This window comes from Paenarthrobacter sp. 10L420 (genome assembly GCF_056395385.1).
In genome coordinates, this window is record NZ_JBFTJK010000012.1 from 1 (window position 1) to 109,315 (window position 109,315).

The 109,315-nt window shown below is 61.7% G+C and carries 119 protein-coding genes, 2 pseudogenes and 1 riboswitch; of the genes and pseudogenes, 53 read left to right on the forward strand and 68 right to left on the reverse strand.

The annotated features are described in order from the left end of the window. Positions 1 to 200: 200 nt before the first annotated feature. The 7 genes from AC1DD5_RS16660 to AC1DD5_RS16690 all read right to left on the reverse strand — a co-directional run bounded on the left by AC1DD5_RS16660 (position 201) and on the right by AC1DD5_RS16690 (position 8,826). Positions 201 to 1,748 (reverse strand): glycoside hydrolase family 32 protein, encoded by a 1,548-nt coding sequence (locus tag AC1DD5_RS16660; protein WP_477522148.1) that lies wholly within the window; start codon positions 1,746 to 1,748, stop codon positions 201 to 203. Further along, on the reverse strand, positions 1,745 to 2,890 hold the full coding sequence (locus AC1DD5_RS16665; protein ID WP_477522149.1) for an oligopeptide/dipeptide ABC transporter ATP-binding protein: 1,146 nt from the start codon (positions 2,888 to 2,890) through the stop codon (positions 1,745 to 1,747). Before AC1DD5_RS16665 ends, AC1DD5_RS16660 begins: the two co-directional genes overlap by 4 nt. Beyond that, positions 2,887 to 3,885 (reverse strand): ABC transporter ATP-binding protein, encoded by a 999-nt coding sequence (locus AC1DD5_RS16670; RefSeq protein ID WP_477522150.1) that lies wholly within the window; start codon positions 3,883 to 3,885, stop codon positions 2,887 to 2,889. The genes AC1DD5_RS16665 and AC1DD5_RS16670 overlap by 4 nt, the downstream gene beginning before the upstream one ends. Next, positions 3,882 to 4,817 carry an ABC transporter permease gene (locus AC1DD5_RS16675; protein WP_477522151.1) on the reverse strand — a complete coding sequence of 312 codons (936 nt, stop codon included), beginning with the start codon at positions 4,815 to 4,817 and terminating at the stop codon, positions 3,882 to 3,884. Before AC1DD5_RS16675 ends, AC1DD5_RS16670 begins: the two co-directional genes overlap by 4 nt. A gap of 10 nt (positions 4,818 to 4,827) precedes the next feature. Beyond that, positions 4,828 to 5,805, reverse strand: coding sequence for an ABC transporter permease (locus AC1DD5_RS16680; protein ID WP_477518678.1), 978 nt, complete (start codon positions 5,803 to 5,805; stop codon positions 4,828 to 4,830). 193 nt (positions 5,806 to 5,998) lie between these two features. Further along, the gene (locus tag AC1DD5_RS16685; protein ID WP_477522152.1) at positions 5,999 to 7,675 is read right to left on the reverse strand and encodes an ABC transporter substrate-binding protein; all 1,677 of its coding nucleotides are present in this window, start codon (positions 7,673 to 7,675) and stop codon (positions 5,999 to 6,001) included. Between the two features lie 80 nt (positions 7,676 to 7,755). Then, positions 7,756 to 8,826 carry a LacI family DNA-binding transcriptional regulator gene (locus AC1DD5_RS16690; protein ID WP_477522153.1) on the reverse strand — a complete coding sequence of 357 codons (1,071 nt, stop codon included), beginning with the start codon at positions 8,824 to 8,826 and terminating at the stop codon, positions 7,756 to 7,758. Between the two features lie 269 nt (positions 8,827 to 9,095). On the opposite strand from AC1DD5_RS16690, the gene AC1DD5_RS16695 reads away from it, so the two are divergent. From AC1DD5_RS16695 to AC1DD5_RS16710, 4 genes are all read left to right on the forward strand, one after another. Beyond that, positions 9,096 to 9,503, forward strand: coding sequence for a helix-turn-helix domain-containing protein (locus AC1DD5_RS16695; RefSeq protein WP_477522154.1), 408 nt, complete (start codon positions 9,096 to 9,098; stop codon positions 9,501 to 9,503). A gap of 79 nt (positions 9,504 to 9,582) precedes the next feature. Next, positions 9,583 to 9,834, forward strand: coding sequence for a hypothetical protein (locus AC1DD5_RS16700; protein ID WP_442019151.1), 252 nt, complete (start codon positions 9,583 to 9,585; stop codon positions 9,832 to 9,834). A gap of 1,166 nt (positions 9,835 to 11,000) precedes the next feature. Beyond that, positions 11,001 to 11,759 carry an alpha/beta fold hydrolase gene (locus AC1DD5_RS16705; RefSeq protein WP_477522155.1) on the forward strand — a complete coding sequence of 253 codons (759 nt, stop codon included), beginning with the start codon at positions 11,001 to 11,003 and terminating at the stop codon, positions 11,757 to 11,759. 130 nt (positions 11,760 to 11,889) lie between these two features. Continuing rightward, positions 11,890 to 12,165, forward strand: coding sequence for a DUF6480 family protein (locus AC1DD5_RS16710; RefSeq protein WP_442004466.1), 276 nt, complete (start codon positions 11,890 to 11,892; stop codon positions 12,163 to 12,165). A gap of 84 nt (positions 12,166 to 12,249) precedes the next feature. Here AC1DD5_RS16710 and AC1DD5_RS16715 read toward each other — a convergent pair whose 3' ends face one another. Next, positions 12,250 to 13,317 (reverse strand): ATP-dependent DNA ligase, encoded by a 1,068-nt coding sequence (locus AC1DD5_RS16715; protein WP_477522156.1) that lies wholly within the window; start codon positions 13,315 to 13,317, stop codon positions 12,250 to 12,252. Between the two features lie 47 nt (positions 13,318 to 13,364). Here AC1DD5_RS16715 and AC1DD5_RS16720 point away from each other — a divergent pair, with 47 nt between their 5' ends. Then, positions 13,365 to 13,598, forward strand: coding sequence for a hypothetical protein (locus AC1DD5_RS16720; protein ID WP_442004464.1), 234 nt, complete (start codon positions 13,365 to 13,367; stop codon positions 13,596 to 13,598). 129 nt (positions 13,599 to 13,727) lie between these two features. Continuing rightward, positions 13,728 to 13,878: riboswitch (cyclic di-AMP (ydaO/yuaA leader) on the forward strand. A 2-nt stretch (positions 13,879 to 13,880) separates the two neighbouring features. Further along, positions 13,881 to 15,275: a hypothetical protein gene (locus AC1DD5_RS16725; RefSeq protein WP_442004463.1), complete on the forward strand. Its 1,395-nt coding sequence runs from the start codon at positions 13,881 to 13,883 to the stop codon at positions 15,273 to 15,275. A 240-nt stretch (positions 15,276 to 15,515) separates the two neighbouring features. Here the strand turns inward: AC1DD5_RS16725 and AC1DD5_RS16730 are convergent, their stop codons facing one another. Beyond that, positions 15,516 to 16,436 carry an AEC family transporter gene (locus AC1DD5_RS16730; RefSeq protein WP_477522157.1) on the reverse strand — a complete coding sequence of 307 codons (921 nt, stop codon included), beginning with the start codon at positions 16,434 to 16,436 and terminating at the stop codon, positions 15,516 to 15,518. 138 nt (positions 16,437 to 16,574) lie between these two features. Next, entirely contained in the window at positions 16,575 to 17,789 is a 1,215-nt protein-coding gene (locus tag AC1DD5_RS16735) for a PucR family transcriptional regulator (protein WP_477522158.1), read from the reverse strand. A 208-nt stretch (positions 17,790 to 17,997) separates the two neighbouring features. Between AC1DD5_RS16735 and ald the strand changes: the two genes are divergently transcribed. Then, entirely contained in the window at positions 17,998 to 19,116 is a 1,119-nt protein-coding gene (gene ald / locus AC1DD5_RS16740) for an alanine dehydrogenase (RefSeq protein WP_216926266.1), read from the forward strand. A 107-nt stretch (positions 19,117 to 19,223) separates the two neighbouring features. Here ald and AC1DD5_RS16745 read toward each other — a convergent pair whose 3' ends face one another. The 12 genes and pseudogenes from AC1DD5_RS16745 to AC1DD5_RS16800 all read right to left on the reverse strand — a co-directional run bounded on the left by AC1DD5_RS16745 (position 19,224) and on the right by AC1DD5_RS16800 (position 31,909). Next, complete coding sequence (locus AC1DD5_RS16745; protein WP_477522159.1) at positions 19,224 to 20,141, reverse strand: hypothetical protein; 918 nt, start codon at positions 20,139 to 20,141, stop codon at positions 19,224 to 19,226. Next, the gene (locus AC1DD5_RS16750) at positions 20,138 to 20,686 is read right to left on the reverse strand and encodes an RNA polymerase sigma factor (RefSeq protein WP_477522160.1); all 549 of its coding nucleotides are present in this window, start codon (positions 20,684 to 20,686) and stop codon (positions 20,138 to 20,140) included. The genes AC1DD5_RS16745 and AC1DD5_RS16750 overlap by 4 nt, the downstream gene beginning before the upstream one ends. 181 nt (positions 20,687 to 20,867) lie before the next feature. After that, complete coding sequence (locus AC1DD5_RS16755; protein WP_477522161.1) at positions 20,868 to 21,569, reverse strand: hypothetical protein; 702 nt, start codon at positions 21,567 to 21,569, stop codon at positions 20,868 to 20,870. A 116-nt stretch (positions 21,570 to 21,685) separates the two neighbouring features. Then, entirely contained in the window at positions 21,686 to 22,756 is a 1,071-nt protein-coding gene (locus tag AC1DD5_RS16760; RefSeq protein WP_477522162.1) for a Gfo/Idh/MocA family protein, read from the reverse strand. Positions 22,757 to 22,770: 14 nt separating this feature from the next. Further along, positions 22,771 to 23,013: a type II toxin-antitoxin system RelE family toxin gene (locus tag AC1DD5_RS16765; protein ID WP_477522251.1), complete on the reverse strand. Its 243-nt coding sequence runs from the start codon at positions 23,011 to 23,013 to the stop codon at positions 22,771 to 22,773. Positions 23,014 to 23,024: 11 nt separating this feature from the next. Then, positions 23,025 to 23,294, reverse strand: a complete 270-nt coding sequence (locus AC1DD5_RS16770) for a type II toxin-antitoxin system Phd/YefM family antitoxin (RefSeq protein WP_477522163.1) — start codon at positions 23,292 to 23,294, stop codon at positions 23,025 to 23,027. Between the two features lie 241 nt (positions 23,295 to 23,535). Further along, a complete protein-coding gene (locus tag AC1DD5_RS16775) occupies positions 23,536 to 25,263 on the reverse strand; it encodes an ABC transporter family substrate-binding protein (protein WP_477522164.1) in 1,728 nt (575 codons plus the stop codon). Positions 25,264 to 25,337: 74 nt separating this feature from the next. Beyond that, a complete protein-coding gene (locus AC1DD5_RS16780) occupies positions 25,338 to 27,485 on the reverse strand; it encodes a dipeptide ABC transporter ATP-binding protein (RefSeq protein WP_477522165.1) in 2,148 nt (715 codons plus the stop codon). Next, the gene (locus AC1DD5_RS16785; protein WP_477522166.1) at positions 27,482 to 28,441 is read right to left on the reverse strand and encodes an ABC transporter permease; all 960 of its coding nucleotides are present in this window, start codon (positions 28,439 to 28,441) and stop codon (positions 27,482 to 27,484) included. The genes AC1DD5_RS16780 and AC1DD5_RS16785 overlap by 4 nt, the downstream gene beginning before the upstream one ends. Further along, positions 28,441 to 29,424, reverse strand: coding sequence for an ABC transporter permease (locus AC1DD5_RS16790; RefSeq protein ID WP_477522167.1), 984 nt, complete (start codon positions 29,422 to 29,424; stop codon positions 28,441 to 28,443). Before AC1DD5_RS16790 ends, AC1DD5_RS16785 begins: the two co-directional genes overlap by 1 nt. 354 nt (positions 29,425 to 29,778) lie before the next feature. Continuing rightward, positions 29,779 to 30,268 (reverse strand): annotated as a pseudogene (locus tag AC1DD5_RS16795) (recombinase family protein). A 1,284-nt stretch (positions 30,269 to 31,552) separates the two neighbouring features. Further along, a complete protein-coding gene (locus tag AC1DD5_RS16800; RefSeq protein ID WP_477518661.1) occupies positions 31,553 to 31,909 on the reverse strand; it encodes a hypothetical protein in 357 nt (118 codons plus the stop codon). A gap of 183 nt (positions 31,910 to 32,092) precedes the next feature. Here AC1DD5_RS16800 and AC1DD5_RS16805 point away from each other — a divergent pair, with 183 nt between their 5' ends. Beyond that, positions 32,093 to 32,962: a hypothetical protein gene (locus AC1DD5_RS16805; RefSeq protein ID WP_477522168.1), complete on the forward strand. Its 870-nt coding sequence runs from the start codon at positions 32,093 to 32,095 to the stop codon at positions 32,960 to 32,962. A gap of 152 nt (positions 32,963 to 33,114) precedes the next feature. Here the strand turns inward: AC1DD5_RS16805 and AC1DD5_RS16810 are convergent, their stop codons facing one another. Together AC1DD5_RS16810 and AC1DD5_RS16815 are read right to left on the reverse strand one after the other, a co-directional pair. Continuing rightward, positions 33,115 to 33,651, reverse strand: a complete 537-nt coding sequence (locus AC1DD5_RS16810; RefSeq protein ID WP_477522169.1) for a hypothetical protein — start codon at positions 33,649 to 33,651, stop codon at positions 33,115 to 33,117. 858 nt (positions 33,652 to 34,509) lie between these two features. Continuing rightward, complete coding sequence (locus tag AC1DD5_RS16815; protein WP_477520257.1) at positions 34,510 to 34,881, reverse strand: hypothetical protein; 372 nt, start codon at positions 34,879 to 34,881, stop codon at positions 34,510 to 34,512. Between the two features lie 204 nt (positions 34,882 to 35,085). On the opposite strand from AC1DD5_RS16815, the gene AC1DD5_RS16820 reads away from it, so the two are divergent. The 7 genes and pseudogenes from AC1DD5_RS16820 (at position 35,086) to AC1DD5_RS16850 (ending at position 40,306) form a co-directional block, all read left to right on the forward strand. Next, positions 35,086 to 35,478, forward strand: coding sequence for an Imm10 family immunity protein (locus AC1DD5_RS16820; protein ID WP_477522252.1), 393 nt, complete (start codon positions 35,086 to 35,088; stop codon positions 35,476 to 35,478). A 74-nt stretch (positions 35,479 to 35,552) separates the two neighbouring features. Next, positions 35,553 to 36,506: a pentapeptide repeat-containing protein gene (locus AC1DD5_RS16825; protein ID WP_477522170.1), complete on the forward strand. Its 954-nt coding sequence runs from the start codon at positions 35,553 to 35,555 to the stop codon at positions 36,504 to 36,506. A gap of 144 nt (positions 36,507 to 36,650) precedes the next feature. Then, positions 36,651 to 36,884: a hypothetical protein gene (locus AC1DD5_RS16830; protein ID WP_477520254.1), complete on the forward strand. Its 234-nt coding sequence runs from the start codon at positions 36,651 to 36,653 to the stop codon at positions 36,882 to 36,884. A gap of 327 nt (positions 36,885 to 37,211) precedes the next feature. Next, positions 37,212 to 37,340: pseudogene (locus AC1DD5_RS16835) on the forward strand (MBL fold metallo-hydrolase); the annotation flags it as partial. Positions 37,341 to 37,519: 179 nt separating this feature from the next. Continuing rightward, positions 37,520 to 38,905: an APC family permease gene (locus AC1DD5_RS16840; RefSeq protein ID WP_477520253.1), complete on the forward strand. Its 1,386-nt coding sequence runs from the start codon at positions 37,520 to 37,522 to the stop codon at positions 38,903 to 38,905. A 436-nt stretch (positions 38,906 to 39,341) separates the two neighbouring features. Continuing rightward, positions 39,342 to 39,629, forward strand: a complete 288-nt coding sequence (locus tag AC1DD5_RS16845; RefSeq protein WP_442004424.1) for a hypothetical protein — start codon at positions 39,342 to 39,344, stop codon at positions 39,627 to 39,629. Positions 39,630 to 39,832: 203 nt separating this feature from the next. Next, complete coding sequence (locus tag AC1DD5_RS16850) at positions 39,833 to 40,306, forward strand: DUF6278 family protein (RefSeq protein ID WP_477522171.1); 474 nt, start codon at positions 39,833 to 39,835, stop codon at positions 40,304 to 40,306. 121 nt (positions 40,307 to 40,427) lie between these two features. Here AC1DD5_RS16850 and AC1DD5_RS16855 read toward each other — a convergent pair whose 3' ends face one another. Next, entirely contained in the window at positions 40,428 to 41,564 is a 1,137-nt protein-coding gene (locus AC1DD5_RS16855; RefSeq protein WP_477522172.1) for an FAD-dependent oxidoreductase, read from the reverse strand. Between the two features lie 74 nt (positions 41,565 to 41,638). Continuing rightward, on the reverse strand, positions 41,639 to 41,959 hold the full coding sequence (locus AC1DD5_RS16860; RefSeq protein WP_477522173.1) for a hypothetical protein: 321 nt from the start codon (positions 41,957 to 41,959) through the stop codon (positions 41,639 to 41,641). 56 nt (positions 41,960 to 42,015) lie between these two features. On the opposite strand from AC1DD5_RS16860, the gene AC1DD5_RS16865 reads away from it, so the two are divergent. The 3 genes from AC1DD5_RS16865 to AC1DD5_RS16875 all read left to right on the forward strand — a co-directional run bounded on the left by AC1DD5_RS16865 (position 42,016) and on the right by AC1DD5_RS16875 (position 43,547). Next, a complete protein-coding gene (locus tag AC1DD5_RS16865; protein ID WP_477522174.1) occupies positions 42,016 to 42,318 on the forward strand; it encodes a hypothetical protein in 303 nt (100 codons plus the stop codon). Between the two features lie 244 nt (positions 42,319 to 42,562). Next, positions 42,563 to 43,414: an SMP-30/gluconolactonase/LRE family protein gene (locus tag AC1DD5_RS16870; RefSeq protein ID WP_477522175.1), complete on the forward strand. Its 852-nt coding sequence runs from the start codon at positions 42,563 to 42,565 to the stop codon at positions 43,412 to 43,414. Between the two features lie 7 nt (positions 43,415 to 43,421). After that, positions 43,422 to 43,547 (forward strand): DUF7660 family protein, encoded by a 126-nt coding sequence (locus tag AC1DD5_RS16875; protein WP_477522253.1) that lies wholly within the window; start codon positions 43,422 to 43,424, stop codon positions 43,545 to 43,547. A 237-nt stretch (positions 43,548 to 43,784) separates the two neighbouring features. Here the strand turns inward: AC1DD5_RS16875 and AC1DD5_RS16880 are convergent, their stop codons facing one another. Further along, positions 43,785 to 44,390: a TetR/AcrR family transcriptional regulator gene (locus tag AC1DD5_RS16880; protein WP_477522176.1), complete on the reverse strand. Its 606-nt coding sequence runs from the start codon at positions 44,388 to 44,390 to the stop codon at positions 43,785 to 43,787. 86 nt (positions 44,391 to 44,476) lie between these two features. Here AC1DD5_RS16880 and AC1DD5_RS16885 point away from each other — a divergent pair, with 86 nt between their 5' ends. Beyond that, positions 44,477 to 45,043: an NAD(P)H-dependent oxidoreductase gene (locus AC1DD5_RS16885; protein WP_477522177.1), complete on the forward strand. Its 567-nt coding sequence runs from the start codon at positions 44,477 to 44,479 to the stop codon at positions 45,041 to 45,043. A gap of 181 nt (positions 45,044 to 45,224) precedes the next feature. Next, positions 45,225 to 46,082, forward strand: coding sequence for a GerMN domain-containing protein (locus tag AC1DD5_RS16890; protein ID WP_477522178.1), 858 nt, complete (start codon positions 45,225 to 45,227; stop codon positions 46,080 to 46,082). Positions 46,083 to 46,206: 124 nt separating this feature from the next. Here the strand turns inward: AC1DD5_RS16890 and AC1DD5_RS16895 are convergent, their stop codons facing one another. From AC1DD5_RS16895 to AC1DD5_RS16905, 3 genes are all read right to left on the reverse strand, one after another. Then, positions 46,207 to 46,746 carry a hypothetical protein gene (locus tag AC1DD5_RS16895; RefSeq protein WP_477522179.1) on the reverse strand — a complete coding sequence of 180 codons (540 nt, stop codon included), beginning with the start codon at positions 46,744 to 46,746 and terminating at the stop codon, positions 46,207 to 46,209. Continuing rightward, entirely contained in the window at positions 46,727 to 47,812 is a 1,086-nt protein-coding gene (locus AC1DD5_RS16900; RefSeq protein ID WP_477522180.1) for a hypothetical protein, read from the reverse strand. Before AC1DD5_RS16900 ends, AC1DD5_RS16895 begins: the two co-directional genes overlap by 20 nt. Before the next feature lie 111 nt (positions 47,813 to 47,923). Further along, positions 47,924 to 48,772 carry an isocitrate lyase/PEP mutase family protein gene (locus AC1DD5_RS16905; protein ID WP_477517690.1) on the reverse strand — a complete coding sequence of 283 codons (849 nt, stop codon included), beginning with the start codon at positions 48,770 to 48,772 and terminating at the stop codon, positions 47,924 to 47,926. A gap of 110 nt (positions 48,773 to 48,882) precedes the next feature. On the opposite strand from AC1DD5_RS16905, the gene AC1DD5_RS16910 reads away from it, so the two are divergent. From AC1DD5_RS16910 to AC1DD5_RS16920, 3 genes are all read left to right on the forward strand, one after another. Then, positions 48,883 to 50,193, forward strand: a complete 1,311-nt coding sequence (locus tag AC1DD5_RS16910) for an aminotransferase-like domain-containing protein (RefSeq protein ID WP_442019324.1) — start codon at positions 48,883 to 48,885, stop codon at positions 50,191 to 50,193. Further along, a complete protein-coding gene (locus AC1DD5_RS16915; RefSeq protein ID WP_431117086.1) occupies positions 50,190 to 50,618 on the forward strand; it encodes a universal stress protein in 429 nt (142 codons plus the stop codon). The genes AC1DD5_RS16910 and AC1DD5_RS16915 overlap by 4 nt, the downstream gene beginning before the upstream one ends. A 144-nt stretch (positions 50,619 to 50,762) precedes the next feature. After that, positions 50,763 to 51,101 (forward strand): hypothetical protein, encoded by a 339-nt coding sequence (locus AC1DD5_RS16920; protein ID WP_477517688.1) that lies wholly within the window; start codon positions 50,763 to 50,765, stop codon positions 51,099 to 51,101. Between the two features lie 60 nt (positions 51,102 to 51,161). On the opposite strand, the gene AC1DD5_RS16925 is transcribed toward AC1DD5_RS16920, so the two are convergent. The 5 genes from AC1DD5_RS16925 to AC1DD5_RS16945 form a co-directional block, all read right to left on the reverse strand. After that, a complete protein-coding gene (locus tag AC1DD5_RS16925) occupies positions 51,162 to 51,761 on the reverse strand; it encodes a phosphatase PAP2 family protein (RefSeq protein WP_477522254.1) in 600 nt (199 codons plus the stop codon). A 133-nt stretch (positions 51,762 to 51,894) separates the two neighbouring features. Then, positions 51,895 to 53,511 carry a dihydrolipoamide acetyltransferase family protein gene (locus tag AC1DD5_RS16930; RefSeq protein ID WP_477522181.1) on the reverse strand — a complete coding sequence of 539 codons (1,617 nt, stop codon included), beginning with the start codon at positions 53,509 to 53,511 and terminating at the stop codon, positions 51,895 to 51,897. Between the two features lie 55 nt (positions 53,512 to 53,566). Continuing rightward, a complete protein-coding gene (locus AC1DD5_RS16935) occupies positions 53,567 to 54,547 on the reverse strand; it encodes an alpha-ketoacid dehydrogenase subunit beta (protein ID WP_477522182.1) in 981 nt (326 codons plus the stop codon). Beyond that, positions 54,547 to 55,740 carry a pyruvate dehydrogenase (acetyl-transferring) E1 component subunit alpha gene (pdhA, locus tag AC1DD5_RS16940; RefSeq protein ID WP_477522183.1) on the reverse strand — a complete coding sequence of 398 codons (1,194 nt, stop codon included), beginning with the start codon at positions 55,738 to 55,740 and terminating at the stop codon, positions 54,547 to 54,549. The genes AC1DD5_RS16935 and pdhA overlap by 1 nt, the downstream gene beginning before the upstream one ends. A gap of 149 nt (positions 55,741 to 55,889) precedes the next feature. After that, entirely contained in the window at positions 55,890 to 57,008 is a 1,119-nt protein-coding gene (locus AC1DD5_RS16945; RefSeq protein WP_477522184.1) for a histidinol-phosphate transaminase, read from the reverse strand. A 126-nt stretch (positions 57,009 to 57,134) separates the two neighbouring features. Between AC1DD5_RS16945 and AC1DD5_RS16950 the strand changes: the two genes are divergently transcribed. Beyond that, on the forward strand, positions 57,135 to 57,563 hold the full coding sequence (locus tag AC1DD5_RS16950; protein ID WP_442004407.1) for a phage holin family protein: 429 nt from the start codon (positions 57,135 to 57,137) through the stop codon (positions 57,561 to 57,563). Between the two features lie 80 nt (positions 57,564 to 57,643). On the opposite strand, the gene AC1DD5_RS16955 is transcribed toward AC1DD5_RS16950, so the two are convergent. Both AC1DD5_RS16955 and AC1DD5_RS16960 read right to left on the reverse strand, forming a co-directional pair. Further along, positions 57,644 to 58,984, reverse strand: coding sequence for a hypothetical protein (locus tag AC1DD5_RS16955; protein ID WP_477522185.1), 1,341 nt, complete (start codon positions 58,982 to 58,984; stop codon positions 57,644 to 57,646). Then, positions 58,984 to 59,295: a hypothetical protein gene (locus tag AC1DD5_RS16960; protein ID WP_477522186.1), complete on the reverse strand. Its 312-nt coding sequence runs from the start codon at positions 59,293 to 59,295 to the stop codon at positions 58,984 to 58,986. Before AC1DD5_RS16960 ends, AC1DD5_RS16955 begins: the two co-directional genes overlap by 1 nt. 166 nt (positions 59,296 to 59,461) lie before the next feature. Here AC1DD5_RS16960 and purB point away from each other — a divergent pair, with 166 nt between their 5' ends. The 4 genes from purB to AC1DD5_RS16980 all read left to right on the forward strand — a co-directional run bounded on the left by purB (position 59,462) and on the right by AC1DD5_RS16980 (position 62,953). Beyond that, positions 59,462 to 60,868 carry an adenylosuccinate lyase gene (purB, locus tag AC1DD5_RS16965; protein ID WP_477522187.1) on the forward strand — a complete coding sequence of 469 codons (1,407 nt, stop codon included), beginning with the start codon at positions 59,462 to 59,464 and terminating at the stop codon, positions 60,866 to 60,868. A gap of 235 nt (positions 60,869 to 61,103) precedes the next feature. After that, entirely contained in the window at positions 61,104 to 61,760 is a 657-nt protein-coding gene (locus tag AC1DD5_RS16970) for a histidine phosphatase family protein (protein ID WP_477522188.1), read from the forward strand. Between the two features lie 170 nt (positions 61,761 to 61,930). Continuing rightward, positions 61,931 to 62,434, forward strand: coding sequence for a GNAT family N-acetyltransferase (locus AC1DD5_RS16975; protein ID WP_442004403.1), 504 nt, complete (start codon positions 61,931 to 61,933; stop codon positions 62,432 to 62,434). An 84-nt stretch (positions 62,435 to 62,518) separates the two neighbouring features. After that, on the forward strand, positions 62,519 to 62,953 hold the full coding sequence (locus AC1DD5_RS16980; protein ID WP_224093181.1) for an acyl-CoA thioesterase: 435 nt from the start codon (positions 62,519 to 62,521) through the stop codon (positions 62,951 to 62,953). A gap of 126 nt (positions 62,954 to 63,079) precedes the next feature. On the opposite strand, the gene AC1DD5_RS16985 is transcribed toward AC1DD5_RS16980, so the two are convergent. From AC1DD5_RS16985 to AC1DD5_RS17005, 5 genes are all read right to left on the reverse strand, one after another. Further along, the gene (locus AC1DD5_RS16985; RefSeq protein ID WP_477522189.1) at positions 63,080 to 63,829 is read right to left on the reverse strand and encodes an SDR family oxidoreductase; all 750 of its coding nucleotides are present in this window, start codon (positions 63,827 to 63,829) and stop codon (positions 63,080 to 63,082) included. An 80-nt stretch (positions 63,830 to 63,909) separates the two neighbouring features. Beyond that, complete coding sequence (locus AC1DD5_RS16990; protein ID WP_442004401.1) at positions 63,910 to 65,250, reverse strand: MFS transporter; 1,341 nt, start codon at positions 65,248 to 65,250, stop codon at positions 63,910 to 63,912. A 55-nt stretch (positions 65,251 to 65,305) separates the two neighbouring features. Next, positions 65,306 to 66,319, reverse strand: a complete 1,014-nt coding sequence (locus AC1DD5_RS16995; RefSeq protein ID WP_477522190.1) for a 5-oxoprolinase subunit C family protein — start codon at positions 66,317 to 66,319, stop codon at positions 65,306 to 65,308. Then, a complete protein-coding gene (locus tag AC1DD5_RS17000; protein WP_477522191.1) occupies positions 66,316 to 67,083 on the reverse strand; it encodes a 5-oxoprolinase subunit B family protein in 768 nt (255 codons plus the stop codon). The genes AC1DD5_RS16995 and AC1DD5_RS17000 overlap by 4 nt, the downstream gene beginning before the upstream one ends. Before the next feature lies 1 nt (position 67,084). After that, on the reverse strand, positions 67,085 to 67,873 hold the full coding sequence (locus AC1DD5_RS17005) for a LamB/YcsF family protein (protein ID WP_477522192.1): 789 nt from the start codon (positions 67,871 to 67,873) through the stop codon (positions 67,085 to 67,087). 296 nt (positions 67,874 to 68,169) lie between these two features. On the opposite strand from AC1DD5_RS17005, the gene AC1DD5_RS17010 reads away from it, so the two are divergent. Beyond that, positions 68,170 to 69,114, forward strand: coding sequence for a LysR substrate-binding domain-containing protein (locus AC1DD5_RS17010; protein ID WP_442019312.1), 945 nt, complete (start codon positions 68,170 to 68,172; stop codon positions 69,112 to 69,114). Positions 69,115 to 69,237: 123 nt separating this feature from the next. Further along, complete coding sequence (locus AC1DD5_RS17015; protein ID WP_477522193.1) at positions 69,238 to 69,459, forward strand: hypothetical protein; 222 nt, start codon at positions 69,238 to 69,240, stop codon at positions 69,457 to 69,459. Between the two features lie 243 nt (positions 69,460 to 69,702). On the opposite strand, the gene AC1DD5_RS17020 is transcribed toward AC1DD5_RS17015, so the two are convergent. Together AC1DD5_RS17020 and AC1DD5_RS17025 are read right to left on the reverse strand one after the other, a co-directional pair. Beyond that, on the reverse strand, positions 69,703 to 70,377 hold the full coding sequence (locus AC1DD5_RS17020; protein ID WP_477522194.1) for a 4-carboxy-4-hydroxy-2-oxoadipate aldolase/oxaloacetate decarboxylase: 675 nt from the start codon (positions 70,375 to 70,377) through the stop codon (positions 69,703 to 69,705). A 21-nt stretch (positions 70,378 to 70,398) separates the two neighbouring features. Further along, positions 70,399 to 71,607 (reverse strand): aspartate transaminase, encoded by a 1,209-nt coding sequence (locus AC1DD5_RS17025; RefSeq protein WP_477522195.1) that lies wholly within the window; start codon positions 71,605 to 71,607, stop codon positions 70,399 to 70,401. A gap of 200 nt (positions 71,608 to 71,807) precedes the next feature. Between AC1DD5_RS17025 and AC1DD5_RS17030 the strand changes: the two genes are divergently transcribed. Beyond that, positions 71,808 to 72,182 (forward strand): nuclear transport factor 2 family protein, encoded by a 375-nt coding sequence (locus tag AC1DD5_RS17030; RefSeq protein ID WP_477522196.1) that lies wholly within the window; start codon positions 71,808 to 71,810, stop codon positions 72,180 to 72,182. A gap of 51 nt (positions 72,183 to 72,233) precedes the next feature. Here the strand turns inward: AC1DD5_RS17030 and AC1DD5_RS17035 are convergent, their stop codons facing one another. From AC1DD5_RS17035 to AC1DD5_RS17065, 7 genes are all read right to left on the reverse strand, one after another. Continuing rightward, positions 72,234 to 72,680, reverse strand: a complete 447-nt coding sequence (locus tag AC1DD5_RS17035) for a hypothetical protein (RefSeq protein WP_477522197.1) — start codon at positions 72,678 to 72,680, stop codon at positions 72,234 to 72,236. Positions 72,681 to 72,731: 51 nt separating this feature from the next. Further along, complete coding sequence (locus AC1DD5_RS17040; RefSeq protein ID WP_442004391.1) at positions 72,732 to 73,535, reverse strand: HpcH/HpaI aldolase family protein; 804 nt, start codon at positions 73,533 to 73,535, stop codon at positions 72,732 to 72,734. Continuing rightward, complete coding sequence (gene hpaH / locus AC1DD5_RS17045; RefSeq protein WP_442004390.1) at positions 73,520 to 74,305, reverse strand: 2-oxo-hept-4-ene-1,7-dioate hydratase; 786 nt, start codon at positions 74,303 to 74,305, stop codon at positions 73,520 to 73,522. Before hpaH ends, AC1DD5_RS17040 begins: the two co-directional genes overlap by 16 nt. A gap of 3 nt (positions 74,306 to 74,308) precedes the next feature. Further along, positions 74,309 to 75,406, reverse strand: a complete 1,098-nt coding sequence (hpaD, locus tag AC1DD5_RS17050; RefSeq protein WP_477522198.1) for a 3,4-dihydroxyphenylacetate 2,3-dioxygenase — start codon at positions 75,404 to 75,406, stop codon at positions 74,309 to 74,311. Positions 75,407 to 75,436: 30 nt separating this feature from the next. Further along, the gene (gene hpaE / locus AC1DD5_RS17055) at positions 75,437 to 76,981 is read right to left on the reverse strand and encodes a 5-carboxymethyl-2-hydroxymuconate semialdehyde dehydrogenase (RefSeq protein WP_477522199.1); all 1,545 of its coding nucleotides are present in this window, start codon (positions 76,979 to 76,981) and stop codon (positions 75,437 to 75,439) included. An 85-nt stretch (positions 76,982 to 77,066) separates the two neighbouring features. Further along, a complete protein-coding gene (locus AC1DD5_RS17060; RefSeq protein ID WP_477522200.1) occupies positions 77,067 to 77,735 on the reverse strand; it encodes a GntR family transcriptional regulator in 669 nt (222 codons plus the stop codon). Then, complete coding sequence (locus AC1DD5_RS17065; RefSeq protein WP_477522201.1) at positions 77,728 to 79,224, reverse strand: fumarylacetoacetate hydrolase family protein; 1,497 nt, start codon at positions 79,222 to 79,224, stop codon at positions 77,728 to 77,730. The genes AC1DD5_RS17060 and AC1DD5_RS17065 overlap by 8 nt, the downstream gene beginning before the upstream one ends. A gap of 150 nt (positions 79,225 to 79,374) precedes the next feature. Here AC1DD5_RS17065 and AC1DD5_RS17070 point away from each other — a divergent pair, with 150 nt between their 5' ends. Both AC1DD5_RS17070 and AC1DD5_RS17075 read left to right on the forward strand, forming a co-directional pair. Next, positions 79,375 to 79,944, forward strand: a complete 570-nt coding sequence (locus AC1DD5_RS17070) for a YdeI/OmpD-associated family protein (RefSeq protein WP_477522202.1) — start codon at positions 79,375 to 79,377, stop codon at positions 79,942 to 79,944. A 73-nt stretch (positions 79,945 to 80,017) separates the two neighbouring features. Continuing rightward, positions 80,018 to 80,722 (forward strand): alpha/beta fold hydrolase, encoded by a 705-nt coding sequence (locus AC1DD5_RS17075; protein ID WP_477522203.1) that lies wholly within the window; start codon positions 80,018 to 80,020, stop codon positions 80,720 to 80,722. A gap of 97 nt (positions 80,723 to 80,819) precedes the next feature. Here the strand turns inward: AC1DD5_RS17075 and AC1DD5_RS17080 are convergent, their stop codons facing one another. Beyond that, complete coding sequence (locus AC1DD5_RS17080; protein ID WP_477522204.1) at positions 80,820 to 81,269, reverse strand: hypothetical protein; 450 nt, start codon at positions 81,267 to 81,269, stop codon at positions 80,820 to 80,822. 185 nt (positions 81,270 to 81,454) lie between these two features. On the opposite strand from AC1DD5_RS17080, the gene AC1DD5_RS17085 reads away from it, so the two are divergent. From AC1DD5_RS17085 to AC1DD5_RS17100, 4 genes are all read left to right on the forward strand, one after another. Continuing rightward, complete coding sequence (locus AC1DD5_RS17085; RefSeq protein ID WP_442004383.1) at positions 81,455 to 81,643, forward strand: CsbD family protein; 189 nt, start codon at positions 81,455 to 81,457, stop codon at positions 81,641 to 81,643. 328 nt (positions 81,644 to 81,971) lie between these two features. After that, the gene (locus tag AC1DD5_RS17090) at positions 81,972 to 82,244 is read left to right on the forward strand and encodes a GlsB/YeaQ/YmgE family stress response membrane protein (protein ID WP_442004382.1); all 273 of its coding nucleotides are present in this window, start codon (positions 81,972 to 81,974) and stop codon (positions 82,242 to 82,244) included. After that, the gene (locus tag AC1DD5_RS17095; protein WP_477517668.1) at positions 82,237 to 82,497 is read left to right on the forward strand and encodes a hypothetical protein; all 261 of its coding nucleotides are present in this window, start codon (positions 82,237 to 82,239) and stop codon (positions 82,495 to 82,497) included. Before AC1DD5_RS17090 ends, AC1DD5_RS17095 begins: the two co-directional genes overlap by 8 nt. Positions 82,498 to 82,694: 197 nt before the next feature. Next, the gene (locus AC1DD5_RS17100; protein ID WP_477522205.1) at positions 82,695 to 83,405 is read left to right on the forward strand and encodes an AraC family transcriptional regulator; all 711 of its coding nucleotides are present in this window, start codon (positions 82,695 to 82,697) and stop codon (positions 83,403 to 83,405) included. A gap of 161 nt (positions 83,406 to 83,566) precedes the next feature. Here AC1DD5_RS17100 and AC1DD5_RS17105 read toward each other — a convergent pair whose 3' ends face one another. The 4 genes from AC1DD5_RS17105 to AC1DD5_RS17120 form a co-directional block, all read right to left on the reverse strand. Next, positions 83,567 to 84,121 carry a cysteine hydrolase family protein gene (locus AC1DD5_RS17105; protein WP_477522206.1) on the reverse strand — a complete coding sequence of 185 codons (555 nt, stop codon included), beginning with the start codon at positions 84,119 to 84,121 and terminating at the stop codon, positions 83,567 to 83,569. A gap of 26 nt (positions 84,122 to 84,147) precedes the next feature. Beyond that, on the reverse strand, positions 84,148 to 85,077 hold the full coding sequence (locus tag AC1DD5_RS17110) for an SDR family oxidoreductase (protein ID WP_477522207.1): 930 nt from the start codon (positions 85,075 to 85,077) through the stop codon (positions 84,148 to 84,150). 92 nt (positions 85,078 to 85,169) lie between these two features. Further along, complete coding sequence (locus tag AC1DD5_RS17115; RefSeq protein ID WP_477522208.1) at positions 85,170 to 85,973, reverse strand: DUF1206 domain-containing protein; 804 nt, start codon at positions 85,971 to 85,973, stop codon at positions 85,170 to 85,172. Positions 85,974 to 86,093: 120 nt separating this feature from the next. Further along, positions 86,094 to 86,297 (reverse strand): hypothetical protein, encoded by a 204-nt coding sequence (locus tag AC1DD5_RS17120; RefSeq protein WP_477517665.1) that lies wholly within the window; start codon positions 86,295 to 86,297, stop codon positions 86,094 to 86,096. A gap of 263 nt (positions 86,298 to 86,560) precedes the next feature. On the opposite strand from AC1DD5_RS17120, the gene AC1DD5_RS17125 reads away from it, so the two are divergent. Both AC1DD5_RS17125 and AC1DD5_RS17130 read left to right on the forward strand, forming a co-directional pair. Then, positions 86,561 to 86,896, forward strand: coding sequence for a hypothetical protein (locus AC1DD5_RS17125; protein ID WP_477522209.1), 336 nt, complete (start codon positions 86,561 to 86,563; stop codon positions 86,894 to 86,896). Between the two features lie 56 nt (positions 86,897 to 86,952). Next, on the forward strand, positions 86,953 to 87,453 hold the full coding sequence (locus AC1DD5_RS17130) for a methyltransferase family protein (RefSeq protein WP_477522210.1): 501 nt from the start codon (positions 86,953 to 86,955) through the stop codon (positions 87,451 to 87,453). Between the two features lie 76 nt (positions 87,454 to 87,529). Here the strand turns inward: AC1DD5_RS17130 and AC1DD5_RS17135 are convergent, their stop codons facing one another. After that, positions 87,530 to 88,045, reverse strand: coding sequence for a cyclophilin-like fold protein (locus AC1DD5_RS17135; RefSeq protein ID WP_477522211.1), 516 nt, complete (start codon positions 88,043 to 88,045; stop codon positions 87,530 to 87,532). 149 nt (positions 88,046 to 88,194) lie between these two features. Then, on the reverse strand, positions 88,195 to 88,659 hold the full coding sequence (locus tag AC1DD5_RS17140) for a MarR family transcriptional regulator (RefSeq protein WP_477522212.1): 465 nt from the start codon (positions 88,657 to 88,659) through the stop codon (positions 88,195 to 88,197). Positions 88,660 to 88,766: 107 nt separating this feature from the next. Between AC1DD5_RS17140 and AC1DD5_RS17145 the strand changes: the two genes are divergently transcribed. Continuing rightward, positions 88,767 to 90,026 (forward strand): FAD-dependent oxidoreductase, encoded by a 1,260-nt coding sequence (locus AC1DD5_RS17145; protein WP_477522213.1) that lies wholly within the window; start codon positions 88,767 to 88,769, stop codon positions 90,024 to 90,026. Here AC1DD5_RS17145 and AC1DD5_RS17150 read toward each other — a convergent pair. Next, positions 89,975 to 91,351 (reverse strand): MFS transporter, encoded by a 1,377-nt coding sequence (locus tag AC1DD5_RS17150; protein ID WP_477522214.1) that lies wholly within the window; start codon positions 91,349 to 91,351, stop codon positions 89,975 to 89,977. The two genes, AC1DD5_RS17145 and AC1DD5_RS17150, sit on opposite strands and share 52 nt — an antisense overlap. Positions 91,352 to 91,483: 132 nt before the next feature. Here AC1DD5_RS17150 and AC1DD5_RS17155 point away from each other — a divergent pair, with 132 nt between their 5' ends. After that, entirely contained in the window at positions 91,484 to 92,710 is a 1,227-nt protein-coding gene (locus AC1DD5_RS17155) for a GAF domain-containing sensor histidine kinase (protein ID WP_477522215.1), read from the forward strand. A gap of 66 nt (positions 92,711 to 92,776) precedes the next feature. Here AC1DD5_RS17155 and AC1DD5_RS17160 read toward each other — a convergent pair whose 3' ends face one another. Continuing rightward, positions 92,777 to 94,180, reverse strand: coding sequence for a serine/threonine-protein kinase (locus tag AC1DD5_RS17160; protein WP_477522216.1), 1,404 nt, complete (start codon positions 94,178 to 94,180; stop codon positions 92,777 to 92,779). 235 nt (positions 94,181 to 94,415) lie between these two features. Next, positions 94,416 to 94,862 (reverse strand): MarR family winged helix-turn-helix transcriptional regulator, encoded by a 447-nt coding sequence (locus AC1DD5_RS17165; RefSeq protein ID WP_477522217.1) that lies wholly within the window; start codon positions 94,860 to 94,862, stop codon positions 94,416 to 94,418. Between the two features lie 59 nt (positions 94,863 to 94,921). Between AC1DD5_RS17165 and AC1DD5_RS17170 the strand changes: the two genes are divergently transcribed. From AC1DD5_RS17170 to AC1DD5_RS17185, 4 genes are all read left to right on the forward strand, one after another. Further along, entirely contained in the window at positions 94,922 to 95,290 is a 369-nt protein-coding gene (locus tag AC1DD5_RS17170) for a VOC family protein (protein WP_477522218.1), read from the forward strand. Between the two features lie 96 nt (positions 95,291 to 95,386). Next, on the forward strand, positions 95,387 to 95,980 hold the full coding sequence (locus tag AC1DD5_RS17175; protein ID WP_477522219.1) for a histidine phosphatase family protein: 594 nt from the start codon (positions 95,387 to 95,389) through the stop codon (positions 95,978 to 95,980). A gap of 60 nt (positions 95,981 to 96,040) precedes the next feature. After that, positions 96,041 to 96,331: a hypothetical protein gene (locus AC1DD5_RS17180; protein ID WP_477522220.1), complete on the forward strand. Its 291-nt coding sequence runs from the start codon at positions 96,041 to 96,043 to the stop codon at positions 96,329 to 96,331. Positions 96,332 to 96,339: 8 nt separating this feature from the next. Next, positions 96,340 to 96,888 (forward strand): DUF488 domain-containing protein, encoded by a 549-nt coding sequence (locus AC1DD5_RS17185; RefSeq protein ID WP_477522221.1) that lies wholly within the window; start codon positions 96,340 to 96,342, stop codon positions 96,886 to 96,888. Position 96,889: 1 nt separating this feature from the next. Here AC1DD5_RS17185 and AC1DD5_RS17190 read toward each other — a convergent pair whose 3' ends face one another. After that, a complete protein-coding gene (locus AC1DD5_RS17190; protein WP_477517654.1) occupies positions 96,890 to 97,174 on the reverse strand; it encodes a hypothetical protein in 285 nt (94 codons plus the stop codon). Positions 97,175 to 97,232: 58 nt separating this feature from the next. Here AC1DD5_RS17190 and AC1DD5_RS17195 point away from each other — a divergent pair, with 58 nt between their 5' ends. After that, positions 97,233 to 97,844, forward strand: coding sequence for a VOC family protein (locus AC1DD5_RS17195; protein WP_477522222.1), 612 nt, complete (start codon positions 97,233 to 97,235; stop codon positions 97,842 to 97,844). A 108-nt stretch (positions 97,845 to 97,952) separates the two neighbouring features. Here AC1DD5_RS17195 and AC1DD5_RS17200 read toward each other — a convergent pair whose 3' ends face one another. The 3 genes from AC1DD5_RS17200 to AC1DD5_RS17210 all read right to left on the reverse strand — a co-directional run bounded on the left by AC1DD5_RS17200 (position 97,953) and on the right by AC1DD5_RS17210 (position 100,471). Continuing rightward, a complete protein-coding gene (locus AC1DD5_RS17200; RefSeq protein WP_431117140.1) occupies positions 97,953 to 98,195 on the reverse strand; it encodes a DUF6458 family protein in 243 nt (80 codons plus the stop codon). A gap of 145 nt (positions 98,196 to 98,340) precedes the next feature. Next, entirely contained in the window at positions 98,341 to 99,246 is a 906-nt protein-coding gene (locus AC1DD5_RS17205; protein WP_477522223.1) for an SDR family oxidoreductase, read from the reverse strand. A 154-nt stretch (positions 99,247 to 99,400) separates the two neighbouring features. Beyond that, positions 99,401 to 100,471, reverse strand: coding sequence for an NAD(P)-dependent alcohol dehydrogenase (locus tag AC1DD5_RS17210; RefSeq protein WP_477522224.1), 1,071 nt, complete (start codon positions 100,469 to 100,471; stop codon positions 99,401 to 99,403). Between the two features lie 94 nt (positions 100,472 to 100,565). Between AC1DD5_RS17210 and AC1DD5_RS17215 the strand changes: the two genes are divergently transcribed. After that, the gene (locus AC1DD5_RS17215; RefSeq protein WP_477517650.1) at positions 100,566 to 101,243 is read left to right on the forward strand and encodes a TetR/AcrR family transcriptional regulator C-terminal domain-containing protein; all 678 of its coding nucleotides are present in this window, start codon (positions 100,566 to 100,568) and stop codon (positions 101,241 to 101,243) included. 84 nt (positions 101,244 to 101,327) lie between these two features. Continuing rightward, the gene (locus AC1DD5_RS17220; protein WP_477522225.1) at positions 101,328 to 103,244 is read left to right on the forward strand and encodes a glycoside hydrolase family 15 protein; all 1,917 of its coding nucleotides are present in this window, start codon (positions 101,328 to 101,330) and stop codon (positions 103,242 to 103,244) included. A 9-nt stretch (positions 103,245 to 103,253) separates the two neighbouring features. Here AC1DD5_RS17220 and AC1DD5_RS17225 read toward each other — a convergent pair whose 3' ends face one another. Then, entirely contained in the window at positions 103,254 to 103,475 is a 222-nt protein-coding gene (locus AC1DD5_RS17225; protein WP_442004358.1) for a hypothetical protein, read from the reverse strand. 191 nt (positions 103,476 to 103,666) lie between these two features. On the opposite strand from AC1DD5_RS17225, the gene AC1DD5_RS17230 reads away from it, so the two are divergent. Together AC1DD5_RS17230 and AC1DD5_RS17235 are read left to right on the forward strand one after the other, a co-directional pair. Then, the gene (locus AC1DD5_RS17230; RefSeq protein WP_477522226.1) at positions 103,667 to 104,104 is read left to right on the forward strand and encodes a hypothetical protein; all 438 of its coding nucleotides are present in this window, start codon (positions 103,667 to 103,669) and stop codon (positions 104,102 to 104,104) included. A 92-nt stretch (positions 104,105 to 104,196) separates the two neighbouring features. Then, positions 104,197 to 105,417: an MFS transporter gene (locus AC1DD5_RS17235; RefSeq protein WP_477522227.1), complete on the forward strand. Its 1,221-nt coding sequence runs from the start codon at positions 104,197 to 104,199 to the stop codon at positions 105,415 to 105,417. On the opposite strand, the gene AC1DD5_RS17240 is transcribed toward AC1DD5_RS17235, so the two are convergent. Continuing rightward, entirely contained in the window at positions 105,381 to 106,277 is an 897-nt protein-coding gene (locus tag AC1DD5_RS17240; RefSeq protein ID WP_477522228.1) for a helix-turn-helix transcriptional regulator, read from the reverse strand. The genes AC1DD5_RS17235 and AC1DD5_RS17240 overlap by 37 nt on opposite strands. Positions 106,278 to 106,460: 183 nt before the next feature. Here AC1DD5_RS17240 and AC1DD5_RS17245 point away from each other — a divergent pair, with 183 nt between their 5' ends. The 3 genes from AC1DD5_RS17245 to AC1DD5_RS17255 all read left to right on the forward strand — a co-directional run bounded on the left by AC1DD5_RS17245 (position 106,461) and on the right by AC1DD5_RS17255 (position 108,119). After that, positions 106,461 to 106,925 (forward strand): phage tail protein, encoded by a 465-nt coding sequence (locus AC1DD5_RS17245; RefSeq protein ID WP_442019018.1) that lies wholly within the window; start codon positions 106,461 to 106,463, stop codon positions 106,923 to 106,925. Positions 106,926 to 107,049: 124 nt separating this feature from the next. Further along, entirely contained in the window at positions 107,050 to 107,610 is a 561-nt protein-coding gene (locus AC1DD5_RS17250; RefSeq protein ID WP_442019017.1) for a hypothetical protein, read from the forward strand. A 2-nt stretch (positions 107,611 to 107,612) separates the two neighbouring features. After that, entirely contained in the window at positions 107,613 to 108,119 is a 507-nt protein-coding gene (locus AC1DD5_RS17255) for a hypothetical protein (protein WP_477522229.1), read from the forward strand. 285 nt (positions 108,120 to 108,404) lie between these two features. On the opposite strand, the gene AC1DD5_RS17260 is transcribed toward AC1DD5_RS17255, so the two are convergent. Beyond that, positions 108,405 to 109,271: a polyprenol monophosphomannose synthase gene (locus AC1DD5_RS17260; protein ID WP_477522230.1), complete on the reverse strand. Its 867-nt coding sequence runs from the start codon at positions 109,269 to 109,271 to the stop codon at positions 108,405 to 108,407. Positions 109,272 to 109,315: the final 44 nt, after the last annotated feature.

Genomic DNA, 109,315 nt, shown 5'->3' on the forward strand with positions numbered 1-109,315 from the left:
ACATCGAAGGCTGGTACAACCGCCGCCGTCCCAACCGCAGGGCCGGCGGCATCCCACCAGCCGCCGCCCACGAAAACCACCACAACCGCGCCCAGGAACCCCTGGCCGCCTAACACCAACGAAACTGTCTCAAAAACTTGACGAGCGCAATCGGTGGAAAACGCCCGGGATGTGAGAGAAGGATGGTTGTGCGGTTGGTGTTAGGGGAAGAGGGGACGCGGGCCTCCCCAGGAGTCGGCCATGGTCCAGGCGTCGAAGCTCGCCAAGCTGACAGTGCCCTCTGCGGCTGTCAGGGTCACGCGCTCGCCGCCCAGAGTCGGGTAAACCCTGGCCGTGAGCGGCTTGCCATTGGCGAAAATCTCGACGGCGGACCGGTCCACCAGGACGCGCAGGCGCACGCGTCCGCCGGGCATCGGGACGGGGCCGGACTTGTCCTCCACATCCACGTCAGCGTCAAGGCTGCTCCGGGTGCGGTCGAGCCGGAGGATGCCGTTTTCGCCCTCAAGAGAGCGGCTGACTTCGATGACCGTCTCCTCATCGCCGTCCCCGGAACCCAGAATGCCCAGTCGCAGCACCGCACCCGGTGCCAACTGCGCGTCCAGCTCAAGGTCCAACTGGTTCCCTGAGACACCGGTATCCATAGGCGTACCGCCCCCGACGAGCACTTTGCCCGGTACGCTTACGTGGTTCCGGCGGAGCTTCTCAACCTCAGGAACCGGGGCAAACTCTAGTGTTCCGTCATCGGCCAAAGTCGTGACGCGCGGCAGGCTCATCACGCCCGACCACCCTGCCTCCACCATGGCAGCATCGCTGCGGCCTTCCTGCATCCAGCCGAACATGATGCGCCGGCCTGATTCATCCTCGAACGATTGAGGGGCGTAGAAGAACCGCCCACCATAGTCGAGCCGGTGCAGGGCAGCGGGTTCGAAGGTGTCCCCTGAGTAGCGCCCGGTCCAGTACAACGGGTGACGGGTGTCGCCGTCGTCCCAGGCAGAGAAAACCAACACGTCAGGATGGGTTGCCTCATCAAGGCCGGCAACAGAACCCAAAGCACCCTCACCCGCCCTGAACAGGTCCACGCATTCCCACATGGTCCCGGTCCAGTCGGTATCTGCAGGGTCGCCTTGGGATGCGTCGCCAATGAACAAAGGACCCACATAGGTCCACGAACGAAGATCCGAGGATTCATACAAGAACGCCGTCCCACCACGCCCTCGAATGCCCGAGCCAACCAACTGCCGCCAGGTGGCGCCCTCGCGCCACACGCAGTGGTCCCTGTAGGCGGTGATGTCGACGCCGGCCGGAGGGGCGGCGATCACCGGGTTTTCGGGCACTTTAGTCCACGTCATGAGGTCAGCAGAGCCTACGGCAACGCAGGCCAGTTCACGCTCGTCAGCTCGTCCGGAGTAGACCAACGTGGGCGTACCGCCGTCGTTCACCAACACACCGGACCAGCAACCGTCCACATCCGGACCCGCCGTCGGTTCCAAAGCAATTGGCTGGTCCGTCCAGGTGATCAGGTCAGTGCTGGTGGCATGACCCCACTGGATGCGGTGGTGGAACGCGCCCTCCGGGTTGTACTGATAGAAGAGGTGGTAGACGCCGTTCCACTGGCTCACGCCATTGGGATCGTTGAGCCAGCCAGCCGGGGAAACGAAGTGGAAGCGAGGCCGGAGAGGATCGGCTTCAGCGCGGGCAACCAGCTCGTCACGCGGAACGGTGGCGAGCGGGTGGGTCAGTTCAGTCATGCGGAAGCCTTCTTGTCAGTCTTTTCGGTCGCCAGGGGTTCAGTCGTCGCAGCCGATACAGCCTCAGCCGGTTCAGTAGCCAGCGCATGTCCGCCCGCTCCGGCCCGCGGCCGGTAGAGGTGGCAGCGCACCCAGTGGCGGTTTGCGGCATCGCCCACCTGATGGCGTACAGGTTCGGAAGCGGAGCAGGCCTGGTTCGGGTCGCCGTCGAAAGCGCAGCCCGTGGAAGCCATGACGGCCTGCCGCAGTTCAGCGCGGCGGACAGGATCGTAGGAACCTGCGCGTGCCGGGTCCGGAACGGCCGACACCAAGAGTTGCGTGTAGGGGTGGGCCGGGTTGGCCAGCAGGTCCAGGGACTCCCCCTCCTCCACGAGTTCGCCGGCAAACATCACCGCGGTGCGGTCGGCCAGGTAGCGTGCCGACGCGAGGTCGTGGGTGATGTAGAGCATGGAAATGCCTTGCTCGTCGCGGAGTTTCCGCATCAGATTCAGCACGCCGATCCGCACTGACACGTCCAACATGGAGGTGGGTTCGTCAGCCAGGATGACCTCCGGCTCCACGGCGAGCGCACGGGCGATCGCGACGCGCTGGCGCTGCCCACCCGAGAGTTCGTGCGGGTAGGAGTTGAGCATGTCCGCCTGCAGGCCAACGGTGGTCATGAGTTCTTCAAGCCGGCGCTGCGTCTCGGACTCCGAACCGCCCTTCCCGTGGATGGCCAAGGACCTCCGCAGGAAGTGCTCGATCCTGTGGGCCGGATTCAGGGAACCGAACGGATCCTGGAAGACCATCTGCAGTTGTGACCGGAAGGCACGTGACGCTTGGAACCGGTCGCGCTTGAGGACGTCGACGCCGTCAACCAGGATCGCGCCGGAGCTCGGCTTTTCGAGCCGGGCAACACAGCGGGCCAGGGTGCTCTTGCCGGAACCGGACTCCCCCACGAGTGCCACGATTTCACCGCGGCCAATGGTGAGGTCCACGCCGTGCAGGGCGCGTACGGACTGCCGGGAGAACAGGCCTCCGATGGGGAACGACTTGCCCAGACCGCGGACTTCCAAGGCTGGCGTTTGGGAAGCACCGGCGTGGCGCGCCGAACCTTCGATCGCAGGGGACAGTGACGTAGTGGACACGGCAGAGTGGCTCATCGTGCGACTCCTTCCAGGATTGCGGGATCGACCGTGGAACCACCGGCAACCGTTGACGCGCCGGGCACCGCAGCGGCGGAAGCATCAAACGGGGCCACCAGATGGCCGGGCGCCACTTCGGTGAGGTCCGGGATGTTCCGGAACTTCACGCCGTCGGGCAGTCCTGTGAGCGGAACTCGAGGACCGGTGAGCGGCGGGAACGCACCCATGAGAGCCTGTGTATAGGGGTGGCGCGGGTTCGCGTAAACGTCTTGCGCCTTCGCGGTTTCCACAATCCGGCCGCCGTACATCACGGCCATGCGGTGCGATAGCTCCACCATGAGGGACATGTCGTGCGTAATGAAGAGGACGGAGAACCCGAGTTCGCGCTGGAGTTCCTTGATTTGGGCCATGATTTCCTGCTGCACCACAACGTCCAGTGCAGTAGTTGGCTCGTCCAGGATCAGCAGTGACGGCTTGAGGGCGACGGCCATGGCAATCACGGCGCGCTGCCTCATGCCACCGGAGAGCTGGTGGGGGTAGGACTTGAGGCGCGCGGGGTCGATCCTCACGAGTTCCAGCAGGTCGCCCGCCCGGCGGAGGGATTCCTTGCGCGAGTAACCGGCGTGGGTGGTGAAGATGTCCACGATCTGCTCGCCGATGGTCAGCACGGGGTTGAGCGAATTCATGGCCGACTGGAACACCATGGCCACGTCCTGCCACCGGAAGCGCCGCAGTTCCTCCGAGCTCATGGCCAGGACGTCCTTGCCGCCAAAGGAGATGCTGCCCCCGGCGATCTTGGCCGGGTCCTTCAGGAGCCGCATGATCGAGTTGGCGATGGTCGACTTCCCACAGCCCGATTCGCCAGCCAGCCCGAACACCTCACCGGTGCCGATGCTGAAGGAAACGCGGTCGACGGCGGTGGTTGAGCGGGTATCGCCCACGTACTTTACGGTGAGGTTCTTGACGTCCAGGACGGGCTCGTGGGAGCCGAAGGAGACTTGGGAGACAGTCACTTGGCGGCGCTCCTTTCGGTGGTTGCAGGGGTCTTAGGTGTTTTGATCTTCCGCAGCCGCGGGTTCGTGACCTCGTCCACGGCGTAGTTGATAAGTGCCAGCGCGAACGCGACCAAGGCGATGCAGACACCGGAGGGCACAAAGACCCACCAGCTACCGGTCAGCAGGGCGCCTTCATTGCCGGCCCAGAAGAGGTTGTTGCCCCACGAGACCGTGCTGACGTCGCCCAGGCCCAGGAACTCCAGGCCAGCCTGGGCTCCGATGCCGTAGATAACGCAGGCCAGCAGCGTGCCCATGACGATCGATGCCATGTTCGGCAGGATTTCGCGGAACATGATCCGGCCCGCCCGTTCACCGGACACCACGGCTGCGGCCACGAAGTCCTTGGAACGGATGGACAATGCCTGCGAGCGCAGCACGCGTGCCGAACCGGCCCATCCCGTGACCACGAGTACCAAGATCACTGTGCCAAGGCCCGGTGGCAGAAAGGCGGCCAGGATGACGAGCAATGGCAGGCCGGGGAGGAGCAGGAAGACGTTGGTGACCAAGGAGAGTGCTTCGTCGATGAATTTGCCGAAGTAGGCCGAAGCAAGGCCCACCAGGATGCCGACGAACGTCGACGCGAAGCCTACAGTCAGGCCGACGAACAGGGAACTCCGCGAGCCGTGGACGGTCAGTGCGAGCACGTCCTGTCCCTTGGCGGTGGTGCCCAGCCAATGCTCTGGGGAGGGTTCCAAGGAGGCCATCCCAGTGATGCGCGATGGGTCGCCAGGGAAGAGCACGGGCGCCAGCAACGCAAGCGCGATGAACACGAACATCACGGCCATGCCCAGCATGGCCTTCTTGTTGGTGAGGAGTCCGTGGACGAAGCTGCGGTTGGGCTTGCGGACAGCCGGGGTTGGAGTTGGCTGCTTCAGAAGTGCGGTTGTCATGATCTTTCCTCTAGTTGCTGCGCACGCGCGGGTCGAGGCGGACGTAGAGGATGTCCACCAGGAAGTTCGCCAGCAGCACGGCTGCGGTGATGGTCAGGAACAGGCCCTGCATGAGGGGGTAGTCCAGGCCTTGGACGGCGTTGAGGAGTTGGTAGCCCACGCCGGGATACGCGAACACCACTTCCGTGAGCAGGGCACCGCCCACGACGAATCCGAGTCCCATGCCGAAGCTCGTGACGGACGGCAGCATCGCATTCCGGGCGGCGTACCGGAGCATGATGCGGCCTGGACGGAGCCCCTTGGCCTCGGCCATGGTGATGTAGTCCTCGGAGTTCGTGGCGATCATGGTGTTGCGCATGCCCAACATCCAGCCACCAATGGAAACCAGTACGATCGTCAGCGCCGGCAGCACGAGGTGCGCACCGACGTCGCCGATGAACTCGGAGGTAAACCCGGGTTCCAAACCATCGGTGAACGCGTGGCGGATCGGGAACCAACCCAGCACCACGCCGAACAGGTACAGCGCACCCATCGCGAGCCAGAAGTACGGGAACGAGCCGATGAACACGAGCACCGGCGGCAGTGCCGAGTCGATCGCGCCGCCCCTCCGCCAAGCGGCCAGGATGCCCAGCAGGTTACCCACGACGGCGGCAATCACCAGCGCGGTTCCGCCCAGCAGGAGGGTCCATCCGATCTGGGAGGAGATGACCTCTGTGACCGGTGTTGGGAAGCGGGAGATGGAGACGCCCATCTGGCCCGTGAAGATGTTGTGCATGTAGTCGACGTATTGCTCCCAAATGGGCCGATCGTCCACGCCAAGAAGCTTGCGCAGGGCCTCGATCTGTTCGGGCTGCATTCTGTCCTGGGAGCGGGCAAACATGCGGGAGACGGGGTCGCCGGGCATGAAGCGCGGGAGCAGGAAATTCAGGGTGATGGATGCCCAGAAGGCGATCAGGTAGAAACCCAGGCGGCGCAGGATAAAGCGCACGGTTTCCCTCCATTCGGGAATTACGGAAAGTTTGGGGGCACGCCCGGCGGGAGCTACCGGGTGGCGGTTGCCAGTTGGCGGCTCGCCGCCGGGCGTGCAGTGTGAGGCCCGTTGGGACTACATTCAGGCGAATGGGCCCACGCCGCCCGGGTTCCCTGGCCGAAGCGCAGCGAGGTTAGGGCGGCGGTGGGGACTACTTACGCGGTTCCAGCGTGGTCAGCACCAGGACTGTGGTGGGTGACCGTACTGAGAGGGTTGCGTATGGGTTGCCTTCGGTGGGCCAGCCGGTGAAGCGGGTGTCATTGAAGGCGCCCCATTCCGGACCGGAGAACAGCGGCACCAGCGGTGCGACGTCGTTGTACTCTTCCTGGAGCTTGTTGGCGATGTCCTTCTGCTTGGACTCGTCGGACTCTGCTGCGAAGTCGGCCAGCAGGGCATCAGCCTTGGTGTCACCGAAGCGGTGGTAGTTATCGAACGTCTTGGTTCCCACCGGCTTCACGGTTGCCGTGCCCATGGAGGTGTTGAAGTACTTGTACGGGCTGGGGTCGTTGGCGCTCCAGACGATGCCGGAATCGAAATCGCCCGTCTCGTAACCCGCAACCACCGCAGCCCAGTCCGGGGAGTCAACCTTGGCCGTGACGCCAACCTCGGCGAGGTTCTGCGAAATCACGTTGGCTACTGAAAGCCAGTCGGAAGACGAGGCGCCCACGGAGATCTTGAACTCGAACGGCGAGCCGTCCTTCAGCTTGCGCTTGCCATCAGCACCCTTGGCGTAGCCGGCCTTGTCCAGCAGGTCGTTGGCCTTCTGCACATCCAGCTTGGTCCAGGTGCAGTTGTCCTTGACCTCGGAGTTCTTCCACTTCTCGTAGTTGCCGGAAAGGCCAGTGCAGTCGGCAGGCTTGGCGTAGCCGCTCATGCCGATCTTGGTGACCTGGTCGCGGTCAACGGCCATGCTCAGTGCCTTGCGCACATCAACATCGTTGAAGGGAGCCTTGGCGGTGTTGAGCTGCCAGTTGATCATGGCGCCCGTTGCCGGGAACCAGTACTGGCGGTGTTCCTTGTCCTTGGAAACGAACGTCTTTTCGATGTTCGGGATGTACTGCGGGGCCCAGTCGACGTCCCCGTTCGCAGCGGCGAGATTGGCGCCGTCGTTCCCTGCAAAAGCGAGCATCTTGATGCCGGCGATCTTCTGCTTTTCCGGCTGCCAGTAATTAGGGTTCTTCTTCAGAACGAAGGACTGGGCCTGGAAGCTGTCCACTTCCGTGTAGGGGCCGGTGCCCACGGGCTTGGCGTTGGCATCCTTCTCCGGGTCCGCCAGCGCGGACCAGATGTGCTTGGGCAGGATGCTGAGCTGTCCGACGTCGTAAAGTGCCGGCGACCACGGCTTATTGAAGTTGAACGTGACCTTGTTGGTTCCCTCGGCGGTCACGCTATCCAGGTACTCATAGCCACCCTTGATCTTCTTCTGAAGCTCAAAGGTGTAAGCCACGTCGTCAGCCACGAAGGGCTGGCCATCGGACCATTTCACGCCGTCACGCAAAGTGAAGGTGATCGATTTGCCGTCGTCGGCTGCCTTCCACTCAGTTGCCAGCCACGGCACCGTGTCTCCCTTGGCCGGGTTGAAGATCAGCAAGGACTCGTAAATGGACTGCTGGACCATCGGGTTGACGGTGGGCGCGAACGGGTTGAAGTTCTGCACGAACGTGCCCATGTCCTCACGCGGAATGGTGAGGAACGCGCTCGCGTTTGCTGCGGCGTCCGTGCCGGCGGTCTTGTTGACGGTGGCGGCACAGCCGGTCAGCAGCATCGCGCCCACCGCCAGTCCGGCCGCCGTGATGCGGGCAGACCTCAGGAATCGGGGTTGTGTCATGATGGTTATCTCTTTCCTATCTTCATCGTCCAAGGTGAAGGGGTGGGTAAGGGGTTTGCTCTTCGAGGTTGATTTCGCGGTCAGACCGAAGAGCGTTCTAGCAGCGGACAGTCGACCAATTGCTGGTCGGCAATGATCGGCTGTCCTGCTGTAAGAGCGGCGAGCGTCTGGACTCCCAGGGCTCCCATTTTTTGGAACGGCAAGGCAACGGTGGTCAGCTTTGGCCTCAGATAGGCCGCAATCAGCTCCTGGTTGTCGAAGCCGATCACGGCGATGTCTCCGGGGATGGTCAGCCCCCGTTCTTTGATGGCGTCGTACGCGCCCATCGCCATGCGGTCATTGAGGCAGAACAGTGCGGTTGGCCTGTCCTCCTCCGAATAGCGGTCCAGGATTTCGCAGGCGGCCTCGTAGCCGCCGTCGGCCGTTGCGTATCCGGACACCACCAGTTCCGGGTCCAGCTCCAGCCCGGCTTTGGCGAGTGCTTCGCGGGCACCCTGCAAACGTCCGACTGCTGCAGGAATGACCGGGTCAAGGTTGATGATTCCGATCCGCGTGTGGCCGGCTTGGAGCAAACGTTCGACGGCGACCCTGCCACCCGCACGCTCGTCAGGGACGATCGAGGGCAGCTTTCCGTCCGCGTCGAAGCAGTTGATCAAGACGGTTGGTACTTCGTTGGCACTCTGCGGAACATGCACGCCCCGGTGAAAGGTGGCTGCGTAGAGAAGTCCTTCCACTCGTTGTTCCAGCAGCTTGTCGATGGCGGCATCTTCCAAGCCCTTGTTGGGTCCTACGGCATCGGCCTGGTCGGAGGGCGCGATGAGGAGGAACCGACGGTCAAGCCAGGCTTGGTCCTGGGCTCCTTTGATGATGTCGACGGCGAACGGTGCCGTCACGATCTCGGTGACAAGCCCGTACCAATCACTGCGCTGGGATGCCAGCGCCCGTGCTCCGGCGTTCGGGCGGTAGCCCAGTGCCTGCACGGCATCGTTAATACGGGTGCGGGTTTCCTCGGAGATGCTGGCATTTTCGCGGTTGCTCAGCACGAACGAGACTGCGGTCCGGGAGACGCCGGCGTGCTTGGCGACGTCATTCATGGTGACTCCCCGCTGCCGCACAGCCGCAGCTTTGTTGGGGGTGGTGCTTTTCGCCATTGAATGCTCCGGGGTCTTGGTTCTGGTTGGTTCTGGTTGGGGATACTTTTGGTAACGCGCGTTACTTGCAACGTGTGATTTAGGTTACGCGCGTTACCTGTTTCCTGTCAACGTCTTCTTTTTATCCGCCCGCGCCCTGTCCCGCCCGACTCGACGACCCGCTGCGCACAAGACGACTCCTACCGTCTAGCACGCAGCGAACCATCGAATCGGGCCAATCCACCCTCGTCCAGCGCAGCCACCAGCCAGCACCGCGCTAGGCTTCTGCCATGGCATTGATAGCTCCCCGCGTGACAGCCGGCCTTCCCGCCGACGACGCCCGGAATCTGGCACGCTCCCTCCAGGACAGCAACGACATCACAGTGTTCGTCGATGGCACGGTCCACCGCCTGCCCGATCAGGCGAGGGACGCCGTCGTCGATCTTCTTGCGAGGCTGAGCCGCGGCGAAACTGTCACGGTCAGCAGTGTCGAGGAAATGCTCACGACGTCGCAGGCGGCGGAACTCGCAGGCATCTCCCACACGTATCTGCGCAATATGACCGACCGCGGGGAAATCCCTGTGGAATACCGCGGCACGCATCGGCGAATCCGCCAGGCTGCGATCATGGAATGGCTGGAAACCCAGAAGCGCAAGCAGGCCGAGACCTCCGCGGGAAATGACGCTCCGAACGACTAAAGCGTCGGAGTGATAAGGATCAAGCAACGATCCCAGCCAACGGGCCAGCACCTGATTAGGCCGGGGTTACGCTTGTTTGGTGGGCAATTTCAAAGGGTGGCATATAGTGGCCGGGGTGGCCGCAATGGCCCTTGCCGCACCCTTGGGATCGGCCATGGGATTGAACTTCGTAGCCACCTTCATGTTTGCCTGCGTTGTCTTCGTGGCGGTCGCCATGTGGACAGAATCCAAGATCGCCCGACGCCGGGAAGCGGCTGATGCTGCGGCCGCCCCTGACGCTTCGCGTGCGGCTGGCGACCCCACTGAGTCCGACGACGTCACCCGGGACTAGGTTCCGGGAGTCGGATTTGGAACCCACTTCAGCATGCGGCACCTCTTCCTTCTCTAGCAGGGGCGGGCTGACAACACTTGAGGGAGTTGAGTGGTTGCCGCCAGCCACTCTGCAAGATCCCGGTCCAGAATCCGAGCCAACTTCAGACAAGCCTCATGCCCCTGCTCTGCAGTGAGCCTCTGACGCTGCCCAGGTAGGGGAAAACCCGCTACGAACGGCTCATGGTGGGCAGCACGGTTCCGTACAGCATGAACCATTGCCACAACGCCTAGGGTCCAAGACCTCGTGAATCGTTCGCCATCTGCGGCAGCCACGGTCCTGCCGCCGCGGAATGCCTTATTCAGGCACGAGTTCCATAGATTTTCATGAGACATGTGAAATCTTTGCGGTTCTCTGCCTACGTAGCCGCCTGGCTCAAGCAGACCTTTCCAGAAGCCGAACATCAGCCCAGCGATAAGATGACCAGATGTTCGTCGGTCTTGGCCCAGCTTGGACCACGCTTCGGCCAACTTACTCCGGCTAGGGCCATCAAGGCCTATGTCGTTCGCATACCATAATCGACCAAAGACAGTGTCCAGCTGCTTGGCCATCGCATTCCTCAGAGCTACCTCGACGATTGCAATATCAGCAAGAAGTGCGATCGCCACGTCGCGGTCCCAGACATAGAGCCGCCTGGCCAGCGACGCATCGTGGGAGGCAGCAGCCGCGTAAGTTGCCATCCGGACAGACGTAATTGCCTCATCGAGAGCTCGGTTGTGAGCACCGTTGGACCATGTTTCAAGATTGGCCAAGTCCTCATGCTCCTTGCTAGGCTGAGTGCGAAGTCCCCGGACCCGCCTCTCTGGACCAGAGCCATGATGCGGCCGGGGTTATTTCTTTGAATTGCCAGTCTAAGCACGTGATTTGCCTGGCCTTCCTCAGATCCGGGTTTATCCACAGGAGGGCTACCGCGGCGCTGTGTATGATCTGCAACCGCGCCGCGAATTTCCCATCTGCCAGCTCCTCCCTTACAGGAAGCCTCGGGCGCTATTCTCAACAAACAGGCAAGAAGAGCTATGGAGTCGCAGGGCTATCCAAAGCACAATTGAGAACCGGAGGTTCGGGAGCTGACGACGCTACTATCTGCCGACGTCGAGGCCTGCGGGCTGACCGGCCGGATTCTTTGGATGGATGGAACGGCACCGCCGCGGCCGGGCGGCCATGCCAAACCCGAGCCTGTCGAATCCGGGGACCCAAGGGAGCCCGCTTACATTCTCATCCACGGTATCGGCGTTTCGCACCGCTACCTGGCCAGGCTTCATGCCGTCCTCGCCGCCAGCGTCCCCACCTATTCGCTGGATCTTCCAGGTTTTGCCGGGACTCCGAAACCCGGCCGGCAACTGTCCGTTGAGGACTATGGCGCATTCATTGCTGAGGCACTTAAGGCGTGCGGCATCGATTCGTACATTCTGGTGGGGCATTCCATGGGCGTGCAATTCGCTATCGAAGCGGCCCTCCACGAGCCCGAATGCGCCCAGCAACTGGTGCTCATGGGCCCCGTAGTGGACTCCCGGCACAAGAACGTGGCCCGGCAGTCGCTGGCCCTGTTCCTGGATGGCCTACTTCGCGAAAGCCCGTCGTCCAACTGGATTGTGATCACCGACTACCTGCAATGTGGGCCGCGCTGGTACCTCACGGAGCTGCCCGTGATGATGAAGTACCCCACCGAGAAGCAGTTGGCCAAAGTGCGGACTCCCGTGCTGGTGCTCCGAGGGAGCCGCGATCACGTAGCCGGGCCGGACTGGGCTCTTCGCCTCTCGCGGGCAATTCCTCAAGGGCGGCTGGTCGAGATCCCGGGCGTGGGCCATGTTGCACAGCACATGCGGCCCAAGGCCGTGGCGGACGCTATCAGGAGCTTTGTCGCGGCGACGTCCCGGCAGAGTTAGGCGTCCCGCCGGAGTCAGGCACTAGTGCACGACGGCGAATCCCGGCATGGGTGCCCCTTGTTGGGTTTGCGATCTGGAGACTAGGCTGGCCGGGCAAGCACAATAGTAAGTTTGCTTAGGAAGGGCGACCATGACCAGCTATGACCCAGAGGACGATCCCCGGACCTTCGGCGTCTCGGGCGCAGCCGAGCCGGACGACACCGCGGGCGACACTGCCGGCGATCCGGATGATGTCCACACCGACCCAGACATGCGCCAGGACGAAGAGGACGATCCCGCAGCTTCCGCCAACCCCGACCCCTTGGATGGCAACGTCACGGGACTCGAACCGGGGGGCGGCGTACCCCCGGGCGAAACCCCGCCTGCCGAGGACAGCATGAGCAGCGACCAGGGGCACGAAGAGTAGGTCGTCGCCAAGCCGCTGTTACGTTGTTGGGCAACAACGTAACAGCGGTTCAACAACGGAGAACCACAACCGAGGAGCCCGAGGCTACGGCAGTCTCAGGATCTCCCCGAGGTCATAATCAGCTGGCTCCTCCAGTTGTGAGTAAGTGCAGCTCTCCGGAGTCCGGTCCGGCCGCCACCGACGAAACTGGGTGGTGTGCCGGAACCGCTCGCCCTCCATGTAGTCGTAGGCAACCTCAATGACGAGTTCCGGCAGGAGGGGAACAAAGGAGAAGTCCTTGCCGGCGCTCCACCGGCTCTGTGCGCCGGGCATTCGGGAACCCGTAGCCGCGGCATCTCCTTGATCGGCCCACTGACCCCAGGGATGTTCGCTGAACTCCGTCTGGTACGGCTCGAGTTCGGCCACCAGGCTTTCGCGCTTGGCCATGGGAAATGAAGCCACCACCCCCACGTGCTGCAGCTGGCCGGCGTCGTTATACAGCCCGAGCAGCATCGACCCCACAACCTTTCCCGTTTTGTGCCAGCGGAATCCAGCCACCACACAGTCCGCGGTCCGTTCATGCTTGGTCTTGAACATGACGCGCTTATTCGGCTGGTACGTCCCTCCGAGCGGTTTGGAAAGTATGCCGTCGAGCCCAGCCCCCTCCAGCTTCACGAACCACTCCTGCGCTTGATCAAGTTCCGTCACCGCCGGCGTTACGTACACGGGCGCCTCAGCCCTGGCGAGCGCCTTCTCCAAGGCGGTTCGACGCTCGGAAAACGGCTTGTCCATGAGGTTCTCCCCGCCCAGGGCAAGGATGTCGAATCCGATGAAGGAGGACGGTGTCTTTTCGGCAAGCATCCGCACACGGCTATCGGCAGGATGGATGCGCTGCTGAAGGCCCTCGAAATCGAGCCTGCTGTCAGCTATGAGGACGATCTCGCCGTCGATCACGCATTTGTCCGGAAGGTTCTTCTGAAGGGCTTCCACCAACTCGGGAAAGTACCGCGTCATGGGACGTTCGTTGCGGCTGCCCAGGATGATCTCGTCACCATCTTTGAAAACGATGGTCCTGAACCCGTCCCACTTCGGCTCAAAGTGGCCTACATCAGGGATCGAAGGAACGGACTTGGCAAGCATGGGCGAAATGGGCGGCATCACTGGGAGGTCCATACGACTATGTTCTACCTGCCAGCCGCGGCGGAAGCTAGTCTTGGGCGATGGATATCTTGGCCGTTCTAGTGGCTGTACTGGCAGCACCTGCCCTCATTGCGGCCCTTTGGTTCTGGGTCTCGCGCCAGAACAGCAAGGGGAAAGTCCGGCGCGGCGCCGCGGGTGGGATCCTGGGCGTGACGGACGAAATTTTCCGACCCGAGACCCATTACGCACACCAAATCCAAAGGATCCAGCTCGAGTTGCCAGCCCCGGCTCCGGCCCCGGAGCCTAAGTCCTAACGGACCTTCGCGCTGGAAGGCGTCCCGCCCGTTACATTAATGTGACTTTACTATGGCGCTCATGTACGGTCTAAGAGCGACCCGTATCTCCGCTGGGCCGCTTCCGGGTTGACGCCGAGCTCTGCCGCAAACCGGGATCCGCCAGACTAGCGGCAGAGACGGGGGACCCAGAGTTCCCGGGCCTGATTTTCCATGGGCCCTTGGGGTGAAGCCGCCATGTGCGGCCGGACGGCCTCGTCCGAACCCGACAGCTAACCTCGCAGGCGTTGAGAGGCAACCACCATGTCCCCAACCATGGATCAGCCGCGCCGCGCCCAAATAGCGCGCGAGCGTACCCAACCAACCGGACGCCGTCGGGCCCAACCCAGCGGATCCTCCACCAGCACGCCGGAAGCAGAAACAGGTTTTACAAGCACGACGCCGGAACCCGCCACTGCTCCTGTTCCCACCCCTGCGGCACCCACCACGCGCGCAGCCGCTCGCGCGGCAGAGCGTGAACGGGCAGCCCAAGCTGTAATCGCTCCTGAAACAGCTCCGGCAGAAACAGCACCGGCGGACTCTGCCCCAGTAGACTCCGCTGCTCTGGAGCCGGCTACGGCTGCGATTCCAACAGTTCCGGCGCCCACGCCGCTCGCTCCCGAACCGGCTGCAGATCCCGAGCCCGCCACCGCTGCCATTCCAATGGTGGCTGCTGCTGCACCCACCCCCGCCGCGCACGAACCCGAGCCCGCCACCGCTGCCATTCCGATAGTGCAGGCGCCCACGCCCGGCACTGGGGATCCGGTCACAGCCGAAATTCCGACCGTTGCCGCCCCTCTTCCCACACCTGCGGCTCCGGCGTTCCCTGCTTCGCCGGCGGAGTCAAAGAGCCCTGCCCAGCTCGCGGCAGCCGCCACCGCCGCAGCTGGTCTCGCAAGCCGGAAAGCCCTTCGTGCCCAGGCATCCGGTAGCGGGACAGCCCCTTCCGCGACAACGGCTGCCGAGTCCCCGACGGGCGTTGCCCCCACGTTTGGAGCGTCGTCCTTCAGCCACGAACCACACGCAGTCCTCACCAAGGCCGCCTCGGTCAAGACAATGGGCCAGCGCATGGCAGTCGTCGCTGGGGCATTGGGCCTGGTATTGACCGTTGGCACCATGAGCCAGGCCTTCGAGCTTCCCTTCTTCGGGCAGGAAACACCGGCTCAGGAAGCCAGTGACGCAAAGACGGGTGGCGACAGCAGGCAGTCAACCTCGGCCACCCCCGCACCCAGCTCGTCCAGCTCCACTGCATCAGCTTCGTCGGCGACCAGCGAGGCCGGACAGCCGGCAACTGTTGCAACGCAGTCGTCAGAAGAGGCACCTGCTCAGGGGTCGTCGTCGTCACTTCCGACTCCGCAAGTTTCACTCGCGGATCCTGTTTGGGTCCCTTCGTCGGCCCCGTCGGCTGTTGTCCCTGTGCCGGGCGTGACAACTCCTGTCCCAACCCAGCCGGCCCCGAGCCCGGTTCCCTCGGACACGGTTACCACCCCACCCGCCACAACGACGCCCAGTCCCACGGTTACTCCGACACCTACTCCAACCCAGACTCAGGCACCGAAGCCAAAGCCAACCGGAAATCCAAATGCCACCACGCCGTCAAGTGGTTCAGCCTTGGACCTGGACGGCATACTTGACGGCGCCACAGGGATCTTGAAGTGAGCACGCAACTTCCCAGGACCAGCAAGCACGTCGGATGGCACGGCCGGTACTGCAGCAGCAGCCGCACTGCCACCTTCCGCAATCGGATGGGCCGTTGGAGCTGCCAACGGCTGCGTCGGGCCTAAGGAATCACAGCTACAGCAATCACGGCAACAAGATGAGGCAGGCACCCGGGTGCCTGCCTCATCTGTTCCGTCTCGCTTTGTGTTTCGTGTGGCTCCTGTTCCTGGCATGGCGTTTCTAGCCAAGCAGCCACGCGACGATGACCAACGCCCCGATGCAAAGCACGGTGGTGCAGAGGATGACATCCCTGGCCATTGTCATTCCGCGTCCGTAAGGAGAAGCGAAGAGGAAGACGTTCTGGGCGGTTGGAAGGGCGGCCATGATGACGCTGGCCAACAGGTGCTGCCCGTCCAAGCCGAACACAAAGCGTCCCAGCACCCAGACCACCAGGGGCATGCCTGCCACCTTCAAGGTGGTTGCCACCACGGTCTCCACACGGCCATCGCCCCTTTGGAGAGGTGCCTTACCTGCCAGCGATATGCCAAAAGCCAGCAGAACCATAGGCACGGCAGCGCCGGCGAGCATGTCAATGGGTTTCTGGACGAGCTCCGGAGCATCCCACCCCGTCAGAGCCATCACCGCCCCTAGCCCCGAGGCGATAATCATGGGATTGGACAAGGGCTGCAACAACATTCGTTTCCACGAGATTTTTGTACCACCTGCCACGCCCAGGACGCTGAGGTAGAAGGGCGCCATAATCAGGAGTTGAACCAGAAGGACTGGAGCAACATGCTGCGCCGTGCCCACTGCATACAACGAGACAGGAATGCCAATGTTGTTCGCGTTGGCGTAACTACTGGCCATGGCACCAACTGCCGTTTCGGCGACCGGCCGCCTGAAGAACATGAAGCTCAACAAACAATAAAGAAGGCCTATAACGGCTGCTGACAGGAGTGCCAGAGGGGCATCGACCCCGAGTGCGGCACGGATATCGCTTTCACCTACCACCGTGAACAGCAGCGCAGGATTGGTGATGTAGAAGGCCGTTCGAGTCAGTGCGCTTTGGACATCAGGGGCCAGCACTTTGTAGCGGGCGGCGAAATATCCCACCGCGATGACCGAAGCGACGATGAGGATCCCCGAGACAACGCCGCCCACCGTGCTCCTAAAAATTGTTGAGAAACCGCTTTCTCAGCGTAGGGGACGCCTGCGTGGGTGTCCACTTTGGCCGTTCCGCAACACTCGTTCCCCAACACGCGTTCCACAACACTTGGCGACTCACCGGCTCGGCACCCGCTAGATCCGGGGGCGCGAGGCCCACCGCTGGGCCTTCAGTGCAGCATGCAGCTCGAGCCGGATCCCACCGCTCAACGGATCAGCTCCGATGAGTTGGCGGATCCGGCCAAGGCGGTTGTAGATGCTACTCCTGTGCAGGTGAAGTTTCGCCGCGACGTCCTGCACGGAGCTGTCGTTGTCGTAGAGCAGTTCCAGCACGGGCAGGAGTTCGCCGTTCTTATCCTGGTCCTCCAAAGTGCGGAAATGAACCGAGCCCGTGTCATCCCAGCCGCCCGGTGCTTGAAGACGATCGAAGAGTTGATAAACGCCCACCGCCCGGCTTTCCACCAGCTCCCCAAGGGGCGGATCCACGGCTGCGGCCTGTGCTGCCACTTTGGATTGCCTGTAGGCCCCTGCCAATTGCCGGATGACTTGGAACGGCTCGCTGATGCCCAAGATCACACGGTCCACCGCGCGGCCCGCCCGCTTAGCGAGCTCCAATTGATAGTGCACCAGGACCTGGGCGTGGTCCGCCCGGCCTCCGGATTCCCGGAACAGAACGACCGAATGCGTCTCCGTCCCTGCGCTGAATAACGCGGCGTTGACACCAATGGTGGACTGCAACGCTGCTGTCCGGTGGGTTAGCGTTGCAGCAATGGGGTCGACGTCGGCTCCCCCACCATCCGCGTCCAGGACGGTCACCAGTTGCCACGGGCCGCGGCCCTGGATCTCCTTCCAACCGGCCACCGCTGCCACTGCGTTCGACTCCCCGGCACAGGCGGCCAGGAACTCCTGCTCCCGCCTCCTTCGGAACTCTGATTCGGCCGTGTTGGAATCGAGCAGCAAACCAGCCAACAAGTCCAGTTCGTCACGCACGCCGGGCAATTCGGCGAGTATCGCCGTCGCGGTTTGCTCCTCAAGGTCCTGCTGCACCCACAAGTAGCCCACCCGAAAACCCCGCACCAGCAGCGGGACGCAAACCCGGCCGAGCATGCCCAGCTCGTCGTTCGCCGGAACAACAACCGGGCGCACCGCCGTCGAGATGCCGTGCGAGAGCTGCCAAGCACTGACATCGCTTGGCACGCGTTTGCTCAGGAGGAAGTTCACCCGGACGCGGTCGGCGTGGGATTGGTTGGAACTGTATGCGAGGAGGACGCCGTCGAGGTCCTCCAGGGACAGCCCCCTGCCCAGCTTGAGGGCCACACGTTCAACGATCTCCTCGACGTCCTGCTGCATCCAGAAAGCGTACCAACATCAGGCGACACCTGACGCTCTTGTACTCGACAAATGTCGAGCTGGTTTGAAGAAGATCCTTGAATTTACGGGGTTTTCACGTCTGCTGGCCTGGAGGATCATGTCGCCTGCCTCACAGCCGGATTTATTCTGGAATCACAGCCCGCAGCAAATATCCGGCCGAAAAAGCCGCTAACGATGGAGCCAGCAAATGATCATCGGCGTCCCTAAAGAAATCAAGAACAACGAGTTCCGCGTAGCCATCACGGCCGCAGGTGTCCACGAGTTCCGCACTCACGGACACACCGTTCTGGTTGAGCGGGGAGCGGGCTTGGGCTCTGGCATCACGGACGAGGAATACTCGATCGCGGGCGCCGAAATCGTTGCCGACGCGGACGACGTCTGGGGCCGGGCCGACATGGTTATGAAGGTCAAGGAACCCATCAAGGCCGAGTACCACCGCTTCCGCAAGGGCCTGATCCTCTTCACGTACCTGCACCTGGCCGCTGAGCCCGAGCTCACCGCCGAGCTCATCAACTCCGGCGTCACGGCCATCGCCTACGAAACGGTTCAGGAAGGACGCACCCTTCCGCTGCTCGCCCCGATGTCAGAGGTTGCAGGGCGCCTGTCCGTCGTGGTCGGCGCTTCCTCGCTGATGGCACCGGCCGGCGGCAAGGGCATCCTCCTTGGCGGCGTACCGGGTGTCCGTCCGGCCAAAGTTGTTGTCCTCGGTGCCGGTGTTGCCGGAACCAACGCCGCCGCCATGGCACTGGGCCTCGGTGCTGATGTCACCATCATGGACATCAACATCAACCGGCTGCGGGAACTCGACGCCCTCTACCAGGGCCGCTTGAAGACCGTGGCATCCAACGCCTACGAGATCGAGAAGTCAGTTGTCGACGCAGATCTCGTGATCGGTTCCGTCCTGATCCCCGGTGCCAAGGCGCCCAAGCTCGTCACCAACGAACTTGTGTCCCGAATGAAGCCGGGCTCTGTCCTTGTAGACATCGCCGTCGACCAGGGCGGTTGCTTCGAGGACACGCACCCCACCACCCATCAGGAACCGACGTACAAGGTCCACAACTCGATCTTCTACTGCGTTGCCAACATGCCTGGCGCTGTTCCCAACACCTCCACGTACGCACTGACCAACGTCACCCTGCGCTACGCCGTGGCACTGGCCAACCTGGGCGTCAAGGCCGCATTCGACCGCGACCCCGCCCTGGCCGCCGGCCTCAACATCGCTGCAGGCCACGTGGCACACCACTCGGTTTCGGAGGCGCACAACCTGCCCCTCGTGGCCGACTGGCACAGCGTGGTTACCGCCTAGGCTTTGCCCTGGCGTTGACTAGTCGCTGACCCGCTGTTTCGTCGCTGCCCAGCGACGAAACAGCGGGTTTTCCACGTTCTGGGCATTGGTGAGCGTCAACGGGCTCTCTAGCCGTTGCCGGGAGTGACTGGTTCCTCAGGGACAACGTGAGTGGGGACCGGCACGGGGATATCCGACTGCCGAAGGGTCGGCGGGGTTACGTTGGGCGCCTCGATGCCCGGAGGCGTGATGGGTGCAGCGGGAGTCGGGATGCTGATGTTGCCGGGCTGACCATTTCCGGGGATCTTCGGTGTTTCGGGCATTCCCCCGTTGGGAGCCTTGGGTTCATTAGGGTGTCCTGACGCTCCGTTGGTGCCGTCTTGAGACTCCTGGCTGGGGTTGGCAGTTTTCCCGGTCGGCGTGTTGCCCGCTGGGTTGTGACCGGATGGGTAAGGGTACGCCGGAGTCACAGTGCGGCCACGCTCCTCTTCCGAGGGGGAACCAGGATTCTGCCTTGATCCATTGCCTGATCCGGGCGTTAGCTGCGAAACTACCGAGCCGATGGTGGAGCCGAGGTGTTGGAAAGCTCCCGGGATGCCGCCCTCGGAAGCGGCTGCAGCCGTAGCACCGCCCGCCAATGACACTGCCACAGCGAACCCGGCGATCGCAGCACGGCGCTTACGACGACGGCGGGCCGCGAGTTCGTCAGTAGTCGTTGAGTCTGCAAGGGTTGAGTCAGTGGGCGTTGGGTCAGTGGGCCCTTGGACTGACGTAAGTATCGCCGTCGGTGCACCTGCCACCGCGGAGGTGACGTCCGCCGTCGTGCTTCTGCTGCTGGCAGCCGGGTCGCTGATCATCAACGCACGGACGGCCGCGGAGGGCGTCGGAGGGGTGCTGGCGAGGGAGCGCAGTTCAAGAAGTTCGGCACGGATGTCGAGGGCGTCGTCGAGTCCGGAATCGGCCAACAGGCGGTCAACAGCCTGCTCACCTGTATTACCGTCGGTTGGACCGGTCCGCCGTCCGGCCGGGGTGATGTGTTCACTCATGGTGTGCCATTCCTTCGTAGTGCACTTTTCCTCAGTGCACTCAATGCCCTGCGCTGCAGTTGTTTTATTGCACCTTGGGATTTGCCCATGATGGCCGCCGTTTCTTCCACGGAGAGGTCAGCCACCACCCTCAATGCCAGGACCTCGCGATAATCCGCGGCGAGGTCCTCCAGAAGTTCCGTGACACCCAGGCTGCCGCGGCCAAATGCCTGGTCTTCTGCCGAGGGCGCCCGCCGCGCGTCCAGCTCTGCCTCGTATGGAGCTGAATCCGGGGTCCGTTCGCGCTTGCGATAATGGTCCACCATGCGCGCGTGGGCGATCGAGAACAGCAGGGTCCTGGCGCCTTGGAGACCGCCCTCCAGGTCCGGCAGCTTCGGATACAGGGCAAGGAAGACGTCCTGCGTGACGGCTTCAGGATCGTCCACACCACGGGCGCGGAGGTAACCGAAAACGGGCCCTGAAAACTGGTTGTAGGCATCGGTGAAGAGCAGAGCGGGATCGTCCTCGTCCGTCTGCACATATTCATCAGCTAGTGGGTTTAGCACCCGTGGATGCCTCCATCCCGCGCAGCGCAGCGGCCTCTTTGGAGCACCGTCCCCGGTTGTTTTCCGGGCTCAGGACATCCATTGCCACTGCGGTCTGTTACGTACTCCGCCGTCCGTAAAGTGGTGGGGCTCCTCGGTCCAAGCCAAGGAGCCCCACCCTTAAACCGTAACCGCTGGGTCTTTAGCGGACCGAATCGAGGCCTGCACCCGGGGCGGCGGGAACATCGGTGGGCACCTGCGTCGGCAGCGCGGGGGCGGCCGGTGCTGCAGGGACGGCCGGTGTTGCGGGGACAGCCGGGGCGCCGTCCGTTCCCGGAACGGCCGGGACAGCCGGAACGGCAGGCACCTTGGATGCAACCGAAGCGTTCGCGTTCGCGTTTGCGGAGCCGTCAGCCTTCAGACCGGCAGCCTTGCCGGCGTCGACTACGGCCTGGCAGTGCGATTCAACGTTGGCTTCGCCGCCTGCGGCCACCACGATGGACTGGAAACCCGGCACCTTGGTGTCAGCCTTGAGTCCACCATGGATAAAGGCGGTGCAGAGACCGAATGCTTCAGGGGTTGTAGCGAGGGTGTCTTCAGCCTTGGACTTCGCAGCGTCAACAGCGTCGGTTGCCTTGTCTTCGCCAGCCTTGGCAGCGTCGGTTGCCTTCGCCTGGGCGGTCTCGACGGCGTCAGTCGCCTTGGCCTGGCCAGCCTCAGCAGCGTCAGCTGCCTTCGTGGCGAGGGGAGCAGGTGCGCCGACGAGGTCGTGGGCGCTCTGCTGGATTTCGGTGGGAAGCGCGCCATTGAAGGCAGCGACACCGGTTCCGCCGGCAGCTACAGCTCCGGCAGCCAGGACGCCCGCGGCGACTTTGCTGGTGGCAAGGACAGTGAACAAGGACATAAAAGCCTCCGACAAACGATGTGGGGATTGCCCCGGCAGCGTTTGAGTCGCTGCCGGATGATCAGCGTGCGGACGTGGCCCGCACTCCCTCTACATCGTTCCGGGCAGGGTTGAGGTTACGTCTTCCCCAAAATATTTTTCCTGGCCGCGGCACGTGCCTGTTCGATCAGCTTCAGCACTTCCACTGAGTCAGCCGGATCCACAGGTGCGGAACGCGCGGATGCCGCACCGCCGTCGTCGATCTTTTCGGCGAGGAGGCGATAGAACTCCGCGTAGGCGCCGCGCTCGGTGGTGATGGTTCGGCGCTGCCCGTCCAATTCAAGAGTCCCGTAGTTTTCGGCAGGCTCGACGCCGTACTCAGGATCGTTAGGCAGCCCACCGCCCAGAACAAAAGGCTCCTGCGGATCGGTGCCGAACTTTACAAAGCCGCCCTTCGTGCCCAGCACACGGAAACGCGGTCCATAGAGGTGGCTGTTGAGGTTCAGGGTCACGTGGCTGACCACGCCGGATTGGTGCTGAAGCGCGATGAAGACGTCGTCGTCGGCCTTCTCCTGCGGACGTCGTGCCAAGATCTCGGCATAGGTAACGTGCGCCGGTCCGAAGAACTGGACGGCCAAGTCCAGCACGTGTGCACCGAGGTCGAAGAGGACCCCACCGCCATCCTCGGCAGTAGCGCTTGCCTTCCAGGCTTTGGCGATCTCCGGTGCCCAGCGCTCCATCCCCGCTTCAAATCTCGTCACGGTACCCAGAGTCCCGGCGTCGAGCAGCTTCGTCAGGGTGAGCGCGTCTCCGTCCCAGCGGCGGTTTTGGTAGACAGTGAGAACGCGGCCTGCTTGCGCGGCGAGTTGGATCAGCTCCTCACCTTGCTCGCTGTGGACAACAAACGGCTTATCGACGACGACGTCGAGCCCGGCTTCCAGCGCGGCTTTCGCCAGCGGATAGTGGGTCGCAGGCGGTGTGCCAAGGACGACGAGATCCAGTTCGTCGGCCAGTGCCAGGATGTCCTGCGGCGTGTTGACTATCTTGGCCTGCGGGTACCGTTCAGCCGCCTTTGCCTGCCTTTGGGCGTCGGATGTGGCAATGAGGGCAAGCTCATACGAAGTGTTGCTCGCAATGAAGGGCGCATGGAACACGCTGCCCGATAACCCAAAACCTGCGATGGCGGTACGGATCGGCCTGGAAGTCATGCCCCAAGGCTAATTCAGTAAACCTCCCGCCGGTGCACGCTGCGGAAGATCAGGACAACGAGTTCGTCTTCGTGAATCTCGTAGAGCACCCGGTAGTCGCCTATTCGAATCCGCCAAGCATTTGATGTGCCATTGAGTTTCTTCACCCCGTCGGGTCTAGGGTTGCTTTCCAGATCGGCGATCGCCAGGAGCCATCTTCGCCGAATTGGAAGGTCGAGCTTCCGTAGCTGTTTTGCTGCGCCGCTGCTTAACTCCACACGATACGAACTCAACGGTTGATGCCGTTCTCCTTCAGGAGTTCGTCAAGACCTACTCGGGTACCGTCGTCTTCTGCTTTAGCTTCCTTAAGGGCTCTAACGTCGGCTTCGTCTTCGAGACGTTCGAAACGTTCAAGGTCCTCGGCGCTGATCAACACCGCCGCAACCTTGCCCCGACGCGTGATGTTGATCCTCTCGTGCCCATATGCGGCGCGATTGATCGTATCTGAGAGACGGACTCTCAGGTCAGCAACACTTACGAAATAGTCGGCAGCACCCATGCGCCTATCCTAGCGCCAGTTGTACCTAATGTACATAAAGGGCGAAATGTACAGGCGATGTGAGAGAGGGATCCGGAAAAGGAGGCGGGACCCGAGAGAACGTCCCACGAAAGGGCGCAGGATGTGAGAGAGGGATGGCACGGGAAAGGCCGGAAGCTGCCAGAACCGATGAACAGGTTCAGGGAGCTCCCGGCCTTCTTGTGTCTAAGCCCTGCCGTGTTATTAGGCCTGGAGCCGGGCTTTACTTCTTGGCGCCCTTTTCCCAGCCGAGAGTGGTCCAGTCCGGAACGTTGGACAGGCTCTTGAAGAGGGACGGGCCATAGTTGGCCAGGCCCGTGCGCACGAACTGGATCTCCGGGCCGTTGAGGACGGTGCCCATGGAGAAGTACTTCTCCATGTGCTTCTTCTCAACGTTCATGGCAGCCTTGTTGCGCTCAGCGTCATCAGCAATAGTCGCAAGACGCTTGATTTCAGCGTCGAGCTCAGCATCGCCCAGACCGTTTTCGTTGGTCGACGAATCGTAGAACTGCTTCACGGCGTCGGTGGCGTCCGCGCCCACGGTGTAACCGGAGATGGTCACGTCGAACTCGCGGCCACCGATGACCTTCCCGAAGTCGGCGTCACCGCGTTGGTCGATGGTGACATCCATGCCGGCAGCCTTGAGTTGATTCTGCAGCGTCTGTGAGGTTGCGGCCGTGGTGGGGTCGTCGCCGAAGTTGGTGATCTTGAAGGCCACGGGGACGCCATCCTTCGACATGATGCCCTTGTCGTTCGGGGCATAACCAGCATCGGTGAGGACCTTCTTGGCCTGCTCAGCGCCGGTGTCCTTCACGGGGTAGTTGTCCTGGTAGTACTCCGAGAACGGCATGAGCATCATGGAGCCCGAGCTTTCCTCGGACCAGTTCAAGCCGTTGAAGCGGACATCGCGGATGGCCTTGCGGTCCACTGCCGTGAAGATCGCCTTGCGTACGGCAACGTCAGTAAGGGCCGGGCGCTTGGCGTTCAGGTTGAGGCCACCTGCGAACAGGCGCTGGCCACGACGAACGTCGGCGTCTTTGGTACCTTCGAGCTGCTTGTAGCGGCCGAGCGTACGGCCATTGGCGGCGTCGATTTCACCGTTCTTGAAGGCGGCAATCGTAGCGCTGGGTTCCATTTGGCGCCAGACGACCTTGTCGAGGACGGGCTTCTGTCCCCACCACTTGTCATTGGGAACCATGGTGACCGTTTTTGCTGTGGTGTCGTAATTTTCAACCTTGAACGGGCCAGCCATCCACTCGGGGTGCATGTTGCCGGCGAAGCCCGTGTTAAAGATTTCCGGGGTGTTGATCGCGGGGTGGATCAGGCCGAAGAAGAGGCCCTCCAGCGGGAAGACCGGCTGGGTGGTGGTGACAATGACTTCTTTGTCGTTGGCGCCGGCCTTGACCGAGTCAACGAATGCGTAGGCGCCGGCGGAAACGATGTCGATTGACTTGTCGTCGCCCTTCAGCATCTTCCACGTGTTCTCGAAGGTCTTGACGTCAATCGGCGTTCCATCGTTCCAGGTCGCCTTGTCGTTGACCTTGATGGTGATGGTCTGCTTGCCGTCCTTGACTTCGCTCTTGACGTCTTCGCAGAAGTCCTTGTTGGGCTCTGCTTTGCCGTTAAAGTCCAACTTCCAGCAGCCGCCAATGCCGCCGCTGTTGATGGAAGCCGTATTTACCGGGGTCATCAGCGCCGAGTTGTCTGCGCTGTTGCCCACATTGGAGAAGCCGTTAAAGTCCGGGCCAATGCTGCCCACAGCAAGGGTGACAGTGCCGCCCTGCTGGAGGTCTTTGGCTTCCTTGGCGTTAACGCTAATGAGCTTGCTGATGTCGCCGCCAGCTTCTTCGGCCTTCTGGGAGGCCGGACCCGACGGCGTTCCCCCGCCGCAAGCGGTCAGCAATAGTGCTGCTGCAACTGCTACGCCGCCGATCGTCGTGTACTTCTTCATGGTTTGCCCTTCATGTTTACGACTGGAAATCTTTACGAATTGAATACAGGGTTCAATCAATGAGTCATTTGTCGTCAGGCATGCACCACCAGCATGTCGGCATCTATTTCCCCGTCCGGGAAGAAGCATGCAAACTCCTGTTGACCTTCTGAAGCAAGTGGCGGCTCCAGAGTAAGGCACTTCTCCTGCTTGGCGGCAGGTAGTGCGGCGAATACGGGGCAACGCGTTGCGAAATTGCAACCCTTTGGCGCATCAAGCGGGCTGGGCAGATCGCCCTGCAGAATGATGCGTTCACGTGTGCGTTCCAGATGGGGATCCGGTACTGGGATGGCAGAGAGCAGGGCCCTGGTGTAGGGGTGCCGCGGATTGTCGAAGACTTCATCCACATCGCCGGTTTCCACGATCTTGCCCAGGTACATCACGGCTACGCGGTCCGAGATGTGGCGAACCACGGAGAGATCGTGGGCAACCATCAGGTAGCTGAGGCCCAGTTCGGCGCGAAGCTGGTCCAGCAGATTGATAACGCCGGCTTGGACGGAGACATCCAAAGCAGAGACGGGTTCATCCAGGACCACGAGTTTGGGATTCACTGCGAGCGCCCGGGCGATGCCGATGCGCTGGCGCTGGCCTCCGGAGAACTGGTTGGGGAATCGATTGACGTGATCCGCCTGCAGGCCCACGAGCCGCATGAGTTCCATGATCCGCTTCCGTACGGCGGCCTTGGGCATACCCAGGTTTTCCAGCGGTTCGGCCAGGACTTCGTACACCGTGAAGCGCGGATCCAGTGCACCCGTGGGGTCCTGGAACACCATCTGCATTTCCTTGCGCATGGCCATCTTGGTCTTGGAGTCGGTGGCTGCCTTGTTGCTCACGCCGCCGATGACCACTTCACCCACCTGGTCCGGGTGGAACTCCATGATTTCCAGCAGCGTGGTGGTCTTGCCGCATCCGGACTCGCCCACGATTGACAGGCACTCACCTTCGCGGATGTCGAAACTCAGGCCATCAACGGCCTTGACCGTGCCGATCCGGCGCTTGATCAGTGCGCCCTTGAGCAGCGGGAAGTGTTTCTTCACGTCCTTGAGCTCAAGGACCTTGGCGCGCTCAAGGCGGGCGACGCCGTCGAACTTTGAAACGGGCTTGGGCGGCGCCTGGAAAATCTCGTGCGCGTCCGCCTCCCCGGACAGCTCGTCCGTCTTGATACAGGCGGCCCGGTGGCCTTGGGAACCTGGGACCGAAAAGAGCTCGGGCTCACCGTGGAGGCAGGCGTCGCTGGCCAGCGGGCATCGCGGTGCGAACGAGCAGCCGGTTACGGGAAGGGCCAGGTTGGGCGGCGTGCCTTCGATGGGAACCAGTGACTGCTTGTTGGCGCTGTCAACGCGCGGGACGGCGCCGAGGAGACCCATGGTGTAGGGCATCCGGGGGTTGTAGTAGATGTCCTCCACCGTCCCGGTTTCCACCGGTTTACCTGCGTACATGACCATGATGTCGTCGGCCATGCCCGCTACGACGCCGAGGTCGTGGGTGATCATGACGACGGCGGCGCCGGTCTCCTCTTGTGCTGTGTGCAGGACTTCCAGCACCTGCGCCTGGATGGTGACGTCCAACGCCGTCGTGGGTTCATCCGCGATGAGTACCCGCGGATCGTTGGCAATCGCGATGGCGATCATCACGCGCTGGCGCATGCCGCCGGAAAATTCGTGCGGGAATGCCTTCAGCCGGTCCTTGGGGCTCGGGATGCCCACCATCCGCAAAAGCTCGACGGCGCGGGCTTCTTTGGCCTGTTTGCTCATGGTGTGGTTGTGGACGGTCAAGGCCTCGATGATCTGGTTCCCCACGGTGTAAACGGGGGTCAGAGACGATAGCGGGTCCTGGAACACCATGGCGATGTCGCTGCCACGGTGCTTGCACATCGCTTTGTCGCTCAGGCCGAGGAGTTCCTTGCCCTTGTAGCGCACCGAACCGGAGATGTCAGCGGTCTCGGGGAGGAGTCCCATGATGGCCATGGACGTCACGGACTTTCCGGAGCCCGATTCGCCCACAATGCCCAGGGTTTTCCCGGGCATGAGGTCGAAATCGACGCCGCGCACTGCGTGGACAACGCCGTTCTCGGAATTGAAGCGGACGTTGAGGTCCCGGACGCTAAGGACGGCGTCGCCGGGTGCGTAGAGCCCGGCGTCGCGGAGCCGCTCGGCGGGAGTCTGGGAAGTGTTGGTGCTCATTTGCCAGCCTTTGCGGTCTTGGTCTTGGCCCGTCCGATGGAGCTGGAGCTGGGGTCGAAGGCGTCTCGGAGGCCGTCGTTCATCATGGCGAGCGAACCGGTCAGGAGGAACATGACGGTCAGCGGTACCCAGAACATCCACGGGAACGAGGACACTTGTCCGGTGGCCTGGCCGATGAGGACACCCAGGCTGACGTCGGGGAGCTTGATGCCGATGCCAATGAAGGAGAACGCCACTTCGGCCAGGACGGCCCCCGTAATACCGCGGGTGAAATCGAGGACCAACAGTGAGCCGATGTTCGGGACGAGGTGGCGCCACACGATCTTGCGTGAGGGAACACCCATGTACTTGGCGGCTTTGACGTAGTCCCGCTGCATGAGGGACATCGACAACGAGCGCACCAGGCGGGCGGTACCCATCCAGCTGAAGAACAACAAAACGATGATCAGCAGGAGCCAGCTGGGAAGGTCCTTGAGTCCGCCACCTCCGCTGGTGGCCACTGCGACCACCAGAATGGCCGGCATCATGATGAGGGCTTCAAGGATGAACAACATCACGGCGTCCACTTTGCCGCCGAAGAACGCCATGGTGCAGCCGTAGACGGCGGAAATCAGGACAGATACGCCGCCCACGATCAGGCCGATTAAGATGGAGATCCGTGTGCCTTCAACGATGAGCGCCATAAGGTCAATGCCGGCCTGCGACGTACCCAGGAAGTGATCCGGTGATGGTCCCATGCCGATGTTGAGGGGATCGATCGTGTCCTTGTCCCAGGGCGTCAGGAATCCGCCGAACAGGGAGAAGAGGAACAGCGCCAGGAAGATGAACAAACCGGCGACGGCGGTACGGTTCCGCATGAAACGGCGGAAGATAATGCGGGACTTCCCGATCACGACGTCCTGATCGGCAACCCTTGACTCGTCGATTTCCGCAATGGGATCAATGATGTTCGTCATTACTGGACCCTCACTCGCGGATCGACCAGCGTCGTCGCGAAGTCGGCGAGGATGGCGCCGATTGCGAAGATCACCGAGCCGTAGGCCAGCGTTGCCGTGGCGACGTTGACGTCCTGAAGACCGATCGACTGGATACTCCACAGTCCGATGCCGGGCCAGGCGAAGATCGCCTCCGCAAAGAAGCCGCCGGTAAAGATCGCGGGAATGGTGAAGGCAATGCTCTGCGCCACGGGAATGAAGGACACCCGCAGGGCATGCCTGCGGATGGCTTGGTTGCGGGTAAGCCCTTTTGCCCTGGCGGTGCGGACGAAGTCAGCATTCACGTTGTCCAGGAGATACTGCCTCTGGGCGATCTGGTAACCGGCCCAACCGAAGATGGTCATCGCGAAGGTGGGCACGGCGTAGTGGGCCACAAGGTCAACGAAAGCCGGCCACCCCGGGTCGATCCCCGGCGTCGAGATGCCGGTGACGAAAAAGATGCGCTGGCCTACGGTTTCGTTGACGCTGATTGCGCCCAACTGGACCAGGAAGTAGGCGATCGGTGCCGGAAGGATGTGCACCAGGTAGCTGTAGGACGTGATGACGCGGTCCTGGTACTTGTATTGCCGGGCTGCTGAATAGACGCCGAGAGCGACGCCGATGATCAGCGTCAGGATGATCGAGGCGATAAACAGCCGCGTGGAAACGAGTACCCGGTCAGCGAATTCCGCGTTGACGAATGCCCCGTTTGGGCTGCGCCCCCAGTCCCAGCGGGTGATGATGCCGCCGAGCCAGCCGATGTAGCGTTCCCATGGGTTGGCGTCGGGGTCCAGGCCCAGTCCACGGAAGGAGGCCGCCACCTGTTCCGGGGTTGGCCGCGGGATCTTCTCCTGTTCCAGGACCGCGGGTTTGAGCGTTGATACTGCCAGGAAATAGCCCGCGCTCGTCGTCAGGAAGATCATGATCAGGTAGATGCCCGACCGCTTCGTCAGATATTTCAGCATGTCGGGCGGCTGCCCTGGATCGTGGCAAAGATCAATGCTCGTCCTTCCGCGGTTCCCGGCTGTGGCCGGCGTCAGCTACGAATTGGCATGAGGGGTGATGGCCCCCCAAGACCCCTCCACGTGAACACCGCCCTTGTATGGCATGGGTCACATTCAAGAGGAAACTACCACAATAACTGCTTCACGTTTCGCTCAATGAGGGCCGGTTTCACGCCTGCAGCCAGATTGTTATCTGTTTTCGCGTCACGATTTCGACGGCGGAGGCTCTGACTTTTGGCTGTACATGCCGGCTTTTTCACGGCGCTATTTGTCGCATGGCGCAGCCCGCAAGGAGGTCGATCAACGCGTCGATCTTCACATGGCGCGCCTTTGGAGCTCGCGGTACACCGTGGTCCGGGATAGCTCCGCCAATTCAGGCTGGGTGTGCTCCCCGACGTCGTGCAGCGTCAGAAGATGCTTGCGGCGCGTCTTGGATAATTTTGGCTGCTCTCCCTTCAGGCGTCCCTTCGCTTTAGCGACCGCCAAGCCCTCGCGGGTGCGTATCCGTACCAGATCCGCCTCAAAGTCGGCCACCATTCCCATGACGTTGAACAGCAGCCGGCCTACCGGGTCAGTCGGGTCGTGGGTGCTGCCGCCGAGACTGAGGACTACCCCTTTTCCGTCAGCTCATCGGCTATGTCCCGGGCATCGGAAAGGGACCGCGCCAGTCGGTCGAGCTTTGTCACCACGAGCGTGTCGCCGGCTCGGCATGCCGCCATCGCTTCACGGAGGCCTGGGCGGACGCGGTTCGCTCCCGCCGGTCCGTGATCGACGAAGATCTGCTTCTGTTCAAACCAAGGGCCAGGAGAGCGTTTCATTGGGCGGTCAGGTCCTGGTGGTTTGTCGAGCCCCGGGCATAGCCGATTCTCATTCCAGCCATAGCAAACAAGGTTGCAGTAATCCCCCCATCATCGTGCATTTCATCGTGCGGGTCTTACGTACATGGTCTGGGCCAGTAACTAAACGGGACGTGGCGGCGCGCTTCTTGGGCACGGTGATCGACCGGCTTACGGGCGCGTTCGGCACGAACAACCTGGCCCTTAAAGCCCTGGGGTCTTTGGGTCTGCGGAGACCCTAGCTGCTGCCTTACCCCGCTGCGCACCTTGTGCGCTTCTACGGTCTTGGTTCCAGCCGTTCCGCCGTAGTCTTTGCGTTTTTTACTATCTGAAGGAACTCGTCTCGGGAGAGGTACGGTTCGCCGGGACGCCGGATGATGCGCCCTAGGTAAGGGTCCCGCTGTTCCAACTTTTTGCTCCCGAATCTTTGCGTTGTGTAACCAGCTTGACGTTCAGCTCTTTCCCGCATTCCGACGCTACCGATGAGAACGATTAGCGGAAGCGATGTTAAACCGATTGCGACCATCAAAAGCGTCGTAAACCAGGACTGCGGTATACCCGATACGCTGCAGACAAACGTTATTGCGAGCACGACCAACCCTGCCGTTGTGCATCGATATCGCCACAGTAGAAGCTCATAGGCCGTCACGCCAGGCAGGAGCTGACGCTCTGCAAAATTGCTCACCAAGTTAGTGCTCCGTATCCATTTCCGAGGACGCTGCTGAGCGCCGCAGTGGTCATGGGGCCCGGGCGGTCACCGAAACTTGCCCAGGTCACAATTACTGCAACCACGATAATCACCAGCACGGGAGCAGCGATAAGAGTTCCGCGAGGCCTTTATACACTCAGACTAACCGGCGTCGGACCCTATGGGCGTGGGCAGAATATGGCCGCGTCCGGTGGAGGATCGGCTACCGTGCGGACGAATGTGCAGCATTCGTCATGGTCATCCTGCCAGCCGACACCTAGAGCCAGTATTCTCAAGTCGTGGACGAAGATTGGCGTTTGATGGGGCAGGAGCGTTATCTCGCTGGGCGCAGAATGCGCTTTACTGCATGGACTCCATACCGGGAGGGCTGGGACCACGATCACTGCGATTTCTGCTCGACGGAGATATCAGATGACCGGACTGGGCACGCCGAGTACAACGAGGCCTGGGTGACTAGCGATGATTCCTATACGTGGGTCTGCCCGAAGTGCTTTGATGACTTCCGAGAGAGATTCGCTTGGTTGATGGTCTAGCCGAATGGGGTTTAAGGCCAGTTCTTGTTGAAGAAGATGGCGGCGGCCTCTTCTGTTGCCGAAAACCGCACAGAAATGCCCCCTGGTAGAGGCACTCTCCAGACGTCGCTGGTGCCAAGCAACTCGGCGGCCTTAGCATCAGGGATCAGCCTCATTGCGCCGTAAGGCTCCTGGCAGTAGTAGAGCTCAACCAGTCCCATGCTGAGGAGTTCCGAGGCAGCTTTCGCTGCCTCCATCGCTAGGTATTCCTCGCTGGCAGAAGGGTAGAGTGCTCGGAGTTCCCAAGGGGATTCCCATAAACCTCCATAGTCCTCGACTGCCTGCCACAAAAGGATGCGCTGGCTTGCAGAAAGATCCGGAACGGTCATAGCTGGATCATAAGGCGTGTCCCGTGCCGAGTGTCCTTATAGCCACCGGCTTACGGGCAGCCCACGTTAGCGTGTAATAGCCACGCTGGCACGCACTCCCGGTAGGGTGATTTCATTCAAGGGGCCTGTGCTGTGCGCTCACTGATGCATCCAGAACGCGCTCCATTGGAGGAAAAGAATGCCGTGCGACGCGAAGAAACCGACGCCTTGATCGATTCCGAATCCCAAGGTTCAGGGAGTGACTGGGTACAGATAACTGAGCAGACACGCCTTCAAGCTTCCCCTCTGCCCGACCGCGAACAGCCAGTCTGGGAAGGCAGTCGACTACGCAGAAGACTTTTGATAAAGCGCTCCGCAGCCATACTCGTCATCGGAACCGTCACGGCATGGCTAGGGTGGGCCGTAGTTGCCGGCATCAATCATGCAACAGCCACCTACACCACGATCGAGGGAACCGTTACGGCACAAACGGAAAGTCCGCGCAGTCGCACTGCCTCGTGCCAACTCGACCTGAGCTACACCGTAGATGAGCAAGCGCTGCACGGCGTCGCCAAGACTAATGCTTACTGCATCACCCTGCCACCGGTTGGATCGCACGCCCGGATCAACGTCGCTGCATCTGATCCTCACGACATCTGGCTCGACGGGATCGATGACGCGGGCCATCCGAACCCCATACTCTTTGCGGTGTTTCTTGTGGTGGCACCGCTCGCGGTCGCTTTCGCGCTGTGGACGGAACTCACCGATTTTGGCGCTGCCCGCAGACTCGTCGCCTCCGGTGTTCAATGGCGGAAAATTAGAGCCACGGTTGTAAATAAGTCCGGTGGCCGCGCTGGCGTTATCCTTTGGCTAGTGGCCGACGGCGTCTCAGGAGAACCAAGCACCTTTGGTATTTTCTATCGATTCGCTAGCCCTGTTGGACCCGTACGCAAGGGAGACAGCGTGGAGTTGAGCATAATCGCCGATGGACAAAGGCATGCACTCCTTTGGCGACCAGAAATCCAAGGCGTCGACCTTATACATACAAACCATCCACCTGCGTTTGTGGCCTAAGGGAGCTCTTCCACTCGCGCTGGCACCTCCATAGTTGCTTCGGTGCTACCGTCCGGAAGAGGATCCCTTAGCGGGCGGCCGCTTCGAAAGGACTCTCGGTTGCCAGATAGCTCGGTGCAAATCTCGGGCTCAGCATTAAGCCCTGGGCTCACTCAGACCTGGTCCAGTGTGATTTCCAGAGACTTGGGCCGCTCATTTGTGCCAAGCGCCCATCCCCATCCGGGTAGCAGCGCAGCGTTCCTGAAGAAGTCTTCGAGCTGAGAGCCGAAGGACCACAGGCTGCCACCGCCCAGTGCAACGGTCTCAGGAGTCGGATCCCAGTAGAACGTGCATGACAGCTGCCACATCGGAGCATCGTCGTCACCGGCTTCAATGAACTGACGTGTGAGATCCACGTTGAATTCCTGGATGCCCCGCGCCCCGTAGGTCCCGAACTGGGCAAGAACGCCATCGCCATCTTCGTCCCCAGGGGCGCAATCTTTGGCCGGTATAGCCGCGAAACGTTCGAAGACGTTCATCACGGCACCGGGATTCCGAGCGCCGATGCGTTCGTCGGCCCCTGTCACCGCAAGCATCTGCTCCAATTGGGCCTTGGACTCTCGAATCAGCATGCCCTGATTATCCAGCAGGAAACTGCCACTGCCGGAAACGGCATTGAGCACCACGTCACCCGACATAGCCGTGGGCATGCTAAGGACTGATGAGCGTAAGCCGATCCCTTACCGGACATTGAGGCCAGCGGAGGAAGGAAGGCACCGCTCTACGGGCTCTAGAGCTGGGGCTCGCGAGGAGGCGCTTGATCGCCGGAGGGGCCACACTGTCGGATGTATCCGCTGGATGCTGGCATCCACATCAGCACAGAACCGGCAACCGTCAAGATCAGGACCGCTACTGAGAGAGGCGTCAGTGCGTTATTGAAAACTCCTCCGAGAGCCAAAATAGCCAAGATAGAAAGAACCACCCTCGCCCAGCGTTGACCTCGAAGGAGTCCCAATGCTGCCCGGATTTGAATAACCGTAAATAGAAGGAGGACCAGACCGCCAACGAGCACTACAATGACGCTTGCCTCCCGCGTGACAATCAAGATGACTGGCTGAATGCAAGCTAAAATCGCGCTTGCCAGCCAGAGGTAACTTGATGTTCGGAGCACTTTGGGGAGGCTGCCCGCTGTCCTTTGTGCGACAGGATGGACCATCTTCGAATCCTCAATCTCCAGTAACAAGTTGAGCGGCTGGACCGCAAGGTTTCCAGACTACAGGCGCAAAGGGAGGGATAGTTGAGCCACGCAATGAACCTGCTTCCTCCTCAGTCTGTAGCGGCAAAGTCGTCGGGTTCTGTCCAAATGACGGCACCAACGTCCACCAGAGGCAGCCAACTCCTGCTGCCTCGATAGAGATAGCCGCCCGGTAAGGGATCCTTTGCCGGGCACGTTGCTTAGTGCTCCTGGCCGTCTGCTCGTGGGGTTCGGGATTTATCCTCCCTCGAACAATTTCGACGCTGCCCCTAGGCCACCGCCGCGTCGTCGCGTCCAGCCGTCCGTCCTCGGTTTAACCCAAGACGCTTCGTCCCTCTATCCTGACATTCGTTGGCGCAGGCCAGGCCACTGGGATCTCATCGGACCACCACGGGTGCTCAATACCTGACAAATAGCCATCAGAGATCCAGATGAGTATCTCGCCGTAATCAGTTCCTGCGTCTGAGACGACACTGGTGTTTATTGGTACCGGGCCGTTGCGTCGCCCACTTCTCGGCTGGCCCGGATTGACGACCAGGTCGATATGCATAGGCAGTCGGCCGACTACCGCTTCGGTGTGTTCAAGCTGCGCTATGAGGTTCGTGTCACCGAAAGCCTCAAGTATCTTCCGGCAGATTTCGTACTCGGTTGAGGCCAAGGCACGCCTGGTCTGTGGACTGCTCATGTAGTAACCATAGGGAGTTGGAGTTCACCGAAGAAGCCGCCGTGAACCGGAAAGTGACAAAGAATCCTGGCCATGTCCTCTCAAAAGCAGGAGGAAAACTGACCAAGTTTGCCTCGCAGCCTCCCCGAGTGCCGACTTGACCGGAAGGGGATCCCTTACCGGGCGAGTTTGGTTTGGGAAGACATAGGTGATTTCGTGCTGCCCATGATGACAGTTAGGGCCGTGAGTCACTTTCGGGATGAAGAGATGGGCTTCGAAGCCGTGGTGCTTGCCGATCAGGAGGCTCTTGCCCCCGCATGGCAGTTGGAATTCCAGCGTTCGTTGGATCCTGATGAGCAGGATGTGGCCCTAGGAATGGGCTCCTACTGCGTAACCCTGACCAACGGCGCGTGCGCCTATGGGTGTCTTTCGTCTGCCCTCGTCGAGGAGGGCAGACTGCGCGTGGTCTTCTTGGAGGATGGTGTCCAAAAATTGGGACTTGAATCACCAGAGTTGGAGCTGTCACTTGATCTTAGTGCCGATCAAATGGATGAATTGGTGACGGGGCTCCAGTCCGTTCTTGGCGGAGACGGCAATCCGCCGGTGCTCAATTGTTAGAGCGCCCGTAAGTGTTAGAGCGCCCGTAAGCCGATCCTCTACCGGGCGGGGCCAGGAATAGGCTTGTTCACACGATGACTATAAAAGCACTTCAACAACGGTGGAAAACAGCAGACGGTCGGACCCTGGCCGGAGAAGTGCTTCGATTCCTCCACGGTACGCGCAGCGGCTTACCCAAGGACGTCGGGGTACACGATGGACGGTGCGACCTAAGAGGGCTGGCGCTGCCCGCCCCGACGGTTGGCCCCACTCTTGCCGTCGGTGGTAACACGGCAACTGTAATGTCCGGCTTGCACGAATTCCGTGACGTTCACTGGCAGCAACTCGACCTGAGTTACGCCCAGCTATCCAGCCTCCGCTTCTTCGGCTCCGTGATTGTTGATTGTCTTTTTGATAACGCGATTTGTGCTGACTGGCGGCTTTGGGACAGCGAGGTCAGGGACAGTTCTTTTGTCAAAGCAGGGCTGCGGGACGCCGCACTGGGGACCTGGTACGAAGGCCGGGGCAACGCGTGGCGAAACATCAACTTTGACCGAGCGGACCTGCGAGGGTTACTAGCGTCGGGATGTTCGATCGTGCGCTCTACGTTCAAGGGCACAAAGTTGAAGGGGGCTGAATTTCATCAGGCGACGATTCAGCACTGCCAGTTCACCGGCGCACTGCAGGATGTTCTCTTTGACGGGCGGCAGATCCCTGGAAATGCCAAGCCCGGTGTCTTCCTGGATACAGACTTCAGCGGGGCTACTTTCCGCGACGTTGAGTTCCGGGGGTGCCACTTTGAAGCTGTCAAAATGCCGGAAGGCATCGACATCGTCCCCAATTTCCCAGGCGTAGCACGACGAGTTCTGGAATTGCTGGAGAACGACGAGTCCCTGGAAGCTCGTATGCTCAGGGCCGTGTTCGGCCTCGCCTTGAAGCTGCCCGGCGAGGATTCCTCCGTCGGGGTGTTCAACCGGGCGGACTACTTCAGTTGGGGAGGCGAGCCACTGGCAGCCCTGGCTGAGAGCCTAATCGGGCAAGCGCGTTAGCGAGTATGCTCCGAAGTGCCCGGGCGTACCGTGCGTCCGGGGCACCTTCTTCCGAGCTTGGGCATTCGCGGGACGGATGTCCGTAAACCGATCCCTTTACGGGAAGCGCTAGATGAACAGAACTCTTGCTACGGTAACGGAATCATGAGCGTTTCAGAAAGACTCCAGCAAGCAGCCGATCGGTTCCTGGGCGGCGACGAGTCCGTGCGTGCTGCACAGGCGTTGGAAGGAGTTCTTATCGAGGAGTTTCTCAGCGACGACCGGACGGAAGAGTTGCTCTACGTTCTTTCGCTGTATTCGCCTGGAAGCGGTGTGCCGTACTCCGAGGCATCAGACGTTCGTCCTCTGGTTCTTTCAACACTGGAAAGTCTGGCCTAAAAGGGTTGATCTCAGACGACTGTGTTGGGGCACGGTAAGGGATCCCCAAACGGGCGCTTGAACGCCCGGTGGACCACCGCTAAATGGGACGATTTGAGAGGTCTTTGCAGAATGGGCCTAACCGGACGGTGCCGGTGTCGCCTTCGCGGGTCAGCTGCAACACACATCATCACAGACGCATGACCTCTTGGCCTTCAGTGAGGTAACGAATGGAGAAATGTGGAAGCCCGGCATCCGGCCTCCGGGAACTCCAAAGCCGGTGCGTAGAATCGAGGCCAAGACGAACGCAGCAGCTCGCCGGAGGTTTGGAGAAACAATGTCACAATGCCGGTGGTCGTCGTCAATACCCACGCGCACTATGACGACTTCTTCGGCAACGCCGTCTTCGCGGCAGATGGCGTTGCCGAATTCTGGGGCCACCAGAACTGCGCCAGGGAGATTGACGAGCGGGGGGACCTGCACATCTTCGGCTTGCCGTGCCCGGGCATGCCTGGCAGTCCATCCGCGACACCCCCGGCGATGCCACGAATGCAATCCCAGTGCTGCCCTAAGGCCCGGAGCAGTCCGGGCTGGTTCATCAAGCCCCTGCAGGAATCCCACCGGGACCACTAGGGTAATTGGAACGGGGCCCAGACGTGGCTGACAATGAAGTCCGGCGGGGCGGTTCCGGACTTCCGGCGGTGAAGCGTTCGCGCTTCCTCCTGCTGGCTGGTTTCGCTTTCGCCGTTATGGCGGACCCCGTGTCCTCGGTGGCCTATGCGGTGGAGGCGGCACTGCGGGCACTCCACGGCGACCTTGCGTTGCTGGTACCCACCATGAGCCTGGTAGTGGCGATCATCGCCCTGGTGGTGCTGAACTACCGGCAGCTGGTGATTCGCTACCCCAAGGGCGGCGGCGCCTCTGCCGCCGTCGGCGATGCTTTCGGGGACGGTTGGTCCTTCCTTCCGATCGGCGCGCTGGTGGTCGATTTCAGCCTCACCATTGCCATCAGCGTCTCCGCCGCGTCGTCGGCGGCAATTGCCTACGCTCCTACGCTGGCCCCGTGGCGCCTGCTGATCGCCCTGGTACTGGTGGCACTGGTGGGCGGGATGACCTTGTTCGGGAGCCTTGGCCGGCTGGTGTTCGCCGTCATGTGTTGCGCATTTATCGCTACGGCCGCAACTGTTCTCCTGTTCGCCTTTGGCGCCACGCCGTCCCCGTCCGGCACCGTGGGTGAGGACCCGGGCCACGCCCCGTTCATCGCCGTCGTCCTGGCCTTTCCCGTGGCGATGGCTCTGGCAACCGGCGTCGAGGCCCCGTCCACGGCGATCGCCGAGCTGGGCCAGCTGGACGACGACGGGCGCCGGCGTTTCGGGCAGATTACCCTTTGGCTCACCCTGGGCATCGTGGGGACAATTACCATGGGGATCGCGGCCCAAGCTGTGCGGCTGCAGGTGGGAATACCGGAGGGGAATAGCACCCAGATCGCCGAACTGGCCCGGGCAGCCGCCCCAGCCCCGGTGTTCGCAGCGTTCCAGCTGACCACAGCGCTCCTGCTGCTCTCCGCCGCGTCATCGTCATTCCAGGCCGGCCCAGGGCTGCTTAAGGCACTGGCTCCCCACGGGTCAGGTGCCGGGACATCTCCCGGCGTGCTCCCCGCCTGGCTGGGACGCACCAACTCCCACTTCATCCCCTACTGGGGCGTCCTCCTGTTCACCGTCCTGGCGGCAGGGCTGACGGCAGCGGCAGGCGGCGAGGACCAGACCCTTGTCCTGTTCTACGCCGTGGCAGTGTTCCTGAGTTTCCTGGCCGGACTGGCGGCCATGGCCTTTTTCTCCCACCGGGACGGCCGGACGGGCTACGTGGTCATGAACGGGGCGGGCGTCCTCATCGTGGCGTTCACCCTGGCGGTCAACCTCTTTCGGGGTCTGCCTTTGGTCAGCCTGGCCGCCGCCCTCGTCATCGCCGCCGTCCTTCACCGCTTATGGGTGAGGGCGGGCCGGCCCGAAGGTGTGCGAGGGCCCGGAAAGTTGCCCAACTGAGGTGCCCGGGCTGGGGCGGCGGGTCTTGAAAGGGGCCCCACGACGGCGCAAGGTTTATGAAATCCGAGCGTCGTGCACGGCAGACCCGGCATGGTGAGGGGGATCGTGATCAACAGCATGAAATTTCCTGCCCGTAAGCCGGTGGCTCTCCAGACGCTTCAAAGCGTCCGGTTAGGGATCCTTCACCGGGCACGGTGCCCGTCGGGGCGGGAATCTGCAACACGGTGACCATGGCTTGAGGCACGTAATGGGCCGCCGGTTCTCTGGGGGGCGCTGAGCCGACTAAGTGAGACCGGGCTCCGGATTTCTGGTCCTGGCTGGCCCGTCTTGCTGGTCCTGGCTCCTCCGTCTTAAGAGAACGTGCATTCCGTTTGACATCGACGAAACTAGAGGAAGACTATGGGCAAACAAAATCGTCGTCTTCTATGGAGTTCTCATGGCGGGAATCATGCTGGTCAAGCAGCGCGTCGCCGACGTCGCCCGATGGGATGCGGTGTTTCACGACCCGGAGTTGGACGCGGTGCGTCGCCGCCACGGGCTGGTGGTCACCGGAACCTACCTCGACGCGGAGACTCCGAACACCGTCATTGTTGCGATGGACATGGCCGATCTCGACCTGGCCCGGCAGTTCGCTTCCTCCGCCACGTTGGCCGACGCCCGCGAGAGGGCCGGAGCGATCGGCCCACCGGAGGGCGTCTGGTATGGCCCGAGAGAGGTTCGTTGACCGTGCACGGCGAGGCCGACCAGGCGCTGCCACGCTCATGGATCGGCGCAAGCCCGGTCGGGATGGCGCGGCTTCGGGCCAAAAGATCGAAATCGATTTCACATGCGCCCGTTAAGGGATCCTCTACCGGGCGCCGAAGTGCCCCTTGATTCCAGCCTATTTGACAGTGCCGCTCCGGGGCCATATCCGCGTAGCATGACGGCATGCCTGACCGGGACGAGACCGAAGAGCCGCTTCAATTACTCCCTCCTGCAATGGCCCGGAGATATGCGGAGTACAAGCCGGCCACTAATAAAACCTCTCCTGCGCCAATCAACGTTGGCGGTTACGACGAGCTCCTCACCTACTGCCAAGGGAAACGAGTGGTCCTTCCCCGCTCACGCGAGGGCCTTGTCGTAATTGACGCTCTGATTGAGGACCCGGAGGCGAGGAAAGATCTAACGGGACTCGCTGCGGCCGTTGGCATGTTCTACGGAGACGTTCTCACTCACGCCATCCCGGGAGCTCATTGGGAAGTTATGGAAGAGGGCTTCCCAATGGTCCGGATAAGGAGAAACACAAGCATTTCGGTTATTCATGTGGCTCAACGACGGCTTGATGTAGGCTCCCCGACCCTAGTGATGAACTTCGACCACGCAATCGACCTCATTGACGAAGAGAGACTCCGAGGCAACTAGGCACTGCTGATGCGGGAACGAGTGTCCAGTGAAGGATCCTCAAACGGCGCCTTTCGTGCGCTGTTCAGCCGTGCAGCGAAAGGTGGTGCGCTTAGGAAGACCATTTGCGGAAGCCCGTCACTTATCCCTGTGAATCTCGGTTTCGTCGGTTGCTCCGGAAGGGAAGGGCCTTTAGCGCAGCATTGCGTATCGTGATGCCCGACCGGGTCTTGGGTACAAGGAGGCGGGATGCGATGCCGGCGCCTCGTTGTTGCTGTCGAACGTGTTTGTGGTGTTTGTGTTCATAGTCGGCGAAAGCGGCGGTGTGGTCATCAGGGTGCGCGGCAATGGAGTCGGCGAGGGTCTTGGCTCCAACGATCGCGTTGCTGGATCCTTCACCGAACAGCGAGATACAACTTGCCGCGTCACCGAGCAGCACGACTCGGCCGGCAGCCCACTGCGGTACGTCCACGTGTGTGACGGCGTCGAAGTACCTATCGTCGGACGCGCCCCATTCCTTAAGGGCGAGCCTTGTGAGCCATCCGCCGCCCGCGTAGGCGGACTCGACGATGCGTCTGCCTTGTTCGGCGTCCCGGTAGTCGAAATCGTGCTGTCCCCGGAAGATGAATGCGAACCCGGGCTTCCCACCTGCCGGATGGATGGTCAGGGAGGTTCCTGGTTCGTTGTACAACAGCACAGTGCGCGGATCTTCGATCGGCGCAGGCGCGCGCACCGTACCGACGAACATGCCGAAGGGGCGGGAAAAACGTTCTTCGGGGCCGAATGCCAAGCGGCGAACGGTGGAGTGGAGTCCGTCGGACCCGATGATCAAGTCATAGCGACGGGAAGGGGTCCGCTGAAACTGGACGTCGATACCCCTGTCGTCCTGGTGCAAGGCGGTGATCGAATCGTCCCGGATGATGAGGCTTGTCTCCTGTGCCTTCTCAAGCAACACGTCGACGAGTTCATTTCGTGCGACCTCGACCTCCTCTGGGCTGCCACCGCGTAGCCGCGTGGGGATCATTGCCTGTGCACGCCCGTCGGCGTCGACGAAGACCAAGCGTTCGACTCCGGTCGCGACCTCTTCCAGGTGGGACCAGATGCCCATTTGCCGTGCAATAGCGACGGCTCCTCCACGTACGTCAATAGGGTTGCCACTAGATCGGATGTCGGCCGCTCGTTCCACAACCGTGACCGACCAACCTGCCTTCGCCAGCCAATACGCGGCCGTGGAACCGGCAATGCCGGCGCCGGAGATCAGTACGTTGCGGTCCACCATGCATTTCATTCAAGCACTCAGCCCTGGCGGATCCCGCGTATTGACCCCAATTTGCTCGGGCAAGTCAGCGGCAATCATGCGGGCAGGATCAAAGTGGTCCCAGTTCCACGAGACACAGATGAGTACGAGCCTTTGCTGTTGGCTGGTCCCTGGCACCACATGCAGAGGAGGACCCTGGGCAGCCGACAGGGGCCCGCATTCACACGGGCCCTGCTGTTGTAAAGGATCCTGCTGCTTACAACTTTGAGCTTCCCACGCCGATGCCAAACTACAGAGCCGCTGGGCATTAGGCGTCTCAGTACACCCGTCTGCTGGAGTAGGGAGAAACGGTCCGGAACGCCCCAGTGCTCGGCGATACGTCCGTCGACGACGACGGCAATGTCGATGACCGTCACCTCGACCGGCTTCCGCTGGGTGGTCCGAAGAACGGTCCCGTGTTTGTTCCTCGTCCGTGGAAACGCACCCAGGCCGTAGTGCCTCGGGTGGCCCAGTCCTTGCTACCGACGAGAGCCCCCAGACACGGGAGCTGCTGCGCGCCAAACTCGCAGGCCGGGACCAGATCATGGACGCGATGATCGCCGCGCTCGGGGGCGAACTCGCCGTACCCCTGGCCGAGGCACAGGCAATATTCCGCGGCCTGGCCGCCCCCGGCCTCTACCGGGAACTCGTAGAGCAACTCGGCTGGACCCCGCATCGCCTCGCCGATTGGATGAGTGAGACGCTCCAGCACCACCTGCTTCGAGCAAAAAACTGACGTAAGGACGTTGTCCAGGAGTCGGGTCCGCCCCGGTCAATCATCGTCTGCACTACCGAGCGCGTGGGTGCTTGGGCCTGGCGCAGCCACTCCGATGAATGGCTGCGAGGGCCCTGAAACGCAGCCAGGTCGATGCTGTCAGGGCCGACCCGTACTGGTGCAGCTACCGCCTGCTCCCGGCGGATCGGGATGCCGTTGCGGTACGTCTGGCGCCGCGGGCTTGTCCTAGGGCAGGATCGTTGCCATGACACAGATGCTCCCCGCCCCGCGTCTGCTTGCGGACGGCTTCGCGATGATTGAGTCCGGACGTTGGCACGAAGGCCGCCTGTGGTTCGCTCACTGGGGTGCCGGTGAGGTGCTGGCCGTCGACCTCCTGGGCCAAACTGAAGTCATGGCATCCGGACCGACGAGGATGGGCTGGTCAATCGACTGGTTGCCCGACGGCGGTTTGCTGGTCTCCGGCGCGGATCTGGCCCTGGTGCGGCCAGACGGCTCAACCGACAGGTATAGCGAGCAGGGAGGCAACGAGGTCATCGTCGATCCGGCCGGCCACATCTACGTAAACGGGGCCGACTTCGACTTCGCCGGGGGCGGGGAACCCACACCGGGGTGGATCCGCTTGGTCGCCCCAGACGGCACCACTCGCGAGGTAGCCGGCGACATCGAGTTCCCCAACGGCATGGTCGTGACTCCTGACGGATCGACGCTCGTGGTCGCTGAGTCCTTCGCCGGTCGACTATCGGCCTTCGACATCGGGCGCGACGGCTCCCTGTCCCGGCGCCGCAATTGGGCAGAGGGCCTTGGACCCGACGGCATCTGCATTGACGCCGCCGGCGGTATCTGGTCCCAGACGGCTGACACTTTCGCGCACACCCACGTCGAGGGCGCGCCCGCTGGAGCAGTCGTCCGGGTGCTCGAGGGCGGCGAGATCACCCATCGGATCGAAACTGACCTACCGTGCTTCTCATGCGCGCTCGGCGGGCCGCAGGGTCGGCACTTGTTCCTGCTCTGCAACGAGTTCGAGGGAGTCGACCAGCTCAGGGCGGTGCAGGAGCGGCGCAGCGCCCGGATCTACGTGACTGAGCTGCCGATCTGACCGGCGCCTGAATAACCGCGAGGATGCTAAGGACACGGATGGTTACTTCATCAACCGGGGCGAACCAGTGCCCGACGTACCTTCCTGGACGCTTTTCGCCCAGATGCTACTCGCTGCCAGAGTGTATCTATAAATAACTGCAATTTCGGCGCGGACCATCTCACCTTCCCGATTGCCCGTGTCAGCCCCCGGTAAAGGATCCCCTAGCGGACATAGGCATACGTCAAATAGCGCTGTAAAAACACCGCCACTTATCGCCGAAAGTCACAGTCGCAGGCACCGTGGCGCTTACAGCGGGCTCCCCTTGTGAGACTCACCCTCGTTCAACTTAGGCAGGGACTACGAAAGCACGAACGAGAGTAGACTTGAGCTAGGAAGATCGCATGAGGCGCGTCACGAGTTCGCGCCAGGATTCCGTAAGCCGCTTCGGCGAGATGCCGTGGACGCGTACGTCGTTGACGATCCGTTCCGGGTCCAGCGCTGAAAGCAGTGACATCGCCATGACCCACGGATCCGCGATTCCTGCCTCACGCAGCAGGACCTCGATATGTCGGTGGGCGAGGACAGTGGCCGGCACGTCAAAGCGATTGCGGGCACTGGTTGCGGCCGCTTTCAGGAGCTCGCCATTTTCCAGCACGAAGTAGATGCGGCCCTCGCCGTAGGCCACCAGCCGTTCGCTGGGCCCCGCACCCGGGCCCAGGGGTGGCGGACCAAACATGAAGCCGCGCTGGAATTCAGATTCAGAGTCGCTCAGTAGGGTCATCATCAGGCCGGCCCTGCTACCGAAGCGACGGAACACGGTCCCCTTGCCAACGTTGGCCTTGCAGGCGAGCGCGTCCATGGTGAGTGCTTCCACCCCGAACTCGTCAACCAGCTCGCGGGCAGCGCAAAGGAGCCGCTCGCGGTTCCGGGCGGCGTCACTGCGCTCATGAGGCGGACCAAAAGGCACGTCCGGCTGGATTGGGATCGAGCTCACAAAAAACATTCTAGACCCGGGAATAGAAACCGGACCGCGGTCCGTTTAGTATCAGTGAAGGTCCAAACACTTACAAAGGAGACACCATGTCAAAGAGCACCGTTCTTACCCTCGTCGGCAGCCTCCGCGCTGATTCCCACAACAAGAAGCTCGCCGAAGCCATCCAGCTGAACGCGCCGGAAAACGTAGACGTCCAGATCCACGATTCCCTCGGCACCATCCCGTTCTACAACGAGGACATCGACGTCGAAGGCCAGGTTCCCGCCGAAGCCGCAGCCCTGCGCGCTGCTGCAGCCAACGCCGACACCCTTCTCCTTGTCACCCCCGAGCACAACGGCACCATGCCTGCATCGCTGAAGAACGCCATCGACTGGCTGTCCCGCCCGTACGGCGCCGGCGCCCTCACCGGCAAGCCGACCGCCGTCGTCGGAACCGCTTTCGGCCAGTTCGGCGGAGTCTGGGCACAGGACGAGGCCCGCAAGGCTGTTGGCATCGCCGGCGCCAAGGTCCTTGACGACGTCAAGCTGGCCGTCCCGGGTTCCATGATCCGCTTCGCTGAGCTGCACCCGAAGGACGACGCTGAGGTTGTTGAGCAGATCAAGGCCATCTTCGAGCCCCTGACTGCCGTTCAGGAAGAAGAAGCAGCAGCCTAGTCTTTTCGCTTTAAATGCCCCCGCTCCGATGCCTGCGAACCCGCAGGACGGCGCGGGGGCATTTGCGTTTCCGGTGTCCACGTTTCGGCGCCTGGTGGATGCAGCGTGATCAACTCTTGTCCGAACCGTCACCGTAGCGGCATTTTGCTGCAGGTCGCACGGGCCTAACGTTGAACTACAGGTGGACGGACAGGAGCGTGGGGCTGTCATGCGTGCCGGGCGGAGACCAACAAGTACGACGGCGATCCCGGCTGCCTGCCTCGTGCTGGGTCTGCTGCTGGCTGGCTGCACTTCGGCCCCAGGGACCCTGCCCTCCGCCGGGGATACGTCATCTGCTCCAGTGGTGGGCCCATCCGGTTCGGTGGGTGATGCTGCGGCGGATGGGGCTTGGGACGCTCCGTCGTCGACATCCACGGCAACGGGAAGCGGCGCTGCGACTCGTCCGGATGCACTCGCCACTCCCTCAAGCATTTCCGGCTCCGATGGTGCTGGCTATGGCGACGGTGACGGTGGCACGGCAGTGGCCGCAACGCCTGGGCCGAGTGCCGCCGTCGAGCCTTTACCCGCCGATACGCCAAGCCCTTCACCGACTGCTGTTGCTCCCGTTGCGCGGGCTGCGACCGTGCCCCAGGACCTGAATTTGGGGCCGGCTGTCTACTACGTTGCCGTTGACGACGGGGGCGCCAGAGGTGTCCGCTTCGGATGCAACGACAGCCTGGTGCCTGTCCGCGGTGCCCTGGCGCCCGGCGACCCTTTGACGCTGGCGCTGAGCCGCCTGCTGGAAGCTGGCATGCCTCTGGACACCGGCGCGGGCCTCTACGATTCGCTGGCTAATTCCTCGTTGCACTTCCAGTCCGGCTACATCAGCGGAGCAACAGTGGTGGTGAACCTGGGGGGCACGCTGCAGCCCGGTGGAGTGTGCGACATCCCGCGCATCGAGGCACAGTTGACGCACACCATCGTCTCCGCCAGCGGGGCATCCCGGGCCGAAATTTACGTCAATGGCAAGACTTTGGCTGAGGCGCTGAGCGTGCGTTAGCGCGTCGGACCCTCCGCGGGACACATACGTTGTCAACCCGCTGTTTCGTCGCTGGCCCCCTGCCAGCAACGATTTAGCGGTGCAGGAACTTAGTTGAGGTTGCTGAGGTGTCAATGCCGTGGCTTCAGGCCGTCGCGATGGCCAGTACCCGCCGTAGTGCCCACGCCACACGAAGCAGCGCCAGCACTGACGCGAAGGTGAGAACGAAGACAACCGCCTCCGGGATCCAGAGGCCCCTGGGACCATCGCCCTCCAACACCACTGTGACGAGGGCAGCAACCAGCAGCAGGCCTAGCCCCGGGATGGCGAACAGGAACACTTCTCCGATTTGGCGACGATGAAAGGCGGTGAGCTTCTCCAAGGGAAGCTCGCGCTGCCCAGGCGCCGCCTTTTTGCCGAGCACGTTGATGAGCATGGAGACGCTGGTGAGCGTGAGGCCAGCGGTAGCGCCAGCCAAAGTAGCAAGGGTCTGGAACAGGGTTCGACGGGCACCCGGATCGACGCCCTCCAGCATCAACGGCTGCTTCAAGAGCCACCCCAAGCCAAGCCAGATCAGCACAGCCAAAATCGCCCACGCATAGTCTGCCGGCGGATGGAGCAGAAACCACTTCCAGACCGTCCGGCGGCGGCCGGTGTGCTCGATGTCAACCTCGTACAAGCTCATGATCCGCGCTGCCTTCTGAGCCCTGGGCTGACTTCCCATCCGCAGGTTTCACGCTGGCCGGTTCCGCCTTTGTGGGTTCTTCCTTTGAAGCGGCAGCGGCCAGAGCCTCACGCACTGCTGCCATTCCGCCTGCGACGATGTCCGGCACAGAGACCGAATCTGCGGAGCCTCTGATGTCCGGCAATGTGAGGGCGAAGAAGGCCTCGTTATCCCTGGCCTGTTTACTGAGGATGGCAATGGCCTCGGCAGTGGACTTTCGGGGATCGTTGAAGACATCCGGGTCCACTTCGATGTGGGAGACGAAACGCTCCTTAAGCAGATCAATCACTTCGCGGTCGCCGGTCAGGGAGTCCTTGCCCTCGGCCACGACGTAGTCGAAGTGCTCTACGGATCCCGCCCTACGGAAGAGATCAATGAGCTGCTGGATGCGCTCCCGGATCCGCTGCTTGTCTTCGGCCCTTCCTGGACGGCCCACACTGAGGGAAATCCGGAAGGTTCCCTGGTTCATCAAACGTGAGGCACTGTCCAGAACGTCAGCCCATTCACCCTCCATCAATTTTTCGGAGAGGCGTTCAGCGGGAAGCGCGAACTCGAAGCGACTCACCTCAAGCCTGCTGAGGATCTCCTCGATGTCCTCACGGACCACCGGGACCAATCCGAGCTCAAGCCCCAACATGCCTTCGAGGTACTCTCCCATCCTCGACGCCCGAGGACCATTGCCGCTGGTCAACACGGCGATGACGTTCCGCTTCAGGAAGGCAAAGTAGGTGGTTTCCAGGAGGTGGTCGCCCGGCGCCAACGGGAGGGGTTTGCGGCGTCCAAGTGCATCCCCGACGCTGGGCAGGTTGGTGTCGCGCACCCGGTCCAGGAGGATTACTGGATGAGGTGAGAATGCTGCCGTTTGCGCCAGCAACACCGTGCCGTCCGCCCCGATGAAATGCCGCTCGGTCCCAGCCTCTTGGGCCTTCTTGAGTACCTCGGCGACCCGGCGCGCTGGAAACGGAGAGCGCAGATCAACGCCATTCAGTTGTTCAATGCGCCAGAACTGCACACTGCGTCTTGCCATCCGCCCTCCCCTGCCTACGGTCTTTGCTGCTGATTCCAAGCTAATGGTGGGGTCCGACATTAAAGCCAGGTTCCGCCGTCGTGCGCTTTCATCTGCCGCAAACCGCGCGACTTACGGCCGGTACTTGGGTCCCTGGGCGAAGAGCGCATCCATCTCGTCGTGGCTGCGGGTGCCTGCCAATCCCGCCCAGTTTCCGTCCCCCAGGATCTCTTTCGCCACCCGCGCGACTTTTGCATAGGCAGCTTTCGCCGTATTTCCGCCGATGCTGACCCGCCGTATGCCGGCGTCGTGAAGTTCCAGCGGCGATGGCGCACCTACTCCCGCAAGAGCATTCAGAGGTGCGGGGATCTTGCTGGAGAGTTCGTGCAGGACGTGAAGGTCCACGACTCCGGGAACGAAGATGCCGTCCGCGCCCGCCGTAAGGTAGGACTCAGCACGGTGCAGGGTCTCTTCGTAGGCGCTATCCGCATACTGTCCCGAGAGGTAGGTGTCGGTTCGGGCATTGATGAACAACGGGATTCCGCGCTCGTCCGCCACGGCACGGATCAAAGCGATTCGCCGCGATTGTTCGTTGATTTCCGTGAGTGGCTCTGCAGCCGAGTCCTCAATGTTGATGCCAACCGCTCCTGCATCCAGCACTCCGTGCACGGTGGCCCGCAGTTCGTCGTCCGTGCGACCGTATCCAGTTTCGATGTCGGCAGTTACCGGCAGTTTGGTTGCCCCTACCACCCGCCCCAGCGCCGCCATCGCCAACCCCCACGGCACGTGGTCGCCGTCCCGGAAGCCCAGGCTCCAGGAAACCGCCGAACTTGAGGTGGCGATCGCCGTCGCGCCAGCCTCCTGCACCACACGGGCCGAAGCCGCATCCCAGACATTTACCAGGACCAGCGGCGTGGGCCCGGCATCGTGAAGCTTGTGGAAGAGTTCGGCCTTGGTCACGGATCCCCGGTGCAGTGTCATAGCTACATTCCAGCCCTTGGCGTTCCCGGCGTAAAGGAAACACGGCAAACCGGCGCGTTCTTGAAAACATATGTTGCCTAATTAGCAACCTTCGGGGGTATCCTGTCACTGTGACCCACGAAACATTGGATGCCGGCACCAAGCTGCCCGCTGAAGCCATCGACGCCATTGAGCGGGCCGCTACGGCTGCCGCCCACCCACACGAGGAGCTTTTCTCCGCGCGGGCCGCCAACATCAAGCAGTCCGCTGTACGCGACGTCTTCGATATCTCCATGCGGCCCGGCCTTGTCTCGCTGGCAGGCGGCAACCCATACCTGCAATCGCTGCCGCTGGAAAAGCTTGGCCAGACCGCGGCCAGGATCATCGCCGAAGACGGGATGACCGCCCTGCAATACGGCGGTGGCCAAGGGACCGCGGAACTGCGCCAACAAATCTGCGAGATCATGGCAGCAGAAGGCATAATGGACGCCCAGCCTGAGAACATCGTGATTACTGCAGGTTCCCAGTCAGCGCAGGATGTGGCCACCAAGGTCTTCTGCAATCCCGGCGACGTTGTCCTCGTCGAAAACCCCACCTACGTTGGGGCCCTGAATACCTTCGAGGCTTACCAAGTGCAGGTGGAGCCGGTCGAAATGGACGACGACGGGTTGGTACCTGAACTCCTCGAGGCCAGGATCGCGGCGCTTCAGGCAGAGGGCAAAAACATCAAGTTCCTCTATACGATTCCCAACTTCAACAATCCCTCGGGCATTACCCTGGCTGAAGCACGCAGGCAGCGGATCGTAGATATATGCCGCAAGGCGAATATCATCGTTTTGGAGGACAATCCCTACGGCCTGCTGCGGTTTGACGGTCACCCAATCGCCCCGATGCGGGCTGCAAATCCAGACGACGTCATCTACCTGGGCTCCTTCTCCAAGATCTTCGCGCCGGGTCTTCGCATTGGCTGGGCCTTGGTGCCGGCCCACCTGCAGCGTCGTTTCTACCTGGCCTCCGAAGCAGTCACGCTTTGCCCACCGCCCCTGAACCAGATGCTTGTATCCGCATATTTGCGTGACTACGACTGGTGGGGACAAATCGAAACGTACCGTGGCCTCTACGCAGAACGCTGTAAAGCCCTTCTCACCGCCTTGGACGAATACATGCCGGCAGGGCTTTCGTGGACACGTCCCGATGGTGGATTTTTCGTCTGGGTTACGTTACCCCAAGGCGTGGACACCTACCCCTTGTTGAAGAAGGCCATCGACGCGGGGGTTGTCTTCATTCCCGGCGCAGCTTTCTCGCCGGCAGACGGACCCTCCAACAAGCTGCGCCTGGCCTTCAGTGCTGTACCGCCGGATACGATTGCCGAAGGCGTACGTCGTCTGGCCCCTGTTCTCGCAGAGGCCATCAAAGCCACCACTGAAGGAGCAGCACTATGACCGGGGTTGTCATTGTAGGAGTAGACGGTAGCGAGACGGCGATGAGGGCGGCCAAGGCTGCCCAGCAACTGGCCATCGGGATTGGAGCCAGTCTTCGCGTGGTGAGCGCTTTCGACAGCAACAAGACCGAGGTGGTTGAGATCGGGACGGACAAGTGGATCGTGTCAGACGCCGCCGAAGCCGAAGCCGTCGCCCGCACCGTCGCGGAGCGTCTGTCTGATGACCGCCTTGAGGTCACGTACTCGGCGGCCCGCGGCAAGCCCGGTGAAGCCTTGGTCAAGGAAGCAGAAATGCTCGAAGCACGGTTGATCGTGGTGGGCAACCGGCGCATGCAGGGCCTGGGTCGTGTCCTTGGCAGCGTAGCCAACACTGTGGCCCACAACGCTCCTTGCGATGTCTATATCGCCAAGACCGACCAACCCTAAGCGACCTGGATCACGCCGCCGGGTGGGGAGGCTCACCCGGCTTTTGGCGTGATTTAGGCCTGGCCCCAGAAGTCATCGTTATAAAATTGAGATGCCCCCAATGGCGTGAGCCATCCTCCATCAACTGACTTCAGGGGACTTCACTTGCTTACTTTGCAGCCGCGCCAGCGCGTTGGACACGACATCCTGCTTGCCCGCCACGGCAACAGCATCAGCACGATGCGTTTTGACCGCGCGAATGACCGCATCATCGCAATGCTCGACGACGGCTCCTGGGACAGCGCCCCCAACATGATTTCCCCTAGCTTGACCATGCCGGAAACTTTCGGCAGCATCATGCGCAAGGACTGGCGGTTCCTCTCGATTGCCTGCGTCGCAATGATCACCTTCGCGGCCATGGCTATGGGCATCAGCGCGGAGATGGCAAACCACATGTCCACCACGGAACTTCAGGCGTTGCTGGTTAATTACCCCGCGTTCTAAGCGGGGCCGCCGCCCTTGCAGCAGGCCTCGGAGGCCTGCCCCGCCGCGAGCGGCCTGCCCTCAGAGCATCCATTCCTGCAGCAGCCACCAGGACCCTGCGATGACGATGCCGCCGAACAAAGAACCGGCGACGACTTGCCCGAGCGTATGGGCCCGCAGAACCACGCGCGACCATCCAACGGCCGGCACTATGCCCAACAGGGGCAGCCAGCCGGGCCCGAACGTCATCATCACAATGACGGCAGCGGCGGCGATTGCCGAAGCGTGTCCACTCATCTTCCAAAAAGCGCTCACCACCGCCAGAACGGCAATGCCTCCGATCAGGGCGACGATCATCAGCGAAACGCTTTCCGGACCCTTAATCAGCTGCAGGACCACGAGGCCTGCCAGCACGGAAATCAAGGCAAGCAGCAGCAACGCGGGCCGCTGACGACGGTCACTGACATGATGATCGGTGATTCTGCCCAGACGGATCATCACCAGCACGTATGCCAACGGCAAAAAACAGACGAAGAGGGCACCGAGCAGCCCGAAGCCCATGGTCCCGGGAAACCCGGGTTCGATAGCGGGACTGATCAACAGTAGAGCCGTCACTACGATCGGCGGCTGAAAGGCTTCCGTTAGAACACGGGCGACGGTGCGCCAGGGTCCTGATAGCAACTGGCGTCCTGACTGCGCCTGGTGTCCTGAGAGCAACTGGTGTCCTGACCCCAACTGGGCAGGCACGTGACCAGCCTCGTCAGCGGCCAAAGCGGTGTTCGGCCCTTCGCTCGCATGGGTGGCGGCCAGGCGATCAGTCAAGCAACAATGCCGGTTCTTCGAGAATGGCAGCTACGTCCGCCATAAAGCGGGCCGAGAGGTCGCCGTCAACCACCCGGTGGTCAAAGGACCCACCCAGCGTGGTGATCCACCGCGGAATCACTTCCCCGTCCAGGACCCATGGCTTCTGCTTGATGGTTCCAAACGCAATGATGGCAACCTCGCCCGGGTTGATGATGGGCGTTCCCGTATCGATGCCAAGCGCACCGATGTTGGTGATGGTCAGGCTGCCGCCCTGCATCTCGGCAGGCTGCGTCTTGCCCGCCCGGGCCTTCGTGGCGAGATCGTTGAGGGCGAGGGCCAACTCCTTCAGGGAGAGATCCTGGGCGTCCTTGATATTGGGCACCATCAAGCCACGCGGTGTTGCAGCTGCAATACCCAGGTTCATGAAGTGCTTGACCTGGATCTCCGCACCGCCGTTACCATCAGCGTTGTCTACCCACGTGGCGTTGACACTGGGGTTCCGCGCGGCGGCCCAAATGACGGCCTTGGCCAAAATAAGCAGCGGGGATACCTTGATGCCCTCGAAGTCCCGTGAAACCTTGAGCCGCTTGACGAACTCCATGGTCCGGCTCGCGTCGACGTCAACAAAGATGCTGACGTGCGGTGCCGTGAACGCGGACTCCACCATGGCCTTGGCGGTCGCCTTGCGCACACCCTTAACAGGTACGCGCTCGATCCTTTGGTCCTGCGGCTTCTTGGAAGCGCCCCAGAACGACTCCGCCTGATCAAGCTCAGCGTCACGCTGCGCCTGATAGCTGACCAGGTCCTCGCGGGTCACCTCGCCGCGCTGTCCTGTGGCTACGACGTCTGCAAGGTCAATGCCAAGATCGCGGGCGAACTTGCGCACCGGCGGCTTCGCAAGGACCTTGTTGACGAGCCCGCTGATGGTACCGCTGATGGCGGCACCGCGTGATGCGGCGGTCTGGGGCGTCGAAACACCTGGGGCTGAAGCACTTGGTGCTGTGCCTTCTGGCGCTGTTACTTCTGACGCTGCTACTTCTGGCGTTTGGGCAACCGGCGCATGGGTGACCGGCACGACGGCGGCGCGTGCCGACGTCGGGCGTTGAGGTATTGGCACCTGGGCTGCTTGGGCAGCCAAAACCGCTTGATGGTCCTGGACTGTACCTTCGGCGTTTTCCGCAACTGTAGTTGGCTCGCCAGTACCGGCTGGACGCTTGCGCGCACGGCGCTTCACGGCGTCGGCCTTGGGGCCGGAACCCACAAGCGGTCCGCCAGCAGGCCCGTTCTCGCCACTGTCGGTATCAACAGGAAGCTTGCCGTAGAGCGGAGCCTCGACGGCGGGAGCCGCGGTCGGAGCCTGCGTCACCGGCGCTGCATCCCCGGGCTGGTTGTCCGAAACCGCGATGATTGCGGTGCCAACCTCCACCGTGATGCCTTCTTCGACCAACAACTCGGTGACCGTGCCGGCGAAGGGCGAGGGGAGCTCAACGAGCGACTTCGCTGTCTCGATCTCGCACAGGACATCGTTGATGGCAACGGTGTCGCCGGGCTTGACCTTCCAAGCCACTACCTCGGCCTCGGTCAGGCCTTCGCCGACGTCCGGCAGGTTGAATTTCTTTACAGTCACAGTGGTCCTCGATTTCCGTCTGCCCGGCTGTGAAGCCGGACTGGATCAGGGCGGTTTAGTAAGCCAGGGAGCGGTCGAGCGCTTCGAGGATCTTGTCGATGTCCGGCAAGTAATCCTCTTCAACCTTGGCCACGGGATACGGCATGTGGAAACCGCCAACACGGATCACAGGGGCTTCAAGGTGCAGGAACGCCCGTTCGCTGATGCGGGCGGCAATCTCACCGCCAATGCCGCCGAACGTGGGGGCTTCGTGGGCGACGATCAGGCGGCCGGTCTTCTTGACCGACGTCTCAATGGTGTCGAAGTCCACGGGCGAGATGGAGCGGAGGTCGATGACCTCAATGCTGCGTCCGTCCTCGATGGCGGCGTTTGCGGCGGCGAGGGCAACCGGAACCAACGGCCCGTAAGCCACAATGGTGGCGTCCGTACCTTCACGGACCACATGTGCCTTGAACGGGTCTTCTGACAGACCAGCATTCTCAACATCCACCTCGCCCTTGAGCCAGTAGCGGCGCTTGGGCTCGAAGAAGATCACAGGGTCCTGGCACTCAACGGCTTTCTGGATCATCCAGTAAGCGTCGTGGGCGTTGGACGGCGAAATGATACGGAGGCCGGCAGTGTGGGCGAACAACGCTTCCGGGGATTCGGAGTGGTGCTCGATGGAACCAATGCCGCCGCCGTAAGGGATTCGAATGACCACAGGAACAGTGAGGCGGCCATGGCTGCGGGCATGGATCTTGGCCAACTGCGTGGTGATCTGGTTGAAGGCAGGATAGACGAAGCCATCGAACTGGATTTCGCACACCGGCAAGTAGCCACGCAAAGCGAGGCCAATCGCGGTACCAACAATGCCGGACTCTGCCAGAGGGCTATCGACGACGCGGTCCGCCCCGAATTCCTTGATCAGGCCATCCGTCACCCGATAAACGCCACCCAGGTGCCCGATGTCCTCGCCCATCAACAGGGACTTGGGGTTGCTCTTCAGCGTTGCGCGGAGACCTTCGTTGATGGCCTTTGCAATGGTCATGGTTGCCATCAGTTAGCTGCCTCCTGGTCGGTTTCAAAGCCTGCCGAGTATTCCTCGAACCACGCCCGCTCCTCTGCAATCAGCGGGTGTGCTTCGACATAGACATTGGCGAAGGAATCGCGGATGTCCGGCACCTCAAGGCCATGCGTGGTGCTGCGGACATACTTGGCCAGCTCATCACCGTCGGCTTGCACCTGTTCGAAGAAGGCTTCATCGGCGAGCCCTTCAGTCCGCAGGTATTTCTCCAAACGCTCCAGCGGATCCTTCTCACGCCACGCGGTCTCTTCGGCCAATTCGCGGTACTTGGTGGGGTCGTCAGCTGTGGTGTGCGCACCGACACGGTAGGTGTACGCCTCGATAAGTACAGGGCCGCGGCCCTCACGGGCATGCTCCAAGGCCCATTCAGTGACGGCATGGACGGCAATGACGTCGTTGCCATCCACACGGATTCCCGGGAATCCATAACCCTTGGCGCGGTTGGCCAACGGGACCTTGGTCTGGACTTCGGTAGGCACAGAGATGGCCCAGTGGTTGTTCTGGCAGAAGAAGACAACCGGGGCGTCGTACGAGGCAGCGAAAACCATTGATTCGTGGACGTCCCCTTCGGAGCTGGCGCCGTCACCGAAGTAGGCAACCACTGCAGCCTTGGGATCATTGGAACCATCGGCAACCGCGAGCTTCTGGTCACGCTGGATGCCCATGGCGTAGCCCACTGCGTGAAGCGTCTGCGCGGCGAGGACCAAGGTGTAGAGGTGGAAGTTGTTCCCCCGCGGGTCCCAGCCTCCGTTGGAGACTCCGCGGAACTGCTTCAACAATTCAGCAAGGTCCACGTTGCGCACCAATGCGACACCGTGTTCACGGTAAGTGGGGAAAATGTAGTCCTGGGGCTGGCTGGCGTGGGCCGAGCCGATCTGGGCGGCCTCTTGACCGGTCAGCGGCACCCACAAAGCGAGTTCGCCTTGGCGCTGCAGCGCGGTGGCCTCCTGGTCAAAACGGCGAATCCTGGCCATGTCGGCATAAAAGACGCGGAGCTTTTCGGGGTCTATCCGCTTGGCATAGTCAGAGAAGACGGGATCGGTGCCTAGCTTTCCGTCAGGGCCGAGCAACTGGACCATCTCTACGGGTTCACCCGAGGCAGTTACAGCCGCTGAGGTTGCCGCCAGAGTTTCATCGGTCCCGGGGGGCAGTTGTGTCGAGCCCATTCCGTCTCCTTGCTTGCCGCAGCTAGTGCCGGGCAATGTATGTCGCTGGGATATATGCCCGTTCCGGAATGCATTCCGGAACGGGCATATATTTTGGCTTTCGTCCTTACTTTATCGGCAGTAAGTAGCGTAGGCGCATTTGTTAACCGCTAGGAACTCTGCGGAGCCTTTGTATAACCTGCACAGAGTTTCAGGAACCTTGTATTGGCTTCCACTTCGCCAATGCTGACCCGGACTCCCTCATTACCGAAGGCCCGGACAGATAGGGCCTGCTCGGCTGCCAACGCCGCAAACTCGCCGCTGTTCTCCCCCAAGTTCAACCAAACGAAGTTCCCCTGGGCCTCCGGCACGAACCATCCGAGAGCGCGGAGACCCGAAGTGACGCGGTCCCTCTCCTCCACCAGGCTTTGTACCCTTTCGACAACCTGGTCGAAATTCTCGAGGGATGTAATCGCTGCGCGTTCTGCAATTTGCGATACGGCGAAGGGGGTAGCCGTAACGCGAAGGTGCTGGGTGAGCTGCGGGCCGGAAACACTGTATCCAACCCGCAGTCCTGCCAACCCGTGGGCTTTGGAGAAAGTCCTCAGCACCACAACATTGGGGTATTTCCGGTAAAGCTTGATCCCGTCTACGGCGGCTTGGTCCCGGACGAATTCCTGGTAAGCCTCATCAATGACCACCACCACGTTGGGCGGCACCGACTGGATGAAGCGCTCCGTTTCCTCAGCCGTGAGGATGGGCCCGGTGGGGTTGTTCGGGGTGCAGAGCAAGATCACCTTGGTGCGCACCGTGACCGCCGCCGCCATCGTTTCGAGATCGTGACGGCCGTCCGGAAGCAACGGGATCTGCACGCTGGCCGCCCCCGCAAGGCCCACACAAATGGGGTAAGCCTCGAAGGAGCGCCAGGCGTAGATCACCTCGTCCGACTTGCCGTCATCATTCTGGCCCGCGAAGGTGGCAAGAATCTGGTTGAGTGCGCCGAGGCTTCCTGCACCGGTGACGACGTCGTCAGCAGGAACATCCAGGAAGTCAGCCAAAGCATTGCGCAGTTTGGTTGCCAAGGGGTCTGGGTAGCGGTTGATGTCAGTCTGGTCCGCGATGGCCTGCAACACTGCAGGGATCGGAGGCAGCGGGTTTTCATTGGACGACAATTTGTAGCTGGTGAGGCCCTCGATCGCAGCGGGGGGTTTACCAGCCGCGTACTTGGGGAGCCTGTCCACGACCGGTCGAGGGAGTACGCCCTCCGGTGCGTTGTCAGTAGTAGTCATGGATTCAAGCCTACTTGCACCCTTGTGGCGTTTGGCATGTTTGGCAGCCAACGTTCGTCCTCATCAAGTTACCTCTCTAAGGTGATGTCCCAGCCGAGCCACAGGCGAGTATGAAAGCATGGGCGCATGGGTTCATTCATCGTTCGCGTCCTGATCAACGGCCTGGCTCTGTGGATCGCCAGCTGGCTGTTGGATGGACTGGAGATCTCTTCCTCTGCCACTGAAAAGGCGGCAGCCAACGCCGGGATCACTGAAGGCGCGGATGCAGCGGGGATCGTCTTGGCGTACCTCTTCATCGGCCTGATTTTTGGAGTCGTCAACGCGTTCGTCCGCCCGCTGGTCAAGATTCTGTCCCTCCCCGTGACGATCCTGACCCTGGGGCTGTTTACGATCATCATCAATGCGGCAATGCTGTACCTGACAGCGTGGCTGAGCAGCTTCACGCCTGTGCACCTCACTATTGACTCGTTCTTCTGGACAGCCATCCTCGCCTCGATCATCATCAGCATCATCAGCGTGGTTGCCGGCCTGATCCCCGGGGCCCGCAAACGCTAGATGCAGTTCCCGCCGCTGGGCCTGTTCTCACTGTTGGCGCCGCACTAACCATTGGCACTGCAGTCACCATTGCGCTGTACTTACCGCGCTCCGGCCCCGGAACGTGTCTCGGGAAGATTGGGGTTCCGCAGGCCCGGCCTTTTGTCCGGCAAGGGTGACCGTTGCAGCTTGAAGTGCGTCACCTTTGCCACGCCTCCCACCCCAACAACACCCGCAAACACTGCTGTAGAAGCTGCAAGGGAGGCATCCTTACTCGCCATGACCAATTCGGCGCCCGCGGCGTAGTTGTCCAGTCTGTGACCGGGACCCAGGCCGTGGTCTTCCCCCTCTGGGGTTTTGACTTCATTGTTCAGCGTTACCGTAACCCTGTCCTTGGTATCCGGGTTCACCCCGCCATCTGCACCCGCGACCGCGTCCTGGATGTGCTCAAGGTGCAACGCAGCAATTCCGGGTTCGGAGCTAATACCGCCAACTGGAGCCCCAGCCGTCAGGACATACCTTAGGTCGAATTCGCTCAGGAATGCCTTGTTCTGGCTGAGGTTCATGGCGTGCGCGCCTCCTTGGCTGTGCCCGACTGCTACCACCTGGTCACCGGCCTCAGCGCCGGCTTCCCTCAACGCCTGACCAATGGCTGGCACGACTTCTTGAGAGTCGTAGCCGATGGCTTCACCAACACCCGGTATGTCGAAGGGATTTGTAACCGGTGCTTTGGGTTGTGTTCCCGGAATCAACACCATCCACGACGACGAGCCATCGTGGTCGAGCTGGATAATCTCAATTTCTCCATCGTCCCGGGCATGCAGTTTCTCGAGTCTGCGGATGCTCTGTGCCATGGATGGATCCACTTGCTCGATCGACTCGTCCATCTTCTCGATGCTCACCGGGCGCGGCCTGAGTGCTGGAACCAGGGGTGACTCCAGCAGTCCCCGCATGATGTCCCGTGCCTCCATACCTGGCGGAATGATGGTTGTGACGACATTGTGCATCATGTCCCGGCCAGGTACCCAGGGGATACCTGACATCTTCATCTCTTCAAACCTCAACATCCGCGGGAACTGATTTTTGGCCTCTGTTTGCAGGTAATCGTGATGACTGGAACGCACACTCGCGCTGACACCAACCAATTCGTGGCGCACCCGGCTTACCTCCTGACCGCTTTCGGCCACCGCGTCGATGGCGGCGCACCCAGAGGCGTACGAGTCGAAGAGGTAGGGGCCCAGATCAGCCTGCACCCTGCGGGTTTCTTCTTCCACACCAATCAGCTGCTGGACCAAGTCATCAAGGAGGGCCGCTCCACGCAGGAGCTCTTCAAGTTGGCAGGACATTCCGCCCACTCCCCCACGGATGCTGAGGATCCCATCCGGGGCCGGGGCCATAGGTTGAGGAGCTGAACCCCCACCAACAGGAGCAACATCAGCCATCAGTGCCCCCTCCCATCGGAGACGGCGACGTTCTGTGAATGACGGAGAACCGAGGCGGCCGCATCTTCCAGTGATTCCCGTGCCCGCATCAGTGCTGAGGCGTGAAGAGCAATAGTTGTCCTGTAAGCACCTCCGGCCGGCGACTGCCACTCTTCCAACTGGGTCCGCCGCAAGGATGCCAGCACAGAGTCCGTCTGATCCACGGAGGCCTTAATTCGCCAAGCGAGCCTCTGGACTTCGTGACTGCGAGAGGCGCACTCCAGGGGATCGAAGGTGGGTGGGTTGGCTGCAGGCATCAAGCCGACGCTCATGTCCGTGTACTCCATTGATTGTTCTGCTGATCGGTAGGTACGACGCTACGGAGCCGGGGAACCGGGCGGAAGCGCCGCCGTCGGCTATGTGGATAACGCGGGCGGCTGTCCACATAGCCAAGTCACCAACTCGGGCGCCTCCACGGAACATGAAAGAATAGGCCCCATGGCTGAATCCCCTCGCGTGTCCCTCGCTTCCGAACCCCTCGCTCTTGGCGCCCTTGATGGCCGCTACCGTGCTGCCGTCGCGCCCCTCGTTGACTACTTGTCCGAGGCCGCATTGAACCGCGATCGCGTTCACGTTGAGGTTGAGTGGCTGATCCACCTGACCAGCCAGTCGGTGCTGCCCGGAGCAGGTCCCCTGACGGACGAGCAGGTTTCGCAGCTCCGTGCCATCGTCACCGAATTCAACGCCGCATCGGTCAACGAACTCGCCGAGATCGAGGCCGTCACGGTCCACGACGTCAAGGCAGTGGAGTACTACATCGGCCGTCGCCTGCCCGCGATTGGCATCGAAAACCTGACAGCCATGGTCCACTTCGGCTGCACCTCAGAGGACATCAACAACCTCTCTTACGCCGTTGGTATCAAGGGCGCCGTAGAGGATGTGTGGCTCCCCAACGCCACCGCACTGGTCCAGCAGATCGAGGCCATGGCAGAAGCCAACCGCTCCGTGCCCATGCTGTCCCGTACCCACGGCCAGCCCGCCACGCCCACCACACTCGGCAAGGAACTGGCGGTCATCGCGCACCGCCTGAACCGCCAGCTGGCACGGATCGCCAAGACTGAATACCTCGGCAAGATCAACGGTGCCACGGGCACATACGCCGCACACGTTGCTTCTGTCCCGAGTGCCGACTGGGAAGCCATTGCCAAGACCTTCGTCGAAGGGCTGGGCCTCACCTGGAACCCGCTCACCACGCAGATCGAAAGCCACGATTGGCAGGCAGAGCTCTACGCCGATATTGCCCGCTTCAACCGCATCCTGCACAACGTCTGCACTGACATCTGGAGCTACATCTCCATCGGCTACTTCCGCCAGATTCCCGTTGCTGGTGCCACCGGATCCTCCACCATGCCGCACAAGGTCAACCCGATCCGCTTCGAAAACGCCGAGGCCAACCTGGAAATCTCCAACGGCCTGCTGGACACCCTGGGCGCAACGCTGGTTACTTCCCGCTGGCAGCGCGACCTCACGGACTCCTCCTCACAGCGCAACATCGGCGTCGCCTTTGGTCACTCCCTCCTGGCAATTTCCAATGTCGCCAAGGGCCTCAAGGCCCTCGACGTCGCCGAGGAAGTCCTTGCTGGCGACCTCGACACCAACTGGGAAGTCCTGGGCGAAGCCATCCAGATGGTCATGCGAGCTGAAGCCATCGCCGGCGTGGAAGGCATGGAAAACCCTTACGAGCGCCTGAAGGACCTCACCCGGGGCCAGCGCGTAGATGGTGCCCGGATGCAGGAGTTCGTGCAGGGGCTCGGCCTCTCCGCCGACGCCGAAGCCCGCCTGCTCGCCCTCACCCCGGGCAAGTACACCGGCATCGCCGAGAAATTGGTGGACCACCTGAAGTAGCAGTCAACGCTCGACGACGGCGGGCCGGGGCTTGGTGCCTCGGCCCGCCGTCGGCGTTTAATTAGTAGGTCCCGGCTCTTTCCTGCCCACTTCGTCACCGAGCCACACTCTTCCAGGTGCGGAGAAACGGCGTGTCGGGGCGTTCGCTCGCGTTCACCGCTGATTGGCTGGAACCAACTGGGCGGGAACGCACGGCCAGGACAGATAAGGCAACAACGTAAGGAGCGGAGCACCCATGAAGCTCCTACTGATCAGGCACGGACAGACCCCCGGCAACGTTGCTGGCCAATTGGATACTGCCTTTCCTGGCCCGGGGTTGACGGAACTCGGCGAACGGCAAGCGGCCGCGCTCCCGGAGGCTCTTGCAGACGAGTCCATTCAGGCCCTCTACACCTCCACGCTGCTCCGAACCCAGCGGACGGTGATACCGCTCGCCAAGGCCACGGGACTGGAACCGGAAATCCTGAACGGCGTCCATGAGATTGAAGCTGGTTCGTTGGAGAAGAAGACGGATCATGAATCGCATTTGCGGTACATGAGCACGGTGTTCGCCTGGTCCGACGGCGACCTCGACGTTCGCATGCCGGGCGCCTTCAACGGCCACGACTTCTTTGCCCGCTTCGATGCCTCGGTTGAAAAGGTCGCGGCCGCGGGGCATTCGACGGCGGCCATCGTCAGCCATGGAGCCGCAATCCGCTGCTGGGCAGGCCGCAGGGCAGAGGATATCGACACTCTCTTCGCTGAGACCCATCAATTGCCCAATACCGGAATCGTGGCGCTGGAAGGCGATCCGGAATCAGGCTGGCGCGTGCTGCACTGGGACCAGATTCCCGTGGGTGGGCTCGCCTTGGCAGATCAGACGGCCGAGGACCCAACGGGCGAGGCATTGTGAGGCCCGCTCTGCGCGCCAAATCCACCCGAAAGTGCGCAGAGCAGGCCCCGCAATGCAGGAAATTCAGCAATTCTCCCGAAGCTTACGCGCAGGAAACACGGCGGTAACCACAGCTTCCTAGGCTTAAGACGCATAAACACCTCAGCGAAACCAAGCGAAATGAGGCATTGATGCAGACCAACCCCCGGCTCAACATCCGGCAGGTCACCTGGGCGAACCCGGTAGGCGCTGACCTCCGCGCCGCGCAACAGGCTGAACTGGATGCCCGGTTCGGAACAACGGATCACGAGCCCGGTCCCCCGCCCACCGAAGCTGACACTGCGGTTTTCGTTGTGGCTTACGAGAAATCCTCCGGACAACCGCTCGGATGCGGCGGCCTGAGGATGTTGGACGAGAACACAGCTGAGATCAAGCGTCTGTACGTGGTTCCCTATGCGCGGGGTTCAGGAGTCGCGAGCTCCATCCTGGCCGCGCTCGAAGCACAGGCCCACTCACACGGTTTCAGCGTGATAGCAGCTGAGGCAGGATCAGCCCAGTCTGATGGACGGAGCTTCTACGTGAGTGCTGGATTCGCCGAAGTTCCCAATTTTGGCCCTTACGTCGGCGTAAACGGGTCTTACTGCTACTCCAAGCGGATCAACTCCCACAGCGCCTCCCGCACGGCGATGGCCTAGCCAACCGACAAGAAGCGTTGACAGAAGCAACCAAGCGTCGCGCAACATCAAGCACACCCTGCGGTAGTCAGATAATCTCGGAAAATGGAAAAAGCAGACATCACCTTCCGCACCCGCAAATGGGTGCGGCCCGAGGACCTCAATGCCAACGGCACACTCTTCGGTGGAAGCCTGCTGAAGTGGATCGATGAAGAGGCAGCGATCTACGCCATCCTCCAGTTGGGCAATGGCCGCGCGGTCACCAAGTACATCTCCGAAATCAACTTCGTGAGCTCAGCAGTTCAGGGCGATCTCATAGAGATGGGGCTGACGGCCAAACGCTTCGGCCGCACCTCCTTGACCATGCGCGCCGAGGTCCGGAACATGATCACCCGGCAGAGCATCCTGACCATCGAGGAAATCGTGTTCGTGAACATGGGCGCCGATGGCCGCCCGCAGCCCCACGGCTACACGGAAATCACGTATGACCGGGACCGCATCCCCACCCATCACCTGACGGAAACGCTGCACGAGGACTGAACCACGCGCCGTCGGGCGTTACTGGCTAAACGAGAGCTGGTTAAACGGGTGCTGACGGCCGCGAAAACGCGGCCGCCAGCTTGTATTTCCGGTGAGGGAGTGAATCACCGGAATCTGAGGGGCGCTTTAGCGCCGGTCGAACGTCAGGCCGCCGGGTACCTGGAACGTCGGCATGAGCTCAAGCATGCCCACGTTGACGTGGCGGGGCGTTTCGATAGCGTAGTCCAGGGCATTCACGATGTCGTCCGTGGTCAATGACTCGTAGCCCTCGTAGTACGTCTTCCAGGCTTCTTCCATGGCCTCGGGTGTGCCGCCCATATTCCGGCCGAAAATTTCTGTCTCCACGCGTCCCGGGCAAATCTCGGTGACGCGGATCCGCTTGCCGACGGTGTCGTTGCGAAGCTGGCGGGAGATCTGGTGCACGGCAGCCTTGGTGGCGTGATAAACGGTGTGGCCATAGAAGTTGTAGGTGCCGGCGATCGAACTGATGTTGATGACGTGGCCAAGGTCCCGCTCCACCATGCCCGGCAGCACCAGGCGGGTGAGCTGAAGCAGGCCGCGGAGATTCACGTCCACGAGCTCGTCGATGTCCTCTTCGGACGAGTCCAGAATGTTCCCCGGCCGGGAAACCCCGGCGCAGTTCACCAGGACGTCCACGCTGAGGTCATGCACGACGGCGGCCAGCGCGGCTGTGTTGGTCAGGTCCACTACGTGCGGGATCGCCCCGGTGCGGTCGGCCAATTCGGCAAGGCGTTCCTCGTTGCGGGCCACGGCGTGAACCGTCAGGCCGCGCTTGGCGAGTCGTTCGGAAATGGCTGCACCCATTCCGGTTGACGCTCCGGTGACGAGAGCCGTGGTGTAGTCGGAAAAAGTCATTGGGTTCTCCAAACGTGGGGAATCGGTGGGGCTTCTGCATCCGGCTGGGCCGGACGCAGAAGCCCAAGGGTCGGTAGTTGCTATGCGTCGCGCAGCGGCTCGTGGGCACGGTCCTTGACCGTGCTGACGGCGATAAGCGTGCCGAGTGCTGTGATTACTGCGTAGAAGGCCGGCATGTAGATGTTGCCCGTGCTGCTGATAAGCCAGGTCATGAGCAGCGGGGCCGTGCCGCCGAAGAGTGCCGACGAGATGTTGTAGCCGAGGCCGTAAGCAGAGTACCGGACCCGTGTGGGGAACAGTTCGACGATCAGGATGTGGATGACTGCGGTATGTCCAGCGAAGACGACTGCCATGATGCAGGCACCGAGGATTGCCAGGCCCATTTGGCCGGTTGCAATGAGGGCGTACGAGGGGATGCCGAGGGCTGCCATGGCGATGGCGGAACCGGCGATAACCTTCTTGCGCCCCACGCGATCCGACAGCGCACCCATGAACGGGATCGCGATGCAGATGACAACCAGGCTGCAGGCAGTCACCAGGAGCGCCTCGCCGATGGTGAAATTCAGCTGCTTGCCCTTGAGGAACGTGGGCATGTAGGAGAACAGGACGTAGTAGCCGGAGCCATTCATGAGCGGGATGAAGAGGGCCAGGAGCATGGCACGGCGGTGCTCGGCGGACTTGAAGGCTTCCTTCAGCGGGTTCTTGGAGAGTCCGCCCTCTTCCTTGAGCTTTACGAAGTTGGGGGTATCGGCGATGGCCTTGCGAATGTACCAACCAATGATGCCCATGGGGATGGCCACAAGGAACGGGATGCGCCATGCGAAGGAACCGAAGCCGCCTGCGTCAATGGCCGCCTGCGTGAGCCAGGGGGACATGGAGAACGCCACAAGCGTACCGGTGAGCAGTGCTGCGAAGGAGGCAATCTGCGCATAAGAGGTGATGATGCCGCGCTTACCCTCAGGTGCGTGCTCAGCGAGGAAGGTCATGGCACCGGCAGCCTCGCCGCCCACCGAGAAGCCCTGAAGCAGACGCAGAAGAACCAGCAGAATCGGAGCCGCCACACCAATGGCCGCGAATGGCGGCAAGAGGCCGATGCCAGCGGTGGCAACACTGATCAGGAGAATGACGAAGACCAGTAGCTTTTGCCTCCCGATCCGGTCTCCGAGGTAGCCACAAACAACAGCGCCGAGGGGCCGCACGAAGAACGAAACGGCGTATCCAGCGAACACGAAGAGCAGGGCGTTGTCCGGGTTACCCGGTGCCAGGAAGACGAGCGCCAGCGTGCCCGCCATGAAGGCGAAAATGCCGTTGTCGTACAGTTCCACGAAGATGCCGACGCAACCTGCGGTGACAACTTTGCGGGTTTGGCGGCCCGTGAGCCGCTCATGCTGCGTGGGCGCAGCGTTGGTGCTTGCGGTCATGACTTTTCCTTACTAGATGAGCGTAGCAACGCCTACTGGTATGACGACAGGGTCTTTAGCTGCATGCCGCAACTGGTAGGTCCTGCCACTGGGGACGGCATCCGATGCCGAGGAGTCCGAAGACGGTGTTGACGGATTCGCGGAGGGTTTCGAGCTGCGCCCGCGAGCGCCGATGGGCGGCAGTTGCTTCTGCCACTGTGGTTTTCCGAAAACGGACTTTGTCCCCTGGCCGTGCTTGGGCCAGGACATCCAGTCCGGCGCTGGTTACTACTGCGAGTACCGGATACCCGGCGGTGACGCCGCGTCCCCGGTGCAGTACCAGCAACTCTTCCCTTGAAGGAACCTCGACGGCGCCCACTGGCACGCCGCGGGAAAGCACCTCGCCGCTGGAGGTTCTTTCCGGAAGGTCTCCACCAAGCCGCAGGCCGATGTGGTTGCTGCGGCCGCTGACGGTGTACTCCGAAGTGAAGAGCAGTTCACCGGATTCGCCAAACTCGGCGATGTCCGGTCCGTCGGTCACATCGACCGACAGATCTGATCCCATGGTTGGCCGTTCAAGGCCCAACCGGAAAAGGGGGAGGTCGAAGTAAGGCTGGCGTACCGGCCCCACGCTCCGACGGATTGGAAGGCTGGTACCTTCTTTGAGCTGGAGTCCAAAGCCCACCACGGTGTCCGGGGCTACACTGCCAAGCAGCGTGTCTGCCTCGATGGAACCATGGATAGCGAGGTAGGCGCGCAGTCCGCTATGAAGTCGACGAATGGACACTGATTCTCCCGCCCTCACTGACACCGGTTCCCATTGGCTGGATGGGCGACCGGCGACGGTGAGCGTGAGAGGGGTTCCGGTGACTGCGATCAGGATGTCAGCGGTGGCTTTCATCCGAAAGTCGAGGGCCGTGATCTCCACCAACGGATCGTTGTCCAAATTACCCACCAAAATGTTGGCCGCTCGGGCTGAGTACTGGTCCAAAGCCCCGTTAACCGGCAACCCGAAACGGGGGCCGCGTGTACGTCCGAGGTCTGTGACGACCGAGTTGCCGGGCTGCTGGATCAGGATTCCGGCGTTCATGGCAGCACTCCGGACCCCGAGGGAGCCAGTTCCAGCGGAGCCAACTCCAGCGGCTCCAATTCCAGGCCTGCGTAATTGTTGAAGTCCTCGGCATGGATCTCCCGGAAACGCAGGATGTCGCCCGGCTTGTACGGGACCAACGGTTCCCGGCGGATGTTCAGGACTGACAAGGGGGTTTGGCCAATGACGCACCAGCCACCGGGGGCCACAGCGGGAGCGATGACGGCTTGGTGGCCGGCGACTGCAACAGCACCTGCCGGAACACTCAGCCTGGGATCTTTGAGGCGGGGTACGGGCTTGGGGAACGCGGGCCCGTCCATCATGGGCGAACCTGCAGGCGCACCCAGGCAACGAACCGTGTATGTCTTTTCGGTGTGGAGCCGGATGACTTCCTTGGTATCAATCCCCTGATACTCTGCCACGCGCTTCAGGTCCGGTCCGTAATGGCCGCCATAGACCACGGGAACATGGAACTCGCGGGGAGCCGTTGCCGGTTCTCCCGTACGTCCAATTTCAAGCAGTCCGAGTTTCACGAATGCCCGTACCTGCCGGGCGGAAACCAGAATGGGATCGAATTCAACGAGTACCGAATCGTATGTGGGAACGGCACCGTGAAGGCCCTCGGCGCCGCAGCTTTCCAGCCAGTCTGCAAGGCGGTGAACGGTCAGCCAGTTGTCTTCACTGGCCTGCGAGATGGCGACGACGCGCAGTGCGCAGTCTCCGGATTCGTAGATCTCGGTGGGAGCCGCTGTGAGCACTGACATGTCAGGCCGCCTTCCTCTTGGCATCCATGACCTCGGCGAGCGGGGCGAGGCGGACACCCGCTGAGACGAGCTCCGAGCGGATCAAGCGGGCGAGTTTGACGGCACCGGGGTTGTCCCCGTGCAGGAGGACGGTGTCGACGTCGATATCCATGTCCACGCCGTTGGCGCAGCGGATCTTGCCGTCGACCACCATGCGCAGGGTCCGCTCCAGGATCTCTGCGGGATCATGCAATACGGCACCGGGCTGGCTGCGGGGAACCAACGTGCCGTTCTCCTGGTAGGCGCGATCCACGATACCTACGATTGCAACGCCAAGTCCGGCGACACGGGCGGCGGTGGCCAGTTCACCTTCCTGCGCCACGACGATGAGTTCGCTATCCACCCGCGCTGCCGCCTCCGCAACAGCCTGGGCGTAGTCGGCCCGCACTGCCACCAGGTTGCCGAGCCGGCCGTGCGGCGCGAGATGGGTGACCTTGGTGCCGTGGAACGCGGCGAAACCGTTGAGCGCACCCAACTGGTAGAGCAGATCGTTCTGAACCTCGCTGGCGGAGAGGGCCATATCGCGCCGGCCGAAACCTCGCAGGTCCGGGAAGCTCGGATGCGCACCGATGCCAACGCCACGGCGAACACATTCAGCAACAGTGGTCGCCATAATGTCCGGATCACCCGCGTGGAACCCGCACGCAATATTGGCACTTGTGACGATCTCCAGGAGGTCAGAGTCGTCGCCAATGGTGTAGGCGCCAAATCCCTCTCCGAGATCCGCTACAAGATCAATTGTCGGGTTCACGTGATTCTCTTTCCGTGATTGTTATTTCGTAGGGAGAAAAGCGGCAACTGTCTCCGCAGGGGATAAATAAATTCCAGGGAATACCCTGCGATTTCTACAAGCCGCATCGTGGCCTGAAGTTCTTCCAAAAGTCTCGCACCGCCCAACGACGTTGCACAAAGACCTAATAGCTATCCCGTAATAGCTCTCCGTTATGACGTGCACCACCCTGTACTGTGGCGTGGGTCCCAGTGCTGCCGGATAGAATTTCCTTATGGCATGCCACCCGGGGACGTGGCCCCTCCAGGAAGGCAGACATGGATACGCGCAAACTCGCATACTTCGTGCAAATCGTTGACTCCGGGAGCATCACCAAGGCAGCTGCTGCCCTCCATGTTGCCCAGCCGGCCCTTAGTCAGCAGGTGTCTGCGCTGGAAAACGACCTCAAGCAGCGCCTGCTGATTCGCAGCAAGCAAGGCGTTGAACCCACCGCAGCGGGACACACCCTCTACCGCCACGCCCAGTCGATTCTGCGCCTGGTTGAACAGGCCCGGCAGGACGTGGCCACTTCAGGCGCCGCACCCTCCGGCAGGGTTTCAATCGCGATCGCGCCCTACAGTATGGCGTCGAGCCTCACGCCCAGGATCATCAGCGAAGTCGGCCGACGCTACCCGGACATCGTGCTTCACCTGACCGAAATTTTCGGCGGCGTCCTGAGCGAGGCCATCAAGAACGGACGCCTCGACATGGCACTGATCTATGAGCCGGGAAAGATCCGGGGCGTGCAATTTACCACCATGATCGTCGAAGACCTCCACCTGGTGGTCCACCCTGATGTGGATGTCAACCACGGCAAGGACACAGTCACTCTTGCGGAAGCGAGCACGGTGGGCCTGTTCCTTCCGGAGAAGAACCACACTTTGCGCCAAATCATCGAGAAGGGCCTTGCAGATCACGAGCTACCGCTCCGCCTGGTGGGCGAAGTGGAGTCCGTCCCCTCCTTGACCAGACTCATCCAGGCAAACCTTGGCGGCACGGTCCTGCCCAAGTCTGCAGCCGATGCCCTCTTCCCGGACCAGGACTTCAAGGTGCTGCGGATCGTTGAGCCCGGGCTGCAAAGCAAAATCGCCCTCTGCACTCCGGACCACGAGCCACTGTCCGAAGCCGCCTCGGCGGTGCTCTTGGTGGTCAAGGAGATGCTGCATCAACAACTCATCAGCAAGTACGGCGCCGACCCCGTGCAGTTGCCGGCCCATCCATAACAAACACTTATCCGGACAGACAGCTTTGGTCTTATTCAGCAGCGTTTTAATTTCCTAGAATCGAATTAGCAAGAAATTCGAAGCAGCTCACGGATTCCGCGGGCAAGTTCAAAGGAAACAACGGTGAAAAGGATCAGCACAACCGGATGGGTTTCGAATCCAACCCGCGGAACAATGAGCGCCCGAACAGGATTTCACTGCCCACGAAATGGCTTTTGGCGTCCAACCGGCGGCATTGGTGAACCATTGTTCGTCTTTGAGGGCAGCCTGATGCCCGCCCACGCCGGCAGCAGCATCGAATGGCACTTGGTGGACACCCGCCCCGGACACGCCGGACTCGACTGAGCCCCTCAGGCCCAAGCCTCCCGCGAAACCCGGCCAGCCGCCGTCGTATGTCAACAAAGTCGTACATCAACCAAATCTGCAGCACCCCAAGGCGCCCTGCCACTGGCAAGGCGCCTTTCCCATGCCCGACTGAGGCTCCGCCCGATTGCGGTCTTGCTCGACTGCCGCCTTGCCCGATTGCGGCGTCAAGAAAGGGCCGGCCGCAACGCCTCTCACGACGCGCGACCGGCCCACTGCAGACGGTTAGTCTTCGACCAGGAGGCCCTTCTCCTTGAGCTTCTCCGTCAGGCCGCAGAGCTCAATGGTGTTGCCGCCATCGTGGTACAGCTTGATGAGTTCACGCTCATGGTCGTCGCGGGCCTGGGACAGCGCAATGACTTCCTCGGCCTCCTCTCGGCGAACAACCACCACGCCGTCAGCGTCACCGCGGAGGATATCGCCCGGGTAGATGATTTCGTCGCCGAAGACGAGTGGATGATTGATCGGGCCGAGCGTTTCCTTGACGGTGCCCTTGATGCTGATGCTGCCCGAAAAGACGGGCAGGCCCAGCTCGATCAGGTCCTGCGTATCCCGCACACCGGAATCGGTGACCATCGCGGCAATGCCCTTGGCCTTCATGGCGTTGCCAAGAACGTCGCCGAAAGTGCCGGCCTCAGCCATTTCCTTGGCACTCACAAGGACCACGTCGCCGGCCTGTGCATAGTGGATGGCGACCTGGAGCATCAGGTTGTCCTGCGGTGCACAAGCGACCGTGACGGCCGGTCCGCAGAACGACATGGAGCGGTCGATCGGTTTGATCCTGGAGCTCAAAGCTCCTCGACGGCCCTGTGCCTCGTGAATGGTCGCCGAGGAAAAGGCAGCGAGGCGGCTGACGACGTCGGCGGCCGGGCGCTCGAACTTGGTCTTAACGTGGATCATTTTCAAAATCTTTCTGTGGGCTTAGGAAAGTGCGTTGATGGCGTCGCGGATCGAGTCCACGCCGGCATTGATGGTCTCCAGCGATGTGGCGAAGGAGATCCTGAAGTAGGGGCCCAGACCATAGGCCGAGCCCTGAATGACAGCGACGCGGGCAGCGTCCAGCAGGTACAGCGTGAAGTCCTGGTCGTTCTGGATGACCGTGCCGTCGGGCGCCGTCTTGCCGATGACGCCCGCGCAGTTCACATACGCGTAGAAGGCACCCTCTGCCGGAGCAACGGAAAGCCCGTTGATGGCGTTCAGACCCTCGACGGCGGCGTCCCGGCGTTTGCGGTACACCTCCACGCTGTCGCGGACGAAGGATTGATCTCCGTTGAGCGCCGCTACGGCCGCGGCCTGGCTGATGGACGACGGGCACGAGGACGTCTGTGATTGCAGTTTGTTCATGGCTGCGATCAAAGGGGCCGGGCCGACGCCGTAGCCAAGGCGCCAGCCGGTCATTGCATAGGCCTTGGAGACGCCGTTGACCAGGAGGATCCGGTCCTTGAGCGCCGGCACAGCCGTGACCAGGCTGGTGACGCGGCCATCGCCGAAGTGGATTTCGTCGTAGATCTCGTCAGTGAGGACAAGGACGTGCGGGTGCTCCTCGAGGACGGCTCCGAGTGCGTGCAGTTCCTCGCGGGAATACACGGCACCGGTCGGGTTGGACGGAGCGTTGAGGATGAGCCACTTTGTTTTGGGGGTGATGGCTTTTTCCAGGGCAGCGGGGGTCAGTTTGAAGCCTGCATCTTCCCCGCACGGGACGATCACCGGGGTGCCATCGTTGGCCAGGACCATGTCTGGATAGGAAACCCAGTACGGCGCCGGCACGATCACTTCGTCGCCTGCATTGAGCGAGGCCATGAGCGCCACGTAGAGGACCTGCTTGGCACCTCCACCCACGGTCAACTGGTTCGGCTCGTAGTGGTGGCCGGTGTGATTTTCGATCTTGCGCAGGATGGCGGTCTGCATCTCGGGCGTCCCGGTCACCGAGGTGTACTTGGTCTCGCCGGCCTTGATCGCCTCGATGGCTGCGGCCTTGATGTGGTCAGGGGTGTCGAAGTCCGGCTCGCCGACGGTCAAGTCGATGATCGGGATGCCTTCAGCTTTTAGTTCGCGGACGCGGGCGGCGGCCGCAACGCTGGCTGAGGACTTGATGCGGGTGACCCTCGACGCCGGCAGGTAGTCGGACATGTCTCCTCCAGAAATGTGGAACCCAGGACGCGCGGATTCACGCGTCCCCTTTTTCGAGACTAGGGATTCGCGAGCGCTGTGGATAAGACCTAATGTGCGTGGATCTATAAGGGACTCTTATGACTCGCGGCCCCGCCGACCCTGCGCTCACGCGCAGCTCAACCGTTGAGGCTCCGGCCTATAACGGGTAGAACGGAAGCATGACCGACGTGAACTCGTGGATGAGCCAATACATAAGCGCGTGGACCTCGAACGATCCCGACGACATCCGGGCATTGTTCACTGAGGACGCCATCTATTACGACAGGCCGAACACTGAATCCCCGTGGAACGGCCATGAAGAAATCGTTACAGCGTGGTTGGAGGCCGGGGATAAGCCCGATGACTGGACCTTCGAATGGACGCTCCTTGGCCAGGACGGAGTTACGGCTTTTGTCCAGGCCGTGACGACGTACCTCAACGATCAGCCCACCTACGACAACCTCTGGGTCATCCGCTTTGCCGAGGACGGCCGTGCGCGTGAATTCACGGAGTGGTACATGGCCAGGAAAGACACTCCCGCCGAACCCAGCTAGTACGAAAGCAGTGCGGGTGAGGATGGCCAGCCCGCTCACCCGCCACCCGAGTCAGTAGCGGGATGGCTTGCTGACCAGGACATTCTCGTGGACCTGGGTCCAGCCCCGGTATTCCGGTCGGTTGGCGTCGACGCCGTCGTTGATGAGCTTCGCCTCTGTACCATCCCCGCCGGAGATGGTGACGATCTGCTCGCTTGTGGCGACCGCTGCGCAACCCGCCCTCCACCGCTCCGGGAGTCCTACAGGTACCGCAATCAAACAGACAGTCCCGGAAGTGGAACTTTTAGCGCCGAAGTACTTCACGTCGTCGTGGGTTGCCAGCAACCGGGCTGTCCCGGCCTCGACGTTCAGATCCACGCCGGTAAGGCTCACGGACTCCGGAAGCTTGTCCTCCGCCGTCGCTTCCCGGTTCAGAGCTTTCAACCCGGCCGGAGCCGAGCAGCCAGTAAACGCAAGCGCGGCAACTACGGAAAACACAGCTATCGCACGACGATTCATAGCGCTGCCCCCTCAGGCTCTGGTTCGTCGAGCCTAACCCATCCAGGCAGGTCAGTAGCTGTCGCGATCCGCCGTTTCGGACACGGGAATGAACGTCGAAGCGAAACCTTCGGACGCCCGCGCCAGGACAGAAACATCGGCGCCTACCAGTACAAAGGAGGCACCGGCGTCGAGATAGGCGCGCGCGGTGGACTCGTTGAAGGCGTTCACGCCGGCCGGCTTGCCGGCCGCTTTGGCGGCCTCGAGGCAATGCTCGACGACGGCCCTCACCAAGGGATTTTCCTGCTGTCCCAGCAAACCCATGGAAGCTGCGAGGTCCGAGGGGCCAAGGAAGATGCCGTCCACGCCGTCGACTGCCAGGATTTCCTCCACGGCCGAAGCCGCTGCCTCTGATTCAATCTGAACCGTGAGGCTGATCGATTCTGAAGCCGCAGCAAGGTAGTCAGGAACGCGGTTCCAGCGCGAAGCCCTGGCCAATGCCGAACCCACACCGCGAACGCCCAGCGGCGGATAGCGGACGGCGGAAACCGCGGACGCCGCTTCGAAGGCAGAATTCACCATGGGAATCAGGAGGTTCTGCACGCCGAGGTCAAGGTATTGCTTGATGACTACGGTGTCGTTGACCGGCGGCCGGACCATGGCCTGGACGGGGTAGCCACTCACGGCATGGAGTTGGGCGAGGATCGATTCCAGACCGTTGGGGCTATGCTCGGCGTCGATCAGAAGCCAGTCCAGCCCGGATCCCGCACAGACCTCAGCCACCAACGGACTACCCGAACAGACCCACATGCCAGCCAACGGACGGCCGGCCTCTGAGAGTGCTGAATAGAAGGTGGGGCTCAGTCGAAATTGCATGTCACGACTCCCAAAGGTCCGTAGTCCGCGTGTACGGTATCACCTTTGTACACCCACATGGGGCGGGTAAACGAGCCCGCAAGGATAATATCTCCGGCCTTCATCGAGTCCCCGTGCGCGGCGATTTTATTGGCCAGCCAGTGCACGCCGTTGGCCGGGTGATCAAGCACTCCGGCTGCCACTCCGGTCTCTTCCACAGTCTGGTTTTTGTACAGAATCGCGGAGACCCAGCGGAGGTCGACGGCGTCAGGACGCACTGGTCGGCCACCTATCACCATGGCCCCCATGGCGGCATTGTCCGAAATGGTGTCCACGATGGTCCGGCCCTCCATTTCGATCCTGGAGTCCAGGATTTCGAGGGCCGGAACAACGTAGTCGGTGGCATTGAGGACGTCGAAAATCGTGCAGCCAGGGCCCTTGAGCCCGTCCTTCAGTACGAACGCGAGCTCCACCTCGACGCGAGGGTGCGTGTACTGGTCCCATTGCACGGAGCAGCCGGTTTCCAGGACCATGTCATCGAAGATCGCCCCGTAGTCCGGCTCGGTAATCCCGGTAGCGGCCTGCATTGCTTTGGACGTGAGGCCGATCTTGCGCCCCACCAACGTTCGCCCGGCTTCTTCGTTCCGTCGCCGCCACAACTGCTGGACGGCATAGGAATCCTCCACCGTCATGTCAGGGTAGCGGGCGGTGAGGCGCGGGACCGGCTTGCGGTTCCGGCCGGCCTCAAGCAGCTCGTCGGCAATGGCTTCGATCGTCTTCGCGTCCATCATGGTTTAGACCTGCGCCCCCAGTTTGAAACCTTCAGCAGCCTCATCCGGGGCGCCTTCGGGGCGGGTGTAGGAGAATCCGTCTGCGCCGACGGTGACGGCCATTTCGGACTTCTCTTCGCGTTCGATGACGGGCTGGGGGTTGCCGTCGAGGTCCAGGACCAGGGAGGCTTCGGTGTACCAGGACGGGACCACGGGGTTGCCCCACCAGTCGCGGCGCTGGTTGTCGTGGACGTCCCAGGTGACGGTGGGGTTGTCGGGATCGCCGGTGTAGTAGTCCTGGGTGTAGATCTCCACGCGGTGGCCATCCGGGTCAAGGATGTAGAGGTAGAACGCGTTGGACACGCCGTGGCGTCCAGGGCCGCGTTCGATCCGGTCGGAGATGCGCAGCGCGCCCATCTTGTCGCAGATCTGGATGATGTTGTGCTTCTCGTGTGTGGAGAACGCGATGTGGTGCAGGCGCGGTCCGTTGCCGCCGGTCAGGGCGGTGTCGTGCACGGTTTGCTTGCGGTGCATCCACGCGGCGTAGGTGACGCCGTCGGAGTCCTTGATGTCTTCGGAGACGCGGAAGCCGAGGTCTTCGAGGTACTTGCGGCCGCGCGGGACGTCCGGGGTGACCTGGTTGAAGTGGTCCAGGCGGACCAGTTCGCCGGCGGAGTAGAGGTCGTAGCGCTGGGTGAGGCGTTCCACGTGCTCCACGTCGTAGAAGAACTCGTACGGGAAGCCCAACGGGTCCTCCACCCGGACGGAGTCGCCCACGCCCTTGGTGAAGCCTTCCTTGCGGCGCTCCACCCGGCAGCCGAGTTCGCGGTAGTAGGCCTCGGCAGCGTCCACCTCGGCCGGGGACTTCACGCGGTAGGCGAAGGCAGCGGCGGCGGCGACCGGTCCTTTGCGGAGGACCAGGTTGTGGTGGATGAACTCCTCGAAGGAGCGCAGGTAGATGGTGTTCTCGTCCTCCTCTGTGACATGCAGGCCCAGGAGGTCCACATAGAACGCACGGGACTTGGCGAGATCCGTGACCACGAGTTCAAGGTAGGCGCAGCGGACGATGTCCGGTGCCGGGACCGTGGGGGTGGGGATGGGGCCGGTGAAGGGGTTGCTCATGGTGGTCTCTCTTCGTTGAAAGGGTAGGTATTAGCTGTCGCCCGCGGAAGCGGAGTCGTCGATGCTGCCGAACTTAGGTGTGTGCACGGAGCCGAGGGTGATGTGCACGGCCTGCTGGTCGGTGTAGAAATCGATGGAACGGTAGCCGCCTTCGTGGCCCAGACCGGAAGCTTTGACACCACCAAACGGGGTGCGGAGGTCGCGGACGTTGTGGCTGTTGAGCCACACCATGCCGGCTTCGACGTTCTGGGAGAAGTTGTGGGCACGGGTCAGGTTCTGCGTCCAGATGTAGGCCGCCAGGCCGTACTTGGTGTTGTTGGCCAAGGCGAGGGCTTCGTCGTCGTTCTCAAACGGCGTGATGGCCACAACGGGCCCGAAGATTTCCTCCTGGAAGATGCGCGCATCAGGCGCGACGTCGGCAAACACCGTAGGTGCGATGTAGTTGCCTTCGGGCAGGTGGTCGGGTCGGCCGCCACCGGCAAGCAGCCGGCCTTCAGACTTGCCGATCTCCACGTACGACGCCACTTTCTCGTAGTGCTCCGGGTGGACCAGCGCACCCACCTGGGTCTTGGGATCGTGGGGATCGCCCACCACGATGTTCTTGGCGCGGGCGGCGTACTTTTCGCAGAATTCGTCGTAAATGGCCCGCTCCACCAGGATGCGTGAGCCGGCGGTGCAGCGCTCACCGTTGAGCGAGAACACCCCGAACAGCGCCGAGTCGATCGCGGCGTCCAGATCGGCATCGGCGAACACGACGCACGGGGACTTCCCGCCGAGCTCCATGGACAGGCCCTTAAGGTTAGCTGCGGCGTTACGGAAAATCGTCTGACCCGTGGTGGTCTCTCCGGTGAAGGAGATCAGCGGCACGTCCGGGTGCTTTACCAGGGCATCGCCGGCTTCTTCGCCCAGGCCGTTGACCAGGTTGAACACGCCGTCGGGAAGGCCAGCATCCTTGAAGATCTGCGCCCATAGTGACGCGGACAAAGGCGTGAACTCGGCAGGCTTGAGGACCACGGTGTTGCCGGTGGCCAGTGCGGGAGCGAGCTTCCAGGACTCCAGCATGAACGGGGTGTTCCACGGCGTGATCAAGCCCGCGACGCCGATTGGCTTGCGGTTCACGTAGTTGATCTGTGAGCCGGGGACCTTCATGGCGTCGTCGAACTGTGCCACGATCAGGTCCGCGAAGAAGCGGAAGTTCTCGGCTGAACGCAACGCCTGGCCCTTGGATTGGGTGATCGGGAGGCCGGTATCAAAGGTCTCCAGCTCGGCCAGGCGCTCTTCCTGGGCCTCCACGGCGTCGGCAATTTTGTTCAGCACACGGGCGCGTTCGCGAGGCTTCATCTTCGGCCACGGGCCATTAACGAACGCTTCACGGGCGGCGGCCACGGCGAGGTCGATGTCGTCCTTCTGGCCGGCGGCTGCCGTGGCGTAATTTCCGTTGGATACCGGGTCCAGGACGTCAAAAGTCTTCCCGGAAACGGAGTCTACGAACTCACCGTTAATGAAGTGTTGGATGTGCGTGGGGAGATTCTCCGGCACGTGATGCTTTGCTGATGTTTCTACAGGGGTCGTCATCGTTGTCTTCCTTTTTCATCCAACGCGGGGTCACTTATGGCCCATGTTGAGTGCGTTTGGGGGCCATAAGTGACCCCGCGTTGCTTTAGTTGGTAGTGGCGAGGTACGCGTCCAGTGTTGCGGCGCGGTGCCGGCGGGCGGCGTGTTCGATGGTGTCGGCGTCCGCTCCAGACTCGATGAGCTGCAGCAACGCCTCGTGTTCGCGCACCGATTCCTGCGCGCGGCCGGGAACGAAGCGGAACGTCGAGGAGCGGAGCGACGCGAGCCGGTTCCATCCGCGGTGGACCAGGTCAAGAATGTGCGGATTGGGGCAGTGTTCAAAGAGGACGCTGTGGAAGTCCTGGTTCAATGCTGTGAAACGAACGGGATCGAAGTGCTCCAGGCATTCCCGCATTTCCGCATTCACGGCGCGGGCCCGGGCAATCGCAACGGAATCAATCAACGGCGCGGACAACGCAGTGGCGGCACCCTCCACAATGCTCAGCGTCTGCATCGTGTACAGATACTCGGTGGGATCAATTCCGGAGACGGTGGCACCAACGTTTCGCTCGAACTTCACCAGGCCTTCGGCTTCCAAGCGGCGGATCGCTTCCCGCACGGGGACCACGCTGAAGCCCAGGTCCTCAGCGATCTTTGCGAGCACCAGCCGGTAACCCGGCGTGTAGATGCCTTCCACGATCCTGGCCTTGACGGCGATATACGCCTGTTGGGACTTGCTTTGTGCAGCGGCGCTTTCGACGGCGGTTTCAGTCACTTTGGGCTCCTTGCCGGCTCTGCCAATCAGTAAACCTGGCCTGCCACTCTTTGTTCATGGGGTACAAACCATCAACACTGTTGCCTTCCTTGACCATCTGGAAGATGAACGCTTCTTCCTTTTCCTGCTGGATGCAGTCATCCACCAGTTCCTCGGCGATGGCTGGCGGGATCACCAGGATGCCGTCCGAGTCGGCAACGATGATGTCTCCCGGCTGAACTGTTGCACCACCGCAGGCAATGGTGATGTCTGTATCCCAAGGAATGTGCCGGCGTCCCAGGACTGCCGGGTGCGGATTCGCGAAATACGTTGGCATCTCCAAATCGGCCACTGCGGAGTAGTCGCGGACGCCGCCGTCGGTGATGATCGCAGCGGCTCCACGGACCTGGGCACGCAGCGCGAGGATGTCGCCAACCGTGCCGGTGCCCTTCTCGCCGCGGGCCTCCATCACGAGGATTTCGCCTTCATTCACGGAGTCGATCGCGCGTTTCTGTGCATTGAATCCCCCGCCGTGGGTCTTGAACAGATCCTCGCGGTTGGGCACATAGCGCAGGGTCCGAGCCAAGCCAACCACCTTGCGGTCCGGGCGCGTGGCCTGCAGGCCGTCGATGCTCACGTTGTTCAGTCCGCGCTTGCGGAGCTGGGAAGAAAGCGTGGCTGTTGCGACGCTTTCCAGCTTCGCCTTCAGCTCGGGCGTCAACACACTGGCGGCAGGTGCGAGTCCGGCGGCTTCACGCGATCCGAACGCCTCTTCCCGCTGGGTGTCATCAGTCTTGGGCTTCGCGCCAAAGTCCGCGAACGGCGTCGTACCTTCCGTTACTTTGGTGGTCAGGCGGCCGCTGCTGAAACCGCCGCCACTTACCTCAATTTCGACGACGTCACCGGGCTTGGCAACCGACGCGCCGGCAGGGGTGCCGGTGAGGATAATGTCGCCCTCTTCGAGCGTGAGCAGCTGGGAGAGGTCCGCGACGAGTTGTGTGAACGGGAAGAGCAGGTCCTCGGTGGTGTCATCCTGGACGATGTCGCCGTTGTGCCAGGTGCGGATCTCTAGCTGCGTTGGATCAACGGCGTCGGCAGGGATCAGCAAGGGCCCCACAGGCGTGAACCCATCGCCGCCCTTGGACCGGACGTTGGAGCCCTTATCTGCGTAGCGGAGGTCGTATACACCCAGATCGTTCGACGCCGTGACCCATTCGACGTGGCTCCAGGCATCCTCGAGGCCAACGCGGCGGGCCGACTTCCCAATGACGAGGGCGATTTCGCCTTCATAACCAAGCAGTTCGCAGCCGGCAGGGCGCTCAACGATGCCCGGAGCGTCCGTGGAACCAAGCGCCAGGGAAGATGGCGGCTTCAAGAAGTACGACGGCTGCCCTGGGGTGCGTCCACGCTGGGCAGCACGGCTAGGGTAATTGATATGGACGGCAATGACTTTGCGCGTACGGGCCAGCATGTCTTGGCTGACTTCCTCGGTCCGAAACTCCAATGTCACGGCGCCTCCTCCTGATCGAACATCTATCGAGTACGAAATCGTATACGATAACTATTGCCCCTTGAAGAGCAAGCCGTCAACCCCTTTCCCCAAACACATTCGTCCGGCCATAGTGGTTGTTCTCAGCCCCAAAGCAGTGGAGGGAAGTACGTGCCGGAAAAGAATGAGCTCCAGCTGCTGAGGTTTGCCAACGGTTCCGAATGGGAGTCATGGCTCGCCGCGAACCACCAAACAAGCACCGAAGCCTGGCTCGTAATCGGCAAGAAGAACGCCGGCGTCCAACTACTCAGCATCCAGGAGGCCCTGGTCGGCGCCCTGTGTTTCGGCTGGATCGACGGACAGCGCAAAGGAAATGACGAAGCGACTTTCCTGCAGCGCTACTCCCGCCGCCAGGCGCGAAGCTCATGGTCACAGGTGAACGCTGGGAAGGCTGAGGCGTTGATCGAATCCGGGCGCATGCATCCCGCCGGGTTGGCTGAGATCGAAGCAGCGAAGGCCGATGGCCGTTGGGAAGCCGCCTATGTGTCGCAGGCCAACGCGGAGGTCCCGGAAGACCTTGCAGCGGCGTTGGCCGGTAACCCAGCGGCCGGCGAGGCCTTCGAGCGCCTCGGGAAGACGGAGCGGTACCTCATCATCCTGCAGTTACTCAAGGCCCGCACTCCGGACTCACGGGCCAGGGCAATGGCACGTTCCCTTGGAAAGCTCACGGGGAAGGCGTAAATTCTGCTGGATCATCGAATGATCCAGCAAAAAATGAGTGCATCCTTCCCGTGGACTCCCGTAGGGTACCGGCATGGACATCATCCTGGTACCTGGTTTCTGGTTGGACGCGTCATCTTGGGCGGAGGTCACGCCGCCGCTTGTGGCAGCTGGACACGCGGTTCACCCCCTCACGCTTCCCGGACTGGAGTCCGCTGATGCCCCTCGCGCCGGGATTGGCCTTCGGACACACATCGACGCCGTGGTGGACAAGGTGGACTCCCTTGGCGGCAATGTGGTGCTGGTGGGCCATTCAGGCGGCGGCGCCATCATCCACGGCGCGGTTGACGCCCGCCCGGACCGCGTAGACAGGGCCGTCTATGTGGACAGCGGCCCGCTCGGCGAGGGCGGCGTGATCAATGACGAACTGCCCGAGGACGGCGACGAAATCCCGCTCCCACCTTGGGAAGGCTTTGAAGACGCGGACCTCATCGACCTGACCGATGAGCTCAAGGAAGCCTTCCGCGCACGGGCCATCCCGGAACCGAAGGGCGTTGCCTTCGATCAACAACACCTTCACGACGTTCGGCGCTACGATGTGCCGGCCACCATCATCGCCTGCCAGTTCCCGTCATCACTCCTTCAGGAATGGATGGACGCCGGGCACCCGTTCACAGCCGAACTCGCGCGGATTCGGGACGTGGACTACATCGACCTACCCACCGGTCACTGGCCACAGTTCACCAAGCCACGCGAACTTGGCGAAGCCATCCTGAAAGCCGTCGAGCGCACCAAATAACGCTCGACGCTCAACAAGCAACGCTCGACGGCGGGATGGGCCTTGCGGGCACGAGGAACCCGCGGGCACGGGAACCCTGAGGCTTGTCGCCAGGGGGTCAGGGCTTGGCCGGCGTATTGGTCGCCGGCCCTTCCGGCGCTGCACCGCCTTCGTCCGTCCAATCGCTTCCTGTGTTGTCATCGAGGGCAGGATCGGATACTACGTCCGACCTGACTGGAGGCGTCGAGGTAGAAGCCGGAGCGGAAGCAGAAGCAGAGGAGCCGGTGCTGGAGTTGGCGTGCGGCCCGGACTTCGACTCCAGGATGCCCGGAAACATCGTCTCCGCCTTCTCCAGGAGCTTCTTGCCCGCTGCGTACAGGTTGTCCAGGATGTCAGGGACTGATTCCTGGACGGTTTCAGTGGCCTGATGGACGTTCTCCTGAACCTCCGGGTTCTTCCAAACCTTTTGGGCGCCTCCACGAACCCGCCGGTACACCTCCGGCCAGGACTTGGACCCCCATACGTAGCCAACAGCAATGCCGGCGGCGAACAATGCTTTCCCTTTCACAGGACCCACTCCTTTCGAGGTGCTTTTCCTACGACACTAGTCCGGCCTTCACCTGCTGTCACGCGCACATTCAGGATGGTGGGTTAACGTTCATTTGCTGAATTCGAAAAGAGGACTAAACTTTAATGCCAACCAGCGGAAAACCCGCAGGCCACAACCACATGGCAACCCGAGGAGTGAAAACCATGGGACTGGATGACAAGATCAAGAACGCCACGGAAGAAGCAACGGGCAAGGTCAAGGAAAAGACCGGCGAAGCCACTGGCGACAGGGACCTCCAGGCCGAGGGCGCGGGCGACCAAGCGTCGGCCAATGTGAAGCAGGCTGGCGAGCACGTCAAGGACGCCGCGAAGGACGCCTTCGGCGATAAGTAGCCGGATTTCAAGGCCACACCACCCCCGTTCGAGGGGCAGGAACCCTAGACCGGCAAAATAGCAAGGTTACTTGCTGTTGCTCCCGGGACCAGCTAGCGTTGCTGTTGTAGTACTACGGTCCGGCCCCTTGGACAGGAGTGCTTTTGGCTGCACTTGATAAATTCAACGACGTTTGAAACAGGCGTTTGCAAAATAACGTCCCGCCCCATATTCCACTGGGCCTCATATGGCCCTGTTACAGCACTTATCCGCTGGAACTGACAACCGATGAACGGAACCGCTTCACCGAGTTCATGGAATTTCCATCAACAAGAAAGTAGGAGCAAAAATGGGTTTCTTTGGTTTTCTTTTGCTCGGCCTTTTGGCTGGGGCTATCGCAAAGCTTATTCTTCCCGGACGCCAAGGAGGAGGCTGGTTCGTTACCTTGCTGCTCGGCGTCGTTGGCGCCCTGTTGGGCGGCTGGATCGGTGGCCTGATCTTCGGCGAGGGACTGACACAATTCTTCGCCATTCGGACGTGGCTACTGGCCATTGGCGGATCCATTGTCGTTCTGCTGATTTACGGCCTGGCCACAGGGGGACGTCGGGCCCACCATGGCTGACGAAACCACGCCCAACACCAACCAGGACGACCTTGAGGGTCAGTATGCAGAAGGCGATTACGGCGCTGCCGGTGCATCGCCTGAGGCCCTGAAGGAAGACGCTGGCGGGGACTACACCGCAGGCGACTACGCCGAGAAGACCGTCCCATCCGCGGACGCGGAGCTCGACGAGCGCAACACGGAAGACACCCCCGAGGACAGGCCGTTCTCGTCCGAGCCGGATGACGAAGCTTCCGGCTCAGGACACCCTTAACAGTCAGGCACCGCAAGGTCCTGAAAACCACAAGAACCCGGAGACTGCAGTTGCAGCCTCCGGGTTCTTCCTTTGCCGGGGTCCTGGTGTTTGCGAAATCCGTTGACCTGGTCCTGATCCTCGTGGGGTTGATATCGGAGCCTGATATTTTCGGGCATGGATAGTCGGGGCAGCGACTGAGCCGGCACCGTAGCGTGATGGTCAGGATTGGAGGGACAGTGCAGGAATGGACCAGGGCGCTTGAGCTCATCGAGCAGGACCTTACCGAATCGGTGGAGGTCAGCATGTTAGCCCGAACGGCATTGACGTCTGAATATCACTTCAGGAGGATGTTTGCCTCCTTGGCTGGCATTCCGATTTCGGAGTACATTCGTCGACGCCGCCTTACGTCCGCCACCGCAGAGATCATCGCCGGCGGAACGGTATTGGATGTTGCCCTCCGCTACGGATATGGATCGCCCGAGGCATTCGCACGTGCCTTTAAGGCCATGCATGGGCTGACTCCCTCAGAAGCACGGCAACCTGGCGCAGTCCTCCATTCCCAGCCTCAGTTGAGGTTCCACCTCCGCATTGAAGGGAATACTGTCATGAAGCACCGAATAGTCAACAAGGAGCCCTTTCATCTGATCGGCCTCAAAGCCCGGGTTCCGCTGGTCCACGAAGGTCCTAACGCTGCAATCATCGAATTTCAACGCAGCATTGACCCGGATGCGACAAAGCGTCTGATGGCGCTGGCCGACGTCGAGCCATCGGGGCCCCTGTCCGTAACGGACAAGATTGACGAAGAGCGCCGCGAAGGCAGTGAGCTGGACTATTGGCACGCGGTGGCTTCAACCAAACCCGCTCCGGAAGGTTTCGAGCGCTTGGATATCCCCGCTGGCCAATGGGTGGTGTTCGAAACGGAATGAAGATTCCCGGATGTCCTGCAGAGCATGTGGGCGGACGCTGCAACTGAGTGGTTTCCGGCCAACCCTTACTTTTGGGCACGCGGCCCCGAACTGCTCAGTGTTAGGCCGGACCCGGATGGCACCCACGGGAGCGGGCAACTGTGGATTCCCATCGAGTCCAGTCAGGGGCCCTTCAAGAGTTTCATCACCTCGTCGAGCGGCAAAACCTTCTGACGATATTCACGGGTAAGAACCCGGAGGACTGCTTCGGCGGCCTCCGGGTTCTCTGTTGCCACGGCTTCAGCCGCGTAAATCACCCGGATGTTATGGGCGAAAGCGTCAGCAGCGGTCTGCGCGATGCAGTTGTGGGCCGAAACGCCAGCCAGAATGACGGTTTCCACACCCCAGTTCCTGAGGCGCATCCCTAAGTCCGTACCAACGAACGCGCTGTCGCGGGTTTTGACCATTTGCGGGAATTCGGCGGTCACCAGGCCAGGTACGAAGCTGGCCTGCTCACTTCCCCTGAAGATGAATCCTTGGTCATCGTCCAGCATGTTCAGGCTCCATGTGGATTTGTCCCGCTCATGCTGGGTGCCAACCAAGAGGACGTTTGCCCCTGCCTCGCGCGCTGCGCTGGTCAATGAGTTGCAGGCAGCAACAACCTCCTCTTGATGCCGCTTCAGGGCCGGTTCCTCAAAAAAGGCGTTCTGCATATCGATTACCAGCACAGCAATCATGCGCGCATACCCTTTCCTGTCCTGGGTCAGAGACCCTTGCCGCCGGTCACCGGCAGCACAGCTCCAGAAATATAGGAGCCTTCGTCAGATGCGAGGAGCACATAGGCCGGCGCCAGCTCAGCAGGTTGTCCGGCGCGGCCCAACGGCGTGTCCTGACCGAACGTTGGAAGCTTGTCCGGCCACTCGGTAGCGGGAATCAATGGCGTCCAAATCGGTCCCGGGGCCACGGCGTTGACGCGGATTCCTTTGGGACCGAGTTCCTCGGCCATGGCTTTGGTGAAGGCTACCTGGGCGGCCTTGGTCATGGCATAGTCCACCAGTTGGGCGGAAGGATTAAAGGCCTGAATGGACGCCGTGACAATGATCGAAGCTCCCGGGCGGAGGTGGGGAATGGCAGCTTGTGCTGTCCAGATCAGTGAGTACAGGTTGGTTTTGAAGACCCGATCAAATTCCTCGGTGGGGATGGTTTCCAAGCCCTCACGGTTCTTTTGGTACGCAGCGTTCAGGACCACGACGTTGAGCCCGCCAAGCTCCTGTACTGTGCGCTCCACAATCTCGGCCGCAAACTTTTCGTCGCGCGCATCTCCTGGCAATAACAAAGCCTGCGCCCCACACTCACGGATCCATTCCGCCGTCGACTTCGCGTCTTCCTCTTCCTCCGGAAGGTAGCTGATGGCGACGTCGGCACCTTCGCGGGCATATGCGATGGCCACAGCAGCGCCGATGCCTGAGTCACCCCCAGTGATCAGGGCTTTCTTGCCCTGGAGGCGACCGTGCCCAACATAGCTGGATTCACCGTGATCGGGCTGGGGGTTCAAGGGCTTGGTCAGGCCAGGCTGTTCCTGTTCCTGCTGGGGAAATTCCTCGGAGTGATATCCGCTCCGGGGATCCTTGGGCGCCGAAGTAAGGCGATGATCCCCGTTTGCTTGCACTCCGCTTGGGTCGGCTTGAGTCATGGTTCTGGCCTTTCTCAGATGTCTGATTCCCGGCATTCGACGCTACCGTTGGCTGTACCCAGGCACTATCGACTCTAAACGCGCCGTGAGGGCTAGGTCCGGAGCGTTTTGGCCTTCACCATGAGGAACAGCCCGTAGGCGATCAGGCCAACGGCAACCGCTGCCAAGAGGTACGGGCCATACGGTTGCTCCCTTAACGCCCGCAGGCTTCCATCAAGTCCTGTGGATTGCTCGGGCTGAACGCGCACTGCGGCAATGACCACCAGTAGGCCAACGAGCAACAGGGCTATGCCTTTGGCGACGTAGCCCACAATGCCAACACCCGACTGGAACTTTCGGGCCGGCTCCTTGTAGGACAGCGCCAGGTCCTTCTCGAAAGTCCTCATGAAGCCGCGCACCGCGAACACGACGCCGGTGATCATGATCCCGGCGCCAATTGCGACAAGCAGGACTATGCCGAATGGCGCTTTCATGAGGGTCACAGTCACATCGCTGGCCGACTCCCGACTGTTTTTTCCCTTGCCCATGGTGAAAGAGAGGATAGTGGCCGCCAGCCCCGCAAAGACTATCGCCTGGCCAACTGCGGAAAGCCGCTTGGAAGGCTTGTTGTCTGTCTTCCTGCGGTAGCCGAGGGTTGCGTTGCCCAATTGCCACAAGGCCAAGGCAGCGCAGGCGCCGAAGCACGCCCAGAGCAGGATGGGACCCACCGGTTGCGCGGCCAGTTGGGCAACGGCGCCACTGACGTCGGCTTCTCCGCCACGCCCAAAGGCGAGCTGAAACGCAATAACTCCGATGAGTAAGTGCAGGAGTCCACTGACGGCATAGCCAGCCCTGGCAACAATCTCCAGGCCACGTGAGTTTGAGGCTTCCTCGGCCGCATCAGCGGCCTTCTTCATCTCCTCTTTGATGACAAGCCTCCTTATTATTTTGTGACTTGTCACCATGGTGCCACTCGAACGAGTACAAGACCAACGGGCGGGCACCTTTGGTGCCCACCCGTCAAAGTTCAAATGCTCCTAGAAACCACACACCGACTGCGGCCAGATGCTCCGAAGCCCCATACCCAGAGGGTTGAAGTGCTCGCGGACGGACGTGACCGCACGGGCCTGGCCGGGGACTTCGCCGCCATGGCCGCCAGCCTCTGCTGTGTGCGGGAAGGGGTCGGACGTCACGTGGGCAGCTCCGGTATTCAGGGACGTGGCTGCGATCTGGTCAGGCATTTCGGTGGTCCTTCCTGAAAGTTCCCATCAACTCCATTGGCTGATAGTTCAACCATGGGACGGGGCCCTCAAGAAGGACGCCGGGTCATCTCAAGATTCAGTCAAGATTCCACGGCGCAGGGAAAGCACGTTCAGAAGGCGAAAATGACCTGGAGTTGCTGCCTGCTCGGGAGGAAGGTCACGTCGTGATGTTGCGCAGATCACATTTGCTGCCTACGCTGGGGTGGCTGCAGCGTGGCAGCGAACGGATGAAAGGCAGCATATTGACCAGCGAGAAGCTCTCTGTAGTTGTTCGAGTCGACCTTGACGGAGCACAGATCCAGATCGCAGCAACCGGTCACGTGACCACCTCCAATCTCCACGCTCTGTATCCAATCGTCCAACGCACCAACAGCCTGGCCGACGGCAGGGATGTCGAGATGGACCTTACCGGGGCCATGATTGAGCCGGATGCACTTGAACAACTCCAGGGCTACGCGATGCTCCACGAGTTGCCGGTTCGTGTTGATCCCCGCCCAGCTGATCTGGATCTGGTGTCCCTGCCCGCCCTGCCGGCCCTGGCAGGATCGAAAATGGCGGGGGCTTGGCTGGCTGCGTGACTTGCGGTGGGGCGTAACTTGCGCCGGCCCTCAAGCCGAGGACTAACCTGACTGCCATGAGTCAGTCAACGCGCGCCTGGATTGGGACCATCGTCTTCCTTTTCCTCGCGCCCGGCATCGTGGCAGGTCTCATCCCGTGGCTCATCTCCGGATGGCGGCCCTACGATTGGGACGGCTTGGCGTGGCTGGTGGTGCCCGTCGTCTGGATCGCGATCACCCTAGGTGTGGCTTTCCTGCTCCACGCCTTCGCGCTGTTCGCCCTTCACCGGGGCACACCCGCACCGGTTGCGCCGACCCAGACGCTGGTGGTGACCGGGGTTTACCGATTCGTGCGCAATCCCATGTACCTGGCGGTGCTCTCAATTATCCTCGGACAAGCCCTGCTCTTCGGCAGTTGGTGGCTCCTCGTCTATGCTGCGATAGTCCTCATCGCCGTCGTCACATTTGTGAAGGCTTACGAGGAACCCACCCTCACTGACACGTACGGCGAGCAGTACCTCGAGTACCGGCGCAACGTTCCGGGATGGTGGCCGCGGCTGACGCCTTGGCGCGGATAACGGTGGGACGGGCAACGGGCTTCTATGCTTCGCCCCTCCACGGATGCCATGAGCCAGTCCCTTAGGCGGCTGGCGTTCACTCCCTCAGGCTCAGGGTGGCTTCGAAACGTCCGTTGCGATCACGGATTGCCGCAAGGTCCTCGAAGTTTCCAATCCGTACGATTCCGGTGAAATGCCCCACAGGTTCGTAGTAAAGGACCAGGGTCTGGCCCGGCGCGTAGTACCCGATCGTCAGCGGATCAGCGTCATCGCCGGCCGGAACGCCGTCGAGGGACAAGGGCGCCGGTAGTTCAGCATGCTTCTCCTGCCCGCCAAAGTCAGTGAAGGACAGCGTCAGGGGAAACTGGTCAATCAGTGAGCGGGCGGTCGCGTTCCCTGACAGACTTCCGTTCACGGTCCGTCCGTCGATCTGGATGCTGATTGGAGTGTCTTCGGGGGTCTCTTTGGCTGTCATCGTTTGGGTTTCCTCCGTGCGGGCAGTTTCCTGCGGCGTCGTCGCTATGTTTGTCGTGGCTGGTCCGCCCGAAGCCGTCGTGCACCCGGTAAGGGCGAGGGTCAGCGCCGTGATCACGACCAGAGTTTGCGTCCTCATTCGCATGCAGAATGTCTCCTCGGCGGCAAAGTTCGATTCATTCCAGCAAAACAGCTGACGACGGCGAGCGGGAGCCCCTGCTGTTACAGGTACTGAAAGGGACCCTCTGAGAAGGCGACGGTCATGGTGGGGAAGTCCCCCCAGCCAACTCACTGGCTCAGCCGAACGGCCGCCTCCTGCTGGACGCGGGCAGCCTTGCTTGAGTAGTCGGCGATGATCCGGAGTTCGTCGTCGCTGTAGCCTTCCAGCAGCGCGGCCATCCCGGCCATGAAATCGGTGAAGTAGGGTGCAGCGGCGGCAACCTGGTCACCGACGAGCTCGATCAGGACCTTCCGCTTGTCCTCGCCGTGCTTGACTCGCCGGGCCACGCCTTTGCTTTCGAGTCGCTGCATAAGTCCGGTGACCGATGCTGGGGCCAGCCCGGAGTGCTCACCGAATTCACCCGCCGTCATTGGGCCGTGGCGCAGCAGGATATCGATCGCCTTGCCCTCAGTCGCTGACAGGCCCCGCAGTTCAGACAGTGCGGTGTGGAACATGATGGCGGCCGTGGACAGCTCCCTGCCCGAGGCATAAACAGCTTCCAGCAGAGCTTCGCGTTGCCCCTGATTCGTCATCCTCCGAGGCTAGCAAAATCTTTCGCTTGACCGAAACGATTGACCTGCCCACTACTCAGGATTATATTTCTTTTAACCGAACGAAATAAATTCCCTAAGGAGCTCCCATGCTGAATTGCCTCGTCATCGGATCCGGCGTAGCCGGCCTTTCCACGGCCCTCTCACTCCAGAAAGCCGGCCACTCCGCCACCGTCTTTGAAGCGCACAAGGGGCATTCTGAGGGTGTCGGCGCCTTCCTTACCCTCGCCGTCAACGGTTTCGACGCCCTGGACACTCTGGGCCTCAAGGAGGAAGCTTCGCAACTGGGCTTCAGCACCCCGCTCATGTCCATGTACCTGGGCAGCACGGGTCGCCACCTGATCGATTTCGATTTCGGCGGCACCCTCCCGGATGGCACCACGGCCCGGACCATGACCCGATCGGAGCTATACGCCCTCTTGCACGAGGAGGCAGTCCGCCGCGGGATCCGGATCGAGCACGGCAGACGGCTGACAGCGGTGGAGGAACTGCCCGACGGCGTCACGGCCGTTTTCGACGACGGCACCTCCGCGCGCGGCGACCTGCTGGTGGGGGCTGACGGGCTGCGCTCGGCGGTGCGGCCGCTGATCGACCCCGCCTCGCCCGCACCCCGCACCATCCCGCTGCTCAACACTGGCGGCATCATTCCTGCCAACACTGCCGTCTTGGCGCTCAAGGATGTGGATCTGGGCGTGCCTCCGGGGCGCATGAAGATGATGTTCGGCAAGCGCTGCTTCTACTGCTTCATGCCCAGCCCGGACGGCCGGATCTGGTGGTTCGCAAATCCTCTGCAGCACTCCAGCTCCGATCCCTCATTGCTGGGCCCGGAGGAACTCAGGGATTGGCTGACCGGGCTGGTGGCCGGAGATCGGACACCGATGGCGGCCCTCATTCGCGCCACGGAAGACATCATCAAGCCCTATTCAACTTTCGATTTCCCCAGCGTTCCCCGCTGGCACCGCGGCAGGATGGTCTTGGTCGGCGATGCCGCTCACGCCGCCTCCCCGTCCTCGGGGCAGGGCGCGTCCATGGCAATCGAGGACGCCGTTACGCTGGGTCGGGCCCTCCGGGGAGCCACGAGGGACGACACAGGACGGGGAAGCCTCCCTGCCAGGTTTGCGGCGTACGAAGCGGAGCGCCGGCCGCGTGCAGAGACGGTGGTGGCATGGGGCCGTCGGAATTCAGAGCCCAAGGTCAGGAATCAGTTCACCCGGGTGTTTCAGGACCTGGCTATGCGCGCTATTTTCCGGGGACTGGCGCGGAAGGCGGCCGACAACTTCGATTGGCTCTACGGCCATCACATCGACTGGGATGCCGTCTCCACGTACGACGCCGAGACCCTGCGGTAAACAGGCGTCAGGAACGCGATCAGTGCCGCGAGAATGAGAATGATGCCGGAGATCAGGAACACGAGGGCGATCCCGCGCGACGTACCTTGACCCAGCAGCGGTTCCAGTTGCGCGGCGCCCTCTGCGGAGCGGGCGTACGGGATGATCCAGAACTGGGCGAGCGGGGCGATGAGGAACGCTGTGATCGGCGCTGCGGCGGACTCGAAGGCCATGGCGAATCCGAATACCCTGCCCTGCCGGTTGAGGGGAACCACCTGTTGGATGACCGTCTGCTCGGCGGCTTCCACGATGGGAACCAAAGCCAGATACAGCCAGATGCCAGCCACATATAGCCACGCCCATTCACGCAGGGTGAACACTGCACCAAGGAACCCCATGGCGGCCACAACGATGAGCATGGTCCGCAAGGGATTGGAGCCCAGCCCAAACTTTCCCACCAGCGCACCGCCCACAAGGAATCCGGTGGAGCCTACGGCGAAGAACGTTCCCCACATCTCAACGGAGAACATTTCCAATCCGTACGGATCCATCAAAGCCATGTACACACCGCCCACGAAGTTGTTGAACGTGGAAAATATGATCAATGCAAACAGCCCGGAGATAGCCAGCACAGCGGCAAGCGAGCCACGGAAGTCGAAACCGCCCTTTGCGTCAGTGGCTGCCACTTGCACCTCTTCGGGCATTCGCAAAGTGAGTAGGTGTGCGAACGCCAACGCGGTGAAAACCAGTGAAGCCACAATGGTCCAGCCCATGCCCAGCAGGCCCACTGACAATCCGGACAGGACCGAAGTAACAATGAACATGAGCCCCTGCACCATCCCCACCATGCCATTGGCATTGGCCCGGCGATCAGGCTCGATAAGGATGGTGACGGTGGTGGAGAGGGCAATGTTGCGAAGGTTTTCCACGACGGCACCCACGAGGGTGATCAGAGTGAAGACCCAGAACCACGGCTGTGTCAGGTCCAGCAGAAGACTCGTGGGGATGAGGAGAAACAACACTCCTGACAGCACGAACATCACCAGGGTGAACCCAGCGGCAAAGCGCATTACGGCAAGCTTGCGATACCTGTCCACGAACGTCCCGAAGCTGATGCTGGAGAGCGCAATCAGCAGCATGTAGGCTCCTCCGACTACCCCCGTGGCAATCACATTGCGCGTTTCCAGGTAAACCCAGAACGTCAGGGCGAACCAGAGATAGCTTGTGGTGATATTTGCCAGGGCGGTGTTCACCAGGATCCCCATGAAAGTACGGGATCGCTGGGCCGGAGTGCGCAGGGAGAGGTCGATAACTTCAGTAACCCCAGCCGGTTCCTGCTCGGTCATGCGTTCCAGTGTACTTACACCAATTGCCGCAGATAAGGGCCGGCGCCAACCCAAACCGTGTGACAATCCAACGGCACTAACCTCCCGGTAGGATCGGCAAGGAATCCTAAAGAAGCCTGGGGGAAATTCTTGATGAAAGGTGCAAAAGGCCAACTGGCCTTCACCGGCGACCTTGGCCGGGATCTGGAGTTGCGGGAGTACGGCCTGGACCCCGGCGAGGATTCCACCCTGCTTCCCAACGCCGCCATAATGAGCGCGCTGCAGAACCTCGTGCGCCTTGCCACTGAGCTTTGCGGCGCCCCTTTCGGGGTAGTCAACATCATCAGCGCCGAGTACCAATACCAAATTGGTGCGTGGGGCGTGGAACCGGGCATGTGCTCACGAGAAGATTCCATGTGTGCCAAGGTGTTTCTCTCCCGCGAGATCACCGTTATCCCCGACGCTTCGCTGGATCCACGATCCGCCGACAACCCATTCGTCACCGGTGAATTGGGCAGGGTTCGGTTCTACGCTTCGGTTCCACTGCAAACAGAATCAGGATTCGTTCCCGGTACCTTGTGCGTCTTTTCCGATAAGGCCATGGAGATACGACCCGAGCAAGTCAGCATGTTGGAGGTCCTCGCCAAGCAGGTGGTGGAACTGTTGGAGCTGCAGCACCGCACCATCCAGCTGGATCGCACCTATGCCGAGCTGCGGGAGAGCAATGCCAAGTTGGCTGGGTTCGCGGGCCGTGTGAGCCATGATCTTCGCATTCCGCTCACCACCATCCTGGGTTACGTGGAGCTGGTGGAGGATGATCCCGACGTCCAAGCAGACAGCGTGGCAGCTAAATACCTGAGCCGGATCGGGGCGAGTGGCCGCCGGATGCTGGGGATGCTGGAAGACGTCCTGAGTTATTCGAGGGTGGGCGGCGGCATCCAGCCGCAACAGGTCTCACTTAAAGAGGCAGCAGGCGAGGTGGCCCGGGACCTGGGCATCGAGGACGACATCCTTGAAGTGCGGGACCTGAATCTCCAGGCAGACAAGAACCAACTGCGCACATTGCTACAGAATCTGCTGTCCAACGCCATGAATTATCGCAGCCCCGATAGGGATCTGCACGTCCGGATCAGCGGCCTCTCCAATTATCATGGCGCCACCATCTTCGTGGCCGACAACGGAAAGGGCATCCACGCGGCAGACCGGGCCAAGGTCCTGGAACCATTGGTGCGCCTGCGCCGCGAAGGTGACGGACCTGGCACCGGCCTGGGACTCGCCACCTGCAGCAGCATCGCCAAGGCCCACGGCGGCGAACTCGCACTCTCCGAGACAGCCGGCGGCGGAACCACGGTAGCGGTGAGCTTCCCGTCCGAACCATAGCGGCACGCCAGGCAAGAAAACGCGCGACGGCGACCTGCCGCCGTCGCGCGTTTCCCACCAAAGGCGTTACCCCCGACCGTTCCCCTTGCCCTTTTCGGACCTGGCGTCGCTCTTTCCGCCGCTCTTGGTATCGGCGATGTCTTGTGGCGCAGTGTTTCCAGCATCCTGGGCAGGCTGGGTTGCTTGAACGGCTGGCACCGGAACCGCTGGCTGATCTGGAACATCCACGACTTCGACGGCAGGTGCAACCGCTGGCGGTGCAGTCTCCACGGGAGCCGGAGCCGGCCCACTCGGCTGGGACTCAATGACGGAGACGCCAGGATCCACCTGTCGGGTGGGTTCGGCTGAAGTATCTGCCGAAAAGACGCCGTTAGTGACCAACGCGAGCCCGACAGGAACGGCGAGGGCCGCCGCAACCAGCCCGGCGAGGATCTTCGGCCTCTTTCCGAGAGTCTTTGAACCAGTAGCGGAAGCACGCCCTCCCGGTGCCGCAGCTGCCGGACCGCGACTCGAAACCGGGACATGCGGCGGCCGCGACGGCACAGCCGGCACCGATGCCAGTGACGGGACTGCTGGCACCGATGGCAAGATTGCCGTTGCCATAGGCGGCAGCTTCCGACGTCGGCCCGCCAGGACTTCCTCGACCTCCGAGGCCGTCGGGCGTCGTTCCGGATCCATGTCCGTCATTGCCTGGAGGACTCCGCGAAGCCCATTGGGGAGGTCTTCCGGGATCCCGGGTGCCCGGTGAAGGCGTGCCGAGGCCGTCTCTACCGGAGTTCCTGGATATTCGGGCTTGCCGGTGAGGCACTCCAGGAGCACCAGGCCCAGCGAGTAGATGTCGCTGGCGGGCGTCAGGTGCAGGCCTTGTGCCTGCTCCGGGCTGAGGTACTGGGCGGTGCCGACAGTGAACCCCGTGGCGGTGAGACGGTTGTCGTCCATGACCAGGGCGACACCGAAATCCGCCAGTTTCGCAGATCCGGCGCCATCGGAGCCCTCGGAAACCAGGATGTTCGCGGGCTTGATGTCGCGGTGAATGACGCCCTGGGCATGCACCTGGGCAAGGGCGCCCGCCAGTTGCACGCCGATACGGGTTGTTTCGGGATGCGTCAGGGGCCCGTCGGACAGAACGGCCTTCAGGTCACGACCCTCTGCGAGTTCCATGACAAGGTAGGCGCGTTCTTCGTCATTGCGGGTATCCACGCCAGCGTCGAAGGCGGCCACCAGACCTGGATGGTCAAAGGCAGCGAGCAGCCGCATCTCGGTTTCCTGGCGGGCCCTGAACGAGTCGTCGCCAGAACCGGGCAGAAAGATTTTGATTGCTACATCCCGGCCAAGGAGCAAGTCCGTGGCCCGGTACACCGTGGACATAGCTCCACGGCCCAAAACAGGTCCCAGTTGGTAGCGGCCATCGATGGTAGCCGCACCGGCATCGGTCACGTGGAACTCCACGGCCTCGTCATTGTTGCCCACGAATTGTCACGCCCTTCAGGCCCACCTGTCTGCGTCGGACCCTAACAGTGTCCGCTGCTACCAGGCAACGCCGCCGATCAAACTTTCACGAGAGCCGCGCGGCCGCCCTGTTCGGCGTAACCGCTACGGCTTGAGCAGTCCTGCGTCAAACAGCATCATCCGGTTTCACGAGATAAGTCATCAGGATACTTAGTATTGGCTCGGAAGGGAAACGGGCCATCCAGGGTGACGGCGCTTAGCCTCCTGCGAGTTCCGTCAACCGGGAGCCGAGCAGGGCCCGCAAATGCTGCTGCTCGTCCGCCGTCAGCCCCCGCCGGAATCGGCGTTCCACTGCGTTGGCGGCCTCGCTGGCTGCCTTCAACCGCTTACTGCCGAGTGGAGTTAGCTTCACGGGGAGCGTCCGTCCGGCAACAGGCTGCTCCGGCCGGGAAACCAGCCCGTCCCGCTCCAGGGCCTGCAGAAGCACGTTCATTGACTGCCGCGATACGAAGGTGCCGCGGGCAAGTTCGGAATTGGAGAGGCCGGGCCGTTGCGCCAGGAGTTCAAGGCATGCGTACTGGGCCACTGTTATCCCGAGGGGCCGGAGGGCAGCGTCCATTGCGCTCCGCAAAGCAGTGTGCACTTGCTTCAGGAGATAGCCCAGGGAGGCGTCCAGGTCCACGCCACTGCCGTCTTGACTCATGTCAATATTCTGACATAGCTTGTTGATGTCAACATACTGACATTACGAGGAGAGCAAGCATGGCTACTATCGGTCCAGATTTCATTTCGCTGCAGGTCCGCGATCTCGAACGTTCGGCGCTGTTCTACGAGCAGCAACTCGGCCTGAAGCGCTCGGTGGCCGGCCCGCCACATGCAGTTGTTTTCGATACCAAGCCGGTCGCCTTTGCGGTGCGGGAGCCACTGCCGGAAACCGAGCTCGATTCACTCCCGCAACCCGGCGAAGGAATTGCCCTGTGGCTGCGGGCAACGGACGCCCAGGAACTCCACGACGCGCTCTCCGCCCATGGCACGCAGATCACGGCAGCACCCATCGATGGGCCATTCGGGCGCACCTTCACCTTTGCAGATCCGGACGGCTACCGGATCACTATCCACGACGCCGCCTGACACCAACGGCAACAAGCGTCCGACGGCGACCTCCCGCCGTCGGACGTTTTCCTTACGTGACGCACGGAACTGCGGCCTGGACGGCCGGAAGGCACAATGGAAGGCATGACCCTTACTACCTTCGCCCTCGTCCGCCATGGCCAGACCAACTGGAACGCGGAGCGTCGGCTGCAGGGGGCCACTGACATTCCTCTGAACGACGTCGGACGCCAACAGGCGCGTGACGCCGTTGACACTTTGGCCAATTACCAATGGGACGCAATCGTTTCCTCACCTTTGAGCCGTGCGGCAGAAACCGCCGACCTGATTGCAGAAGGCCTGGGCCTTCGGGTCGCCCGGCGGGTTCCGGAGCTTATTGAGCGAAGCTTCGGACCGGCAGAAGGGCTGCAAGCCGGGCCGGAACTCGAGGCACTTCGCATCCCAGGCGGTTTCCGCGGGGGCGAGAGCGATGATGACGCAGCCAGCCGCGGCATGAATGCCCTGGAACAGTTGGCACAGGAATTTTCGGGACAGCGCGTCCTGGTGGTAACCCACGGTACGTTGATCCGACTGTCACTGAGTCGCGCGATTGGACGCACGCTGGACAGCGTCCACAATGCCGTACTGAACCTCGCGCATCACCACGCCTCCGATGGCTGGAAGCTGGAGTACTTCAACGGTGAGCTTCTCACGGCCGACGTGGACAGCTGACACAACCGGAAACTCCGCGAATGTTATTGACATTCCACATGCCAGTTTCTGTATGCTCAAGTGAGTCAAGCAGCTGGCGCCTTTCGCTCCGCTGCCCTGGAGGTCAGCTTGGCTCTCACACTTGTTGGCTCCCGACTAGTGACGACCGAAGCCTGCCGGGCCAACGCAATCACCCTGACCGCAAGAGTAACGCTGGCCACGGACGGCTGGTTTGAACTTCGCGTGGTGCAAATCCCCGGGCTGGTGCTTCACGTTTCCCGGCTGGAAAGGGCGGCCCAGGCCGTGCTCGACGCCGCAACGGCCTCGAGCGGACGGAAGCCGGAAGAGTTTGACGTCCAGTTCCAATGCTGAGCAAGCCGATGCCGAACGAGCAGAAACTGCTGACCGTTGGGCATGGCGCCACACCACAGGCCGACTTTGAGGACCTTTTGCAGGCGGCTGGCGTGGCGTCGTTAGTGGACGTTCGGATTGGCCCGGGAAGCCGGAAATACCCTCACTTCGGAAGAACCCACATGGAGCAGTGGCTACCGGCCGCCGGAATCGCTTATCGCTGGGAACAGCGACTGGGTGGGTTCCGGAAGCTTCCACCCGGCTCCCCAGACACGTCCCTGCGCAACGACTCCTTCAGGGCCTACGCGGCGTACATGCGCACAGCTGAGTTCACCGCAGCCCTGAGTCAGCTTTTGGCGGATGCGGCTGACCAAAAGACCGCCATCATGTGCAGCGAAACGCTCTGGTGGCGCTGCCATCGCCGCCTCATCGCAGATCATTGCGTTCTGCTGGGCTCACTGCCCGTCAGTCATCTCATGCCAGGAGCCAAGCTGGTCCCCCACGTCCCTACGGCCGGAGTGAGGGTGCACCGCGGGCATCTGCAGTACGACCTACCCGTGGACGAGTCAGTGGGTTAGGTCAGCGTGCCTCGAGCCGGCTCCGCAGTTGTTGTGCGAAGTCGGGGTAAGCTGCGGCAATCTCTTCCAGGTCCATGGTCTGGGGGAAGTCGATCACGGGTTGGTGCTCGGCCAGAAAGTTGGCCGTCTCTTCAGTAATGAACTGCCCGTCCTGGCCGTCCAGCCCGGCCTCGGCCAGGAATTCAGGGGTGATCCGGAAGACGGATTCCCCGGTCTGCCCTTCGGATGCCCAGCGCACCAAGTACTCATCCTGATTTACGAGTTCTACGTCGAATGACTTCTCCATGTCAGCAGCCTACGTGGTGTTCAGCCGTGACCACTGGTTCTTCACTAGGATGACTGGCATGGCAGCCATCGAATCTGTAATTATCGAGGTCGCTCCCGCCATTCAGGTGGCGGAGGCCTTCTACACTGACGTTTTCAGCATGGGCAGCAGGGTTCAGGTACGTTCATCCGAGGCGCCGACCACCGGCTTTCGCGGATTTACGATGTCGCTTGTCGTCTCCCAGCCGGCCACCGTAAACAGTCTTATCAGCAACGCCCATGACGCCGGCGCGACTGTCGTCAAGCCAGCCGCCAAATCCCTGTGGGGGTACGGCGGAGTAGTCCAAGCTCCGGACGGCACGATCTGGACAGTCGCATCCTCGTCAAAGAAAGACACTGGCCCGGCCGATCTTCAGATCGATGCGATAGTGCTCCAACTGGGAGTCGCGGATGTGGCCGCCAGCAAACAGTTCTATCTCGACCGAGGCCTCACCTTGGCCAAGAGTTTCGGCAGCCGGTACGTGGAGTTTGATACCGGTCCCATCAAGCTGACGCTCAACAAACGCGGGGTGCTGGCCAAGACCGCCGGCGTGTCACCTGACGGCACCGGCTCTCACCGGCTCCTCATCAGCGGTGATGCAGGCACCTTCACCGATCCTGACGGATTCGCCTGGGAAGCACCACTGACCTGAGGGGAACGACGGCGCCCTTGCGTTGGAGATTTTGCGCCCGGACTGCAGGCGCAGAAACGCACGACGGCGACCTCCCGCCGTCGTGCGTTTTTCTTTCTTTAGAGAGAGCTAAACTTCGGGACGCGGGCGCCGGTCGATGATGGTCTCTGGAGCATCACGCCGCTCCACGACATGGTCAGTACGCCGCGTGCGGCCTGCCATGATGATGGAAATAATCAGGCCCAATACGCCTACAGCCATGAGGATGTAGCCGATCAGGACTTGGTCCACGAAGGGGATGAGTCCGGGGGCAAGCGCAAAGGCCAGAATCGCTCCAATGGCGATCAGTGCTATGGAAGAACCTATTCTCATGTCGTGCTCCTCTCACTTCCGACCGGCCCGCGAACGGGTGATCACGGAACTGCGTCGATATCGTAAGCATACTTCTCAATTTGCGACGCGCGAAAGATTGTGCCCGTCATTGTTCGCCTACCACGCGTGCTCGGAGTGGCCCCGATCAGTGCCCGAAGCCCGCGGCGAACCGGGCGATGGCGTCCTCGGGAGTGGGCGGCGGACCAAAAACTTCGGCTTGCCTGCTCGTGTTGGCAACGTATCGGCCCGTCTCGAACCACGCCGACATGCTGGCCATATCGCTTACCAGCGGGGCAAAGCGCGAGGTGACTTTGCCCAAGCCCTTGAGCACCGGCGTCGGAACGGCCATGATCTTGATGTCCTTGCCGTCCGCCTCGCCATGCTTGGACAGGAGACCCGCCGCTTCTGACATGCTGACGGGCCGGGTCCAGCCGATGTCGATGCGTTCGCCATTAGCTATCTCCGCATCCACGGCATCCGCCAGGTAACCCGCGAGGTCGCTCGTGAGGACGAAGGTCAGCGGGGTGTCCTTCGAACCGATCCACATGACGCGCCCCTTCTCCAGAGGGTCGCCGCCCCTCCCAGCGGTCTGGTCGAAGAACGCACCCGGACGAAGGGCCACGAAAGGAACGCCCAGCTGTTCGAACGTGTCCTCGGCCTGTTTCTTGTGCCAAAAGTGCGGCACCTGGGGTGTCAGGTCACAGGTGAGGATGCTGATGAGAACGAATCTGGGAACGCCCGTTTGTTGGGCGGCGACGGCCAGGTTGCTGTACCCAAAGGTATCGATCGCGTTGGCGTTCTTGTCGTTCCGCGTATATCCGGCGGCCGTCGAAATGACGCCGGCTACACCTGTCATCGCATGGATCAAGGACGCAACGTCAAGCATGTCGCCCCGGACAATTTCGACACCCTTGGCTTCGAGCTTGCCCGCGTTGGATTTTGCCCGGACAAGCGCCCGGACGCTCTTGCCGCGTTTGAGCAGTGCATCAACCACCTGACTGCCAAGGTAGCCGGTGGCACCGACCACGAGGACAGGCTTTTCTTCAGCCATGATTTGCTCCTTGGACTCGCCGGGTTCGCTCCCCGGAACAGTCGTAGCATGCGGGCCACGTTGATTCCAGACTTCACGCAAACGCACGACGGGGACCCACCGCCGTCGCGCGTTGTGACCGGCTCACGGACAACGTTCGTTGCTGACGGGAAAGTCACATGGTGATGGCAATCTTTCCGCGGGTTTTACCGGCGTCGAAGTACCGCATGGCTTCGGGAACCTGTTGAAGGGGATAGCTTCGATCGATGGCCGGGACGATGGTTCCGGCCTGGAGGAGCTCGGCGAGGGACTCAAGGTCCTCCGAACGCTCCGTGCCCACAATCATGGTGAGCTTTTGACTGATGAAGGGGGACAGTGCCAATGCCCGGAACTGCCTGTCCATGCCACCAGTTAGAGGTCCACCCTCCTCACCACCGGTAAGAACTGCCGTTCCGCTGTGGGTGAGCGCGCGGCGAAGGCGTTTCAGGCTGGGGTTTCCCGCGAGATCGATGATCACGTCATAACGCTTAGACCCGTCGGCGAAGTCCTGTTTGGCGTAATCGATCACGTGGTCGGCACCGAGAGACAGCACATGGTCCATCTTGCCGTCACTGCAGACCCCGGTAACTTCAGCACCCGCGGCTTTGGCGAACTGCACCGCGTATCCGCCAACTCCGCCGGAGGCACCGATGATCAGCACCTTGAGGCCCGTCGCGGTTTGCCCTGCTGGTGTCCCTATTTCCAGCCCACCTGCAATCCCACCTGCACGAAGCGCCTGGAGGGCGGTACAGGCTGAAACGGGAACCACTGCTGCTTGTTCGAAGCTGATGCCGGCAGGCTTGAGGGCGAGATGGTCTTCCCCGGCTACGGCGTACTGGGCAAAGGAACCCTTGCCCACGCCGAAGACGTGGTTGCCGACGGCGAAGCGGGTTACCTCCGGTCCCACGGCCTCGACCGTCCCGGCGAGATCGAGCCCAGGTACCGGATTCTTGGGTCCTCGGAACCCAAAGGCCAGACGCAGGGCGTAAGGCTTCCCAGTCATGATATGCCAGGTCCCGCGGTCCAGACCCGCAGAATGGACACGCACCAGCACCTCATCGCCCGCTATCTCCGGCTTGGGGATCCGGGCCAAACGAAGGACGTCGGCCGAGCCGTAGGCATCCTGCACTACGGCCTGCATGGTGTCTTCCGAAGTGGGCGCTGCGTTGGATGCTGGCGTTTCCTTGGCTTGCTGACCAGTGGTCATGGCCGTTCCTTTCAGGGCTTCAGCTACTTTTCGTACGCTGTACTAATAACGCTACCGTACAATGTACTAAAACGGAACACCCAGAGGAGATCCAGTGCCCACCGCAAGCCCGGAGCGCCTTCCGCTCAGCCGCGAAAGGGTTCTCGCATGCGCCGTGGAACTCGCGGACGAGTCGGGGATATCGGCGCTGACCATCCGCTCACTTGCGCAAAGCATGGGCACCAAGCCGATGTCCCTGTACTACTACGTGGCCAACAAGGACGAGATCCTGGACGGCATCGTGGACATGGTGTTCAGCGAAGTTGAGTTGCCCTCCCCGTCCGGTAACTGGCGGGAGGAAATGCATGATCGGGCACATGCGATGCGCGCGGCCCTTGCCCGGCATCCGTGGGCGGTGGGGCTGCTGGAAAGCCGCTCCTCCCCTGGCCCCGCAACACTCCGACACCACGAAGCGACGCTCGCCACCTTGCGGGAAGCAGGATTCTCCATCCAACTGACCGCCCACGCGTACGCGGCGCTGGACAGTTACATCTACGGTTTCGCCCTCCAGGAGGCAGCCTTGCCGTTTGAAGGCCGGGATACCGCAGCCGAAATCACCGCCCCCATCATGGAGCGATTCTCAACCGGGGAGTACCCGCGGATGGTGGAGATCGCCGTCGAGCATGTCCTCAAACCCGGCTACGACTTCGGCGACGAATTCGACTTTGGACTGAACCTGATTCTTGACGGCCTCACCCGATTGATGGACGATGCCGGCGCAGCAGGCGAATGACCTCCGCAGCCGTTGAGGTGCGTAAGGCAAAAGGGTACGGTCAGGGCATACTCGAGACGCCGTCCGATTTAAGGATCTGATGCCATGGCCAGAATTGAGGACTATGCAATCATCGGGGACTTGAACACGGCCGCCTTGGTGGCCCGCGATGGATCCATCGACTGGATGTGCCTGCCCCGTTTTGACTCCCCCGCGTGTTTCGCCGCCTTGTTGCACACCCCTGAAGCTGGTCGATGGCTCCTCGCGCCGGCAGATGCAGGGGCCCGGAACAGTGGAAACTGCACCCGGCGCCGCTACCGTCCGGACACCCTGATCCTGGAAACGGAATGGGAAGTGGACGGCGGCGCAGTCCGTGTCACCGACTTCATGCCCGTCCGGGATGACGCTGTAGATCTCGTTCGGATCGTGGAAGGCCTGTCCGGCGAGGTGGCCATGCGCGGGGAATTGATTCTCCGTTTCGACTACGGTCGCGTGGTGCCGTGGGTACGGCGCAACAAGCACGGAATCAGCGCCGTGGCGGGGCCCGACTCCGCCTATCTCACCACGCCCGCTCCGCTCAAGGGCCAGGACAGGCGCACGATCAGTGAGTTCACAGTGCGGGCCGGGGAACGCATCCCGTTCGTGCTTCGCTGGGCACCAAGCCACGAGCCGGAGCCCCGGCGTATCGACGCCGCCAAAGCATTTCACGCCACGGAGTCCTTCTGGCGCGAGTGGATTGACCGAAGCGAGATGGAGGGCAAGTACAAGGATCCGGTGGAGCGATCCCTCATCACCCTCAAGGCCCTGACATATGCCCCGACGGGAGGCATCGTTGCGGCTGCTACAACGTCCCTTCCCGAGCAACTGGGCGGTTCCCGTAATTGGGACTACCGCTATTGCTGGCTGCGGGATGCAACACTGACCCTGCAGTCGTTGCTTGCCGCCGGATACACGGAAGAAGCGGCAGCTTGGCGGGAATGGCTGCTCCGTGCTGTGGCGGGCGATCCTTCCGAGCTGCAAATCGTTTATGGCTTGGACGGCGCCCGCAGATTGCCGGAGGCCGAGATTCCGTGGCTTTCGGGCTACGAAAATTCCATGCCGGTCCGCACCGGGAATGCCGCCGCCCCCCAGCTGCAATTAGACGTTTGGGGTGAGGTGTTGGACGGGCTCTCGCTGACCAGGGCAGCTTCCCCGCCGGGCACCGTTGATACGTCTTGGGACATCCAAGTGGCGTTGATGGAGTACCTGGAAGGGGCCTGGGACCAGCCGGACAACGGGCTGTGGGAGATGCGAGGCCCCCGCAGGCATTTCACGCATTCCAAAGTCATGGCATGGGTAGCTGCGGATCGCATGGTCAAGGCCGTAAGAACCTCGGGGTTGCCCGGTCCCGCGGACCGCTGGGCGGCGCTGCGCAGGCAAATCCACTCGGAGGTTATGACCCGCGGTTTCGATGAAGAGCTCAACAGCTTTGTGCAGTCCTACGGCAGCAAGGAATTGGACGCCAGCCTGCTCTTGATCCCCCGCGTTGGCTTCCTGGGGCACCGCCACCCACGCGTTGCGGGAACGGTGAAAGCCATTCAGGAAGGCCTGACCGAGGACGGCCTGGTACTGCGCTACCGAACCGAGTCAGGCCACGACGGCCTGCCCGGCGAAGAGGGAGTCTTCCTTGCGTGCTCGTTCTGGCTGGTGGATGCGCTACTGGGCATTGGCCATACCGGCCAGGCAACGGCGTTGTTCGAGCGGCTGCTTACGCTCCGCAACGATGTCGGGCTGCTCAGCGAGGAATGGGATCCCAGAACCCAGCGCCAACTCGGCAATACTCCCCAGGCGTTCAGCCACTTTCCCCTGATCCACTGCGCCCTGCAACTCCATCACGGCGAAGCCCACGGCAGTGACACGCCGTTGCGCAGCCCGAAACACCCGGAGCAAGGTACCGACCAGCTCCCACAACAGGCCATCTCCGAAAGCGGCCCGGGCACCGATCATCCGGCGCCAAGAAAGCGCCCCGAACCCAGCCGCTAAAAAACGCAGTTACGATTCCGTCTTTTGATCGTCCGGATCCGCGGCTTCAGCCTTGTGCTTGGCTTCCTCCAAATGTTGATCCAGCTTGCGCTCGGCCTCCCGCCGACGCTGGCCGATAGTCCTCATCTGTTGTGTGGTCGGAGATCCAGCGTCGGTATCCTGCCACTGATCGCGTTCCTCTGACCCTGCGCCCTCGGGCACGCCGGGGCTCTTCTTCTCTTCATCGCCCATAAGGAAATCGTCCCATCGCGTGGGCTTCTGCGGTAGGACCAGTGGCTGGATAAACGCCCGACGGCGACCTCCCGCCGTCGGGCGTTTTCACCCCGAACCCTTGTCACCCAGAGCCCGCGGCGTCTAGGCTCAAAGCGGAGAAATCGTACTTGTGCCCAAGGTATCCGGTCTCCACTTGTCACAGGATGATCATGCCTGCGCAATCAGCCCACCCTCCTTTTCCCCTTTCCCCCTTGCCTTCCGAGCCCTTCTGCGACCAGTGCGGAACGGATGAGCACCTCCTCATCGAAACCATCGAACTCATCCAAACCGGCGGCAAAGCCCCCGGATCTGCCACAGGGTTGATCCACGTGGAGTATCGGTGCCAGGCTTGCGGATTCTCGCGGTCCCACGCAGCGGAAGTGGCCGACGTCGCCGATGTCCTGATCCGCTCGGATGAACCCCTGGGCGTTCTGCAATTCGGACGCTACCGTCTCCACTGTGGGGTGCCTATGCACACGGGCCCCGGGAAACTCCACCTGATTTCCTCAGGCGCCACAGGCCGGGCAGATCCGGAGCTTGAGACCTACTTGAATACCCGGGTGCTGCATTGCGATGAGTGTGGGTTCCAGATGGAGATACCGGACTAGCGCACATTTTCCTGGCTGCCGAAAAGAGTCCCTCCGAGAACCCCCAACAACCGGGACTCCCTCAGGCCCGGCGCCTGTGATGGTCTGGAACCATGACCACTGATACTTCGGGCGCACCATCAACCCGTCGCCTGCCGCTTGTTACCTATGTGCTCGCCGCGGGCGTGTTCCTCATGGGCACCACAGAATTCGTGGTGGCAGGGATCCTTCCAGAGATCGCCCAGGATCTGGGTATCACGGTAGGAAATGCCGGGCTGATGATTACCGTCTTCGCGGTTGGCATGATCGTTGGAACGCCCACCATGTCGATCCTCACCCTCAAGATGCCGCGACGCGTCACGCTCAGTCTCGCGTTAGTGGTTTTCGCCGTCGGGCATGTCATCGTCGCGCTCACCACCGACTTCGCAGTGATACTCGGTGCCCGGTTCCTGACGGCTCTGGCGACTGGCGCGTTCTGGGCCGTCGCCGCCGTCGTGGGTGCGAAGGCGGCCGGTGCCGCTTCAGCCTCCCGCGCGTTGGGGGTGGTCCTGGGCGGCGGCATGCTCGCCAACGTGATCGGCGTTCCGTTGGGGGCGTTTGCCGGCCAGTCGATCGGCTGGCGGGGTCCATTCTGGATCCTCACCGTCCTGGCACTCATGGCGGCAATTGTTGTTTACCGTTTGGTCGGCGTCGAACCTTCCTCTGGCCCCATCCCCTCAGTCCGGGCCGAGATCGCGAGCATGCGGGATGCCAGGATTTGGCTTGTTCTTGCAGGTTGCGCAATCGTGTGCGGATCCTCCCTTGCCGCTTACAGCTTCATCTCTCCGCTCCTGACACAGAACACGGGGATGGGAGCAGCAGCGGTTCCGCTGGTTCTCGTGGGCTACGGCGTCGGAGCGTTCATCGGCTCCAACCTCGGCGGCCATTTTGGCGCGCACCGCCCCTTCACGGCGCTGTTCGTATCGGCCGCAATGACGTTTCTAGTGCTCGGCGCTCTCTGCCTGCACTCAGGCAACGCCGTGCTGACGGTGATCCTGATCTTCTTGCTGGGCCTGTTCGGCATGGCAACCAACCCCATCCTCATAGGCAAAGCCGTCGGTTATGCGCACCATGCACCCACGCTCGCCTCGGCCCTCAGCACGTCCTCGTTCAACCTCGGCACCGCAGTGGGCTCGTGGATCGCAGGCTTCGCCCTTGAGTCGGCGCTCGGCGCCGCGGGTCCGGTGCTGGTGGGTACCTGCATAGCGGCACTGTATTTTCTCCCGCTCACCATTCTGTGGCGGAAAGAACGGTCACCTCAGCCGTCCGAGGCAGCCCTCTCAGGCTCAGCCTGAGCTGTGGTGCCGTACTCGCTGGCAGCCCACGAGGCGAGCAACTGCAGTCGCTCCGCCGAAGGCGATCCCGGTTCCGCACTGTAGATCGTGAGGGTCAGGCCGGGTTCAGCGGCCATTTCCAACCCTTCAAAAGCAAGCGTCAGCTCGCCCACAACGGGGTGATTGAACGTCTTGAAACCCGTCCCATGATGGCGGACGTTGTGCGCACCCCAGCGTTTCCGGAACTCATCGCTGCGGGTACCCAACTCACCGATGAGGTCATGAAGTTCCTTGTTGTGGGGATCGCGACCGGCTTCGGTCCGCAGGATTGACACGGTCACCTCGGCGAACGCATCCCAATCAGGATAGAAATCATGAGCGCGTTCATCCAAGAACGTGAAGCGCGCGATGTTCGGCGGTTGGCCCGGCATGTCGTAGCAATCTTTGTAGAAGGCCCGCGCCAAGGGATTGACCGCCAGCAGATCCATCCGGCCATTTCGAACGAACGCCGGACCGGCGGTGACAGCATCCAGCGCCCATTGCAGGCTCTGATGCGGAACATAGGACCTGGAGTTGCGGCGGCGCGGCGGCCGGGCCACCGGACTGGCCGCGTGGGCGAGGTCGAATAAGTGGGCCCGCTCGGCGTCGTCCAGGCACAACGCCCTGGCGATGCTCTCAAGCACCTGCGGGGAAGCTCCGCTGATCGCGCCCCGCTCAAGGCGCGTGTAATACTCCACGCTCAAACCGGCAAGTGTGGCTACTTCACTTCGCCGCAAACCCTTCACACGCCGGTTCGTGCCGGCGGGCAGTCCAACCTGCTCAGGGGCCACCTGGGCACGCCGAGAGATCAGAAATTCGCGGACCTCCGCTCGATTATCCATAGGCTCCACGCTAGGCCAAGCAGGTACCAGGAGGGAGTCCCTCCCGATACCTGCTTCGACAAACGCACGACGGCGACCTCCCGCCGTCGTGCGTTTCCCTCACCCAAATTCCTTGCCCAAGTACGGCGCGGTGTCAGTGTGGGACGTTAGGGTTGGTCCCAAGACATCTGACGAGGAGAGCAATTGCCGTACATCGTTGACTTCAAGAACGTTTCCACCGAGGGCCTGGAGTCTTCTCCGGTTGCCGAGGCGCTCGCAGGGTTGCGCGCCAACGAGGCCCGTTACTACAAGAACAAATACGACCACGACTTCACCGTGAGCCCCGCCAGTGAAGTCCCTGAAGTAGTAGATCGGGTAAGCCGGATCCTGAAGGAAGAGCGGGACATCGTCATCGAGTCCCGCCCCTTGGAGGCGACGGCCTTCGAAGTGGACGGTTTGCGCATGGATTACGTGTTCTACGAGTCAGGGCTGTCCATCAACGTCATGTACAGCATCGAGGACGGCGGGAAGCGGGCGGTCGGTTTCAAACTCACTGACGGCATGGACGTTCCGGAAGAACTGGAATCGCGCTTCAAGTTCGCCCGCCAGAAATCCAAGCTGGCAGGGGTGATCCGGGGTTCGTACTTCGTGATCAAGGGTCAATACTGACCGCTGGCTGTGAATACGGGCCCTATGCCAACGGGCGGGGACCCTCTATTCTCTTGACATGGGCGTTTGGGGAGCGTTGAACCGAACCAAACCTGGTTGCAACGGCATCGGGCGCAGGTGACTCATGGATCCCCACAACAAGGTCCCTCCCCCGGACAATTACGCCGCGTTCCTTGCTCGGCTGGATGCGGCGACCACAAGCCTGAGCACCCGGGCGAGGGCCTTGGACAAGGCGTTGACTGCGGTCTCGCTGCTCTTGGGACGATATCAACGGGCCCTTCGCGGTTGGGAACGGAGATTGGTCCGCGTCAATGAGGAACTAGCCCGTCATTCCGGCGAGCCGCAGACGTCGGCGGCCCTCAATGAGCTCCAACGAACTGCTGTTCAGATGGAGTCAATGCACAGTGCACAGGTTCTGCGACTTACAAAGAAACTGTCACTCATGCAAGGGCGACTCGACGCCATCGGCCGGTCGGTCCGGGAGCTTGAAGTCAGCAGAGCCAAACTGGATACGTCCCGTAGGTTGTCACAGGACCGCGAAAACCTGAGCAAGGCCCTCTATGAACTTGCTGGTACCGGCGGTGGCGCCGCGAAGGTCCCCGATCTGGGATTGCGGAATGATCTTAAGGAAGCACGCGAGGCAGTAATTCTGGCCGAAGCACTCCTGGAAGTGAAGGAATCCTGACCATGGAGAACACGCCCGACGCTGTTGAAATCGTGCGTTGGATGAGGAAACCCGGCGACAAACCCATCATCAAATTTGTCACTTTCAGCATCCTTGCTGTGATCCTGTGGCTGGTCCTGATGATCTTCATGGCTGCCCTGAGAAGCTTCATCCCCGCGGCGATATTCACAGCCGTGTTCGCTGCGATCCTCACTATTCCGACCGTCGCCGCCCAGAGGAGCCTGATGCGCGGCTTGGCAAAACGGATCAACGACACCCTCGCGGAGCTAACCGGAAGCTCCGACGACACGGTCTCCACAAAGCAGCTACGGAAATTGATCACGAGCGGTGAACAGCTTCCACTGCTCATCAATGGGGTTCCCGGTTTGCGGCTGCACGTCAAAAGGGTCGCCAGTGCCAAGGAAGACGGCTCCGAGAAACTCCTCGCAGTCATAACCGTTGCTCCGGTGAGCAGTGGAACTGCCAGCTTTGACCGGCTGCTCGAGGCGGCGTTGTACGGAGGACAGTAGCGCGGGAGCTGGCCGCCAGGAGGCTGCTGAATCAGTCGCGCCGTGGGGTGCGTCGGCTGGACTCGTGGGGCTGGTGGTTAAGACTGTTCCTATCCAACCGCAGGCACCGTCCGACGGGGCCATCGACAAAAAATCGCTGGATGAAGCCCGGGATCTGAGGCAGAATAAGGGTAAGCGGGCGGAACGACCCCGTTGTCGCACCCAAGGGTGCTGACCAGAACACGCCGCTAGACGGCCATTGGTGGCGTTCCGCCCGCCCCAACCACCCGCTTATTCAGCAGTCTCCTAGCCCTTGGGCACTAGAACGGGCCTGTCACGTTTCAGGCGAAGCTTCCATGGCGTCAGCGCAGATTCAAGCTGCTCCCGGAGATTCATTTTGGAAGCCCCCTCCACGCGTTCTTCAAAATGAATGGGCACCTCGGTGATCTCGAGGGCCCGCTGAGCGGCCCTGTAGTTCATCTCGACTTGGAAGGAATAGCCATCGCTCTTGATCGTTGAGACGTCAATAAGGCCGAGGGCTAAAGCGCTCCAGGCTTTATACCCAGCCGTGCAGTCCTTCACTCTCAACCCCAGGATCACACTCACGTAGAAGTTGGCCCAAGCGGAGAGGGCCTTTCGGTGCCAGGGCCATTCCGACGCCGTAGAGCCCCCGGCAATATAGCGCGAGCCGATAACAACGTCGGCATTCTCCTTCAGAATCTTGTCAATCATGGCTGGGATTGCTGCCACCGGATGGGATAAATCAGCGTCCATTTGGATGACAATTTCTGCATCTTGTGCCAACGCCCGGGTCATCCCAGCCACGTACGCTCGGCCCAGACCATCCTTTTCAGCCCTATGCAGCACGGAAACGGCACCGTTCGATTTCTTTGCCAACCTGTCTGCGACCTCCCCTGTCCCATCTGGGGAACTGTCATCGACAATGAGCACGTGGAGATTCGGAATGCCCAGTGAATCAAGCTGGGACGTCAGTAGCGGAAGATTCTCCCGTTCATTGTAAGTCGGTACGACAACGGTGACTTTTGGTGCTGTAGTGGTCAAAATATGGGTCCCCAATTCGGTTTCAGAAAGCGCCCGGTCCGTGCTGAACTGCACATGTCCGGGCCGGGTCAGTCTATTGATATCGCAGGGGCAATCTGAAACCGGGCCCACGCCAATCCGTGGAGCAAAAATGTCTGGCTCTGGACACATGGTTG

What these genes read in the sequence shown, in the direction of transcription:
- AC1DD5_RS16660 (WP_477522148.1), bottom strand. Translation starts at nt 1,748, where the DNA reads ATGACTGAACTGACCCACCCGCTCGCCACCGTTCCGCGTGACGAGCTG.
- AC1DD5_RS16665 (WP_477522149.1), bottom strand. Translation starts at nt 2,890, where the DNA reads ATGAGCCACTCTGCCGTGTCCACTACGTCACTGTCCCCTGCGATCGAA.
- AC1DD5_RS16675 (WP_477522151.1), bottom strand. Translation starts at nt 4,817, where the DNA reads ATGACAACCGCACTTCTGAAGCAGCCAACTCCAACCCCGGCTGTCCGC.
- AC1DD5_RS16685 (WP_477522152.1), bottom strand. Translation starts at nt 7,675, where the DNA reads ATGACACAACCCCGATTCCTGAGGTCTGCCCGCATCACGGCGGCCGGA.
- AC1DD5_RS16690 (WP_477522153.1), bottom strand. Translation starts at nt 8,826, where the DNA reads ATGGCGAAAAGCACCACCCCCAACAAAGCTGCGGCTGTGCGGCAGCGG.
- AC1DD5_RS16695 (WP_477522154.1), top strand. Translation starts at nt 9,096, where the DNA reads ATGGCATTGATAGCTCCCCGCGTGACAGCCGGCCTTCCCGCCGACGAC.
- AC1DD5_RS16705 (WP_477522155.1), top strand. Translation starts at nt 11,001, where the DNA reads ATGGATGGAACGGCACCGCCGCGGCCGGGCGGCCATGCCAAACCCGAG.
- AC1DD5_RS16710 (WP_442004466.1), top strand. Translation starts at nt 11,890, where the DNA reads ATGACCAGCTATGACCCAGAGGACGATCCCCGGACCTTCGGCGTCTCG.
- AC1DD5_RS16715 (WP_477522156.1), bottom strand. Translation starts at nt 13,317, where the DNA reads ATGGACCTCCCAGTGATGCCGCCCATTTCGCCCATGCTTGCCAAGTCC.
- AC1DD5_RS16720 (WP_442004464.1), top strand. Translation starts at nt 13,365, where the DNA reads ATGGATATCTTGGCCGTTCTAGTGGCTGTACTGGCAGCACCTGCCCTC.
- AC1DD5_RS16725 (WP_442004463.1), top strand. Translation starts at nt 13,881, where the DNA reads ATGTCCCCAACCATGGATCAGCCGCGCCGCGCCCAAATAGCGCGCGAG.
- AC1DD5_RS16735 (WP_477522158.1), bottom strand. Translation starts at nt 17,789, where the DNA reads ATGCAGCAGGACGTCGAGGAGATCGTTGAACGTGTGGCCCTCAAGCTG.
- ald (WP_216926266.1), top strand. Translation starts at nt 17,998, where the DNA reads ATGATCATCGGCGTCCCTAAAGAAATCAAGAACAACGAGTTCCGCGTA.
- AC1DD5_RS16745 (WP_477522159.1), bottom strand. Translation starts at nt 20,141, where the DNA reads ATGAGTGAACACATCACCCCGGCCGGACGGCGGACCGGTCCAACCGAC.
- AC1DD5_RS16755 (WP_477522161.1), bottom strand. Translation starts at nt 21,569, where the DNA reads ATGTCCTTGTTCACTGTCCTTGCCACCAGCAAAGTCGCCGCGGGCGTC.
- AC1DD5_RS16760 (WP_477522162.1), bottom strand. Translation starts at nt 22,756, where the DNA reads ATGACTTCCAGGCCGATCCGTACCGCCATCGCAGGTTTTGGGTTATCG.
- AC1DD5_RS16770 (WP_477522163.1), bottom strand. Translation starts at nt 23,294, where the DNA reads ATGGGTGCTGCCGACTATTTCGTAAGTGTTGCTGACCTGAGAGTCCGT.
- AC1DD5_RS16775 (WP_477522164.1), bottom strand. Translation starts at nt 25,263, where the DNA reads ATGAAGAAGTACACGACGATCGGCGGCGTAGCAGTTGCAGCAGCACTA.
- AC1DD5_RS16780 (WP_477522165.1), bottom strand. Translation starts at nt 27,485, where the DNA reads ATGAGCACCAACACTTCCCAGACTCCCGCCGAGCGGCTCCGCGACGCC.
- AC1DD5_RS16785 (WP_477522166.1), bottom strand. Translation starts at nt 28,441, where the DNA reads ATGACGAACATCATTGATCCCATTGCGGAAATCGACGAGTCAAGGGTT.
- AC1DD5_RS16790 (WP_477522167.1), bottom strand. Translation starts at nt 29,424, where the DNA reads ATGCTGAAATATCTGACGAAGCGGTCGGGCATCTACCTGATCATGATC.
- AC1DD5_RS16800 (WP_477518661.1), bottom strand. Translation starts at nt 31,909, where the DNA reads ATGACCGTTCCGGATCTTTCTGCAAGCCAGCGCATCCTTTTGTGGCAG.
- AC1DD5_RS16810 (WP_477522169.1), bottom strand. Translation starts at nt 33,651, where the DNA reads ATGCCCACGGCTATGTCGGGTGACGTGGTGCTCAATGCCGTTTCCGGC.
- AC1DD5_RS16815 (WP_477520257.1), bottom strand. Translation starts at nt 34,881, where the DNA reads ATGAGCAGTCCACAGACCAGGCGTGCCTTGGCCTCAACCGAGTACGAA.
- AC1DD5_RS16820 (WP_477522252.1), top strand. Translation starts at nt 35,086, where the DNA reads ATGATGACAGTTAGGGCCGTGAGTCACTTTCGGGATGAAGAGATGGGC.
- AC1DD5_RS16825 (WP_477522170.1), top strand. Translation starts at nt 35,553, where the DNA reads ATGACTATAAAAGCACTTCAACAACGGTGGAAAACAGCAGACGGTCGG.
- AC1DD5_RS16830 (WP_477520254.1), top strand. Translation starts at nt 36,651, where the DNA reads ATGAGCGTTTCAGAAAGACTCCAGCAAGCAGCCGATCGGTTCCTGGGC.
- AC1DD5_RS16845 (WP_442004424.1), top strand. Translation starts at nt 39,342, where the DNA reads ATGGCGGGAATCATGCTGGTCAAGCAGCGCGTCGCCGACGTCGCCCGA.
- AC1DD5_RS16850 (WP_477522171.1), top strand. Translation starts at nt 39,833, where the DNA reads ATGCCTGACCGGGACGAGACCGAAGAGCCGCTTCAATTACTCCCTCCT.
- AC1DD5_RS16855 (WP_477522172.1), bottom strand. Translation starts at nt 41,564, where the DNA reads ATGGTGGACCGCAACGTACTGATCTCCGGCGCCGGCATTGCCGGTTCC.
- AC1DD5_RS16870 (WP_477522175.1), top strand. Translation starts at nt 42,563, where the DNA reads ATGACACAGATGCTCCCCGCCCCGCGTCTGCTTGCGGACGGCTTCGCG.
- AC1DD5_RS16885 (WP_477522177.1), top strand. Translation starts at nt 44,477, where the DNA reads ATGTCAAAGAGCACCGTTCTTACCCTCGTCGGCAGCCTCCGCGCTGAT.
- AC1DD5_RS16895 (WP_477522179.1), bottom strand. Translation starts at nt 46,746, where the DNA reads ATGAGCTTGTACGAGGTTGACATCGAGCACACCGGCCGCCGCCGGACG.
- AC1DD5_RS16900 (WP_477522180.1), bottom strand. Translation starts at nt 47,812, where the DNA reads ATGGCAAGACGCAGTGTGCAGTTCTGGCGCATTGAACAACTGAATGGC.
- AC1DD5_RS16905 (WP_477517690.1), bottom strand. Translation starts at nt 48,772, where the DNA reads ATGACACTGCACCGGGGATCCGTGACCAAGGCCGAACTCTTCCACAAG.
- AC1DD5_RS16915 (WP_431117086.1), top strand. Translation starts at nt 50,190, where the DNA reads ATGACCGGGGTTGTCATTGTAGGAGTAGACGGTAGCGAGACGGCGATG.
- AC1DD5_RS16935 (WP_477522182.1), bottom strand. Translation starts at nt 54,547, where the DNA reads ATGGCAACCATGACCATTGCAAAGGCCATCAACGAAGGTCTCCGCGCA.
- pdhA (WP_477522183.1), bottom strand. Translation starts at nt 55,740, where the DNA reads ATGGGCTCGACACAACTGCCCCCCGGGACCGATGAAACTCTGGCGGCA.
- AC1DD5_RS16945 (WP_477522184.1), bottom strand. Translation starts at nt 57,008, where the DNA reads ATGACTACTACTGACAACGCACCGGAGGGCGTACTCCCTCGACCGGTC.
- AC1DD5_RS16950 (WP_442004407.1), top strand. Translation starts at nt 57,135, where the DNA reads ATGGGTTCATTCATCGTTCGCGTCCTGATCAACGGCCTGGCTCTGTGG.
- AC1DD5_RS16955 (WP_477522185.1), bottom strand. Translation starts at nt 58,984, where the DNA reads ATGGCTGATGTTGCTCCTGTTGGTGGGGGTTCAGCTCCTCAACCTATG.
- AC1DD5_RS16960 (WP_477522186.1), bottom strand. Translation starts at nt 59,295, where the DNA reads ATGAGCGTCGGCTTGATGCCTGCAGCCAACCCACCCACCTTCGATCCC.
- purB (WP_477522187.1), top strand. Translation starts at nt 59,462, where the DNA reads ATGGCTGAATCCCCTCGCGTGTCCCTCGCTTCCGAACCCCTCGCTCTT.
- AC1DD5_RS16970 (WP_477522188.1), top strand. Translation starts at nt 61,104, where the DNA reads ATGAAGCTCCTACTGATCAGGCACGGACAGACCCCCGGCAACGTTGCT.
- AC1DD5_RS16975 (WP_442004403.1), top strand. Translation starts at nt 61,931, where the DNA reads ATGCAGACCAACCCCCGGCTCAACATCCGGCAGGTCACCTGGGCGAAC.
- AC1DD5_RS16980 (WP_224093181.1), top strand. Translation starts at nt 62,519, where the DNA reads ATGGAAAAAGCAGACATCACCTTCCGCACCCGCAAATGGGTGCGGCCC.
- AC1DD5_RS16985 (WP_477522189.1), bottom strand. Translation starts at nt 63,829, where the DNA reads ATGACTTTTTCCGACTACACCACGGCTCTCGTCACCGGAGCGTCAACC.
- AC1DD5_RS16990 (WP_442004401.1), bottom strand. Translation starts at nt 65,250, where the DNA reads ATGACCGCAAGCACCAACGCTGCGCCCACGCAGCATGAGCGGCTCACG.
- AC1DD5_RS16995 (WP_477522190.1), bottom strand. Translation starts at nt 66,319, where the DNA reads ATGAACGCCGGAATCCTGATCCAGCAGCCCGGCAACTCGGTCGTCACA.
- AC1DD5_RS17000 (WP_477522191.1), bottom strand. Translation starts at nt 67,083, where the DNA reads ATGTCAGTGCTCACAGCGGCTCCCACCGAGATCTACGAATCCGGAGAC.
- AC1DD5_RS17010 (WP_442019312.1), top strand. Translation starts at nt 68,170, where the DNA reads ATGGATACGCGCAAACTCGCATACTTCGTGCAAATCGTTGACTCCGGG.
- AC1DD5_RS17020 (WP_477522194.1), bottom strand. Translation starts at nt 70,377, where the DNA reads ATGATCCACGTTAAGACCAAGTTCGAGCGCCCGGCCGCCGACGTCGTC.
- AC1DD5_RS17025 (WP_477522195.1), bottom strand. Translation starts at nt 71,607, where the DNA reads ATGTCCGACTACCTGCCGGCGTCGAGGGTCACCCGCATCAAGTCCTCA.
- AC1DD5_RS17030 (WP_477522196.1), top strand. Translation starts at nt 71,808, where the DNA reads ATGACCGACGTGAACTCGTGGATGAGCCAATACATAAGCGCGTGGACC.
- AC1DD5_RS17035 (WP_477522197.1), bottom strand. Translation starts at nt 72,680, where the DNA reads ATGAATCGTCGTGCGATAGCTGTGTTTTCCGTAGTTGCCGCGCTTGCG.
- AC1DD5_RS17040 (WP_442004391.1), bottom strand. Translation starts at nt 73,535, where the DNA reads ATGCAATTTCGACTGAGCCCCACCTTCTATTCAGCACTCTCAGAGGCC.
- hpaH (WP_442004390.1), bottom strand. Translation starts at nt 74,305, where the DNA reads ATGATGGACGCGAAGACGATCGAAGCCATTGCCGACGAGCTGCTTGAG.
- hpaD (WP_477522198.1), bottom strand. Translation starts at nt 75,406, where the DNA reads ATGAGCAACCCCTTCACCGGCCCCATCCCCACCCCCACGGTCCCGGCA.
- hpaE (WP_477522199.1), bottom strand. Translation starts at nt 76,981, where the DNA reads ATGACGACCCCTGTAGAAACATCAGCAAAGCATCACGTGCCGGAGAAT.
- AC1DD5_RS17075 (WP_477522203.1), top strand. Translation starts at nt 80,018, where the DNA reads ATGGACATCATCCTGGTACCTGGTTTCTGGTTGGACGCGTCATCTTGG.
- AC1DD5_RS17085 (WP_442004383.1), top strand. Translation starts at nt 81,455, where the DNA reads ATGGGACTGGATGACAAGATCAAGAACGCCACGGAAGAAGCAACGGGC.
- AC1DD5_RS17090 (WP_442004382.1), top strand. Translation starts at nt 81,972, where the DNA reads ATGGGTTTCTTTGGTTTTCTTTTGCTCGGCCTTTTGGCTGGGGCTATC.
- AC1DD5_RS17095 (WP_477517668.1), top strand. Translation starts at nt 82,237, where the DNA reads ATGGCTGACGAAACCACGCCCAACACCAACCAGGACGACCTTGAGGGT.
- AC1DD5_RS17100 (WP_477522205.1), top strand. Translation starts at nt 82,695, where the DNA reads ATGGTCAGGATTGGAGGGACAGTGCAGGAATGGACCAGGGCGCTTGAG.
- AC1DD5_RS17105 (WP_477522206.1), bottom strand. Translation starts at nt 84,121, where the DNA reads ATGATTGCTGTGCTGGTAATCGATATGCAGAACGCCTTTTTTGAGGAA.
- AC1DD5_RS17110 (WP_477522207.1), bottom strand. Translation starts at nt 85,077, where the DNA reads ATGACTCAAGCCGACCCAAGCGGAGTGCAAGCAAACGGGGATCATCGC.
- AC1DD5_RS17115 (WP_477522208.1), bottom strand. Translation starts at nt 85,973, where the DNA reads ATGAAGAAGGCCGCTGATGCGGCCGAGGAAGCCTCAAACTCACGTGGC.
- AC1DD5_RS17120 (WP_477517665.1), bottom strand. Translation starts at nt 86,297, where the DNA reads ATGCCTGACCAGATCGCAGCCACGTCCCTGAATACCGGAGCTGCCCAC.
- AC1DD5_RS17130 (WP_477522210.1), top strand. Translation starts at nt 86,953, where the DNA reads ATGAGTCAGTCAACGCGCGCCTGGATTGGGACCATCGTCTTCCTTTTC.
- AC1DD5_RS17135 (WP_477522211.1), bottom strand. Translation starts at nt 88,045, where the DNA reads ATGAGGACGCAAACTCTGGTCGTGATCACGGCGCTGACCCTCGCCCTT.
- AC1DD5_RS17140 (WP_477522212.1), bottom strand. Translation starts at nt 88,659, where the DNA reads ATGACGAATCAGGGGCAACGCGAAGCTCTGCTGGAAGCTGTTTATGCC.
- AC1DD5_RS17145 (WP_477522213.1), top strand. Translation starts at nt 88,767, where the DNA reads ATGCTGAATTGCCTCGTCATCGGATCCGGCGTAGCCGGCCTTTCCACG.
- AC1DD5_RS17150 (WP_477522214.1), bottom strand. Translation starts at nt 91,351, where the DNA reads ATGACCGAGCAGGAACCGGCTGGGGTTACTGAAGTTATCGACCTCTCC.
- AC1DD5_RS17155 (WP_477522215.1), top strand. Translation starts at nt 91,484, where the DNA reads ATGAAAGGTGCAAAAGGCCAACTGGCCTTCACCGGCGACCTTGGCCGG.
- AC1DD5_RS17165 (WP_477522217.1), bottom strand. Translation starts at nt 94,862, where the DNA reads ATGAGTCAAGACGGCAGTGGCGTGGACCTGGACGCCTCCCTGGGCTAT.
- AC1DD5_RS17170 (WP_477522218.1), top strand. Translation starts at nt 94,922, where the DNA reads ATGGCTACTATCGGTCCAGATTTCATTTCGCTGCAGGTCCGCGATCTC.
- AC1DD5_RS17175 (WP_477522219.1), top strand. Translation starts at nt 95,387, where the DNA reads ATGGAAGGCATGACCCTTACTACCTTCGCCCTCGTCCGCCATGGCCAG.
- AC1DD5_RS17185 (WP_477522221.1), top strand. Translation starts at nt 96,340, where the DNA reads ATGCCGAACGAGCAGAAACTGCTGACCGTTGGGCATGGCGCCACACCA.
- AC1DD5_RS17190 (WP_477517654.1), bottom strand. Translation starts at nt 97,174, where the DNA reads ATGGAGAAGTCATTCGACGTAGAACTCGTAAATCAGGATGAGTACTTG.
- AC1DD5_RS17195 (WP_477522222.1), top strand. Translation starts at nt 97,233, where the DNA reads ATGGCAGCCATCGAATCTGTAATTATCGAGGTCGCTCCCGCCATTCAG.
- AC1DD5_RS17200 (WP_431117140.1), bottom strand. Translation starts at nt 98,195, where the DNA reads ATGAGAATAGGTTCTTCCATAGCACTGATCGCCATTGGAGCGATTCTG.
- AC1DD5_RS17205 (WP_477522223.1), bottom strand. Translation starts at nt 99,246, where the DNA reads ATGGCTGAAGAAAAGCCTGTCCTCGTGGTCGGTGCCACCGGCTACCTT.
- AC1DD5_RS17210 (WP_477522224.1), bottom strand. Translation starts at nt 100,471, where the DNA reads ATGACCACTGGTCAGCAAGCCAAGGAAACGCCAGCATCCAACGCAGCG.
- AC1DD5_RS17220 (WP_477522225.1), top strand. Translation starts at nt 101,328, where the DNA reads ATGGCCAGAATTGAGGACTATGCAATCATCGGGGACTTGAACACGGCC.
- AC1DD5_RS17225 (WP_442004358.1), bottom strand. Translation starts at nt 103,475, where the DNA reads ATGGGCGATGAAGAGAAGAAGAGCCCCGGCGTGCCCGAGGGCGCAGGG.
- AC1DD5_RS17230 (WP_477522226.1), top strand. Translation starts at nt 103,667, where the DNA reads ATGCCTGCGCAATCAGCCCACCCTCCTTTTCCCCTTTCCCCCTTGCCT.
- AC1DD5_RS17235 (WP_477522227.1), top strand. Translation starts at nt 104,197, where the DNA reads ATGACCACTGATACTTCGGGCGCACCATCAACCCGTCGCCTGCCGCTT.
- AC1DD5_RS17240 (WP_477522228.1), bottom strand. Translation starts at nt 106,277, where the DNA reads ATGGATAATCGAGCGGAGGTCCGCGAATTTCTGATCTCTCGGCGTGCC.
- AC1DD5_RS17250 (WP_442019017.1), top strand. Translation starts at nt 107,050, where the DNA reads ATGGATCCCCACAACAAGGTCCCTCCCCCGGACAATTACGCCGCGTTC.
- AC1DD5_RS17255 (WP_477522229.1), top strand. Translation starts at nt 107,613, where the DNA reads ATGGAGAACACGCCCGACGCTGTTGAAATCGTGCGTTGGATGAGGAAA.